Annotated in this window: 101 protein-coding genes, 1 tRNA gene and 1 pseudogene (1 of these 103 cut by a window edge); 56 read left to right on the top strand and 47 right to left on the bottom strand. The window is 70.7% G+C overall.

The window, feature by feature from the left end:
• A protein-coding gene (locus ACFWZ2_RS09645; RefSeq protein ID WP_384544110.1) for a VTC domain-containing protein crosses the window boundary here: on the top strand, window positions 1-720 show its 3' portion. Its footprint begins 84 nt before the window's first position; the window shows 720 of its 804 coding nt (coding positions 85-804); the start codon falls outside the window, past its left edge; it ends in the stop codon at window positions 718-720.
• Here the strand turns inward: ACFWZ2_RS09645 and ACFWZ2_RS09640 are convergent.
• Entirely contained in the window at window positions 662-1999 is a 1338-nt protein-coding gene (locus ACFWZ2_RS09640; protein ID WP_384544107.1) for a sensor histidine kinase, read from the bottom strand. The two genes, ACFWZ2_RS09645 and ACFWZ2_RS09640, sit on opposite strands and share 59 nt — an antisense overlap.
• The gene (locus tag ACFWZ2_RS09635; RefSeq protein WP_384544105.1) at window positions 1999-2715 is read right to left on the bottom strand and encodes a response regulator transcription factor; all 717 of its coding nucleotides are present in this window, start codon (window positions 2713-2715) and stop codon (window positions 1999-2001) included. Before ACFWZ2_RS09635 ends, ACFWZ2_RS09640 begins: the two co-directional genes overlap by 1 nt.
• A gap of 83 nt (window positions 2716-2798) precedes the next feature.
• Here ACFWZ2_RS09635 and ACFWZ2_RS09630 point away from each other — a divergent pair, with 83 nt between their 5' ends.
• From ACFWZ2_RS09630 to ACFWZ2_RS09610, 5 genes are all read left to right on the top strand, one after another.
• Window positions 2799-3293 carry a hypothetical protein gene (locus ACFWZ2_RS09630; RefSeq protein WP_384544103.1) on the top strand — a complete coding sequence of 165 codons (495 nt, stop codon included), beginning with the start codon at window positions 2799-2801 and terminating at the stop codon, window positions 3291-3293.
• Between the two features lie 169 nt (window positions 3294-3462).
• The gene (locus ACFWZ2_RS09625) at window positions 3463-4818 is read left to right on the top strand and encodes an aspartate aminotransferase family protein (protein ID WP_384544101.1); all 1356 of its coding nucleotides are present in this window, start codon (window positions 3463-3465) and stop codon (window positions 4816-4818) included.
• 232 nt (window positions 4819-5050) lie between these two features.
• Entirely contained in the window at window positions 5051-5749 is a 699-nt protein-coding gene (locus ACFWZ2_RS09620) for a GntR family transcriptional regulator (RefSeq protein ID WP_384544099.1), read from the top strand.
• Window positions 5746-8151, top strand: coding sequence for a glycosyltransferase (locus ACFWZ2_RS09615; protein WP_384544097.1), 2406 nt, complete (start codon window positions 5746-5748; stop codon window positions 8149-8151). Before ACFWZ2_RS09620 ends, ACFWZ2_RS09615 begins: the two co-directional genes overlap by 4 nt.
• 123 nt (window positions 8152-8274) lie before the next feature.
• Complete coding sequence (locus ACFWZ2_RS09610) at window positions 8275-8925, top strand: hypothetical protein (protein WP_384544095.1); 651 nt, start codon at window positions 8275-8277, stop codon at window positions 8923-8925.
• 81 nt (window positions 8926-9006) lie between these two features.
• Here ACFWZ2_RS09610 and ACFWZ2_RS09605 read toward each other — a convergent pair whose 3' ends face one another.
• Entirely contained in the window at window positions 9007-9804 is a 798-nt protein-coding gene (locus ACFWZ2_RS09605; RefSeq protein ID WP_384544093.1) for an SLATT domain-containing protein, read from the bottom strand.
• A 291-nt stretch (window positions 9805-10095) separates the two neighbouring features.
• Here ACFWZ2_RS09605 and ACFWZ2_RS09600 point away from each other — a divergent pair, with 291 nt between their 5' ends.
• The 7 genes from ACFWZ2_RS09600 (at window position 10096) to ACFWZ2_RS09570 (ending at window position 16528) form a co-directional block, all read left to right on the top strand.
• Complete coding sequence (locus tag ACFWZ2_RS09600) at window positions 10096-10437, top strand: YbaB/EbfC family nucleoid-associated protein (protein ID WP_363002088.1); 342 nt, start codon at window positions 10096-10098, stop codon at window positions 10435-10437.
• A 64-nt stretch (window positions 10438-10501) separates the two neighbouring features.
• On the top strand, window positions 10502-11101 hold the full coding sequence (recR, locus tag ACFWZ2_RS09595) for a recombination mediator RecR (RefSeq protein ID WP_055569715.1): 600 nt from the start codon (window positions 10502-10504) through the stop codon (window positions 11099-11101).
• Window positions 11094-11753 carry a DUF5063 domain-containing protein gene (locus tag ACFWZ2_RS09590; protein WP_384544090.1) on the top strand — a complete coding sequence of 220 codons (660 nt, stop codon included), beginning with the start codon at window positions 11094-11096 and terminating at the stop codon, window positions 11751-11753. The genes recR and ACFWZ2_RS09590 overlap by 8 nt, the downstream gene beginning before the upstream one ends.
• A gap of 225 nt (window positions 11754-11978) precedes the next feature.
• Window positions 11979-13250 carry an aspartate kinase gene (locus tag ACFWZ2_RS09585; RefSeq protein ID WP_384544088.1) on the top strand — a complete coding sequence of 424 codons (1272 nt, stop codon included), beginning with the start codon at window positions 11979-11981 and terminating at the stop codon, window positions 13248-13250.
• On the top strand, window positions 13247-14302 hold the full coding sequence (locus ACFWZ2_RS09580) for an aspartate-semialdehyde dehydrogenase (RefSeq protein WP_384544085.1): 1056 nt from the start codon (window positions 13247-13249) through the stop codon (window positions 14300-14302). Before ACFWZ2_RS09585 ends, ACFWZ2_RS09580 begins: the two co-directional genes overlap by 4 nt.
• 427 nt (window positions 14303-14729) lie before the next feature.
• The gene (locus ACFWZ2_RS09575; protein ID WP_384544083.1) at window positions 14730-15392 is read left to right on the top strand and encodes a SigE family RNA polymerase sigma factor; all 663 of its coding nucleotides are present in this window, start codon (window positions 14730-14732) and stop codon (window positions 15390-15392) included.
• A complete protein-coding gene (locus tag ACFWZ2_RS09570; protein WP_384544081.1) occupies window positions 15389-16528 on the top strand; it encodes a hypothetical protein in 1140 nt (379 codons plus the stop codon). Before ACFWZ2_RS09575 ends, ACFWZ2_RS09570 begins: the two co-directional genes overlap by 4 nt.
• A 78-nt stretch (window positions 16529-16606) precedes the next feature.
• Here the strand turns inward: ACFWZ2_RS09570 and ACFWZ2_RS09565 are convergent, their stop codons facing one another.
• Together ACFWZ2_RS09565 and ACFWZ2_RS09560 are read right to left on the bottom strand one after the other, a co-directional pair.
• Window positions 16607-17440, bottom strand: coding sequence for an SURF1 family protein (locus ACFWZ2_RS09565; protein WP_384544079.1), 834 nt, complete (start codon window positions 17438-17440; stop codon window positions 16607-16609).
• A 199-nt stretch (window positions 17441-17639) separates the two neighbouring features.
• On the bottom strand, window positions 17640-19463 hold the full coding sequence (locus ACFWZ2_RS09560; protein ID WP_384544077.1) for a prolyl oligopeptidase family serine peptidase: 1824 nt from the start codon (window positions 19461-19463) through the stop codon (window positions 17640-17642).
• A 71-nt stretch (window positions 19464-19534) separates the two neighbouring features.
• On the opposite strand from ACFWZ2_RS09560, the gene ACFWZ2_RS09555 reads away from it, so the two are divergent.
• Window positions 19535-20359: a class I SAM-dependent methyltransferase gene (locus ACFWZ2_RS09555; RefSeq protein WP_384544075.1), complete on the top strand. Its 825-nt coding sequence runs from the start codon at window positions 19535-19537 to the stop codon at window positions 20357-20359.
• Between the two features lie 146 nt (window positions 20360-20505).
• Entirely contained in the window at window positions 20506-20667 is a 162-nt protein-coding gene (locus tag ACFWZ2_RS09550) for a hypothetical protein (protein ID WP_384544073.1), read from the top strand.
• Window positions 20668-20702: 35 nt separating this feature from the next.
• On the opposite strand, the gene ACFWZ2_RS09545 is transcribed toward ACFWZ2_RS09550, so the two are convergent.
• Window positions 20703-21236, bottom strand: coding sequence for a hypothetical protein (locus tag ACFWZ2_RS09545; RefSeq protein WP_384544071.1), 534 nt, complete (start codon window positions 21234-21236; stop codon window positions 20703-20705).
• A 254-nt stretch (window positions 21237-21490) separates the two neighbouring features.
• On the opposite strand from ACFWZ2_RS09545, the gene ACFWZ2_RS09540 reads away from it, so the two are divergent.
• Window positions 21491-21970 carry a cupin domain-containing protein gene (locus ACFWZ2_RS09540; RefSeq protein WP_384544069.1) on the top strand — a complete coding sequence of 160 codons (480 nt, stop codon included), beginning with the start codon at window positions 21491-21493 and terminating at the stop codon, window positions 21968-21970.
• Window positions 21971-22070: 100 nt separating this feature from the next.
• Window positions 22071-23453: a glutamate decarboxylase gene (locus ACFWZ2_RS09535; protein ID WP_384544067.1), complete on the top strand. Its 1383-nt coding sequence runs from the start codon at window positions 22071-22073 to the stop codon at window positions 23451-23453.
• 51 nt (window positions 23454-23504) lie between these two features.
• On the opposite strand, the gene ACFWZ2_RS09530 is transcribed toward ACFWZ2_RS09535, so the two are convergent.
• Window positions 23505-24041, bottom strand: a complete 537-nt coding sequence (locus ACFWZ2_RS09530; RefSeq protein WP_384544065.1) for a hypothetical protein — start codon at window positions 24039-24041, stop codon at window positions 23505-23507.
• A gap of 229 nt (window positions 24042-24270) precedes the next feature.
• Window positions 24271-24720 (bottom strand): DoxX family membrane protein, encoded by a 450-nt coding sequence (locus ACFWZ2_RS09525; RefSeq protein ID WP_384544063.1) that lies wholly within the window; start codon window positions 24718-24720, stop codon window positions 24271-24273.
• Window positions 24721-24897: 177 nt separating this feature from the next.
• On the opposite strand from ACFWZ2_RS09525, the gene ACFWZ2_RS09520 reads away from it, so the two are divergent.
• Window positions 24898-26136 (top strand): amidohydrolase family protein, encoded by a 1239-nt coding sequence (locus ACFWZ2_RS09520; protein WP_384544061.1) that lies wholly within the window; start codon window positions 24898-24900, stop codon window positions 26134-26136.
• An 87-nt stretch (window positions 26137-26223) separates the two neighbouring features.
• Window positions 26224-27144: an FkbM family methyltransferase gene (locus tag ACFWZ2_RS09515; protein ID WP_384544059.1), complete on the top strand. Its 921-nt coding sequence runs from the start codon at window positions 26224-26226 to the stop codon at window positions 27142-27144.
• Between the two features lie 39 nt (window positions 27145-27183).
• Here the strand turns inward: ACFWZ2_RS09515 and ACFWZ2_RS09510 are convergent, their stop codons facing one another.
• The 4 genes from ACFWZ2_RS09510 to ACFWZ2_RS09495 all read right to left on the bottom strand — a co-directional run bounded on the left by ACFWZ2_RS09510 (window position 27184) and on the right by ACFWZ2_RS09495 (window position 34361).
• A complete protein-coding gene (locus tag ACFWZ2_RS09510) occupies window positions 27184-27945 on the bottom strand; it encodes a glycosyltransferase family 2 protein (RefSeq protein WP_384544057.1) in 762 nt (253 codons plus the stop codon).
• A 52-nt stretch (window positions 27946-27997) separates the two neighbouring features.
• Entirely contained in the window at window positions 27998-28267 is a 270-nt protein-coding gene (locus ACFWZ2_RS09505) for a hypothetical protein (RefSeq protein ID WP_384544055.1), read from the bottom strand.
• Between the two features lie 315 nt (window positions 28268-28582).
• Entirely contained in the window at window positions 28583-32569 is a 3987-nt protein-coding gene (locus ACFWZ2_RS09500) for an AAA family ATPase (RefSeq protein ID WP_384544053.1), read from the bottom strand.
• Between the two features lie 931 nt (window positions 32570-33500).
• Window positions 33501-34361, bottom strand: coding sequence for an abortive infection family protein (locus ACFWZ2_RS09495; protein WP_384544051.1), 861 nt, complete (start codon window positions 34359-34361; stop codon window positions 33501-33503).
• Between the two features lie 281 nt (window positions 34362-34642).
• Here ACFWZ2_RS09495 and ACFWZ2_RS09490 point away from each other — a divergent pair, with 281 nt between their 5' ends.
• Together ACFWZ2_RS09490 and ACFWZ2_RS09485 are read left to right on the top strand one after the other, a co-directional pair.
• Window positions 34643-35329: a DUF317 domain-containing protein gene (locus tag ACFWZ2_RS09490; RefSeq protein WP_384544049.1), complete on the top strand. Its 687-nt coding sequence runs from the start codon at window positions 34643-34645 to the stop codon at window positions 35327-35329.
• Window positions 35330-35482: 153 nt separating this feature from the next.
• Window positions 35483-35857, top strand: coding sequence for a hypothetical protein (locus ACFWZ2_RS09485; RefSeq protein WP_384544191.1), 375 nt, complete (start codon window positions 35483-35485; stop codon window positions 35855-35857).
• A 183-nt stretch (window positions 35858-36040) separates the two neighbouring features.
• On the opposite strand, the gene ACFWZ2_RS09480 is transcribed toward ACFWZ2_RS09485, so the two are convergent.
• The 8 genes and pseudogenes from ACFWZ2_RS09480 to ACFWZ2_RS09445 all read right to left on the bottom strand — a co-directional run.
• Window positions 36041-36976: an alpha/beta fold hydrolase gene (locus tag ACFWZ2_RS09480; RefSeq protein ID WP_384544047.1), complete on the bottom strand. Its 936-nt coding sequence runs from the start codon at window positions 36974-36976 to the stop codon at window positions 36041-36043.
• Between the two features lie 222 nt (window positions 36977-37198).
• Window positions 37199-38242, bottom strand: a complete 1044-nt coding sequence (locus ACFWZ2_RS09475) for a serine hydrolase domain-containing protein (protein WP_384544045.1) — start codon at window positions 38240-38242, stop codon at window positions 37199-37201.
• An 88-nt stretch (window positions 38243-38330) separates the two neighbouring features.
• On the bottom strand, window positions 38331-39452 hold the full coding sequence (locus ACFWZ2_RS09470; protein WP_384544043.1) for a glycosyltransferase family 4 protein: 1122 nt from the start codon (window positions 39450-39452) through the stop codon (window positions 38331-38333).
• The gene (locus ACFWZ2_RS09465; RefSeq protein WP_384544041.1) at window positions 39449-39985 is read right to left on the bottom strand and encodes a deoxycytidine triphosphate deaminase; all 537 of its coding nucleotides are present in this window, start codon (window positions 39983-39985) and stop codon (window positions 39449-39451) included. The genes ACFWZ2_RS09470 and ACFWZ2_RS09465 overlap by 4 nt, the downstream gene beginning before the upstream one ends.
• Window positions 39982-40521, bottom strand: coding sequence for a dCTP deaminase (dcd, locus tag ACFWZ2_RS09460; RefSeq protein WP_384544039.1), 540 nt, complete (start codon window positions 40519-40521; stop codon window positions 39982-39984). The genes ACFWZ2_RS09465 and dcd overlap by 4 nt, the downstream gene beginning before the upstream one ends.
• Window positions 40518-41753 (bottom strand): bifunctional metallophosphatase/5'-nucleotidase, encoded by a 1236-nt coding sequence (locus ACFWZ2_RS09455; protein WP_384544037.1) that lies wholly within the window; start codon window positions 41751-41753, stop codon window positions 40518-40520. Before ACFWZ2_RS09455 ends, dcd begins: the two co-directional genes overlap by 4 nt.
• Entirely contained in the window at window positions 41750-43033 is a 1284-nt protein-coding gene (locus ACFWZ2_RS09450) for a UDP-N-acetylglucosamine 1-carboxyvinyltransferase (protein WP_384544189.1), read from the bottom strand. The genes ACFWZ2_RS09455 and ACFWZ2_RS09450 overlap by 4 nt, the downstream gene beginning before the upstream one ends.
• A 129-nt stretch (window positions 43034-43162) precedes the next feature.
• Window positions 43163-43507: pseudogene (locus tag ACFWZ2_RS09445) on the bottom strand (ATP-binding protein); the annotation flags it as partial.
• A 176-nt stretch (window positions 43508-43683) separates the two neighbouring features.
• On the opposite strand from ACFWZ2_RS09445, the gene ACFWZ2_RS09440 reads away from it, so the two are divergent.
• Window positions 43684-44964: a helix-turn-helix domain-containing protein gene (locus ACFWZ2_RS09440; RefSeq protein WP_384544035.1), complete on the top strand. Its 1281-nt coding sequence runs from the start codon at window positions 43684-43686 to the stop codon at window positions 44962-44964.
• Window positions 44961-45530: a flavoprotein gene (locus tag ACFWZ2_RS09435; protein WP_384544033.1), complete on the top strand. Its 570-nt coding sequence runs from the start codon at window positions 44961-44963 to the stop codon at window positions 45528-45530. The genes ACFWZ2_RS09440 and ACFWZ2_RS09435 overlap by 4 nt, the downstream gene beginning before the upstream one ends.
• Here the strand turns inward: ACFWZ2_RS09435 and ACFWZ2_RS09430 are convergent, their stop codons facing one another.
• The 5 genes from ACFWZ2_RS09430 to ACFWZ2_RS09410 form a co-directional block, all read right to left on the bottom strand.
• Window positions 45531-45911, bottom strand: coding sequence for a hypothetical protein (locus tag ACFWZ2_RS09430; protein WP_384544031.1), 381 nt, complete (start codon window positions 45909-45911; stop codon window positions 45531-45533).
• A 102-nt stretch (window positions 45912-46013) separates the two neighbouring features.
• The gene (locus ACFWZ2_RS09425; protein ID WP_384544029.1) at window positions 46014-47714 is read right to left on the bottom strand and encodes a mobilization protein; all 1701 of its coding nucleotides are present in this window, start codon (window positions 47712-47714) and stop codon (window positions 46014-46016) included.
• Window positions 47715-47718: 4 nt separating this feature from the next.
• Entirely contained in the window at window positions 47719-48120 is a 402-nt protein-coding gene (locus tag ACFWZ2_RS09420; protein ID WP_384544027.1) for a plasmid mobilization protein, read from the bottom strand.
• A gap of 331 nt (window positions 48121-48451) precedes the next feature.
• Entirely contained in the window at window positions 48452-49135 is a 684-nt protein-coding gene (locus tag ACFWZ2_RS09415) for a DUF2637 domain-containing protein (RefSeq protein ID WP_384544187.1), read from the bottom strand.
• A 338-nt stretch (window positions 49136-49473) separates the two neighbouring features.
• The gene (locus ACFWZ2_RS09410; protein ID WP_384544025.1) at window positions 49474-50742 is read right to left on the bottom strand and encodes a DUF3631 domain-containing protein; all 1269 of its coding nucleotides are present in this window, start codon (window positions 50740-50742) and stop codon (window positions 49474-49476) included.
• A 294-nt stretch (window positions 50743-51036) separates the two neighbouring features.
• Between ACFWZ2_RS09410 and ACFWZ2_RS09405 the strand changes: the two genes are divergently transcribed.
• The 5 genes from ACFWZ2_RS09405 to ACFWZ2_RS09385 all read left to right on the top strand — a co-directional run bounded on the left by ACFWZ2_RS09405 (window position 51037) and on the right by ACFWZ2_RS09385 (window position 56096).
• Window positions 51037-51543: a helix-turn-helix domain-containing protein gene (locus ACFWZ2_RS09405; RefSeq protein WP_384544023.1), complete on the top strand. Its 507-nt coding sequence runs from the start codon at window positions 51037-51039 to the stop codon at window positions 51541-51543.
• Between the two features lie 125 nt (window positions 51544-51668).
• Window positions 51669-52046, top strand: coding sequence for a helix-turn-helix domain-containing protein (locus ACFWZ2_RS09400; protein WP_384544021.1), 378 nt, complete (start codon window positions 51669-51671; stop codon window positions 52044-52046).
• 32 nt (window positions 52047-52078) lie between these two features.
• The gene (locus tag ACFWZ2_RS09395) at window positions 52079-53584 is read left to right on the top strand and encodes a LacI family DNA-binding transcriptional regulator (protein WP_384544019.1); all 1506 of its coding nucleotides are present in this window, start codon (window positions 52079-52081) and stop codon (window positions 53582-53584) included.
• Between the two features lie 134 nt (window positions 53585-53718).
• Window positions 53719-54879 carry an epoxide hydrolase family protein gene (locus tag ACFWZ2_RS09390; protein ID WP_384544017.1) on the top strand — a complete coding sequence of 387 codons (1161 nt, stop codon included), beginning with the start codon at window positions 53719-53721 and terminating at the stop codon, window positions 54877-54879.
• A gap of 17 nt (window positions 54880-54896) precedes the next feature.
• Window positions 54897-56096: a winged helix DNA-binding domain-containing protein gene (locus ACFWZ2_RS09385; RefSeq protein ID WP_384544015.1), complete on the top strand. Its 1200-nt coding sequence runs from the start codon at window positions 54897-54899 to the stop codon at window positions 56094-56096.
• 42 nt (window positions 56097-56138) lie between these two features.
• On the opposite strand, the gene ACFWZ2_RS09380 is transcribed toward ACFWZ2_RS09385, so the two are convergent.
• The 3 genes from ACFWZ2_RS09380 to ACFWZ2_RS09370 form a co-directional block, all read right to left on the bottom strand.
• Window positions 56139-56549: a hypothetical protein gene (locus ACFWZ2_RS09380; protein WP_384544013.1), complete on the bottom strand. Its 411-nt coding sequence runs from the start codon at window positions 56547-56549 to the stop codon at window positions 56139-56141.
• Window positions 56550-56918: 369 nt separating this feature from the next.
• Complete coding sequence (locus tag ACFWZ2_RS09375; RefSeq protein WP_384544011.1) at window positions 56919-58928, bottom strand: FUSC family protein; 2010 nt, start codon at window positions 58926-58928, stop codon at window positions 56919-56921.
• Window positions 58929-58975: 47 nt separating this feature from the next.
• The gene (locus ACFWZ2_RS09370; protein ID WP_384544009.1) at window positions 58976-59365 is read right to left on the bottom strand and encodes a hypothetical protein; all 390 of its coding nucleotides are present in this window, start codon (window positions 59363-59365) and stop codon (window positions 58976-58978) included.
• Window positions 59366-59496: 131 nt separating this feature from the next.
• On the opposite strand from ACFWZ2_RS09370, the gene ACFWZ2_RS09365 reads away from it, so the two are divergent.
• Entirely contained in the window at window positions 59497-59988 is a 492-nt protein-coding gene (locus ACFWZ2_RS09365) for a hypothetical protein (protein WP_384544007.1), read from the top strand.
• A 7-nt stretch (window positions 59989-59995) separates the two neighbouring features.
• Here the strand turns inward: ACFWZ2_RS09365 and ACFWZ2_RS09360 are convergent, their stop codons facing one another.
• From ACFWZ2_RS09360 to ACFWZ2_RS09340, 5 genes are all read right to left on the bottom strand, one after another.
• Window positions 59996-61207 carry a cation:proton antiporter gene (locus ACFWZ2_RS09360; protein ID WP_384544005.1) on the bottom strand — a complete coding sequence of 404 codons (1212 nt, stop codon included), beginning with the start codon at window positions 61205-61207 and terminating at the stop codon, window positions 59996-59998.
• A gap of 197 nt (window positions 61208-61404) precedes the next feature.
• The gene (locus ACFWZ2_RS09355) at window positions 61405-62169 is read right to left on the bottom strand and encodes a hypothetical protein (RefSeq protein WP_384544003.1); all 765 of its coding nucleotides are present in this window, start codon (window positions 62167-62169) and stop codon (window positions 61405-61407) included.
• Window positions 62170-62451: 282 nt separating this feature from the next.
• A tRNA-Pro gene (locus ACFWZ2_RS09350) sits at window positions 62452-62525 on the bottom strand.
• 49 nt (window positions 62526-62574) lie between these two features.
• Window positions 62575-63309, bottom strand: coding sequence for a Pr6Pr family membrane protein (locus tag ACFWZ2_RS09345; protein WP_384544001.1), 735 nt, complete (start codon window positions 63307-63309; stop codon window positions 62575-62577).
• 58 nt (window positions 63310-63367) lie between these two features.
• The gene (locus ACFWZ2_RS09340) at window positions 63368-64294 is read right to left on the bottom strand and encodes a metallophosphoesterase (RefSeq protein ID WP_384543999.1); all 927 of its coding nucleotides are present in this window, start codon (window positions 64292-64294) and stop codon (window positions 63368-63370) included.
• Between the two features lie 117 nt (window positions 64295-64411).
• On the opposite strand from ACFWZ2_RS09340, the gene ACFWZ2_RS09335 reads away from it, so the two are divergent.
• Window positions 64412-64876 carry a GatB/YqeY domain-containing protein gene (locus ACFWZ2_RS09335; protein WP_384543997.1) on the top strand — a complete coding sequence of 155 codons (465 nt, stop codon included), beginning with the start codon at window positions 64412-64414 and terminating at the stop codon, window positions 64874-64876.
• Window positions 64877-64987: 111 nt separating this feature from the next.
• On the opposite strand, the gene ACFWZ2_RS09330 is transcribed toward ACFWZ2_RS09335, so the two are convergent.
• Window positions 64988-67276 carry a transglycosylase domain-containing protein gene (locus ACFWZ2_RS09330; RefSeq protein WP_384543995.1) on the bottom strand — a complete coding sequence of 763 codons (2289 nt, stop codon included), beginning with the start codon at window positions 67274-67276 and terminating at the stop codon, window positions 64988-64990.
• Window positions 67277-67660: 384 nt separating this feature from the next.
• Here ACFWZ2_RS09330 and ACFWZ2_RS09325 point away from each other — a divergent pair, with 384 nt between their 5' ends.
• Window positions 67661-68005, top strand: a complete 345-nt coding sequence (locus ACFWZ2_RS09325; protein ID WP_016642765.1) for a WhiB family transcriptional regulator — start codon at window positions 67661-67663, stop codon at window positions 68003-68005.
• Here ACFWZ2_RS09325 and ACFWZ2_RS09320 read toward each other — a convergent pair whose 3' ends face one another.
• A complete protein-coding gene (locus ACFWZ2_RS09320; protein WP_384543992.1) occupies window positions 68006-69397 on the bottom strand; it encodes an ArsA family ATPase in 1392 nt (463 codons plus the stop codon).
• Window positions 69394-70374, bottom strand: a complete 981-nt coding sequence (locus ACFWZ2_RS09315) for an ArsA-related P-loop ATPase (protein WP_384543990.1) — start codon at window positions 70372-70374, stop codon at window positions 69394-69396. Before ACFWZ2_RS09315 ends, ACFWZ2_RS09320 begins: the two co-directional genes overlap by 4 nt.
• An 82-nt stretch (window positions 70375-70456) precedes the next feature.
• Between ACFWZ2_RS09315 and ACFWZ2_RS09310 the strand changes: the two genes are divergently transcribed.
• The 4 genes from ACFWZ2_RS09310 (at window position 70457) to ACFWZ2_RS09295 (ending at window position 73294) form a co-directional block, all read left to right on the top strand.
• A complete protein-coding gene (locus ACFWZ2_RS09310) occupies window positions 70457-70618 on the top strand; it encodes a DUF4177 domain-containing protein (protein ID WP_003975360.1) in 162 nt (53 codons plus the stop codon).
• Complete coding sequence (locus ACFWZ2_RS09305; RefSeq protein ID WP_384543988.1) at window positions 70615-71082, top strand: RidA family protein; 468 nt, start codon at window positions 70615-70617, stop codon at window positions 71080-71082. The genes ACFWZ2_RS09310 and ACFWZ2_RS09305 overlap by 4 nt, the downstream gene beginning before the upstream one ends.
• 103 nt (window positions 71083-71185) lie before the next feature.
• A complete protein-coding gene (locus ACFWZ2_RS09300) occupies window positions 71186-72058 on the top strand; it encodes an NUDIX hydrolase (protein ID WP_384543986.1) in 873 nt (290 codons plus the stop codon).
• A 405-nt stretch (window positions 72059-72463) separates the two neighbouring features.
• Window positions 72464-73294: an MBL fold metallo-hydrolase gene (locus ACFWZ2_RS09295; protein ID WP_384543984.1), complete on the top strand. Its 831-nt coding sequence runs from the start codon at window positions 72464-72466 to the stop codon at window positions 73292-73294.
• A gap of 14 nt (window positions 73295-73308) precedes the next feature.
• Here the strand turns inward: ACFWZ2_RS09295 and ACFWZ2_RS09290 are convergent, their stop codons facing one another.
• Both ACFWZ2_RS09290 and ACFWZ2_RS09285 read right to left on the bottom strand, forming a co-directional pair.
• On the bottom strand, window positions 73309-74139 hold the full coding sequence (locus ACFWZ2_RS09290) for a nucleotidyltransferase domain-containing protein (RefSeq protein WP_384543982.1): 831 nt from the start codon (window positions 74137-74139) through the stop codon (window positions 73309-73311).
• A gap of 130 nt (window positions 74140-74269) precedes the next feature.
• Window positions 74270-74944 carry a Crp/Fnr family transcriptional regulator gene (locus ACFWZ2_RS09285; protein WP_016642758.1) on the bottom strand — a complete coding sequence of 225 codons (675 nt, stop codon included), beginning with the start codon at window positions 74942-74944 and terminating at the stop codon, window positions 74270-74272.
• A gap of 326 nt (window positions 74945-75270) precedes the next feature.
• On the opposite strand from ACFWZ2_RS09285, the gene nth reads away from it, so the two are divergent.
• From nth to ACFWZ2_RS09270, 3 genes are all read left to right on the top strand, one after another.
• Window positions 75271-76245: an endonuclease III gene (gene nth, locus ACFWZ2_RS09280; protein WP_384543980.1), complete on the top strand. Its 975-nt coding sequence runs from the start codon at window positions 75271-75273 to the stop codon at window positions 76243-76245.
• A 290-nt stretch (window positions 76246-76535) separates the two neighbouring features.
• Complete coding sequence (locus tag ACFWZ2_RS09275; protein ID WP_384544185.1) at window positions 76536-77177, top strand: NUDIX hydrolase; 642 nt, start codon at window positions 76536-76538, stop codon at window positions 77175-77177.
• A 49-nt stretch (window positions 77178-77226) separates the two neighbouring features.
• The gene (locus ACFWZ2_RS09270) at window positions 77227-78432 is read left to right on the top strand and encodes a MarP family serine protease (RefSeq protein ID WP_384543978.1); all 1206 of its coding nucleotides are present in this window, start codon (window positions 77227-77229) and stop codon (window positions 78430-78432) included.
• A 30-nt stretch (window positions 78433-78462) separates the two neighbouring features.
• Here the strand turns inward: ACFWZ2_RS09270 and ACFWZ2_RS09265 are convergent, their stop codons facing one another.
• The 6 genes from ACFWZ2_RS09265 to ACFWZ2_RS09240 form a co-directional block, all read right to left on the bottom strand.
• Window positions 78463-78654, bottom strand: coding sequence for a hypothetical protein (locus ACFWZ2_RS09265; protein ID WP_384543976.1), 192 nt, complete (start codon window positions 78652-78654; stop codon window positions 78463-78465).
• Window positions 78655-78796: 142 nt separating this feature from the next.
• Window positions 78797-79738, bottom strand: a complete 942-nt coding sequence (locus ACFWZ2_RS09260) for an alpha/beta fold hydrolase (RefSeq protein WP_384543974.1) — start codon at window positions 79736-79738, stop codon at window positions 78797-78799.
• Window positions 79735-80232 carry a phage holin family protein gene (locus ACFWZ2_RS09255; protein ID WP_384543972.1) on the bottom strand — a complete coding sequence of 166 codons (498 nt, stop codon included), beginning with the start codon at window positions 80230-80232 and terminating at the stop codon, window positions 79735-79737. Before ACFWZ2_RS09255 ends, ACFWZ2_RS09260 begins: the two co-directional genes overlap by 4 nt.
• 52 nt (window positions 80233-80284) lie before the next feature.
• Window positions 80285-81691 carry a Na+/H+ antiporter NhaA gene (gene nhaA, locus ACFWZ2_RS09250; protein ID WP_384543970.1) on the bottom strand — a complete coding sequence of 469 codons (1407 nt, stop codon included), beginning with the start codon at window positions 81689-81691 and terminating at the stop codon, window positions 80285-80287.
• Between the two features lie 210 nt (window positions 81692-81901).
• Complete coding sequence (gene acs / locus ACFWZ2_RS09245) at window positions 81902-83860, bottom strand: acetate--CoA ligase (RefSeq protein ID WP_384543968.1); 1959 nt, start codon at window positions 83858-83860, stop codon at window positions 81902-81904.
• A 98-nt stretch (window positions 83861-83958) separates the two neighbouring features.
• Entirely contained in the window at window positions 83959-86307 is a 2349-nt protein-coding gene (locus ACFWZ2_RS09240) for a bifunctional SulP family inorganic anion transporter/carbonic anhydrase (protein WP_384543966.1), read from the bottom strand.
• A gap of 297 nt (window positions 86308-86604) precedes the next feature.
• Here ACFWZ2_RS09240 and ACFWZ2_RS09235 point away from each other — a divergent pair, with 297 nt between their 5' ends.
• Window positions 86605-87876, top strand: a complete 1272-nt coding sequence (locus tag ACFWZ2_RS09235) for a hypothetical protein (RefSeq protein ID WP_384543964.1) — start codon at window positions 86605-86607, stop codon at window positions 87874-87876.
• A 43-nt stretch (window positions 87877-87919) separates the two neighbouring features.
• Here ACFWZ2_RS09235 and ACFWZ2_RS09230 read toward each other — a convergent pair whose 3' ends face one another.
• Window positions 87920-88900, bottom strand: coding sequence for an ATP-binding protein (locus ACFWZ2_RS09230; RefSeq protein ID WP_384543962.1), 981 nt, complete (start codon window positions 88898-88900; stop codon window positions 87920-87922).
• Window positions 88901-89001: 101 nt separating this feature from the next.
• Between ACFWZ2_RS09230 and ACFWZ2_RS09225 the strand changes: the two genes are divergently transcribed.
• Window positions 89002-89817, top strand: coding sequence for an oxidoreductase (locus ACFWZ2_RS09225; RefSeq protein ID WP_384543960.1), 816 nt, complete (start codon window positions 89002-89004; stop codon window positions 89815-89817).
• Between the two features lie 435 nt (window positions 89818-90252).
• Here the strand turns inward: ACFWZ2_RS09225 and ACFWZ2_RS09220 are convergent, their stop codons facing one another.
• Window positions 90253-91077 (bottom strand): HAD family hydrolase, encoded by an 825-nt coding sequence (locus tag ACFWZ2_RS09220; RefSeq protein ID WP_384543958.1) that lies wholly within the window; start codon window positions 91075-91077, stop codon window positions 90253-90255.
• Window positions 91078-91588: 511 nt separating this feature from the next.
• Between ACFWZ2_RS09220 and ssd the strand changes: the two genes are divergently transcribed.
• From ssd to ACFWZ2_RS09185, 7 genes are all read left to right on the top strand, one after another.
• The gene (gene ssd, locus ACFWZ2_RS09215) at window positions 91589-92737 is read left to right on the top strand and encodes a septum site-determining protein Ssd (RefSeq protein WP_384543956.1); all 1149 of its coding nucleotides are present in this window, start codon (window positions 91589-91591) and stop codon (window positions 92735-92737) included.
• Window positions 92734-93909: a TadA family conjugal transfer-associated ATPase gene (locus ACFWZ2_RS09210; RefSeq protein WP_384543954.1), complete on the top strand. Its 1176-nt coding sequence runs from the start codon at window positions 92734-92736 to the stop codon at window positions 93907-93909. The genes ssd and ACFWZ2_RS09210 overlap by 4 nt, the downstream gene beginning before the upstream one ends.
• 8 nt (window positions 93910-93917) lie before the next feature.
• Window positions 93918-94793 (top strand): type II secretion system F family protein, encoded by an 876-nt coding sequence (locus tag ACFWZ2_RS09205; protein WP_384544183.1) that lies wholly within the window; start codon window positions 93918-93920, stop codon window positions 94791-94793.
• A 233-nt stretch (window positions 94794-95026) separates the two neighbouring features.
• Complete coding sequence (locus ACFWZ2_RS09200; protein WP_384543952.1) at window positions 95027-95614, top strand: type II secretion system F family protein; 588 nt, start codon at window positions 95027-95029, stop codon at window positions 95612-95614.
• A gap of 137 nt (window positions 95615-95751) precedes the next feature.
• On the top strand, window positions 95752-95955 hold the full coding sequence (locus ACFWZ2_RS09195; RefSeq protein WP_384543950.1) for a DUF4244 domain-containing protein: 204 nt from the start codon (window positions 95752-95754) through the stop codon (window positions 95953-95955).
• Window positions 95942-96334 (top strand): TadE family type IV pilus minor pilin, encoded by a 393-nt coding sequence (locus ACFWZ2_RS09190; protein ID WP_384543948.1) that lies wholly within the window; start codon window positions 95942-95944, stop codon window positions 96332-96334. The genes ACFWZ2_RS09195 and ACFWZ2_RS09190 overlap by 14 nt, the downstream gene beginning before the upstream one ends.
• Entirely contained in the window at window positions 96331-96789 is a 459-nt protein-coding gene (locus tag ACFWZ2_RS09185) for an Rv3654c family TadE-like protein (protein ID WP_384543946.1), read from the top strand. Before ACFWZ2_RS09190 ends, ACFWZ2_RS09185 begins: the two co-directional genes overlap by 4 nt.
• Here the strand turns inward: ACFWZ2_RS09185 and ACFWZ2_RS09180 are convergent.
• Window positions 96746-99220, bottom strand: a complete 2475-nt coding sequence (locus tag ACFWZ2_RS09180; RefSeq protein WP_384543944.1) for a DEAD/DEAH box helicase — start codon at window positions 99218-99220, stop codon at window positions 96746-96748. The genes ACFWZ2_RS09185 and ACFWZ2_RS09180 overlap by 44 nt on opposite strands.
• A gap of 80 nt (window positions 99221-99300) precedes the next feature.
• Here ACFWZ2_RS09180 and bldG point away from each other — a divergent pair, with 80 nt between their 5' ends.
• From bldG to ACFWZ2_RS09135, 9 genes are all read left to right on the top strand, one after another.
• Window positions 99301-99642, top strand: a complete 342-nt coding sequence (gene bldG / locus ACFWZ2_RS09175; RefSeq protein ID WP_003975386.1) for an anti-sigma factor antagonist BldG — start codon at window positions 99301-99303, stop codon at window positions 99640-99642.
• A gap of 130 nt (window positions 99643-99772) precedes the next feature.
• Window positions 99773-100213, top strand: coding sequence for an ATP-binding protein (locus tag ACFWZ2_RS09170; RefSeq protein WP_384543942.1), 441 nt, complete (start codon window positions 99773-99775; stop codon window positions 100211-100213).
• Window positions 100214-100530: 317 nt separating this feature from the next.
• Complete coding sequence (locus ACFWZ2_RS09165; protein WP_384543940.1) at window positions 100531-102933, top strand: sodium-translocating pyrophosphatase; 2403 nt, start codon at window positions 100531-100533, stop codon at window positions 102931-102933.
• A gap of 272 nt (window positions 102934-103205) precedes the next feature.
• Window positions 103206-103793, top strand: a complete 588-nt coding sequence (locus ACFWZ2_RS09160) for a small secreted protein (protein ID WP_384543938.1) — start codon at window positions 103206-103208, stop codon at window positions 103791-103793.
• A gap of 210 nt (window positions 103794-104003) precedes the next feature.
• The gene (locus tag ACFWZ2_RS09155) at window positions 104004-105533 is read left to right on the top strand and encodes a methyltransferase (RefSeq protein WP_384543936.1); all 1530 of its coding nucleotides are present in this window, start codon (window positions 104004-104006) and stop codon (window positions 105531-105533) included.
• A 338-nt stretch (window positions 105534-105871) separates the two neighbouring features.
• Window positions 105872-106069 carry a hypothetical protein gene (locus tag ACFWZ2_RS09150; RefSeq protein ID WP_384543934.1) on the top strand — a complete coding sequence of 66 codons (198 nt, stop codon included), beginning with the start codon at window positions 105872-105874 and terminating at the stop codon, window positions 106067-106069.
• 830 nt (window positions 106070-106899) lie between these two features.
• A complete protein-coding gene (topA, locus tag ACFWZ2_RS09145; RefSeq protein WP_384543933.1) occupies window positions 106900-109737 on the top strand; it encodes a type I DNA topoisomerase in 2838 nt (945 codons plus the stop codon).
• Window positions 109738-109905: 168 nt separating this feature from the next.
• Window positions 109906-113121: a dTMP kinase gene (gene tmk / locus ACFWZ2_RS09140; RefSeq protein ID WP_384543931.1), complete on the top strand. Its 3216-nt coding sequence runs from the start codon at window positions 109906-109908 to the stop codon at window positions 113119-113121.
• A 146-nt stretch (window positions 113122-113267) separates the two neighbouring features.
• Window positions 113268-114473: a DNA polymerase III subunit delta' gene (locus ACFWZ2_RS09135; RefSeq protein ID WP_384543929.1), complete on the top strand. Its 1206-nt coding sequence runs from the start codon at window positions 113268-113270 to the stop codon at window positions 114471-114473.
• Window positions 114474-114571: the final 98 nt, after the last annotated feature.

The raw sequence follows: 114571 nt of genomic DNA, 5'->3' as shown, positions 1-114571 counted from the left end.
CTGCTCGCCCGCTACGACAACAGCTATCTCGTGCCCGTCGAGATCTTCGAGGATCTCGCGGCGCTCCTCACCGACCCCCGGCGCCGGGGCGGCCCCTTCCGGGCGCTCAGCATCGGGGGGAAGAGGTGGTTCCGGTACCACTCGACGTACTACGACACCCCTGAACTCGTGACCTTCCACGACCACCGGCAGGGGCGCAGGCTCCGCTACCGGATCCGGGAGCGCGTCTACCAGGACAGCGGCGAGCGGCAGTTCGAGATCAAGCTCAAGAGCGGGCGCGGCGAGACGGTCAAGCACCGTCAGCGGCTCGAAGGCGACGACCACGTCCTCGACGGCGCCCGGCGCGGCTTCCTCTCCGGAGTGCTGCGCGGGTCGTACGGCGTGGACGCGCCCGACGGGCTCGTCACCTCGCTGGTCACCGACTACCAGCGCGCGACCTTCGTCGCCGACGGGCAGCGCATCACGTGCGACGCGGGGCTCGTCGTGCGCGACACCGTGACGGGGCGCAGCGCCGCCGCCGACAGCGGGCTCGTCCTCGTGGAGACCAAGACCAAGGGGCACCTCACCGAGGCCGACCGGGTGCTCCACCGGTACGGGGTGCGGGCCGCGGACTTCACGAAGTACTGCGGCGGTTACGCGGCCGTGCGGCCCGAGCTGGGCATCAACAAGTGGGCCCGGGCGGTGCGGACCGCGTTTCCACGGGCGGGAACGTCAGGGTGACCCGGACGCCGTCGGCGGAGCCCGTGGCCTCGAACCGTCCCGCCGCGTCCTCCGCCGTCCGGCGTGCGATGTCCAGGCCCAGGCCCGTGGAGCCCGCGCCGCTCGTGCCGCGGGCCGGTGCCGTCGTGTCCGGGAAGCCGGGCCCCTCGTCGGTGACCGTGAGTTCGGCGCCGCCCTCGGGCAGGGCGCGGACCGTGACGTGGAAGGGCGTGCCCTGAGGGGTGTGGTCCAGGACGTTGCCGATCAAGGCGTCCAGGGCGGCGGCCAGTTCGTCGGAGGGAACCGGGACGGGGACGGGCGCCTCGCCCTCGGGGGTGTCCGTTCCCGTCGTACGGTTCTGGTCCTCCGCCAGCGGCTGCCAGAACGCCATACGGGCGCGCGCCACCGCCGCCAGATCCGCCCGGGGCGCGTCCCGCAGCGGACGCCGCGCCTTGCGGATCACGTCGTCCACGCTGTGCTCGAGCGCCGTGACGTCCGCGGCGATGCGGCGGGCCTCGTCCTCGTCGCGGAGGGTCTCCGCGTCCAGGCGCAGCGCGGCGACCGGGGTGCGCAGCCGGTGGGCCAGGTCCGCGGCGTTCTCCCGCTCCGCGGTGAGGAGTTCGTCGATGCGGGCGGCGAGCCGGTTCAGTTCGCCCGCCACCAGGCGGAGTTCGGGCGGGCCCTCCGGGGTGGCCCGGGCCGTCAGATCGCCCGCCGCGAGACGGTCGGCGGTGCGGGCGAGGCGACGGGTCGCGCCGACGAGCCGGGCGCCCAGGCGGTCGGCGAGGAGCAGGCCCAGGAGGACGAGGCCCACCCCGATACCGGCGAGAACCAGCCACGGGGTCAGCGTCCCCGCGTACAACTGCTGCTCGGTCAGCGTCACTTGGACCACCGCCGTGCCGTCCTTCGCGCCCTGCACGGGAACCAGGACCAGACGTCCGCCGGACTTCGGCTCATAGGTGAAGGCCCGCCCCGTACGGGCCAGCCGGACGGCGTCGGTGAGGGGCGTGCGCGCCTGATGTCCCGGCAGGCCGATGACGGTGTCGTCGGCGAGGATCAGCGAAGTCGTGGGCAGATCCTTGCCGTTGACGCTCTCCACCGTCTGCTCGGCGGTCTCCCGCTCGGTGCCGGTGGCCAGGGCAGGGCCGATCGCGTGGGCGACCCACTGGGCCCGTGCGGTCGCCTCGGCCGTGGCCCGGTCGGCGGCGTGGGTGCGGGTGAGGAGGGTGAGGGGGACGAGGAGGGCGGTGAGGACCAGCGCCGTGGTCGCCGCGGTCAGGAGGAGAAGACTGCGGCGCATCAGCGCTCGTCCTCCGCGTCCGCGCTCGCGTTCGTGCCGTCGGGAGCCGTCAGCTTCACGCCGACCGTGCGGACCGTGTGCAGATAGCGGGGCGCCTGGGCCGTCTCGCCCAACTTGCGGCGGAGCCAGGAGAGATGGACGTCGACCGTTTTGTCGGCGCCGCCCAGGGGCTGCTGCCAGACCTCGGCGAGGAGTTCGCGCCGTGAGATCACCTGGCCGGGGTGGCGTGCCAGATAGGCGAGCAGGTCGAACTCCCGCGGGGTGAGGTCGAGGGGAGCGCGGTCGAGGGTCACCTCGCGGGAGGTCGGATCGATGGAGAGCTCGCCCACCCGCAGCGGCTCCTCGGTCTCCGACACCCCCAGGCGACGGAGCACCGCCTTGATCCTGGCGTCCAGCTGGGCCGCGCCGAACGGCTTGACGATGTAGTCGTCGGCCCCCGACTCCAGGACCGTGACCATCTCCGGTTCGTCGTCGCGGGCCGTCGCCACGATGACCGGCACGTCGCTCACCGCACGCAGCATGCGCAGGACCTGGGCCCCGTCGACGTCCGGCAGGCCCAGGTCGAGGACGACCAGGTCGGGCCTGCTGGTCACCGCCGCGTCCAGGCCCGCCATGCCGTTCGGCGCGGTCGCCACCGCGTGGCCCTTGTCGCGCAGCGCCCGCACCAGCGCGCCGCGGAGCTGGGGATCGTCCTCGACGACGAGAAGATGTGCCATACAACCACCGTAGTCAGGGACGGGAAGCGGGCCTTTGTGGGGGCTTAACCGGACGTTAGGAAACGATGCGGCACAGTGGCGGGATGAGGAAGTGGCGGAGCGCCGTCGTCACGGCGGCCTGGGTGGCCGTGGGCACGGCCGCAGGGGCGCTTGGCGCCTGGCAGTTGGCCGGTTCGGACAGCCGGGGGGACGCGGCGCACAGCAGCCCCCTGGACGAGGACGCGGTACGCAGGGCGCTGGCCAGAGCGGCATCGGAGTCCCCCTCAGGGAAGTCCACCGAGTCTCCTCCCGACCGGCCGACCACCAAGCCCTCACCCTCCGCCGAGCGCTCCACGGTCCGCTTCACCGGTGGCTCCGCAACCGTCGAGTGCCGCCCCGACGGCACCATCCGCCTCATCTCCTGGAGCCCCGCCGACGGCTTCCACATCGACGACGACGTCGAACGCGGCCCCGCGGCAGTGGCCCGCCTCGAAGCCGAGCCCAGCGACGACGACGAACAGGAAGACCTCCCCTACGAACTCCACTGCACCCCCAAGGGCCCCCGGGCAAAGGTGGTCCCGGACACAGACGACGACTGAGCCACGGCTCCGCCAGGGGCGCGGGGAACTGCGCAAGAACACCAGCCCCGTGGGGCCGCACAACAATCCCCGCTCAAGCCCGTCGCACGACACATTGTCGGGTTCCGCCCCCCACGCCAGACAGGACGCCCATGTCGTGTCCACTCCGCGGACATTTACCCTCGGCCCCATGACCCCTCAGCCGAATCCGCAGGTCGGCGCCGCCGTGAAGGCCGCGGACCGCGCACACGTCTTCCACTCCTGGTCCGCCCAGGAACTCATCGACCCGCTCGCCGTCGCCGGTGCCGAAGGCTCGTACTTCTGGGACTACGACGGGAACCGCTACCTCGACTTCACCAGCGGCCTCGTCTACACCAACATCGGGTACCAGCACCCGAAGGTCGTCGCCGCGATCCAGGAGCAGGCGGCGACGATGACGACGTTCGCGCCCGCCTTCGCCGTCGAGGCCCGCTCCGAGGCCGCACGCCTCATCGCCGAGCGGACCCCGGGCGACCTGGACAAGATCTTCTTCACGAACGCCGGCGCCGACGCCGTCGAGCACGCCATCCGCATGGCCCGTCTGCACACGGGCCGGCCGAAGGTGCTCGCCGCCTACCGCTCGTACCACGGCGGCACCCAGCAGGCCATCAACCTCACCGGCGACCCGCGCCGTTGGGCCTCCGACACCGGCTCGGCGGGCGTCGCCCGCTTCTGGGCGCCGTTCCTGTACCGCTCCCGCTTCTACGCGGAGACGGAGGCGCAGGAGTGCGAGCGCGCGCTCCAGCACCTTGAGGACACCATCGTCTACGAGGGCGCGGCGACCGTCGCCGCGATCATCCTGGAGACGATCCCCGGCACCGCGGGCATCATGACCCCGCCGCCCGGCTACCTCGCGGGCGTCCGCGCGCTGTGCGACAAGTACGGCATCGTCTTCGTCCTCGACGAGGTCATGGCCGGGTTCGGCCGCACCGGCGAGTGGTTCGCCGCCGACCTCTTCGACGTCACGCCCGACCTGATGACCTTCGCCAAGGGCGTGAACTCCGGTTACGTGCCGCTCGGCGGCGTCGCCATCTCCGGGAAGATCGCCGAGACCTTCGCCAAGCGCCCCTACCCGGGCGGCCTCACCTACTCCGGCCACCCGCTGGCCTGCGCCGCGGCCGTCGCCACGATCAACGTCATGGCGGAGGAGGGCATCGTCGACCACGCGGCGCACCTCGGCGCCCAGGTCATCGAGCCCGGCCTGCGCGAACTCGCCGCCCGCCACCCCTCGGTCGGCGAGGTGCGCGGCGTCGGCATGTTCTGGGCGCTCGAACTCGTGAAGAACCGGGAGACCCGCGAGCCGCTCGTCCCCTACAACGCCACCGGCGAGGCCAACGCCCCCATGGCCGCCTTCGGCGCGGCCGCCAAGAACAACGGCATCTGGCCCTTCATCAACATGAACCGCACCCACGTCGTCCCCCCGTGCAACATCACGGAGGCAGAGGCAAAGGAGGGCCTGGCGGCCCTGGACGCGGCGCTGACGGTGGCGGACGAGCACACGGCGTAGCCCGTCGCCCCGTTGTGGGCAGGCGTGCCGCAGGGCGAGTGGGGTCTCCCCTGCTCGAGCGAAGCCGAGAGCTTGGGGAAGGGTGGGCACAACCCCCGGTGCAGACCAGCTGTGAAGGAGGCAAGGACCCCGCGGAACCTGGACGACGTAGTCTGACGTGCTCGTAAGCAAGACGACAGCAACACGACCACGCAGGCGACCACGCCAGACTCCGCGGGGGAGGCCCACCACCATGCCCGGTCCCGACGGCCCCGCCGTCATCCGCAGCACTCTGCGCCAGCAGATCGCCGACGCACTCCGCGACGAGATCCTCGCGGGGAGACTCGAGCCGGGCCAGGAGTTCACGGTCAAGGAGATCGCCGAGCAGTACGGCGTCTCCGCGACCCCCGTCCGCGAGGCCCTGGTGAACCTCACCGCGCAGGGCCTCCTGGACGCCGACCAGCACCGCGGCTTCCGCGTCCACGAGCACACCCTGGACGACTACCGCGGCATGCTGGAGGCCCGCAGTCTCGTCTCGGACGGCATCTTCCGGGAGCTGGTGGCGAACGGCGAGGCCAGGCCCGACGCCGGCGACGCCCTCATCTCCGTACGCCGCCGCGGCGAGGAGGCGGCGCGCGCGGCCTGCGCGGGGGACCTGAACGTACTGATCGGCTACGACCTGCGTTTCTGGCGCGAGCTGAGCGCCCTCTTCGGCAACCCCTACCTCTCGGACTTCCTGCACAGGCTCCGGGTGAAGTCCTGGGTCTGCGCGGTCACGCATCTGCGCCGCGAGAGCGACCGCAACGGCGGTGACCTGCGCGGCAGACTCTGGTCCCGGCACACCGAGCTGGTGGACGCCCTGGTGCGCCGCGATCCGCTGGCCGCCCACGAGATCGTCGTGGAGTACAACGCGCACTCCCTCGACCTCATCGAGCGACTGGCCGCTGAATGAGCGTGGATCTGACGGTCGTCGTCCCCGCGTACAACGAGGAGCGGCGCCTCGGCCCCACCCTTGCCGCGATCACGGACCACCTGGAGTCGTCGGACCACGGCGAGTGGGAGCTGATCGTCGTGGACGACGGCTCGACCGACCGTACGGCGGAGATAGCGGCGGAGGCGGCCGCCGCCGACCCCCGCGTCCATCTCGTCGCGGGCGACCGCAACCGCGGCAAGGGCCACGCCCTGCGCCTCGGCGTCCTCGCCTCGTACGGCCGCCGCGTCCTGGTCACCGACGCCGATCTCGCCGCCCCCATCGAGGAGCTCGACGACCTCGCCAAGGCGCTCGCCGAGGGGCACGCGGCCGCGATCGGCTCGCGCGCCAGACCCGGCGCCACCATCGGCGCCCGCCAGCACCGCCTGCGCGAGCTCCTCGGACGTACCGGCAACTTCCTCATACGCGCGGTCGCCGTCCCCGGCATCCGCGACACCCAGTGCGGTTTCAAGCTGTTCGACGGCGACCGGGCGCGTGCGGCGTTCGCCGCGTCCAGGCTGCACGGCTGGGGCATCGACGTCGAGATACTGCAGTACTTCCGGCGGTCGGGCTGGCCCGTCGCCGAGGTGCCCGTGCGCTGGTCCCACCAGGAGGGATCGAAGGTCAGGCCCCTCGACTACGTGCGCGTCCTGGCCGAGCTGACCGTCCTGAAGATGCGCACCGTCCGCCGCGCCGACCTGCTCGTCGAGGGGCTCTTCCTGGCCCTGTCCTGCTTCCTCTACTCGGGCCGCTGGGTGGATCCCGGCGGGCGCTACATCCCCGACTCGATGCAGGACCAGAACCAGTGGGAGTGGTTCTTCGCGGTGACGGCCGACAACGTCCGCCACCTCCACAACCCGCTCTTCACCACCCTCCAGAACTTCCCCGACGGCGTGAACCTCATGGCCAACACGGTCATGCTCGGCCTCTCCGTCCCGCTCGCCCCGGTGACCTGGCTCCTCGGCCCCGCGGTCGCCCTGAATGTGGCGATGACCGGGGGCCTCGCCCTCACCGCCGTCGCCTGGTACCGGCTGATCCGCAGGCGGCTCGTACGGCACCGGGGCGCGGCCGCCGTCGGCGCGGCCCTCGCCGCCTTCGCGCCCCCGATGGTCAGCCACGCGAACGCCCACCCGAACTTCATCGTCCTTTTCATGATCCCGCCGATCATCGAGAGGGCGCTGCGGCTCTGCGAGGGCACCCGCGTCGTACGCGACGGGATCCTGCTCGGCCTCTTCGCGACGTACCAGATCTTCCTCGGCGAGGAGCCGCTGCTGCTCGCCGCCGTCGGCATGCTGCTCTTCGCCGTCGCCTACGCGGTGGCGCGCCCCGACGTGGCGCGCGAGGCGTGGCGGCCGCTGGCCCGGGGCATCGGGATCGCCCTCGCCGTGACCGTCCCGCTCGTCGCGTTCCCGCTGTGGTGGCAGTTCTTCGGCCCGCAGAGCTACAAGAGCGTCCTGCACGGCGACAACGCGGGCAACAGCCCGCTCGCCCTGATCTCCTTCGCCGAACGCTCCCTCGCGGGCGGCAAGGAGAGTGCGGCGAACCTCTCCATGAACCCCACCGAGCAGAACGCCTTCTACGGCTGGCCCCTGGTGGCGCTCGCCTTCGCGATCGTCGTACGCCTCTGGGAGCGCGCGGTCGTCAAGGCGCTGGCGTTCACGGTGTGCGCGGCGGCGCTGCTCTCCCTCGGCCCGAAGTTCCGCATCCCGCTCACCGGCATCGTGCTGCCGGGCCCCTGGGCCGCGCTCGCCGACCGGCCGCTCTTCGAGTCGGTGATCGAATCACGGGTCGCGATGGTGTGCGCCCCGGCGCTCGGCATGCTCCTCGCGCTGGCGCTCGCGCGACTGCTCGCCTCCCGGTGGCGGGGCCGCCGCCTCGGCATCGCGGCCTTCGCCCTCGCGCTGCTTCCGATCGCGCCCGCGCCCCTGACGGCCGTGGACCGCATCGAGGTGCCGCCGTTCATCGCGGACGGCACCTGGCGCCACCACCTCGGCCCGGACGAGACCCTCGTCCCGGTGCCGGTCCCCGACCCCGCCAACGCCGAGGGCCTGCACTGGCAGACCACCGCGGACCTGGGCTTCCGGCTGCCCGGCGGCTACTTCAACGGCCCCTGGGGCCCGGACCGCGTCGGCATCTACGGACCCGCGCCGCGCAACACCTCGAACCTGCTGCGCCAGGTCCGCGAGGTCGGCCGCGTCCCGAAGATCACGCCCGCCTGGCAGGCCGAGGCCCGCGAGGACCTGACGTACTGGAAGGCGGGCCTCCTGGTCCTCGCGCCGCAGGAGCACGACAGGGAACTGCGCGCGACCGTGGACGCGCTCCTTGGCCGCCCTGGAAAGTGGGTAGGCGGGGTATGGGTCTGGGATCTGCACGAGGGGTCCTGACCGGCCCGCCGCCCGACTACGCTGCCTGCACGCGAGGCAACGCACGACGTCCGACGTCCTGACCGGCCCGGCGGTCCCGGCCGCCGCGACGGTCCCGAACCGAGCCGACTTGAGGAGTCCTTCTTGGCCTGCGACCTGTGGCTGGTCCCGCTCGTCGATGTGTTGTGCCACAGCCCCGACAACCCCTTCGCGGAAGAGATCGCCGCCTACGACAAGGCGCTGCACGCGGCCGGGCTCCCCTCGGTCCCCGTCTTCTCCTACATGCCGGGCCTGTCCGGCGACGTCGCACCGGTCGCCGGTTTCGACTACGACGCGCTGCACTTCCTGCGCCGCGCCTACCTGCTGCGGATCTGCGGCCTGGAGGTCACACCGGTCGACGAACTGGGCGGCGACTACGAACAGCTCCTGGAGATGTTCGACGCGACGGCCCAGCAGTCGCACCTGGTCTGGCACTACGACCACGCGGGCGCGTACGTCCCCGTGGACTTCCCCGCACCGCTGTCCAACGACGAACTCCTCGCGGGCGGCGGCCCCCTGGGCTCGGCCCAGGCGCTCCTGCGCGAGCTGGAGTTCGTGGCCCCGTCCATCGGCATAGACCCGTCGAACCCGCCCCTGGCCCCGACCCCGCCGGCGGCACCCACATCCCTGGAGGAACCGGCGGCCCCCGCCCCGCCGGACGAAAGCCCCTTCGCGAGGGAACGCCACGTCTGGCTGGGCCTGCACGCGGCGACGACGAGGAGCTTGGCGCAGGGCTCGATGATCATCTACAGCTGAGAAATCCAGCCCGTCCGGCGTTTGAGGACGAGCTCGGCGCAGCCGGCGATGACCTCAGCACCGTCCCCGCTCAAGGGCGCCTCACCTGGGCTCAGGCGGGCGCTGCCGAGGCATATTGGGCCGGGCCCCCGGCGGCATCGCGAACCGTCCGGGGGGAGCGGGGGCCTCCCCACGGGAGGCCCCCGGCACCATCGCCTGCATGACCAGCGGCACGGGACCGGAGCGGAACTCCACCATCCAGTCCGTGGTCTCCGAGCGCACCAGCTCCGTCACGTCCTCGGAGAACTTCCGCAGCACCCCGAGGCACCGCTCGGCCGCCTCGCCCGCCGTGCCCTCCGTGGGCCCGAGCACCTCCCGTACGCTCTCCGACGCCCAGTCGAACTGGAGCACCTGAAGGCGCCGCTGCACGGCCTGCGCCGTCGCCACGTCCCGCATCCACCCGGACGTGAGCCCGAAGAACCGGTCGCACCCCACGCACGCGACCCCGCCGAGCAGCGCCACGAACCCCCAGGTGGCGACGGAGCCCGCGGCGCCCGCGAGGTCGAGCAGCGGCAGCACCCCCGCGCCCACGGCGCCCAGCGCGGCCCCGGCCCGCAGCAGCCTGGCCCCGCGCCGCTTCCAGCCGCGGTCGGCGAGGTACCACTCGGCGGTGTTCAGGGCGCCCCGCTCCACCCACCGGTACAGCTCGTCGAGCCGCTCGGCGGGCTCGCCCCAGTCACCGAGCGGGAAGGCCCGCCCGGTGAGGTCGCCGATGCGCGCGCCCTTGGCGTCGCGCGCGTCCTTCGCCGCGTCCTTCGCCGCGTCCGGGACTCCCCGCTGCGCGCCCGCACCCTGCCCTTCGTGGGGCACCCCCTCGGGCTGCATCTCCGGCTGGCTCACCCGGCACTCCCTCTACCTCTTCGAAGCTCTTCGACGGCACTGCTCGACGGCTCTGCGACGGCTCTGCGTAACGACTGGTGCTGATGGTGCGCAGCACCCATTCCTACCGCCCAATGGGTGGCCATGAGCTCGCTTTCGCGGCTTTTCCGCCCGGAAGAGCTGCTTGATCAGGTATAGGAAGGCCCTCGATCTCACTCGAAAGAGTGCTGGGGCGAGGGGGCCCCCGACCACGTAGGCTCATTCCAGGCGGAAACCCCGCCCTTCGTACCCGTGAGAAACCAGGAGCTGATCGTGATCCCCGGTGGTGGCCAGCCCAATATGCAGCAGCTGCTCCAGCAGGCCCAGAAGATGCAGCAGGACCTCGCGAACGCGCAGGAGGAACTGGCGCGCACCGAGGTCGACGGACAGGCGGGCGGCGGCCTCGTCAAGGCGACGGTCACCGGCTCCGGCGAGCTGCGCGGCCTGGTGATCGACCCCAAGGCGGTCGACCCGGAGGACACCGAGACGCTGGCGGACCTGGTCGTGGCCGCGGTCCAGGCGGCCAACGAGAACGCGCAGGCGCTCCAGCAGCAGAAGCTGGGCCCGCTCGCGCAGGGCCTGGGCGGCGGCGGCATCCCGGGTCTTCCCTTCTAAGAAGCCACCGGGCCAACTACCGTACGTACCAGGCAAGACCCAGTACCCCCAGAGAGGCGTTCCGTTGTACGAAGGCGTGGTCCAGGACCTCATCGACGAGCTGGGCAGGCTGCCCGGCGTCGGTCCCAAGAGCGCGCAGCGGATCGCCTTCCACATCCTTCAGGCGGAGCCCACGGACGTGCGCAGGCTCGCGCACGCCCTGCTCGAAGTGAAGGACAAGGTCCGCTTCTGCGCGACCTGCGGGAACGTCGCGCAGGAAGAGCTCTGCAACATCTGCCGCGACCCGCGCCGCGACCCCTCGGTGATCTGCGTGGTCGAGGAGCCGAAGGACGTCGTCGCGATCGAGCGGACCCGCGAGTTCCGGGGGAAGTACCACGTCCTGGGCGGCGCGATCAGCCCCATCGAGGGTGTGGGCCCCGACGATCTGCGGATAAGGGAACTCCTGGCGCGCCTCGCGGACGGCACGGTCACGGAGCTGATCCTGGCCACCGATCCGAACCTGGAGGGCGAGGCCACGGCGACGTACCTCGCCCGCATGATCAAGCCCATGGGCCTGAAGGTCACCCGCCTGGCCAGCGGGCTCCCTGTCGGGGGAGATCTGGAATACGCGGACGAGGTCACCCTGGGCCGCGCCTTCGAGGGGAGACGACTCCTAGATGTCTGACGCCACGCTGAACGCCGTGACCGACAACCCGGACGACTTCGCGGTACAGATCTCCGACCAGGTCGAGAGCTTCATCGTCTCGGTCAAGGAGGTCGCGAAGGGCGACGAGCCGGACTCGGCCGTCCCCTTCCTGCTCCTGGAGGTCTCCCAACTCCTGCTGGCCGGCGGCCGTTTGGGAGCCCACGAGGACATCGTCCCCGAGGAGCGCTACGAACCGGACCTCGGCCCGGAGCAGGACGTCGACGACCTCCGCGAACGCCTCGCGACGCTCCTCGACCCCATCGACGTGTACTCCGAGGTCTTCGACCCGTACGAGCCCCGCAAGGCCCCGGTCGCCTGCCGCATCTCGGACGACCTGGCGGACGTCGTCGCCGACCTCACCCACGGCCTGGCCCACTACCGCGCGGGCCGCACCACCGAGGCCCTGTGGTGGTGGCAGTTCTCGTACTTCTCGAACTGGGGCTCCACCGCGTCCGGCGCCCTGCGCGCCCTCCAGTCCCTGGTGGCCCACGTCCGCCTGAACCAGCCCCTCGACGACCTCGACGGCCTCGACACGGACGAGGACCTCACGGAGGACGCCCTCGCGGAGGAAGCGGGCAAGGTGATGGCCCAGGAGATCGCGGGCCCGCTCGGTCTGCGGACGGTGAAGTAGCCGCCAGCGTGCTTCTGTGACCCACCCCACTTTCCGGAGTGCCTCGCTCCGTAGCGGGCATGTGACCCGTCGGAGCGGCCGGAACGTACGACCCGAGCAGCGGGTTCGTATGCCCGCGATGATCGACTCGTGAGCGGGACATCTCACGATGCGATATCGCCGAGGCGAATTTCGGCCGCTCGTTAGACTGAGCCGACCGCACAACGGATTGAGCGAGGAGCGCACGTGAGCCTTGTCGTGCAGAAGTACGGAGGCTCCTCCGTAGCCGATGCCGAGGGCATCAAGCGGGTCGCCAAGAGGATTGTCGACGCCAAGAAGAACGGCCATCAGGTCGTTGTCGTGGTGTCCGCCATGGGTGACACGACGGATGAGTTGATCGATCTTGCCGGGCAGGTTTCACCGATCCCTGCCGGGCGCGAATTCGACATGCTGCTGACCGCTGGTGAGCGGATCTCCATGGCACTGCTCGCCATGGCGATCAAAAACCTGGGCCACGAGGCCCAGTCGTTCACGGGCAGCCAGGCCGGTGTCATCACCGACTCCGTCCACAACAAAGCGCGGATCATCGATGTCACCCCCGGGCGCATCCGGGCCTCGATCGACGAGGGCAACATCGCCATCGTCGCCGGGTTCCAGGGCGTCAGCCAGGAGGGCAAGAACATCACCACGCTCGGGCGCGGCGGGTCGGACACGACCGCCGTCGCGCTCGCCGCGGCCCTCGACGCCGAGGTGTGCGAGATCTACACCGACGTGGACGGCGTCTTCACCGCCGACCCGCGCGTGGTGAAGAAGGCTCGCAAGATCGACTGGATCAGCTTCGAGGACATGCTGGAGCTCGCGAGTTCCGGCTCCAAGGTGCTGCTCCACCGCTGCGTGGAGTACGCCCGCCGTTACAACATCCCGATCCATGTGCGGTCGTCCTTCAGCGGGCTGCAGGGCACGTGGGTCAGCAACGAACCGCAAGGGGACCGCAAGGTGGAGCAGGCCATCATCTCCGGTGTCGCGCACGACACCTCCGAGGCCAAGATCACGGTCGTCGGGGTGCCGGACAAGCCGGGCGAGGCCGCGGCGATCTTCCGCGCCATCGCCGACGCCGAGGTCAACATCGACATGGTCGTGCAGAACGTGTCGGCCGCGGCCACCGGGCTCACCGACATCTCGTTCACGCTGCCCAAGGCCGAGGGCCGCAAGGCCATCGACGCCCTGGAGAAGACCCGGCAGACCGTCGGCTTCGACTCGCTGCGCTACGACGACCAGATCGCCAAGATCTCGCTCGTCGGCGCCGGCATGAAGACCAACCCGGGCGTCACCGCGACCTTCTTCGAGGCGCTCAGCGACTCGGGCGTGAACATCGAGCTGATCTCGACCTCGGAGATCCGTATCTCGGTCGTCACGCGCGCCGACGACGTCACCGAGGCCGTGCGTGCCGTGCACACCGCCTTCGGGCTCGACTCCGACACGGACGAAGCCGTGGTCTATGGAGGCACCGGGCGATGAGCCGCAAGCCGACGCTCGCGGTCGTCGGAGCGACCGGGGCCGTCGGCACGGTCATGCTCCAGATCCTGTCGCAGCACGCCGACATCTGGGGCGAGATCCGACTCGTGGCCTCACCGCGCTCGGCCGGCAGGAAGCTGGCCGTGCGCGGTGCGGAGGTCGAGGTCCTCGCGCTCGGCGAGGAGGTCTTCGACGGGGTCGACATCGCGATGTTCGACGTCCCCGACGAGGTCGCCGCGCAGTGGGCGCCCGTCGCCGCCGCCAAGGGCGTCGTCGTGGTCGACAACTCCGCGGCCTTCCGGATGGACCCGGACGTGCCGCTCGTGGTGCCCGAGGTCAATCCGCACGCCGCGCGCGTGCGGCCGCGGGGCATCGTCGCCAACCCGAACTGCACGACCCTTTCGATGATCGTCGCCATCGGCGCGCTGCACGCCGAGTTCGGCCTGCGCGAGCTGATCGTCTCCTCGTACCAGGCGGTGAGCGGGGCGGGCCGCGACGGCGTCGACACGTTGCGGCGGCAACTGCAACTGGTCGCGGGCAGCGAACTGGGCACGAGCCCGGGTGACGTGCGCCGGGCCGTGGGGGACGACACCGGGCCCTTCCCGGAGCCCGTGGCGCTCAACGTCGTGCCGTGGGCCGGGTCCCTGAAGGACGACGGCTGGTCGTCCGAGGAGATGAAGGTGCGCGACGAGTCGCGCAAGATCCTGGGCCTGCCCGGGCTGCGGGTCGCGGCGACCTGTGTGCGGGTGCCCGTCGTCACCACGCACTCCCTCACCGTCCACGCACGGTTCGAGGACGAGGTCACCGTCGACCGCGCGCGCGAGATCCTCGCCACCGCGCCCGGCGTCGTGCTCTTCGACAATCCGGCCGCGGGGGAGTTCCCCACGCCCGCCGACGTCGTGGGCACGGATCCGACCTGGGTGGGGCGCGTCCGCAGGGCGCTCGACGATCCGACGGCCCTCGAACTCTTCGTGTGCGGGGACAACCTGCGCAAGGGGGCCGCGCTGAACACCGCGCAGATCGCCGAGCTGGTGGCCGCGGAGCTCACGGCCTGACCGCGGGGACGCGGCGGGATCCGCGAGGACGCGTCGGCGGGATCCGCGAGGACGCGTCGGCGTGATCCGCGAGGACGCGTCGGCGTGATCCGCCGGGATGTGCGGGGTGTGCCCCCGAGCGCGGAGTCCGTTGTGGGATCTGTGTAAGTTCTGTGTCCAACTTGATGGTCTGGACCGCTTGAACTGGATCATCTCCGCGTCCGAAGATTTCGTGTCCGATCACTGCAACCGGTGCCGGGGTGGGGGGCGTCTTTAGCGGTCGCCTTCAGGGGTGGCCCGAGAGCCGCAACAAAATATGGGGCATAGGGGAAGAGCTGGTACGCATGGGGGCATTTGATGCATCGTCAGGAACGGTGCCCACGCAGCATGCCGCAAACGCGATGCCGGACGCGTACAACCCTGACGGGGGGAAGCGTGTCCAACAGGCGTGGCAGAGGTACTCGACTTCACAGCGGTACAGGCGAGAGGCGCGGCGGCACTGCGTCCCCCTCGCCGTCCCCGCGCGCCCGGCGGCATGCCGGTGATCGCCCCCATGCCCGCAGCGCGGCCCGCCCGCATCCCGGCGCAGCGCGAGGGCGCTGACGAGACGATGACAGCGGGCACCACAGTCGACCACCTCACCGAGACCTACCGCGCCCACTACAGGTCGCTGCTCGGCCTCGCCGCGCTGCTCCTGGACGACACGGCGTCCTGCGAGGACGTCGTCCAGGAGGCCTTCATCCGGGTCCACTCGGCGCGCAAGCGGGTGCGGGACCCCGAGAAGACGCTGGCCTATCTGCGCCAGACCGTCGTGAACCTCTCGCGGTCCGCGCTGCGGCGCCGCATCCTCGGCCTCAAGCTGCTCTCCAAGCCGATGCCCGACATGGCGAGCGCGGAGGAGGGGGCGTACGACCAGCTGGAGCGCGACGAGCTGATCAAGGCGATGCGCGGTCTCCAGCGGCGCCAGCGCGAGGTCCTCGTGCTGCGGTACTTCGCCGACATGACCGAGGCGCAGGTCGCCGAGACCCTGGGCATATCCCTCGGCTCGGTCAAGGCGTACGGCTCGCGCGGCATCGCGGCCCTCCGGGTTGCCATGGAGGCACCGGCATGAGTGAGCGCAGGCGTGACGAGCAGGGCGGGCACGAACGGCATGGCAGGAACGGGAACGTGAATCACGGCGCCGACGACGGGCCCGAGCGGCTCAGCTCCGAGACGGCCGGGGCCGGCTCCGCGAAGGAGGGGCCCGGCTCGCCCGCGCCGGACGGGTTCGGCGCCGACGAGCTCGCGCTGCGGCGCATGATGCGGCAGGCCGTCGAGGACATCGAGCCCGCCGACCGCGCCCTCGAACACCTGCGGCACGCGGTACCGGCCCGCAGGGCCCGCAAGCGCCAGGCCGTCGTCGGCCTCGCGGCCGCGGCCCTCTTCATCGGCACCGCGGTGCCCGCCCTGGTGCACGTCACCAACTCCAACGGCGACTCGAACGACCGGCCCTCGATCGCGGGCAACAGCCAGGAGTCGCAGGGCGGTTCGAGCCAGGGCAAGGATCCCGGCGGCAGCACGAAGGGCGAGGGGAAGAAGCCCGGCTCGTCCAAGTCGAAGGACAAGAAAGACAAGAAGGACAAGAAGGACGGCAAGGGGAAGGGCGGCACGGGCGGCGGCGGCACGGGCTCGCCCGACCCGAGCACCTCCGAGGCCGTCACCTCGCCGACCTGCGACGCCACCCAGCTCGGCGCCACGGGCAGCGCGGGCACACCCGACGAGAACGGCGCGGTGTACGGCAGCTTCCGGGTCTCCAACACCTCCGACACCAGCTGCACGATCGACGCGGCGGGCGGCGTCACCGTGACGGCGCAGGGCGCGGCCGACCCCGCGAAGGTCGGCGTCCTCGACCACACCGCGGGCGACGCGGCGGCCGGACTGCCCGACCCCGCACAGGAGGCGGGCCAGCTGGTGCTCCAGCCCGGCGCGGCGTACGAGGTGCGCTTCGCCTGGGTGCGGTCCGCCGAGTGCCCCGCGGAGGGCGGCGACCCCTCGCCCGAGCCGACCCCCACGGAGGGTGGCGGCGGCGCCGACGGCGGCTCGCCCGCGGGCATGGAGCCGCAGCTGGGCCGCGAGGACGGCGGTGTGCAGGACGGCAGCGTCGTGGTGGCCTTCACGGCGGCGGCGGGCGCCCCTTCGGCGGGCGCGACGATCCCGAACGCGTGCGCGGGGACGGTGTACCGGACCGGGGTGCTGCCCGCTTCTTAGGGCTCGGTCTTCTCAGGGCTGCGTGGGAGTGCTTCTGGGGACTACGTGGGAGTGCTTCTCGGGACTACGTGCGAGTGCTCAGGGCTGCGTAGGGGTCGCGGTCGCCGTCTCGCCCGCGGGCGGGGCGTCCTGCTCGGGAACCAGCCCGAGCCGTGCGTCCCGCGCGAACTCCGCCTCCCGGCGGAACAGGCGGAACCACATGAAGAGCACGAAGCCCGCGAAGACGAACCACTCACCGGTGTAGCCGAGGTTCTGGAAGGCCTTCAGATCGAGGCCGGTGTCGTTCGGCGCGGTCGCGGGGACGGCCTTCATGCCGGAGTCGCCCTTGTCGAGGGTGATCCACGCGTCGTACATCTCGTCCGGCACCAGGTTCACCAGGGACGCCGAGCTGATCGCGCCCAGCTGCCCCCGCGGCAGTCCGCCCGCCGCGCTCACGCCGTTCGACCCCGGGCTCTCGGAGGACTGCAGGGCGCCGGTCACGGTGACCTCGCCCTTCGGCGCGGCCGGGGCCTTGGCGGCGCTCGCGTCGCCGGGGAGCCAGCCGCGCACCACGGGCAGCGACTTCCCGCTGTCCGTCCGCAGCAGGGTCAGTACGTAGAAGCCGCGCTTGTCGTCCAACTCCCGGTCCGGTACGAGCAGTTGCTTGCCGTACCGCCCCGTGGCCGTGGTCAGCTCGCCCGACGTCTTCTTGTCGACGGGCAGCAGCGACTCCAGCGGCCGCGCCCCGCCCTTCGCCGGGTCCGAGTGCGCCCGGCTCTGCTCGGCGGCCTGCTTCTTCGCCGACTCATGGTCCTGTACGCGGTCCTCGAAGCGGCCGAGCTGCCACGAACCCATGAAGATGCAGAACGGGATGGCCAGCACGACGAAGACGTTGATCCCCCACCATCGGGGCGTCAGCAGAAACCGGTACACGCCTTCCACGGTACGGGGCCCCGAGGAGGGACTGGACTGGGGGGTGGTCGGGCCCCGGTAAGGGGCGCGGGGCTGTTTCGATATGCGGCTCCGCCGCGTGGGCGCGACCAGCCCCCACGGCCCGCGCGTACGAACCGGCCTGACCTGGCCCGGGCCGGTCCGGACCGGCCGGAACCGGTCCAGACCGCACCCGAACCGCTCACCCCGCCGGAGGCAAGTGCCGCTCGGTGAAGTCCAGCTCGAGCGCCACCTGCTTGATCCGCTCGTCCACGACGAGAGAGCCGTGCCCCGCGTCGTAGCGGTACACCTCGTGCGGGGCGCCCCGGGCCGTGAGGCGGTCCACGTAGTTCTCGACCTGGCGGATGGGGCAGCGCGGGTCGTTGACCCCCGCCGAGATGTAGACCGGGGCCTTCACGTCGTCGACGTACGTCAGGGGGGACGAGGCCGCGAAGCGCTCGGGGACCTCCTCCGGGGTGCCGCCGAGCAGCGTGCGGTCCATGGCCTTGAGGGCCTCCATCTCGTCGTGGTACGCCGTCACATAGTCCGCGACGGGCACCGCGGCGAGGCCGAGGGCCCAGGCGTCCGGCTGGGTGCCGAGGCCGAGGAGGGTGAGATAGCCGCCCCAGGAACCGCCGGCCAGGACGAGCCTGTCGGGGTCCGCGAGGCCCGAGGCGACCGCCCACTCCCGCACCGCCGCGATGTCCTCCAGCTCGATGAGGCCGACGCGGTGCTTGAGGGCGTCGGTCCACTCGCGGCCGTACCCCGTCGAGCCGCGGTAGTTGACCCGGACCACCGCGTACCCGTGGTCGACCCAGGCCGCCGGGCCCGCCGCGAAGGAGTCGCTGTCGTGCCAGGTCGGGCCGCCGTGCACCTCGAAGACCGTGGGCAGCGGCCCCGACGAGCCCGCGGGGCGCTGCACGAGGGCGTGGATGCGGCCGCCGGGGCCCTCCACCCACACGTCCTCCACCGGGACGGACTTCGGTGCCTTCATGCCGGGCGGGTCGAGGACGACGCCGCCCGACGTCGAGCGGACCACCGGCGGCTCGGCCGCCGACGACCACATGTACTCCACGGTCCCGTCCGGGCGGGCCGTCGCGCCCGACACCGAACCCGCGGGCGTCTCGATCCGCGTCAGCTCCCGCGAAGCCAGGTCGTAGCGGAACAGCTCGCCGCGTGCCTCGAAGCCGTGCGCCACGAGGAGCGCGGAGCCGTCCGGATACCACTCGGCGCTCACGTCGCCCGGCAGGCCGAGCACGAGGTCGGTCTCCTCGCCCGACGCGACGTCCCACACCATCGGCTCCCAGCGGCCCCGCCGCTGGTGCCCGACGAGGAGGCGCGTGTCCCCGTCGACCGGGGCGAAGCCGAGGACCTCCAGGCCCAGCTCGACCGTGCCGCCCTTGGTGTCGTCGAGCTCGGCGACCGTGGCGCCGTCCGGCCCGATCACGCGGAGCGCGGAGTGCATCGCGTCCCCGTGCTCCGTGTGCTCGACGGCGATCAGCGTGCCGTCGTGCGAGAGGTCGCCGACGCCCGCCGACTCACGGTGGCGGTACACCTCGACGGGGGCGTCGGCACCGGGGCGTACGACATGGATCGTCGAGCCCTCCTCGTCGGTGGAGCGGCCGACGACCGCCGTCCTGCCGTCCCTGCCGAGCGCGAGGCCCCCGGGATACGAGGCCGCGAGGCCCGGCACCGCGGGCTCGTCGGGGCCGCCGCCGAAGGGCTGGCGCAGCCATACGCCGAATTCGTCGCCGTCCTTGTCGCTGAACCACCAGATCCACTCGCCGTCCGGCGACAGGACGCCGTCCGTCGTGCCGTTCGGCCGGTCGGTCACCTGGCGCTGGGTGCCGGTCGTCCTGTCCCAGGCGTACAGCTCGTACGTCCCCGTCGCGTTCGACACGAACAGGGAGCGCTGCGGGGCGTCCTCCGCCCAGTCCGGCAGCGACACCCGCGGCGCCCTGAACCGCTTCTCCCAGTCCGGCATGGACTCCGACCCTGTCGCCTTCTCGGCACCCGTCTCGCTCATGACCCCATAGTGCCCGTACCCCCCGACAATCCGCTGGCGAGGGTCCCCAGCCTGTGGATAACTTTTCGACCATGTACTCCCCGACGCCCGCCGACTGGCGCGAGACCAACCGAAAACGCTGGGACGAGCGCGTTCCCCTGCACCTCGCGAGCGACTACTACGACCTCGACGCCTTCCGGGCGGGCAAGGACGCGCTGCGCGACTTCGAGCTGGCGGAAGTGGGCGACGTACGCGGAAAGTCCCTGCTGCACCTGCAGTGCCACATCGGCGCCGACACCCTGTCCTGGGCCCGGCACGGCGCCGCCCGCGTCGTCGGCCTCGACTTCTCCGAGCCCGCCGTCGAAGCGGCCCGCGAACTCGCCGCCGAGCTGGGCCTGACCCCGGAGCAGGCCACGTTCGTCACCGCCGACGTGTACGACGCGGCCGATGCGGTGCCCGACTCCTCGTACGACATCGTCTACACCGGCGTGGGCGCCCTGTGCTGGCTGCCCGACATCCGGCGCTGGGCCGAGACCGTCGCCTCGCTCATTGCGCCCGGCGGCTTCCTGTACCTCTCCGAGTTCCATCCGCTCGCCGACATCCTGGACGACGAGACGGGTTCGCGGATCGCGTACGACTACTTCGCGCGCGACGCCTGGATCGACGACGCACCCGGCGGATACGCGGACACCACGACCCCCACCGTGCACAACCGCACCATCGAATGGCAGCACCCCATCGGTGACGTCGTCTCCGCGCTCGCGGCCGCCGGGCTGCGCATCGACTTCCTGCACGAGCGCGACACCACGCTCTTCGCCCGCTTCGGCGCACTCGAACTCCGCGACGGCGCCCACCGGTTCCCCGCGGACCGGCCCCGCGTCCCCCTCATGTACTCCCTGCGGGCGAGCAAGGCCTGACTCTCCTCCGGATGCCGGGCGCGCGCACCCGGAGGAGAGTGGTGAGGGCATGCCGCTCCGAGGCGAGCACGTTCCGAGGCGAGCACGTTCCGAGGCGAGCACGTTCCGAAGCGAGCGCCGCTCCCACGCGAGGAGGAGAGCCGATCATGGCCAAGCAGTCCCACAACCCGCGAGAGCAGTCCCAGCAGGCCAGGAACGCCGCGGCGGAGGCCCGTGCCAAGCAGGCCAGACGCCCGGTGGAGTCAGTCTCCGCGAAGACCAGGGGCCTCCAGCAGAAGGCCCAGTCCCGCCGCCAGGGGAACCGCTGACCGGGGGTCCACCGACCGGACCCCCGCCCGCCCCCTCACGGCAACGGCGACGGCGGTCGTAGCCACCCCTCCTTCGCGGGGTCGAACTCGCCGAGCTTGGTCCAGTCCCAGGCGCGCAGCACCTCACGCCCTTGGGTGTCGTCCTGTTTGATGACGGCGACGACCACATCGGCGGTGTGCCGGGTGAGGAGCAGGGTGCGCAGGCGGGTCGCGATGCCCGCGCCGCGCTGGGCGGGCGCCACCATGAGTTCGCCGAGCAGGAACACCCGCCCGGACGCGGTCTGTTCCTCGATCCCGGCGGGCAGGATGCCGCGGAACCCCTCCCACCAGTCGCCGGTCCGCGCGGCGCGGTAGCCGTAGAGGCAGCCGACCAGGCCCGCCGAGTCGGCGACGACCATGTCGAAGTCGGGCTGCTGCACGTCGTGTTCGAAGCGCCGCAGGAATCCCTGCCGGTCGCTGTACTCGGCGCCGGCCATGCCCCGGTAGGCCTCGACATAGAGGTTGGCCACGGACTCGCGCTGCTGTTCCGCCTGCCACCGGCTCAGCCGCCGCAGGAACACCTCTGCCATCTGCGCCTCCCGCCCGCCCCCCGCTGAGGGACTCCCCGTACACCCTGGACTCCGCATGGTGACAGCACCGAACACCGAGCGGAACGGGGCGTCGGCCCCAGTTGCCCTGTCCCCGGGGCGACTTGGGGCCTGCCGCGCGCCTACTGCACAAGGACTACCCTCCCCGGTCCGGTGGACCGATGCCCTCCACGCGCGCGTGGGGGAAGACTCGGTGGCGCACGTCACCAGGGTCACCACCATGGGAGGAGCCGATCATGTCGTACCCGGAGCCGCGCTATCTCGGGGACAAGGGCGAGGTCAACGCCCTGTTCCGCTCGGCGGACCAGGAGCCCGAACTGTCCAGGCCCGGCGGCAACCACACCCACTACCTCGCCACGCAGGCCTCCACGGGAGGTGAATTCGGGCTCTACAAGATCGACATGGGCGCGCGGGCCCCCGGCCCTTCCACCCACTTCCACAAGGGCATTTCGGAGTCCTTCTTCATCCTGTCGGGACACGTCGACCTGTACGACGGCGACCGCTGGAGGAAGGCGGGCGCGGGCGACTTCCTCTACGTACCGGTCGGCGGACTGCACGCCTTCAAGAACGACTCCGACGAGCCCGCCTCCATGCTGATGCTGTTCTCGCCGGGGGCGCCGCGCGAGGAGTACTTCGAGCAGGTCGCGGAGATGGCGCAGAAGGGCGGAGAGGAGTTCGGCGCGTTCCTGGTCCGGCACGACAGTTTCTTCGTCTGACGTCTTCGGGCCGCGACCCGCCCAGCGGGCGGCATTCTCCGGCGGCATCTGTGAAGGTGGAATCCATTCACGTCCGTTTTGAGGTGAAAGGACCGCCATCATGGGTCTGCACAAGGTGTCCACCGGAACCCGCCAGGCGTACGAAGACATCTACAGCACACCGATCAGCGCACGGACACTGCCCGCGCACCGGATCCCGGAGCACAGCTCCGAGCCGCGGGCGGTGGCCGCGATCGTCAAGGACGAGCTGGCCCTCGACGGCAACTCCTCGCAGAACCTGGCCACGTTCTGCACGACCTGGGCGGAGCCCGAGGTGCACCACCTCATGGACCTGTGCCTGGACAAGAACATGATCGACAAGGACGAGTACCCGCAGACCGCCGACATCGAGTCCCGCTGCGTGCACATGCTCGCCGACCTGTGGAACTCACCCGCGGGCGCGACCACCATGGGCTGCTCCACCACCGGGTCGAGCGAGGCGGGCATGCTCGGCGGTCTCGCCCTCAAGTGGCGCTGGCGGGAGGCCCGCAGGGCCGCGGGCAAGCCGGCCGACCGGCCCAACCTCGTCTGCGGCCCGGTGCAGGTGTGCTGGGAGAAGTTCGCCCGCTACTTCGACGTGGAGCTGCGCCAGGTCCCCCTGGAGCCGGGCGCGACGGGCCTGCGCCCGCACCAACTCCGCGACCACGTCGACGAGAACACCATCGGCGTCGTCGCGATCCTCGGCGTCACCTTCACCTGCGACTACGAACCCGTCGCCGAGATCGCCGCCGAACTCGACGCCCTCCAGGCGGACACGGGCCTCGACGTGCCCCTCCACGTGGACGCGGCGAGCGGCGGCTTCGTCGCGCCCTTCCTCCAGCCGGACCTCGTCTGGGACTTCAGGGTGGAGCGGGTCGTCTCCATCAACTCCTCGGGCCACAAGTACGGCATGGCCCCGCTCGGCGTCGGCTGGATCGTCTGGCGCTCGGCGGACCACCTCCCCGAGGACCTGGTCTTCCGCGTCGACTACCTGGGCGGCGACATGCCCACCTTCGCCCTCAACTTCTCCCGCCCCGGCGGCGAGATCGTCGCGCAGTACTACACGCTCCTGCGCCTGGGCCGCGAGGGCTACCGCGCGGTGTACGAGGCGTGCGCGGCGAGCGCCCGCGCGCTGGCCGACGAGATCGCGGACATGGGCCCGTTCACGCTCCTGTACGACGGCCGCGGCGCGCTGCCCGCCGTCTCCTGGACCCTGACCGACCCCGCACCGGCCGCCGGCTTCACGCTCTACGACCTCACCGAGCAGCTGCGCACCCGGGGTTGGCAGGTCCCCGCGTACCCGCTGCCTCCCGAACGCCACGACACCGTGGTCCAGCGCGTCCTCGTCCGCCACGGCATCGGCCACGACAAGATCATGCTGCTCGCGAGGGACCTGCGGGCGGCCGTGCAGCGGCTCTCCAAGGGCTCGACGGGGGCGCCCGAACAGCCGGGCTTCCACCACTGACACGTCCGGGGCGGCGCATGCGGCCGCGAAGCCGCCGGGACCGCCTCAGCTTCAGAGATGCATCATCGACATCACCTCGGGACTGCGCACCCCGGTCGCCACACGGGGCACGTCCTCGCCGGGACGGATCCACCCCGCGCCCTCGGCCGCGCCGACGGCGGCCTTCTCCGCCGCGTCGGCCGCGGCGTTCAGGTCCGCGTCGGTGCCCAGGTGCCGGGCGCCCGCGGCGACCGCCGCGGCCTGCGAGGCCTTGAGCGCGGACTGCACCGCGAGGGCGGCGAGTTCACTGTCGGCGTCGACGAGCTGACCCATCTGGGCGGCCTGTGCGGCGGACGCGGCCGCGTTGCGGGCGCAGCGGGAGTCGGCGGCGGGGTCGGGGGCGCTCTCGGAGAGGACGGCGAGTGCCTGGGCCGCGACGCGGGCGGCGTGGGCGGCCTTCCAGACGGCGTCCGCGTGGTCGGGGCCGTGCCGCTCGACGTGGCGGCTGAGCGCGGCGGCGCGGGCCGCGGCACTCTCCGCGCGGGCGGCGTGGCTCGCCCTGAGGGCTGCCGCGGTCGGCTGCTGTTCTTCGTGGTCGTGCTCGTTCACCGGCACCTCCATGTCGGTACGGAGCAGCGGGGCGTCGCGCCCCCTCCCGCATCCCGGCGCCGTCCACAGCGGCGGGCCGCGGATGTGTCGGGCAGGGTGGCACGTCGCCGTACAACAGGCCAGAGCCAGGCCCTGGTTGCGGGACTCAGAGGAACAGCCCGGACGTTCAGAGGAACAGTCCGGACGTTCAGAGGAACAGCCCGGACGTTCAGAGGAACAGCCCGGACGTTCAGAGGAACAGTCCGAACGTCTCGTCGAGCGACCACGTCTGCCACCCCATCCCGAAGAGCGCGACCGCGGAGATCAGCGCCATCATCAGGTTCTGCCCCTGCTCGGCCCAGTCGTGGATCATCAGGACGAGGTAGATCAGGTTGAGGACGAGCCCGCCGACGAGGGCGATCGGTGTGAGGAAGCCGAGGATCAGGCCGAGTCCGAGGGCGAGTTCCGCGTAGGCGACGACGTACGCCATCAGCTGCGGCCTGGGCTTCACGACGACGTCGAAGCCGCTGCGTACGGCGACCCACCGGTGCTTCTCCGCGACGCCCGCAGCCCAGCCGATGCCGCTGCCGCCGAACCATTCCTTCTTGTCCTTGTGGCGCCAGCTCTCAAGCCACCACAGGCCGAGCCCGATCCGGAGCACGGCCAGCCACTCGGCTCCGCTGAGCCACATCGTCTGCATCGAGAGCCCTCCTCCAAACCGACCTGACGATGCGTCAGTTCAGCGGATCGGAACGGATCGCGCAAGGGGTCGAGTTCCGGGTGGGCGCTTGCCGTCGTTCGGGGCGGGCCCTAACCTCGATCTGATGGATCGTCAGATTCGGGTCGATGAAACCGGCAGGCAGTAGGGGGCACAGCAGTGGTCAGCAGTGAGGTTGGAAACACGGAACTCCCCCGGGTCATCAGCGTGGACGACCACGTGATCGAGCCCGCGCACCTCTTCGAGAAGTGGCTCCCGGGCAAGTACCGCGACCGAGGTCCCAAGCCGTTCACCGCGGGCATCGGTGAACTGGCGTACATCGGGGGGAAGTACAAGTTCACGACGGATCCGGAAGGCCAGATCACCGACTGGTGGGAGTACGAGGGGGACCTCTTCCCGTACAAGCGCATCATCGCCGCCGTCGGCTTCTCCCGCGACGAGATGACCCTCGACGGCATCACCCGCGAGCAGATGCGGCGCGGCTGCTGGGACCCCAAGGCCCGGCTCGCGGACATGGACATCAACCACGTCGAGGCCTCGCTCTGCTTCCCCACCTTCCCGCGCTTCTGCGGGCAGACCTTCGCCGAGGCCAAGGACAAGGAGGTGGGCCTGGCCTGCGTCCGCGCCTACAACGACTGGATGGTGGAGGAGTGGTGCGGCGACAGCGGCGGCCGCCTGATCCCGCTCTGCCTCATCCCGCTGTGGGGCATCGACCTCGCCGTCGCCGAGATCAGGCGGAACGCGGCGCGCGGCGTCCGCGCCGTCACCTTCTCCGAGATCCCCACCTATCTGGGCCTGCCCTCCATCCACTCCGGCTACTGGGACCCGTTCTTCGCGGCCTGCGAGGAGACGGGCACCGTCGTCAACATGCACATCGGCTCGTCCTCGCAGATGCCCGCCGCGTCCCCCGACGCCCCGCCCGCCGTCCAGGCCTCGCTGAGCTTCAACAACGCCATGGCCTCGATGATGGACTTCCTGTTCTCCGGCGTCCTGGTGAAGTTCCCGCGCCTCAAACTCGCGTACAGCGAGGGGCAGATGGGCTGGATCCCGTACGCCCTGGAACGCGCCGACGACGTGTGGGAGGAGCACCGGGCCTGGGGCGGCGTGAAGGATCTGATCCCCGAGCCCCCTTCGACGTACTACTACCGGCAGATCTTCTGCTGCTTCTTCCGCGACAAGCACGGCGTCGAATCGATCGAGACCGTGGGCGTGGACAACGCCACGTTCGAGACCGACTACCCGCACGTCGACTCGACGTGGCCGCACACGAAGCAGGTGGCGCAGGAGCACGTGGGCGGTCTCTCCGCGGAGGTCCAGTACAAGTTGCTGCGCGGCAACGCCATCCGCATGCTCGACCTGCCGTTCGACAAGGAGCGGACGGCCTCCTCGGTCGCCTGACGCCGACCGCCCCGTGCCGCCGTGCGCTGGGGGCGCCCGCGCCTCCAGCGTTATGGTTCGGCTGTTCCCTGGCGGAGAGGTAATCGGATGAGCAACCCCATGACGGAGGCACTGGTCACGCTCGGTCGTGCCTACGTACGACGGGCCCCCGGAACGCTGTTCAAGAGCGCGCTCGCCGCCCGCTTCCTGAACCCCCGCCTGCGGGACCAGCCGCGCCGGCGCGTCGTCGACGTGGAGTTCGGCGCCCGGTTCGCGGTCGACACCCAGGACCTGATCCAGCGCTACCTCTACCTCTTCGGAGGGTGGGAGCCGAACATGACGCGGTGGTTGAAGAGCCGCCTGGGCGCCGGTGATGTCTTCGTGGACGTCGGCGCCAACATCGGCGTCTTCGCGGTCCTCGGCTCCCGGCTCGTCGGCGACAAGGGCCGCGTCGTGGCCGTCGAGGCGTCCCCCACCTTCCACCGGCGCCTTTCGCGGAACGCCGGACTCAATGGCTGCGACAACATCCGCGCGGTCAACGCCGCCGTATCGGACAGCAGGAAGAAGCTGACGTTCGTCCTCGCCAGTTCGCAGAACATGGGCGCGAATTCGATCGTTCCCTACGAAGGTCCCGCCGAGTCGACCTTCGAGATGGAGGCGGTTCCCCTGCCCGAACTCCTTGAGGCGGACGAACTCGCCCGCGCCCGGGTGATCAAGATCGATGTGGAGGGCGCGGAGGGCGGCGTCGTACGAGGGCTGAAAGGCGTTCTCGACCAGCTGCGCCCGGATGTGGAAATCGCCGTGGAAGTCACGCCCGAGCGCATGGCCCAGCTCGGCGATTCGGCCGACGAACTCCTTGCCACCCTGCGGGACCACGGCTTCCACGCCTACCGCCTCGGCAACGATTACGCCCCCGGTGGCTATCCCTGGTCCATGCGGCATCCCGTGGCCCCGGTGCGGTGGCGTGGGCCGGTCGTGGGCGAGACCGAATTGGTTTTCTCCCGGGTGGACGCCGAAGAACTCGCGTGACGTGCTGCGGCGGGGCGAGACGCGGCGCGGGGCCAAAGGTCAGTCGGTGCCGGGCGGATATCGCCACTGGAACCGGCCGAGCGCCCGCGCCCGCGCCTCGACGACGGCCATCCGCGCGTCCCGTTCGGCGGCGTCCGTGTGGGAGGCCTGGCCGGTGACCTGCCCCTCCCACTTGCGGTAGAGAAGCCCCGCCTCGGACGAGAACCAGCCGCGGGCAACGGAGTTGAGCGCCAGGAGCAGCCCGGTGTCCTCCGAGGCGGGCAGCGCCATCCACCCGCCGAGCGCCACGAGCAGCTCGCGTCGTACGAAGAGCGTCGCCGGGTGGACCTGCGCGCGGTAGTCGTGCGCCGACCAGTGGTCCAGCACGGCCCCGCGCTCGATCGGACCGTCGTCGGGATCGCCGGGGAACGCGACGGTCGAACCGTCGGGCAGCAGGTCGAGCGCGCGGGACGTGGCCCAGCCGAGCTCCGGATCGCTCTCCAGGGCGGCGAGATCGCGGGCCAGCGCGCCCGGCGTCAGACGGTCGTCGGCGTCCAGGATCCTGACGTACTCCCCGTCGGCGCGGGCCATCGCCATGGTGCGGGCCACGCCGGGGCCGCCGGGACGCCCCTGACGGAAGCTGATCCGCGCGTCGTCCGGCACGTGCGGGGCGACCTCGTCGGTCCTGCCGTCCTCCTGGATCAGCCAGCGCCACTCCCAGCCCTCGGGCAACTCCTGTGCGCGCAGGGACGCGTACGCATCGGGCAGGAAGCGCGCCGACGGTGCGTGGACGGCCGTGACGATGATGATGCGCCGGCTCACGGCTCACCACCTTTCCCAGTGGATGGACTCGGTCCCGGTGGGACCACGGGTATCAGGGTGCCCGCCGCGACAGCAGCTTGCGCGCACCGACCGCGGCCACGCCTGCGGTCACCAGGAGCCCGATGCCGCCGAGCCCGCAGAGCAGGCGCGCCCACCACGCCCATCCCGAGTCCGGCACGAGCGCCCATCCGCTCAGCACGGGACCACCGGTGGCGACCAGGACAAAGCCGCGGGCGTTCCAGGACCGCAGGGGAGTACGACGGCCGTCGTACGTATACGGCAGGAGTTCACAGGCGACCCGTACGGCGAAATCGCGAGGCACGCCGCGCTGCCGCTTCTGTCTCCGCTTGCCCACCATGAATCTTCCTGATGCTTTCGGACAGATGCACCGTGAAATTAGGTGTCTTGCCAGGATGCGGTCACAGAAGTGCCCGATCGCTGGCGACGGGGGATGCACCAGCGATCGGGCTGTACCCAACCGTAACAAGACTGCTTGCGGAGGGGGAGTCAACTGCCTGACCAAATTGACGAGTTGTGATCGGGATCACGTACCCGGATCCGCCCGGAGAAGGGGCGACAAGCGGCGGCAAGTGGCGAGAAATGGGCGCGTTCCCACGGGGGGAGAAACAGTGAGCCACTACTCGTCACACGGTGGCTCGTACGAGAGACGTGGCAGATACTCGCGCCATTTCTCTTCGGTCAGAACGCCACGAGTGGTCGAACAAATGCGGCGGATCGCCGCGTCGTTGTCGAGGTTCCACAGGCGGAGAGTATCCGTGCCGCTGGAAACTCCGAGCATCTGGCCTTGCGGGCTGAACGACAGAAAACTGCCCGTCTTGGCGTTGGGACTCATCGACTGGCCGATGGGCGACGCGTCGGACGGGTCGGCGACGTCCCAGAGCCGCACCGTGTTGTCGTTGCCGCCGCTCGCCAGAGTGCGGCCGTCCTGGCTGAAAGTCAGCGACACGACCGCGTCGGTGTGACCGGTCAGCGAAGCGTCGAGCCGGGACGCCTTGCGGGCGTCGCTGATGTCCCAGAGCCGCACCGTGCCGTCGTCGCTGCCGCTCGCGAGCGCGCGGCTGTCCGGACTGTAGGCGAGCGCGTTGATCGGCCCCAGATGCCCCGTGAGCGGCGTGCCGAGCCGCTCGGCCTTCGCCGGGTCGGAGACGTCCCAGAGCCGGATGGTGCTGTCCGCGCTGCCACTGGCGAGCGTGTGCCCGTCCGCGCTGAACACAAGGGAGTTGACGTAGCCCTTGTGCCCGGCGAGCGGATCGCCGAGGGGGCGCGGACGCGCCGGGTCGCTGACGTTCCACAGCTGGATGGTGCGGTCGGTCTGGGGCGTCACCAGGGTGCGCCCGTCCGGGCTGAACGCCAGCGCGGCCGCGAACCGCGTCCTCAGCGCGACCGGCGGCCCGTACCGGACGGGGTGCGCCGGGTCGGTGACGTTCCACAGCTGCACCGCGCGGTTCCCCGTGAGCACCGCGAGCGTACGGCCGTCGGGCGAGAAGACCAGCTTGCGCACGTCCCCCTCGCCGGGCCTGAACGGTTTGCCGAGCGCCACAGGACGGTTGGGGTGCTTCACGTCCCACAGCCGGATCTTCTCGTCGCGCGCGGCCGTGGCGAGCACCTTGCCGTCGGGACGGAACGCCCCGATCCGGCCGATCATGTCCGACGTCGGCAGCGACCACAGACGGACCTTGTTGTCGCCGCTCCCGGTGGCGAGGGTGTGCCCGTCGGGGCTGAAGCCGAGCGCGTACATCTCCCCGCTGCTGCCCGCGAGGGGCTCACCGACCTGCGAAGGATGGGCCGGATCGCTGACGTTCCACAGGCTCGCCGTGCTGTCCGCGCTCGCGGCCGCGAGCATCGTCCCGTCGCGGTTGAAGGCCACGGACCACATGGGCCCCGTGTGGCCGGTGAGCGCCGCGCCGAGCGATGCCGCGCGGCGCGGCTCGGCGATGCTCCAGAGCCGGATGGTGTTGTCCGAACTGCCGCTGGCCAGCGTGCGGCCGTCGGGGCTGAACGCCACGGAGTGCACGGTGCTGGTGTGCCCGGTCAGCACCTTGTCGATCGGCTTCGGGCGCCGCGGATCGGCCGTGTTCCACAACCTGATCGTGCCGTTGTCGCCACCGGCCGCCAGCGTCCTGCCGTCCGGGCTGAACGCCACGGAACGCACGGCGGCGCTGTGCCCCCGCAGGGTGTCGAGCGCCCTCGTCCTGCCCGGCTCCGTCACGTTCCACAGGCGTACGGCATGGTCCTCGTTGGCGGAGGCCAGCGTCTTGCCGTCCGGGCTGAAGGCGAGCAGATAGATCGTGCCGCCGTGCCCGGCCACGGGCGCGCCGAGCGGCCGCGGGTGGGCGGGATCCCGCACGTCCCACAGCCTGATCGTGCCGTCGTCCGACGCGCTGGCGAGCGTCTTGCCGTCCGGACTGAAGACCGCCGTGCTCACCCAGCTCTTGTGGCCGGTGAGGGGCTTGCCCAGCGGCTTGGGATGGGTCGGGTCCGACACGTTCCACAGCCGTACGGTCCGGTCGTAGCTGGCGGTGGCGAGGAGCCGCCCGTCCGGGCTGAACGACGTGAGATAGACGGCGCCCTTGTGACCGAGGAGCGGCGTCGCGAGCGGCGCGTTCACGATCGAGATCAACCGATTCTGCGTGCCCTCGTCGTGCGGCCGCAGACCATGTGCCACCAGATCGAGCTGGGCCGACAGCGACGGATCCGTGTCCTGCGCGCGGTCGGCCTCCGCGACCACCTGCTCGAACACCGCGTCGTCCCGCTGCTGCCAGGCCACCACCGCGGCGAAGACGGCCACCATCGCCAGGGCGACCAGCGCCGCCACCGCACCACGGCTGATCAAGACCGTCCGCCTGCGCAGCCGCGCCGAAGCGGCCAGGAAGTCCACCGCGCTCCGCGTCAGAAACGTGTCACCGGCGGTCTTCGCCCAGGTGCGGGCCTGCTCCAGACGCGACCCCCGGTACAGCAGCGACGCGTCGCGGTCGGTCTCCTCCCAGGCCCTGCCGTCCTCCTCAAGGCGCTGCCGGAGCAGATGGTCGTTCCTGTCCTCGTCGATCCAGTCGCGCAGCCGCGGCCAGGCGTGCAGCAGCGCCTCGTGCGTGATCTCCACGGTCTCCGCGTCGAGCGTCACGAGGCGGGCCTGGACCAGCGCCTCCAGCGACTCCTCCGTCTTGCCGGGGTCCGTCGACTCCTCCGCCAACTGGCGCCGCGTCCCGCGCCGCCGGGTGGCCTGGGTGTCCTCGCCGAGCCTGACCAGCCTGAGCAGGAGCAGCCGCGCCGCCGAGCGCGCCGCCGGGTCGAGTCCGGACCAGGCGCGCTCGGCGGTCGCCGCCACCGCACCCTGGATTCCCCCCGCCGCCCGGTAACCGGCCAGCGTGAGGCGGCCCGTCTTCCGCCGCTGCCAGGTGGCCAGCAGGGCGTGCGAGAGGAGCGGCAGTACGCCCGCGTCGTGCGCCCCGCGAGGTCCGTCCGTGCTCACCTCCCGCACGATCAGCTCCGCGAGCCCCGGCTCGATCTCAAGACCCACGGCCTTGGCCGGACCGGTCACCGCCTCCCGCAACTCCGTGGTGGTCAGCGGCCCGAGCACCATGTGCCGGTGCTGCAGCGCGTCGGCCAGCTCCGGGTAGCCGAGGCACTGCTCGTAGAAGTCGGCGCGGATGCCGAGCACCACGAGCGCGGGAGCGGGGTCACCGGACTCGTCGGGCGAGCACGCCGCATGCAGGAGCCGGACGAACGCACGCCGCTCCGCCTCGTCCGCGCAGAGGGTGAACGCCTCCTCGAACTGGTCCACGATGACGACGGGCCGCGCGGCACCGGATCCCGCGCGCCGCGCCCACGCCGTGACGGACTCGCGCACGGCCTCCGCGAAGTCCGGTGCGGGGGACCCCTCCGCGGCCTTCGGGACGGCATGCGCGAGCTCGGGTATGTGCCGGGTCAGCTCCGCGAGGGGATCGCTGCCCGGCACGAGCTGCAGCACGGGACCCGGCCCGCCGTCGTCCCCGCTCAGCGCGCCGCCCTGCAGCGCGGGCACCAACCCGGCGTTCAGGAGCGAGGACTTCCCCGCCCCCGACGCGCCCACGAGCATGACGAGCCCGCCCGGCTCCGCCACCGCGCGGAGCTGGCCGACGAGGGCCTCCGTGCTCCGCTCGCGTCCGAAGAACCACCGGGCGTCCTGCTGACGGTAGGAAGCAAGCCCCCGATAGGGACACACACCGGCCAGATTCGGGGCATCGGCGGCCGGCGGCCGCTCGTCGTCCTCCGCGGGAGATGCGGCAGGTCCCGCCACCGCGCGCTCCCACAGCAGCTGCCACTGGACCAGGTCGTACAGCCCCGCGGACACCGGAACGGGCCGTTCGCGCCGCGCCTCCGGGATCAGGACATGCAGCACCGTCGCGAGCGCGACGAACTGCGCGGGCACGTTCTTGGCCCGCCGCCAGTCACTGATCCGCTGCGCGGACACCCGCACCGGCCGCCCTCGTTCGTCGACCCGCTGAAGTCGCACGACGGCCTCGGCCACGCGCTGAAGGGGAGGGTTGCCGGCTTCCTTGTACAGCAGCGCGAGCCGTTCCGCGAAGGCTGTGCGTGCCCCTGAGTCGGAGCTCAAGGCCTCCACCCCTTTACTTCCACCGCGCCTGGACATCCGGACCGGAAAACTCACTTTATACGGCTGACCTGCGGCGAAGTGGTCCGGACGACCCCGGAACCTCCTCGGCGCTGGCCACAACTGGCAGGATCTCGACCCGTAGCGAACCAACCGCGCAGCGTCAGGGCAGGCCAGCGGCTCGGCGCTCGGAGAGGCGACTCATGACGCCGAACGTTCTCGGCTGGCTTCTGCCGGAGTTACGAAGTGGCGACGAGCCCGTCGCCTGACCTCGACCCACCTGCCCGTCCGGACCGCCCCCGCACCGACGGCGGATCCGGCTATTTCTCGACTCGCGCCGATACGCCGACACGGCGCGGATCGACACCGCACGCGTCGTTCGGCACCGGTCCTCACAGGGGAGGGACCGGCGCCGAATCGACGCGGCGGGTGCACTTCCCGCGCCTCCGCGGCGGGTGCACCTCCCAGGCACCCACGGCCGGTGAAGTACTTCCCACGCACGCGCCCACCGTCACCCAGCACGCGCCGTCCGGCGCGGGCCGCTCACACGCGGCACCAGCCGTCCACGCACAGCACCAACCGTCCACGCACAGCACCAGAAAACGCATCAGGCCCGGTTCCCATTTCTGGAAACCGGGCCTGATGTCAGCTGTCGGGGTGGCGGGATTTGAACCCACGACCTCTTCGTCCCGAATGAGGTTCGGTCAAGATCGACACCTGCGGATCTTGTAAATGCGCAGGTCAGGACGTTGGTCTGAGGCGGTGCGACGGGGTCTCGGTTGGTCTCCGGAGGAAGATCATCTCCCAGGATTCTCCCAGCGCCGTGTGCTGCGTATGGGATTCGCACCGAGCCCCACAGCTTCAAGGCGCATTGCGGAAGCAAGTTCGCGCGACCCACTGTAGGTTCCTGCCGCTCTCGCGGTGCCAGCAGGACATGGAGAGGTTAGACCTGGGCCTTGCGCCAAGGCGCGGTGGGGTCCGACAGGGTGTCGAGAATCAATTCGCACCAGGTGACGGCAGCATTGACCGTCAGGCGGGCATGACGCACTCCAAGGCCAGATGGAGTGCTTGCCTGGCCGTGACCGCTGCCGAAACCCTGGTTGCGTAGTTCTGCGACCCCGACCGCGATGTTTACCGAGCCCGAAAGGATCTTCTTCACGGCCTTGCTGCCATCTGGCCCGTCAGGTGCCGAGCCGGCGTCGAGCTTCAGTGCCTTCTGGACCGTGCTGATCAGAGTGGGGAGCGCGGCGTTCTTGTCGACCTCGATGCTCAGCTCGCCGAGAGCGGTCTTCGCGGTCGCCTCAATGAGCTGCTTGGCCGCGCCGATGGCGCCGTGAGGATCGGTGGTCAGGTCTCTCCGGATACGCTCCAGCTCGATCGTGATGCCCGAGGCGTCGCCCAGGGTGCTCAGATCACGGACCAGCACCGGCGGATTAGACCAGGAGATCCTTCCCTCCCCATCGAGAGCGAAGCCGTCCCGCTCTAGGCGCACCCTGATGTCGTCCAACCACTTCGGTGTTCCCTGGTCGTCCGGGTTCCGGTACGCGCGGATGAAGTCCTCGAAGACCAGGAGCGCTCGCCGCACCTGGTTCGGATCAGACCAGTCGACACCCTCCGCGTAGAGCATGAACTCGGTTCGACGCTGGCCCGAGTCCTGGTACTTCAGCTCATCTGGAGGGACAGGTGCGAACCCGTGGTCCTCCCACAGGTCGGCCACAATCCGAATGGTCAGGTCGGTGGCCAGGGAGCGGAAGGCGTTGCGGGTCGCGGGGCTCACCAGGTCCCGTCGCGTGGTGACGGTCATAGTCCGAAGATAAGAGCAGACCTTGACGGCCGTCACGGCCTTTTCCCAGTGACTGCCGGAGAAGCCAGCGGCTGGCTTCCGCGTCAAACGCCTCGGTCGGATTCCAAAGGAGTGGCAGTTCGCCGCGGGCAGACAGGACAGATCTCGAAAGATCTGGTGCACGGGCGCAACCCATGTCAACGTACGACGCCCGGCTAGAAGATCCACCCACCGAGCCTACGGAGGCGCCCCTGTACCCGCACCACCCCAACGACCCATTCCGCTCCGACACACACGACCCGGTGTATTGGGTCACTCCGCGCCACTTGGCCGGTGACGATGGCGCTCTCGCCGAGCGAACCGGCAAGACCTTGGCCGACCTCGGCTGGCGTATGTGGCCCACCGCCCGCAACACCCTGCTGTACGTGAGCCCGGACGAGCTGTGCGGCGCCGAATGGATCCTCGCGGCCTACCCCTTCGAGCTGGGCGGCCTGCCTGTGGCCTGGCAGCTGAGCGCCCGTCCTGGTTCTGCCTCGGCGATGACGGAGTGGAATGCGTACTTCACCGCTGGCGTCCCGTTCGAGGCGCTCGCTGATCTCCTCGTCGCACTCAGCACCCGCCCCGCGCCTAACGTCAGTCCTGAAGGCCACGAAAAGGTCCTCGACTCTGTCATCGCCCAGGGCTGGATCCGTGACGTGGACCGACCTCGCTCCACCGCTACGGACCCTGCCTTCTCCTGCAGCATTTCGCTGGAGGTGCTGCCGCCGCTCGTCCAGGATGCCGACCCGCGTCCCGACTTGATGGGCTGGCAGGCATGGGCGGAACCCGTCCTCGGTGCTCCGTATCTGTGGTGTGCCAGCTTCAGCGCCAGCGTCCCTCACGACCTGGTCGCCGCGTTCGCCTCCTCGCTCGCATCACCGGTACCGGTGCCCCGCCGCACCCTGCCCGAGAGCGCTGAGGGTCGGCTTCGGGTAGTGCGCCGCAGCTGACCGGAGCCGGAGTGGCTTGTGCTGCCAGTCGCTGACTTCCCCTGAGATACCCGCTTCCTGCACCCATCCGATGAGAGAAGGAGTCTCTGCGTGTTCCGACGACGTGCTCGTGCCGACCGTGAGTTCCGTGAAGTCCAGCGTGCCGGCCAGGCGATGCTGGCGATGCACACCGAGTGGCCGGACCCGGATGTCACGGCGCCGGACCCGACCGTGCCGGCTGACGCCACGGTGGTGCCCGACTTCCTGCCGCCGGCGTTCCGGGCGCCGTGCCGGCAGAACGTGTCGGGGTTCATGATGCGTTGGGACCTGCCGCTCGTCATCGAGGGTGAGGTCCACGCGTGCCACTGCGGTGCGTACCGGAACTGGATCGTCTTCAACATGCGCGACGACTCGGTGTGGCTGCGCTGCGAGGCCGGCCACGAGACGCAGGAGACCCGGCTGGACACCGCCTGGTACAACCGCAACTCCGGTCCGGTCGACCGCTTCCACCCCACCCTCGAAGACGGCTTGCGCCACCTCGGCCACTGAGAGAGCGAAACCCCTTCCCCCACTCCTGCGTTCGTCGGCACCCGGAGGGCCGACCCGATCAGACCGTCCGTCTCGCATCACCATCAGCAACAGCGCAATGACTAGCTGAGGCCCAAGCCAACTGCCGTCTCGGCACAGGCTGGGGTGGTCAGCGTTCTGTGTCGGGACGTGCGGGAATGCGGCCTATTCCAGAGTCTTGATCCAGTCGGTCACGACCTGGACATAGCGGTGCGGGTCTGCGGCGTGCATCTGGTGGGCGGCGTCGGGCAGCGAGGTGTAGGTGACGGGCTGGCCGGTGGCCTGCATGATGCGGCAGGCGTTCTGCGCCTGGAGGTCGGTGCAGGCTCCGAGCATGTGGCCGGTTGCGGGGTCGGTCATCCGGGCGTGGTGGGTGAACAGAACCGGGACCCGCACCTGCTCAAGGATGGTCTCGTGGTCGCTGGAGGCGAAGGCCAGGCCGCCGGCCCACGATGCTGCCACCTCCGGGTCGAACTCCTTGAGGTGCTGCGGAGGTTCGGGATCGTACTTGCTGCCGGCCAGCATGCCGGGGAGTTCCTTGGGCGCCGCCTGCACGAGGCCATTCCAGTCGCCGATCGACCACTGGTTGCCCAGCCACTTGCTTCGCAGCTCGAACACCGGCCCCAGGTTCGTCCGCACTCCCGGCCCGTAGGCCGGAGCGATCTCGCAGGCGAACAGTGGCGGGTCTTCCAGGATCGCGGCGCGCAGCTGTCCCGGTTTGGCGTACGCGGCCAGCCATGCGGTCATGACGCCGCCGACCGAGTTGCCGGCCACCACGGCGGGCCGCTTGATGACCAGGTCCATAAAGCGGACCAGGTCGTTGCCGAAGTTGTCCAGCGCGTAGCGGCCGGGCGTCCACGTGGTGCGGCCCTGGCCGCGGGTGTCGACCGCGAACACCTGGAACTGAGAGGCCAGCAGGCCGATCGCTTCCTCGTAGGTCCACCAGGAATCCGCCCCGCCCGGAACCAGCAGAAGCGCAGGGGTGTTCGGATCGCCCTCCACGACGTAGTTCATCCGAATCTCGCCGAGATCCACTGTGTGCTCACTGAACCGATGCTGGGCGAAGATCCCGGCGCGGTCGGCAGCCTCAGAGATGCCCATATCGGAGCCCCCTTCCTCATGTCCCGAATGTCTGCGCTATATCAACATGCGCCGGTACGCCTCATCCGCTGACACTCCGTCTGCAAGCGGTCCTGGGAGCCATTCGAGTCCCCATCCTGGTGGTCATCTCCGGCGCTCCTGGCCTGGTCGACGCCCATCTGGCGAAGGCTGTCGACAAGGCCCGCCCCGTGGAGTGAGCGTGCCCGCCGAGCGGCTCTCGCCTCAGTCGAAGGCGAGCCCACGGAAGGTGTTGCGGATGTCCGTCAGTGGTTGACGGTCGCGCGTGTAATAGAGCTTGTTGGTCAGGAACACCGCCCATCGCCGTTGACGAGGCGAGATCCACATGCCGGTGCCGGTGAAGCCGTAATGGACCCAGACGTCTTCGGCGGGGGTGGTGCCGGGGGCGGGGTGCCAGAACAATCCGCGTACGGGTTCCAGGGCTCCGGTCTGGACGGTCAGTGATTCTGCGGTCCATGCCGGACCGAACCCGGCCCGCACCGGGGCGGCCGTGGCGTCGAGCATGTAGTGCAGGAAAGCGGCGAGGTCGTCGAGGATCGTGAAGACACCGGCGATTCCGCATGCTCCGCCCAGGAGCCGGGCCGAGAAGTCGTGGGCAACGCCCTTGAGGTGCGTATCGGTGTCCTGGTCGAGTTCGGTCGGTGCGCAGCGGGCGGCGACCTCGGCCGGCAGCGGCCCGAAGCGGGTGGAGTGCATGCAGAGCGGCCGCCAAGTCCTCTCCACGGAGAGGTGGTTGAGGCTCTCGCCAGACAGGTATTCGGCGAGGTAGCCGAGGACGAGGGCGGCTCGGTCGGTGTACTCGACGGCCTCGCCGGGCTGGCGGTGCAGGGCTTCGTGTAGGACGCCGTCGCGGATGTCCTGGGCATCGGTGCCGTAGAGGTTCTTCAGCTGAGCCCGCAGAGGAAGGCCGGCGGTGTGGGTCAGCAGGTGCCGGGCTGTTGCCGCTCCGAGTGGGTGGCCGGCGACCTCGGGCCAGAAGGCGTCGAGCGGGACGTCGAGGTCGAGCTTGCCGTCCTCCCAGAGAGCACCGATCGAGGACCAGACGGCGAGGATCTTGGTGAGGCTGGCAGCGTCGAAGATGGTGTCCCGACGCATCGGAGTATCCGGCTCGTCGGGGTCGAGGACGCCAGCCGTGCCCGACGCACCGACGCCGACGGCGTCGCCAACGGCCCACACGGCGCCTGGGTAGACCTTGTCTCGGACGCCTTCACCCAGCAGCTGCTCGATGCGATCGGTGCGGTACGTCATGGTCTCCCTGTTCGTCGTGGGTATCCCGTCGTCAGGGTAGTGACGCGGGCGGGAGGGTTCGGGGAACGCTTCCGCCTTGGTGTCGGCATCAGGTGAACTGCTGACCGAGTTCGGTCAGGGCCTGAGCGGTCACCGAGAGCGGATAGCGGGCGGCGTTCGCGTAGCCCGCCTGCCGAAGCGCCGGCAGCAGGGCCGGCGCGGTGCGCAGCCGATCCAGGTCGCGGGCGAGCGCGGCGGAGTGAGTGAAGTCGGTGGCCACCCCGGACACGGCGAGAACCTCGTTGAGGCCGGGCACTGGCTGGTAGAGGACGGGCAGGCCACAGGCTTGGGCCTCCAGCGCGACCAGGCCCATGGCCTCCAGGGTCGTGGACGGCATGACCAGTACGTCGTGCTCGGCGAAGGCTTTCCACAGTTGTGGGCGGCGGAGCCAGCCGAGATACCGGGCTCGCACTCCGGTCCGCTGGAGCAGCGGGGCCAACGCGTGGAACTGGGTTCTCGGCGCGGCGATGCTCAGTTCGATGCCTGGAATGGGGGCCAGGGCTGTGACCAGGTGTTCGGCTCCCTTCTCGGCGGTCAGTCGCCCTGCATACAGCAGCCGCAGGTGACTGGTCGAGCTGCGCGCGGGCCGGGACGGCGGATCGGTGAGCAGATGGTCGGGGATGCCCCAGGGGATGTGGACAACCTTGTGGCGGTCAACCTGCGGGGCGAGCCGGAGAAGGCGATCGGCCATCGCGCCCGTGGGGACCACGATCGCGTCGGCGGCCCTCGCTGTCTCGCGAAGGACTTGGAGTTGGTCGCGGTGGGCTTCGGCGAAGAGCAGGTCGGTGCCGTGGACCAATGCGATCCGCGGATGCGTTGGCAGGGCGCGGAGCAAGGCTGGTGTGGCGCCGAACGTGAGGTGCTGCAGGTGCAGTACGCCGATCTGCGCTGGGTCGATCGCGGATATGAGGGCCTGGCGCAGCGCCGCGACGTAGCGACTGAAGCGGGCGCCTTCCATGCACTTCCCGGACACCGGCAGCATGTTGAGCCCCGCCGGAAGCCGGGGTCTGGGGCCCGTTGGCGCCAGCATGAATGCCCGCGCGGGGATCAGGGGTTTGTCGCCTGTGTAGAGGTCGAGGAAGAGTTCGACGCTGCCTCCGGGGCTGCCGGCCGGGAGGTCCAGGAAGGTGGCGGTCAGCGGACCCGCGTCCGGGTGTGCGGCGGGGTTCACAGCGCTCCTTGAGGGATCTCTTCGTACAGGCGGGAGATGTCGATGCCGTTCGTGGCGGCGTACTTGGCGGGCTGTTGCTGGTAGCTGGCGGGGACGCCGAGGGCTGTGAGGAAGACGAGCTTGCCGAAGGTCATTCCCGGATAGATCCGGGCGGGCTTCGCGGCCCGGATCTCCAGGGTCCAGCGGATCGCGTGGCCCTGATGGCCGAGCGGGGCGGAGACGTGGACCCAGATGCCGAGAGCGCCGATGGTGCGGTCACCGTTGAGTAGTTGCGCGTACGTTTCCGAGCCCGTCCTCTCCAGAGTCACGCCGAGGTAGAGCACTCCGGGCCGCAGAACCAACCCGGAGGCAGGGATGGGGTGTTCGGTGAACACGGTGGGCGCAGCGGCGTCGAGTTCGCTGTCGCAGACGCGGATCGTGTTGCCCAGGCGCCAGTCGTAGGAGTTGGGGGAGAGCCGTGCCGGATCGTAGGGGGCGATGGTGATCTCTCCCGTGCGGACGGCGGCGGCGATGGCCGGGCCCGTGAGGATCATGACGCGACCGCCTGGATGCGTGCCGAGTCCCGCCAGTAACGGGAGGGCTGCGGGCCGGCGGCGCCCTGGTACTTGCCGCGGTACAGATCGACGTCGCCGGTGGAAACGAAGAACATGACCTGCCCGATCTTCATGCCCGAGTACACCCGCAGCGGGCGGATGGGCGAGAGCATCAGCGTCCACTGACCGTGGAACCCGATGTCGCCGATAGGCGCGGTGATCTCGACGAACAACCCGAGCCTCCCGACCGACGAACGGCCGAAGAGCAGCGGGACGAAGACGTCCGAGCCGACCTCCTCGACGGTGTGGCCGAGGTACAGCTCTCCAGGCTGGAGGACGTATCCATCCTTGCCGATCAGGATGGAACGGGTGGGGTTGGCGCGGTGGGCGTCGATCACCTTGGAGGCGTACGTCAGCAGGGTGGAGCCGAGGCGGACGTTGTAGCTGTTGGGGTTCGTCTGGTCCGGTGCGAAGGGGGTGATGCGCAGGCGGCCGTCGGTCACGGCGGCGTTGATCTCGGGCCCGGTGAGGATCATTGCTCGCCTTCTTCCTGAGGATCGACGGAGTTGGGGAGCGGGGCAGTTAGGACGCGGCATACGGCCTGGCCGAGTCGTATGCCTGCTTGATGAGTTCGTCCGCCGAGATAGCTGTCGGCGAGGTAGTCGGTGGTCAGCACGGTGCGGACCTCCGGTGGCAGGGGAGTGGGGGCGACGACAAGGGGGCCGACACGGTCGGTGAGGTGGTCGAGCAGCTTGTCGTGGTCCTGGGCGCGATCCTTGGGGAGGAAGGCGTGTACGAGCTGGTTGTCGAAGGGCTCGATGGCCAGCAGGTCGCCGAGGGTGAGGGTGGCGCCGAGCTGCACGGGGCGCAGTGCGGTCTCGTTGAGGACGACCGCGTCAGCACCGAGTCCGGTGTGCAGTCGACCGGCGATGTCTTCGAGTAGGCGACGGCGGTCCAGAGGCATGTTGCGGAGGGGCTCGGCCACGGTGCCGAGGGGACTGTTCAGTTGCTGCCCGATGGTCGAGATCTCTGCCAGCAGGGCGGCGAGGCCGTGAGGAGCGGCGTGGGCGTCGGGGAAGGTGCAGGTGCGGGCGGCCCATCCGCTGCCTACGGGTTCGGCGGCGGCGTATCCGGCGCCGAGTTCGCGTCCCTTGACCACCAGGGTGTCGCCGACGTGCGTGGGGCCGAGGGTGTCGCTGTGGCAGTGCCCGGCGAAGATGACGTCGGCGAACGGGCAGGCGGCGGCCAGCTTCAAGTCCTCCTCGAAGCCGGAGTGGGACAGCACCATCCAGGCGTCGGCCCGATGGTGGTGGTTCAGCATCACTTCGCGCAGGGCCTGGGCGGGGTTGGTGACGCGGTGGCCGGCGCGTTGATCGACGGGAATGGCGTTGAACGCCTGCGGGCCCATCACCGCGGTGACAGCGACCCGCCGACCTCCGATGTCGGAGATGCGTACGCGGTCGAAGAGCGGCTCACCGCTGTCGCCGGTCGTGTTCGCGCACACCGTCATCCGGTGTAGCCGTGGCTCGAAGTAGTGCGGCCAGCCGTGGTTTCCGGGTGCGAGTACGTCGTACAGGGTGGTGAGGATCTCGCGCTCGATGCGCCCCTTGCCGAGGTGGTAGAAGCCGCTGCCCTCGAAGAAGTCGCCGCAGTCCACGATCAGGCTGTCGGGCCTGGCGGCGTGGAGGTAAACGAGCATCGGTATGGCCGAGTCAAAGGTGGAGTGGACGTCGGTCGTGGCGATGATCCGCCGTAGCTGACGGTTCACGGGAGCACCTCGCAGATGTCGGCGCCCAAGGCGTGCAGCTTGACGGGCAGGTCGGCGTGTCCGCGCCGGAGCTGTTCGAGGCCGCCGAGCGTGGTCACGCCGCGAGCGGTTAGGCCGGCGATGAGCAGGGCCGAGCCCGTACGGATGTCGGTGGCCTCCACTCCGGCGCCCGTCAGCTGCTGCGGCCCGGCGAAGCGGCACTGCGTTGATGACAGCTCGTCGATCGTGGCCCCGAGGCGGACGAGCTGGGGCAGCAGGTTGCCGTGGCGGCCGGGGTTGATGTCGTCGGAGAACAGGTGGGTGCCGGGAAGGGTGAGGGCCAGGGCCATCAGCGGTGGTTCGAAGTCCGCGTCCAGGCCGCCGGGGGACAGGGAGGCGATGGCTCGTAGCGGTCGGCCCGTGGGCTGAGCGTCCTCGGCCTGGACGGCGAGGGTGCCGTCCTTGGCCTCTGCGGGTACGCCGAGCCAGCGCAGTGCGCTGACGAGGGGCGCGACGTTGTCGCTGCGCACGCCGAGGACGCGTGCGTTGCCCCCGCTCACCGCGACCGCGCAGGCCAAGGTGCCGGCCTCGATCTTGTCTCCGGGCACCCTCCACGCGAGCGTGTCGTCGGTGACGGACCGCGGCGGCTGGAGCGTGAGGACGGTCTCGCTGATCCGACATTCCCACCCAGCGATCTCCAACGCTTCTATGACGCTGAGCACTTCGGGCGACAGATTCGGTTGGCCCAGGCGTAGCGGCCTTCCAGCGACGACCGCGCGCAGGACAGCGGCGATGCTCGCTCCGCGGGACCGGAAGGGCAGCATGATCGACACCGTGCCGCGTCCACCCGTGGCCGCCTCGACGACATAGCCGCGGTCATCGACGGTCGTGCGATCACCGAAGCGCTCGTACACCTTGAAGTGCTGCTCCATCCCGCGCTGCCCGATGGCACAGCCGCCCGGCCACGGCAAGCGGGCTCGTCCGTAGGCGCCGAGCAGTGCTGGAACCAGGTAGTACGAAGCCCGGATGCGGGCGGCGACCTCGGGGTCCGGATCAGGCTGTGGTTTGTCGCTCGGCAGGATCACCGTGGTGTGTGGATCGCTGACCGGACAGGCCGCGTGCCAGCCGGCCTGCTGGAGAAGGGTGAGCATCGTCGCGACATCCGTGTTCGCCGGGACGTTGCTCAGGTGCACCGGGCGGTGGATGGCCGCCGCGGCGGCCAGCAGGGGCAGGGCGGCGTTCTTCGATCCGTCGACGGTCACCGCCCCGGTGAGCGGAGCGCTCGGTCGCACGGCGACCACTTCGGCGGCGACTGGGGGAATCCGCACGGCAGGCAACAGTCGACTCCTCTGCTGGGGAAGGTGTGTTGCGAGGACTGGAGGCGGGACGCTGCACTCGAACTCGGCCCAGCAGCGCTTGCCGGAAGGCAGCGAGTCGAAGCCGTGGCGATCTGCGAGTGCGGCGACGAGGAAGAGACCGCGACCGTCTTCCTCGTCCGCATTGGGCAGGCCGATCTCGGGGATCTCGGAGCTGGTGTCGATCACAGCGATCCGCAGTGCTCTGTCGTGCAGGTCGGCGCCGGCCGTGATGGGACCGTCGTGTGCGTGCCGAACCGCGTTCGTGATCAGCTCCGAGGCCACCAGCTCTGCTGCATCCAGGAGTTCAGACCCCAGAAGGGCGCCCCAATTCCGTATCTCCTCGGCGATCTGCCGGCGCGCGTTCGCGGCACCGGCAGGTGTGCCGGAGACGGAAATCCGGATGTGGTGCGCCTCCATGAGCGGCCTCCTGGATCGGTTCGGCCACTCCAAGCAACCGCCACACGGGCCCCGCGAACCAGGACGTGTGCCGGTGCTGCATCGTCTATGCAGGAGCTGCATCACGGTGAACTGCCAGTCCATTACGCTCGGTTGAGCAGGCAGGATCGGCGACGGCAGGAGGAGCCGTGGCACAGATGGCCGAAGCACAAAGCGAAGCGAGACGGATCGGTGAAGTGATCCGTCAGGCACGCGTATTACAGCGGCGCTCGCAGAAGGACGTCGCGTCCGCCCTGGGCTATCACCAGTCCAAGGTGAGCCGCCTGGAAGGCGGCCGGGGCACGGAGGACGTCCGCATGCTGCGTGAGGTCGCGCAGGTGCTGGCGATCCCGCCGCACCGCCTCGGCCTCGCCGCCGCTTCGGACATCAGCCCCTCCGAACCAGAGACATCCGAGACAGAGGACATGCGCCGCCGTACCGTTCTCGCCGCCGGCATCGCCGCGCTCGCGGCCCCGACCATCCCCACCACCGCCCACCAGGACCTGGTCCAGTCGCTACTGCCCGGAGCGGCCCGCGTGACTGCCGAGCCGGTGCCGGATCTCCAAAGCCTGCGAGACAAAGTCACAGGCGTACGACGCCTCTTCTGCACGTGCGAGTACACCGAGCTAGAGGGCACGCTGCCCGTCCTGATCGGGCAGCTACGGCAGGCCATCAGCGAAAGCCCCGGCTCGAGCGACCTGTCCGGTCTCCTCGCCACGACGTACCAGACCTCGGCGAGCCTGCTGCTCAAGCAGAGTGACCAGGGCAACGCCTGGCTCGCGGTCGGACGCGCCATGGCCGAGGCCGAACGCTCCGGCGACCCCGTCGTCCTCGCCTCCAGTGTCCGCGTGCACGCCCACGCCCTGGCCCGCGACAGTCACACCGCCCAGGCTGTCACCCTTGTCCGGCACACTGCCGACCAGCTCACGGGTTCGTACGATCAGCGGTCCCCGAGGTACCTCGCGGCGCTCGGACTGCTGCTCCTGCGCGGGGTCACCGCCGCCAGCAGCGGCGGTGACCGCTCCGCGACCCAGGACTTCCTCACCGAGGCGAAGGAAGTCGCCCGTTACGTCGCGCTCGACAGCCCCGACGCCTGGGCCAACTTCAGCCCGACCAACGTCGCCCTGCACGGACTCAGCGCGGCCGTCGTCTTCGGCGACGCGGGCGTCGCCCTGGACACCGCCCGACCTCTCATGCGCCGACACATCCCCGTCCCGGAGCGCCGTGCCGCCCTGTGGATCGAGGCCGGCCGCGCATACAGCCAGCAGGGCCGCCTGGCGGACGGCTACCAGGCCCTACGTATCGCCGAGAGCTGCGCGGCCCAGGACATCCGCCGCCCGGCCGTCCGCGAGCTGGTGGCCGACATGGCCGTCCGCGACCGCCGCCGTACGCTGCCTGAACTGCACCGCTTCAGTCGCCAACTGGGAGTCCCCGCGTGAGTGATCAGCCAGACCAGCAGACCGAGCCGACCCAGAGGAAGCCGTTCCTGTACGTCGTCGTGTGCGCCTGCGGCATCGCCGGCGACGTCGGCAAGCTGATCACCGCGGCTCAGGAGGCGAACTGGGATGTGGGCGTCGTCGCCACTCCTCAGGGCCTCGGCTTCATAGACGCCGAGGCGATCGAGACCCAGACCGGCTACCCGATCCGCTCGGCCTGGCGGCAGCCCGGCGACCCTCGCCCGCTGCCGCCGGCCGACGCCATCGCGGTGGCGCCGGCGACCTTCAACACGATCAACAAGTGGGCGTCCGGGATCTCCGACACCTTGGCGCTGGGCATCCTGTGCGAGGCATACGGGATGGGCATCCCGATCGCCGCGTTCCCGTACCTGAACCGGGCCCAGGCCGCCCACCCCGCGTACGCACGCAGCCTCGATGTGCTGCGCGAGATGGGCGTCCTGATCGGCTCGTACGAGCCCCACAAGCCGAAGGCCGGCGGCGGTGCCGACCGCTACCGCTGGGAGGAAGCGCTGGAGCTGCTCACTCCCAAGCTGTCCGCGTCGGCCTGATCAGAAGGTGTACGGGGCGAACGGACGAACTGGTTCACGGACGAGTCGGAGGATTCGATCGACTTCGGCCCGGTCTTCCTCGCTCATGATCTTGGCGGCGTTGCCGAGGGTGTTCTCCCCGAGCCGTTCCAAGAACAGGTCCAGAAAGCGCACCGATACATCGGCAGCGTCCCGCTTCGTGCGTCGGTACTCCTGATAGCGCTCTATCTGTGCCTTGGCCTCTTCGAGTTCGGCGCGAGTGGCCTGCAAGGCGATGACCTGTTCCGCGTACGTGAACGGCCGTCCGTCAGTGTGAGACCACGTGTGGGTGTCTGTGCGGTAGGTGAAGTCCGCATCGCATAGGAGGGCGACGATGCGGGGTCGAACTTCGGTCTGAGCCATACAGGGGTTCCTTCCGGGGCCGGGGGTTGAGGCACAAATGCTCCGGACGATCCCCGGTTTCGGTAACCGGGGATCGTCGGCTATGTTCCGCTCGCTCGCTGGTCAGCGCCGGTGCGACGGTGACCGCGGTTGAAGCGGGGCGACGGCCGTCGGGAGGACTGAAGCGCCGTGACCTTGTGCAGCGCTCCGAGCCTTGGCTGCCTGGGCCCGGGGACTGGGGGCATGACGCTCGCCGAGACGGCGGACGCGCCAGGTCAGCGCACGGGCGGGGCTGTGGGCGTCGTCCAGGGGGCGTTGGCCGAGTGCCTGGTCGAGGACGGTGGTCGCGTTGTGCCCGGCGGCCTCTGCCTCGGCGAGCACGGTGGCGAGGGCTTCCCAGGCGGGGTCGTTGAGGATGCGCTCGGCGTGATCGGGGACCGCCTGCTGGAGGTGGCGGGCGAAGCGCTGTTTCATCTGGAGGCCGGGTGTGCGTTGCGCGAGGCCCGCCAGGACCGGCTCGGAGACCTGTGCGTACGCGATCTGCAGGTGGACGAGCGCCTGCTCGGCCGCTGCTTCTTGCTGGGTGTGCTGGTGCGTGCGGTGCCAGTGCATCGCGAACGCCACCGCCGTGAGCACGGTGTCCAGGAGCATCGCGAACCCGGACCCGTCGCCGTCGGTGGGCCTCTCGCGCCAGATCGCCTGGACGCTGCGACGCAGGGCACGGGTGCTGTCCAGGTCGGCCGCGATGCGGGAGCGGGTGGCGCGTTCGAAGGCGACGGCGGCTTGCTCAAGCTCAGCCCTCACCGTGGCCGGCCCGGTGATCGGCAGCAGATCCAGCATCGCGCCGAGCGCGACCAGTTGGCCTTGAGCGGCCTTCTCATCGCCCAGGAAGAGGTGGTGGGGGATACGTTCCGCGGCGGCTGTCGCCTGGTGCCACGGGTCACCTGGACGGACAGCGACCGGCTCAGGGCTTGTGGTGGCGAGGCTCTTGCGGATCTTGGGCAGGGACAGGTCGGGGGCGAGGGTGGAGCCGGCGTAGAACACCGGCTCGCCCTTGTCGTTGGTGTCGTCGGGCAGGGCGAAGTTGCAGCCGAGCGCGTCGCCGGAGGGGCCGAGTTTGAGGCGCACCGTAACGCCGGTGGCCTCCAGCAGGGCGAAGAACTCGGTCTCGTCGGATGCGGCGGCGACGGCTCGGCGTACCCGCAGGCGTAGGACATCGCGGGTGGCGGCGTCCTGGCCCAGGCGCTTGGCTTTGAAGTGCTCCTTGCTGGTGGGAGTCTTGGCGGCGGTTCCGTCGCCCTGCTTCAACCGCCTGAGCCCGTAGTCGATTTCGATCTTGCGGGCCTCGCGCTGGACGGCGCGCTGGTCGTAGCCGCGCTCGGGGCGACGGCCGTCCTGGCGTACGAGGGTGGCGGCGATGTGGATGTGATCGTCGGCGTGGCGGACAGCTACCCAGCGGCAGGCTTCCTGATCCCCGTCGGGTGCGATGCCGGCGGCGGCCACGATGCGTCGGGCGATGTCGGCCCACTGGGCGTCGGTGAGGATCGGGTCCTCGGGTGCGGCGCGGACGGGGCAGTGCCACACGGTGTCCTTGGGTGCCTTGTCGCCGAGCATCTTCACGGGCTGGTCGAGCTGGGCGACGAGCTGGGCCATCACTTCCTTGGGATCGCGCTGGGGGCTGCGGCCGGGATCGGGGGCGAAGCCGTTCCAGGACGCCACGAGGTGAGGGTCGATGTGTTCGTTGGCACGGCCCTTGCCGAAGAGGTAGCCGATCGTGCGGCGCGTGGCCTCCGGACCTGAGCCGAGAATGATCTTGGGTATCAAGTGCTCACCGCCCCTCAGTGACCTGAGCGATGGCGGTGTCCAGCTCGGCGACGGTCGCTTCGAGGCGGTCCAGGAGCTGTTGCACGGTGTCGGGGTGGGGCCAGGCGCCGTCCTTGTGGAGGTGCCAGGTGAGCTGGTTGAGGTTGCTGCCGATCATGCCGAGTTGCCCGTTGGCGGCCATGAGCGCCTTGATCATGGCGCGGTAGTCGGCGACGGCTGCGGTGGGGTCCTCGGAGCGGGCGGCGGCGAGCGAGCACTCGGCCACATAGCCACCCGGCGCCATACGGCTCAGGGCGGCAGCGTTCTTCACGAGGGTGAACTCGTCGTCGCTGTAGCGGGGGTGGACGCGGCGCTCGCGCAGCTGCTTGTCACGCAGACGGCGACGCGGCGCAGACTGCTTCGGCACACTCGACGACGGCTCGGCTCCTCCTGTCTCGGTCGGCACCCCTGGGCCGTCCGACGCTGGCGCCGCCCCGGCGCCGGAAGCCTCCGCCCCCTGCGGGGCGGGGGCCGGGTAAGGACTCCTTACCCGACAACTTGCTGCGCTGTTGAGGCTGGTGGTGCCGTCGAGGTTGGTGGTTTTCTCCGTTTGGGAGGAGGGGAGTTCGTGGTGCTGGTCGTGCATGGGTGGTTCTCCGTGGGGCGCTGGTGACGAGTGCTTCGCTGCGTGTGACCCCGTGTCCCCGTGCAGACATGCACGGGGACACGGGGTGGGCTGTACGGCGCGTACGCAGGGGTCAGGCGGCGCTGGCCGGGGCCTGGGCGAGTTCCCTCGGCTGCTGAGAGGCGGCCTCGTCGAGTTCGGCCTGAAGGATGTCCTTGAGCTTGTCCGCCTCCGTCCTGCCGATGGTCAATTCCCTGGTACGGAACGTGGCTTCGATGTGGCGGCGTGAGGCGCGACCCTTGCGGCCCAGCGGCGCGGTGCGCGCGAGGGCGAGCCGTTCGGGAGAGATCTCGCGGGGCTCGTGATCCCGTGGCTCGGCGGAGGGTTGCGGGCCGTTAGCCACTTCAGTGGTGTCCGGGGCCACGTCGGGCGAGGTGGCCGGCTCGGGGGTGTGGTGCAGGACCTTCGCCACGAGGTCGGAGCCGAAGTAGATCGACCCGACCGGGAGGGAGGTCGCCAGCAGGACGAGGGCCCAGTTCGCCAGGTCCCAGTCGGTCAGTCGGCCCCACCGGACAGACTCGGTGTGCAGGGCCGGTACGAGGCCGTGGACGTAGTTCAGCAAGAGGCTGGCGATCGTGTAGGTCGCCAGGACCCGCAGTGCGAACTTCCGGTCGGCGCCGGGCAGTACGAGGGTGGCGACCAGGGCGAGGGCCATCAGTCCGTCGACCACGATTGGGTAGAGCAGGGCGGCGGTGTAGTCGGCGCCGACGGCGCGAGCCACGTCGGACAGCGCGTTCCACGAGACCCGGAACGCCATGAGGACGACGGCCACCAGGCCGAGGACCAGGGTGGTGTGGGCGCGTACCCGGCGAGCAGCTCGCGGATCGGTAGTAGGGCGACGCGAATCAGTTCGGCGGAGGAGGGCGGTGATGCGGGTGAACAAGCGGGGTACTCCAGGTGGGCTTGGAGGCGGCGGCTTCGGCGCAGGGCAGAGCAAGCTGCGGCCGCCGTGGGGTGTGATGTCTCGTCTCACTCGTCGCATGCCTGGTCAGGGCAGGTACGAGTGATGTGGTGATGTCGACTCGACTCGTTGCGGCTCCCTCACTCGTCCCCGCGCTGACCTGCGCAGGGACGAGTGGTGCGAGTGGAGTCGGGTCAGGCCGCGGTGCCGGGAAGCGGACCGTCGGCTGACGCGGCGGGCGCGTCCGTCGCCTTCGGCTCGGGGCAGTAGCGGGCCCAGGTGTCGAGGAATTGGTTGCGCGCGAAGCCCTTGGCTTGGGTGCCGTCGGGGAAGCGACGGTTGGCCGAGCCGATGCCGTAGGGCTTCAGGAGCAGCTGCAGGCCGCGCGGGGTCAAGCCGTTGGCGCCGTACTCCGCCCACGGCGCTTCCCTGTCCGCGTTCAGCGACTCCAGCAGGTGCTTCGTGCTCAGTACGGCTGGGTCGCCGACGGCGGCGAAGGCGCGGCGGATGCCGACCAGGAGGCGAGTGCGCAGGCCGCCTTCCTCGTCCTGGCCGGCCTCGTAGTCGGTCATGGTGCGGCAGGCGGTGCGGGCCAGCATCGGCCAGTCGCTTCCGGCGAGGTCGGCGATGATGACCAGGGGTTCCCAGGTGTCCGCCGCGCGGTCCTCGACCGGCATGGGCGGCTCCATCTCCAGGGCCTGCTCGTAGAGCGGCTGGAGCCAGGCGTGGAGGCGGTCGCGGATCGCGTTCAGGGCAGGAGTGTCCCGGCCGGTGCGGAAGGAGGCCACCTTCTCGCCCGCCGCGCGACGGCGCATCCGGATGACCACCGCCCTGTCCATGATCGTGTCGGGCAGGTCGCCGATCCCGGCGAGCGCGGCCATGGCGAAGGTCGGGAACTCCTGCACCTGGTGCTCGGGCCCGGACACCCGCAGAGTCGGCCGGCCACGCTGGTGGCCCGCGTTGATCAGGCCGCGGACCTCCTCGTTCTTCTCCGCGGCCTTGGTGGTGCTGAACATGGCGTCGGCCTCGTCGACCAGCAGGGTCGGCGGGTCGTCCCCGTCGATCGACCGGAAGATCGCCGCTGCGGTGGCGTTGACGGTGATCAGGCGGTTGTGCACCGTCTCGGTCACCACGTCCAGGAGCCTGGACTTACCGCACCGCTTCTCCGGAGCGACGATCGCCAGACGCGGCGCGTGCTGCCACGCACGCTGCAGATGCGTCGCCGCGATCCACAGAGCCACCGCTGTGACGGCCTCCTCGCTGGGCATCGCCACGTATCGCTTGATCTGCGTACGCAGGTGGTCCAGGATCTTCGCGCCCTCGGATATGGGCACAGCCTTGGACGCGTCGTCGTCCGCGGGTGGTGCGGTGGAGTCGGCCGGTTGGCCGGGCACGGCAACGGGAGGCCACGACGTGGCGGCGTCGTCGGGAAGGGGTGGCGTACTCGGCTGGAGATCGGTCATACTGGGCATCAGCTCCTCTGCTTGCGGGCCATATGGGACGGCAATCCCGGTCTCCGCAGGTTGATCGCTAGGGATGGCGGTTGAGAGGTTTGCGCTTGAGCCCCCGGCATCGCCGGGGGCTTCTTTCATTTCGCGTGCGGGCGTGTGGGCTCCTGAGGTCGGTGGGGTGGGGTGCCACCACTATGCCACATGAATTGCATATCGCAGAAGTGTTCTGCATCTCGCAGTACGCATGCTACTGTTATGGGGTCCTTGCGAATGGCAGGGCGCTGCTACGAACGGAAGGAGGTGGCCATGGCGGATGAGGACCCGCCGCAGGGCGTGCTGCTCAGCGGCGAGGGCAACGTCGCGGTGCGCATCAAGCTGGAACGCGAGGCGCGCGGCTGGAGCACCAACGCCCTGTCCGATCGCATGAACGAGGCCGGCTTCGAGATGAACCCGTCCGCGGTCTGGCGGATCGAAAACGGCAAGCGCCGCATCAACCTCGACGAGACCATCGGCTTCGCCGAGGTCTTCGGTCTCGACCTGCGCAACCTCGTCGGCCCTCCGCAGTTGGCCGCCAAGGCCCGCGCCATGGAGCTCATCGACGAGATCCTCGATGCGTTCCGCGCGACCCAGCGCGCCAACATGGCCTTCACCGAGGCGCGCGACGCCCTCGACGCCTACCTCACCGAGCACCCCGACGTGCGCGAGGAAGCCGACGTCATGGTTTCCAACGCCATCGCGGAGGAGGCCAGCAAGACCATGCTGAAGATGCACGGGCCTCCGCCTGGCGGCGCCGACCCCGTCGAAGAGGCATAGCTCCCGGCTCCCACTCCCGTCCTGGGCCCGCAAACCCCCAGCACGGGCAGCTCACTCCCATCCCTAGCGATCGACCGGCGGACCGGCGTTGCCGCGCCCATGCCCGCCAGAAGAGGAACCACCCCTTGCGCCAACCCGCGATATCCCCTGCCTCCACAACGACCCCGTACGCCGAGGCCGCCCTGCCGCGCCTCTACGTCCCCGAGGAAGTCGCCGCCGCACTCGGCTGCTCGGCCTGGTGGGTCAAGGATCGCGCCCGCCGACGGCTCATCCCGTTCACCCGCGTCGGCCGCGCCTACCGCTTCTCGGACGAGCACCTTGCCGAGATCATCCGCATGCACGAAGAGCGCCCGGCCCAGACTCCGCAGCGCCCTGGCGTCGTCCCGGCACCGACCCGAAAGCCCCGCCCTCGGCAGCAGCCCGAGACGGCTGCCCCCACGGTCCGTCTAAAGGCCCGCCCGCCACGCCGGATGACCAAGTCCCAGTTCGGAACCGCTGCTTAACGCACCCCACACGACAGAAGGGAGGGAAATCTGTGGGGTACGCAGAAAAGCGCGGTGGCTACTGGCGAGGCCGCTACAAGATTGAGGACGGCAAGTACGGCACCGTCGCCGATTCCGCGGGCGTCGTGGTCAAGTTCGCCACCAAGCGCGAGGCCAAGCAGGCCGCAGACGCGGAAGAGGTGACCGTTCGGCGCGGCCAGTGGCGCGACCCGGGCCTAGGTCAAGAGACCTTCGGCGAGTACGCGAGCCGCTGGTACGCCGCCCAGGACCTGGCCGCCTCGACGATGCAGAACTACAGGCGGCACATCGAGGAGCACCTGCTCCCCGACTTCGACGACAAGGCGCTCGCAGGCATTCTGCGTACGGATGTCGACGCCTGGGAGAAGAAGGAGCGGGCCTCGTACGCGGCGTCCAGCGTCAAGACCTGGCGCTCCACGCTCCACCTGATCTTCGAGGACGCGATCGAAGAGGGCCTGCTCACGTCCAACCCGGCAGCGAGGCGCCGAGGCCGGGGCAAGCGCGCCGGCCGCTCGCGCGACCGTGGCCCGGAGAAGGTCGTCACCGACGCGCTCGGCATCCTGCTGACCGCCGAGCGGGCCTCCCTGCTCTCCGGTCGCGACGACGAGTTCGTCGCCACGGTCCTCAAGGGCTACACCGGTAAGCGCTGGGGCGAAATCGTCGGCCTGGAAACGGAGTTCGTACGCCCCAACGCCTTCCGCGTCGAGTGGCAGCTGTACGAACTCGACACGGGCGAGCTGGTGCGCTGCCCGCCCAAGGACGACAGCTACCGCGACATCGACTCGACGGACTGGCTGTCGGCCTTGGTCTTCAACCACATCGCCCGCACGAAGCCGACACCCTGCCCCTGCCACGGCAGGACGTACGTCTTCCGTGGCCAGGGTGCGGCGCGCACTGGCGGCCACCAGGGCGCGAGGCTCGTCGACGTCGCCCGCCGCGCCGGAGTCTCCACGGGCACGGTCTCCAACGTCCTCAACCACCCCGACCGCGTACGCGAGGACACCCGAGTGCGCGTCGAACTCGCCATCGCAGAGCTCGGGTTCGTACGGGGAGGCACCACGTCCGAGCACGCCGCTCACTGGCGCCGCAACGGCTTCGCCACTTGGTTGTTCACGCCAGCGGTTTCCGGCTGGTACCCGAAGAAGGCACCCCAGGAGGCCCGCCCGGTACCGATCCTCGGCGAGCCGTGGCCGGGCATCCCGGCCCGAGGCCGAGGCGCTGCTGCTCGGGCGGAAGCCTGCTGGCTCCCGATCGCCAAGGGCCTCACACCGCACGGCCTGCGCCACACCCACCGGACGATGATGGAGGACCTCGGCACCGAGAAGGTCCTCATGGACGAGCGCATGGGCCACATCGACGGCTCGGTCTCGGCGCGCTACGCGCACGTCACGCCAGGCATGCGCCGACGCCTCATGGCTGGTCTGACCGAGCAGTGGGAGGCGGCGCTCGCTCTCCGGCGGGCGCTCCACCCGCGTTCCCCAGTAGCCGCGCTGGATCGACTTCTGCGTACCGGCGGCTGACGTATCGATTCCGGCCCTCCTCCAGGAGGGCCGGAATCCGCCGGGTCCCCATACGCCTCCCTTGCGGGGTGTTGCTGGAGCAGGCGACCGATCCATCCCTTTCATGGCGATTCACTCGTGGTCGCCATATATTGATGATCATGTGCGCTGACCTCAGCCCGTTCCGGATTCAGATCCCCCAGGCCGATCTCGATGACCTGCACGACCGCCTGGCTCGTACGAGGTCGCCGTACCCGGTACCTGGCACCGAATCGGAGTGGGATCATGGCATCCCGTCGGACTACCTCCATGAACTGGCCGACTACTGGGCGGACGGGTTCGACTGGCGGGCCCACGAGGCCAGGCTGAACGCCTTCCCGCACTTCCTGACCGAGATCGACGGCCAGACCATCCACTTCCTACACATCCGCTCACCGGAGCCGGACGCCACGCCGCTGTTGCTGAACCACAGCTACCCGACCTCGTTCGTGGAGTTCCTGGAAGCGAGCGGGCCGCTGACCGACCCGCGCGCCCACGGCGGGGACCCGGCCGACGCGTTTCACGTCGTCATCCCCTCACTGCCGGGCTTCGCCTTCTCCAGCCCGCTCTCGTCGCGCGGCTGGAACCTGGAGCGCACCGCCCTGGCGTACGGGGAACTGATGACCCGCCTCGGCTACGAACGCTTCGGCGTCGAAGGCGGCGACCTCGGCGCCGGCGTGACCGGTCGGATGGCGATGCTGTTGCCCGAGAGGGTGATCGGCGCGCACACCCATGGCGACCGGCTCCAGCTCGGCATGGCAGGCGAGGACCTCCCGGTGCCGGAGGGGCTGAGCGCGGAGGAACAGGCCGGGCTCGAAGCGGCACAGCGCAGCTGGTCGCAGATGAAGGGCTACCGGGTCCTGCACTCGACCGCGCCCAACGCCCTGTCGGTCGGTCTGGCGGACTCGCCGATCCTCCAACTGGCCTGGATCGCCGAGAAGTTCGTGCAGTGGGCCAACCCCGCCACGCCGATCAGCCGCGAGAACGTGCTGATCACGGCGAGCCTGTACTGGTTCACCCGGACCGGCCCCGCGGCGGGCGACTTCTACTGGGAACTCGCCCACGCCGACAACCCGGGTTGGGGCGGCGCCTCCGACGTCCCCATGGCCTCCTCGCTCTTCTACAGCGACCCGCTGGTCCGCAAGGTCCTCGGCCCCGCCGCCGACAGCGGAATCTTCTTCCGGGAGCACACTGAGGGCGGGCACTTCCCCGCGTTCGAGGTTCCCGACCTGTTCGTCGACGACATCCGCGCCTTCTTCCGCAGCCTTCGCCGCTGACGCGGCGCCCATCCGCCATGGCCGCGAAACGTCCCAAGATCAGTGACCGGCAGCGCCGCGCCATGCTGGTCCGTCGTCACCTGCTCGCACCGTCCGCCCGCGCGACATCGGTGGAGCAGGTGGCCGATGCCCTGGTGGCGCTGCATGCCACCGAACCGGCCACGGTGTTCCTGTCCGTGGCCGCGCGGATGACCGGAGCGACGCCGCAGACGGTGGAGCAGGCGCTGTACGAGGACCACAGCCTGGTGCGGATGCTGTGCATGCGCCGCACCGTGTTCGTGGTGCCCAAGGACCTGGCGCCGGTGGTGGAGGCGTCCACGGCCCGTACGGTGGCAGCCCGGGAACGCGCCGCCTTGATCAAGGTACTGGCCGAGCAACTCCCGTACGACAAGGCGTGGTTGAGCGGAGTCGAAGCCGATGTCATCACCGCTCTGTCCGAGCTCGGTGAGGCCGACGCCACCCAGATCGCCGACGCGGTCCCGCAGCTCAAGGAGCGGATCACGCTCTTCCCGGGCAAGCCGTACGAGACCCGGCCCCGGATCAGCAACAAGGTGCTGACCGTGCTGGCGGCCGAAGGCCGCATCCGCCGTGGGCGCCCGCAGGGCACGTGGGTCTCGGCCAAGTTCCGGTGGACCCTGGCCGAGCCCCACCCCCAACTGCCCGCCGACCAGGCCAGGTTGACGCTCGCCAGGCGCTACCTGGCGGCGTTCGGCCCGGTCACCCTGGACGACATCAAGTGGTGGACCGGCTGGAACCTCACCGACACCCGCACCGCCCTGGCAGGCACCGACGCCATCGAGGTCGACCTCGGCCACGCCACCGGCTACGTCCTGCCCGACGACGCCGTCCTCGACCTGCCCGACCGGGCCGACACCGGGGCGGCGGTATCGCTGCTGCCCACGTTGGACCCCACCGCGATGGGCTGGCGCGACCGCGACTGGTACCTCGACCCCGCCCACGTACCGGAACTCTTCGACCGCAACGGCAACATCTGCCCGACCCTGTGGTGCGACGGCCGCATCATCGGCGGATGGGGCCAGCACCAGGACGGCCACATCGTCACGCACCTGTTCACCGCCACAACGGACCGCCGAATCCGCGCAGCCATCGCGACCGAGGCCGAACGACTCACCGACTTCCTCGGAGACATCCGGATCCGACCTCACCTGCGGACCCCACTCGTACGCCGCCTGGAGGCAGCTTCACGGGCGGATTGAGCTGGGGGACTGAGCCGCCTGAGAACGATCTCCGGGAACGAGTCAGGCCCGCAGCCCCGTGAGGGCCCGACGGCACGCGTCGGCCGCGTGTTTGGTGGCCTGGGCGCACAGACGGCAGTGTTCGTGGTGCACGCCGTGCTGACTGCACTGCGCGTTACTGCGCTCGCAGGCGATGGCGCAGGCTTCCAACTGGGCTGTCAGCAAGGAGTGTTCTGCGTCGGCGCCTCGGGTGAGGACACGGCGGGTGGCAGCGGTGACGTCGGCACAGTCCAGGTCACGGTTGATGGCGTCGCGCAGTTCGTCCGCCTCCTTCTCGGCGAGCATGCCGGCCGCGCAGGCGGTGACGGCGACTTCGCAGGCGGCGAGCGCGTCGGCGGTGGTGGCGACGAGGTGGTTGTCGAGGTGGTCGGCGCGCGCGGCGACGCTGTCGAACATTTCGCGGGTCTGGAGCATCACGACTCCCGGTGGGCGCTGGGAACTTCCGCCGTTAGTACCGGCCTGCGGGGCCGGGAAGGGCGTGCGACCGGCATGAGGAGGCGGGTGCCGGACCGCACGCTGTGCGCCGGAGTGTTCAGTCGGGGCCGCCAGGTGACCAACTCAGTTGAGGAATATGGGTCCTTGGCGGTGCGCGCTCTGGTCAGGCATGGTCGGCCTGTTCGCCGACTTCGTGTACGAGGGCGTGCGCTCGGTCACCGGTCCGGCCCCCGCGCCGACCTCGCTGACGCGATCCCCGCCGTGCCCCCGAGGCCGCCGAACAAGCGGCCTGGGCCCACACCCGCACGGTGCAGGAAGCCCTCGACCGGACGTTGCGAAGCGAACCGGTCAGGCGGCCGGGTGGTCCGTGGTGTCCGGTGAGGCGATGGCTCGTGCGGCGTGCACCTCGCGCCGTAGGGGTGTGAGTACGCCGTCTGCGGCGTCGTCTTCGACGGGCGGGTCCGGTACCGGTGCGAGGGAGGTTGTCCCACGTACCGTCTCCGCCAACTCCTCTAGTTGCAGGGCGAGTTCCTCGGCCCCGGCGGGTGGCGGCCAGGGGGCTCCGTGGCGCATCCGGATGCGGGCGGCGGTGGTCGCGTCCACGATGCGCTCGACCGCGATGACCAATGGCCACCAGGTGGCGGCGCGGGTTCCCATCGGTGGTGGTTCGGTCAGGGCGCGCTGGAATTCGGTGCGTACGGTGGCCAGGTCGAGGTAGAGCTGCCTGCGCATGCGGGCGCGGGCGGCGCGGTCGGGGACGCCGGGCGCGTCGGGGTCGAGGAAGGCGCACTCGACGTAGCGCGCGGTGTTGTCCACGGTGGCGGCGAGTTTGTCGCCGATGCGGGTGCGCCAGCTCTCCGGCCACAGCAGATAGCCCGCGACGAGGGCGATGCCGCAGCCGATGAGGGTGTCGTACAGGCGTGGGGCGATCAGGTGGGTGCCCTGGTGGTTGATGACGTCGGACATCAGCAGGATCACCGGGGTGACGGCCAGGTTCTGGTAGCCGTAGCCGCGCGGGGCGAGGGCGGGGATGAGCGGGGCGAGTAGGGCCATGGCGAGTACGTCCCACCAGCCGCGCGGTACCTGGGAGAGCACGAGGGCCGCGAGCAGCAGGCCCGCGGCGATGCCGACAGCGCGGAGTACGGCCCGGGAGAAGACCGAGCCGAAGTCGGGCTTCATGACGAACACGACCGCCAGTGCCACCCAGTAGGAGCGGGGCACCTCGATGAGAGAGGTCAGGGTCTGGGCGAGGCCGATGCACAGGGCCAGGCGCAGGCCGTAACGCCAGGAGGCGCCGGAGCACAGCACGGTGCGGGCGGCGCGGCGGGCGCGTTCGCGCAGGGCGGCGGGGCGGCCGAGCCGGTCGTCGACATCGCCCGGGTCGTCGTCTGTGAGGGTTTCGGCGGCGTGGCGCAGGGCGTCGTCGAGCGCGCGCGTGGCGGGATCTTCGGGCTCGGGCAGGTGCAGGGCGAGCGGCCCGGTGAAGCCTCGGTCGACGGCGTCGGCGAGAGTGCGCACGGCGGCGGGCACGGTGTCGGGCAGCGGACGAGCGGAACGTTCGGCGTACTGCTGCACGGCGGGCGCGGCCTCGATGACGGGGATCAGGGCGTTGAGCAGGCCGACCAGGCGCACCAGGTCCTGGTTGCGGCCGTGGTCGCGGGTGCGGCGGGAGAGCAGGATGTCGTACGACTGGTTGAGGGACTGGGTGACGTGCTGTCGGGCGGTGGCGTACGCGTCCGGTCCGAGCGCCGCCGCGTCCAGGAGGTCGGCGACCGCGCGGTAGGTGCCGGCGACGGCGGCCCGCTCGGGCAGCCCGGACCGCAGCGGCCAGGCGAGCAGCGAGAGCACGAGGACGAGAAGCCCGCCGACGCCCATCAGGACGGCGCCGGCCCACCAGGGCTCGGGCATCGGAAGCCCGGCACCGACGACCGTGTTCATCAGCAGCAACATGCCCGAGGCCGAGGAGACGGCCCCGATCGTGGAGATCATCCCGGAGACCAGCGCGACGGCGGTGACCACGGCAACCGCCGCCCACCCGTGCCCGTACACCACAGTGCCAAGCGCGATGCCGACGGAGCTGAAGAACTGCGGCACGCCGATGTTGAAGACGCGCATGCGGTACGTGCTCGTCGGGGAGTCCCCGCTGATGACACTGGAAAGCCCGCCCATCGAGGCCAGCGCCCCGTACGCGGGATATCCGGTGGCGAACCCGGCGGCGAGTGGCAATGCCATGCTGACGCTCGCGCGGGCGACGGCGGGCCACGGGGTGCGGGCGGGCCGCGGCTTCAGCGGGTCGAGGGTGCGGGCCAGCCACCCGGGTGGGGAGAGGCGTGAGCCGGGGCCGGCGGTGTTCGCCATCGGTGTCCTCGTCATGTGGGCTCGTAGGGAGGCGCGGCCTGCGGGACCTAGAGGATCAGCCAGATGATGAGGACGGCTACGGCGATCACGGCGAGGACCAGGAGGGCCCTGACGGTGGGTGACTGGCGGGCCAGCCAGCGGCGCAGCAGTACGGTCCACCACTCCACCCGGACCACGGCGCGGCTGGCCCAGTCGAATTCCAGGGCGAGCAGACTCAGGCCGCCCAGCAGGAGCGGGATGCCCAGCTCAGGCAGCAGCACCATCAACAGCAGTCCGCCAAGGCCCATCACCGCTCCGGCGCCCGCGGCCAGGACGCGGACGGCCATCGACCGGCCGCCCAGCCGCTCTCGGCGGGCGGCGAGGCGGGCGAGGGTGGCTTGACGCGATTCTTCTTCGCTCAGGTCCAGCGGGGCGCGATGCGGGGTTCGGGCGGCCATGGAAACTGATCGTAGTGACTGTCTGTGATTTTCTCCGTGCGGAACGTGTTTGAATCTTTGCGGGCCCGGTGGCGGGGCGTACTGATGACAGGTCCACTGATGGGGCGTATCACATGAGCCGAGGAGTCGTCATGGCCGACGAGCACAATGTTCTGCTGGTCCACTTCGCCGAGCCGGATCACTGCCGTGCCGCGTTCGAGGACTTCAGGCTTCTTCCTGGGGTGTCGGCGGCCGCGGTGCTGGAGCGGTCGGCCGACGGGATCGTGGATGTGCCGGAGTCCCATGTGGAGGACACCACGGGGTACACCGTCGGCGCGGGCATCATCGGTGGCGTGCTGGGACTGCTGGCCGGACCCGCCGGATCCTTCCTGGGCCTGGCCAATGCGTCGGCGGCCGCCGAGGCGTTCGCGAACGCCCGCGAGGCGGAAGGCGGGAGTGCGCTGATCTATGTCAGCAGCCGAGTCGAGGACGGGACGGCAGCCCTCGTGGTCGACGTCCGTGAACAGTCCCCGCAGCCCGCCGACGACCTGGCCCGGCGGCATGGCGGCGCCCTTGAGCGCCTGCCGGCCAAGGAGTTCGCGGCTCAGGTGCGGGCGGCGGAGAAGGCCGCCCGCAGGGCCTGAAGACACTTCACCCCGGGGCGTCAGGTTGCGGGTGGCGCTGGAACCAGCGGGCGATCGGCTCCATGGTCACGCCGTGCAGGATGATGCTCAGCAGTACCGTCGCGCAGGTCACGTTGAAAATGAACACCGCGTCCCCGGACGGCAGTTGGGCGTAGGCGAGGAACGCGAAGACGATCGAGGTGACGCCGCGTGAGCCGAGCCAGCCGACCGCGGACCGCTCGGCCGTGCTGAAGCCGAGCCCGCTGAGCGACACGTACACCGGCAGCATACGGGCGACGGTGAGCGCGAGCAGCGCGTAGCCGATGACCTGCCAGGTGAGCCCGTCGGCCGTGAACTCGTCGGCGGTCAGCTTGCCGAAGAGGAACCACACGGCCAGGGCCATCACCTCCACGGCGTCGTGGGCGAGTTCGAGGTTGTGGTGGCCGACGGCGTGGGCGGTGGTGGCGTAGCACCAGCCGGCGACGAAGGCGGCGACGAAACCGTTGCCGCCGACCAGGAGCGACAGGGCGTACGTCATGAAGGGAACGGCCAGGGTGGCCAGGCGCAGCCCGGCGGGCCGGGCCCATCCGGCATCGAGCGCACGACGTACCAAGTAGGCGGCCCCCAGGCCGAGTCCCGCACCGACCAGCACCGCCAACGCCGCCCCCTTGAGGACGTTCAGCAGCAGGCCGGTGAACGTGTCGCCGTCGGAGGAGAGGAGATACGACACGCAGAACACGAACAGGGGTGAGGCCAGGCCGTCGTTGAAGCCGCCTTCGATGTTCAGCGCGGCCCGCACCCGTAGCGGCACCCGCGCGTCGCGCAGGAAGGTCGAGACGGGTGCGAGATCCATCGGCATCACCACCAGCGCGGCCACGCCGAGCAGCCACCAGCTCCGGCCGGGAAAGAGCGCGGCGCCGAAGAGCGTGGTGAGCGCGACCGAGGCGGGTAGCGCGAGCCCGAGCAGCCGCCCTTCCCCCACCGACTTGCCAAGCCGTTCGTAGTCCCTGGCCTCGGTGGCGTCCGTGAACAGCATGACGGCCAGGACGAGTTCGACGCTGCGCTGGAAGAGGTGCGGGTGCGCCTCCAGGTCGATCGGTACGGCCGGGCTGTCGCCGCGGGTGAGAACGATGCCGGCCAGCGCGAACGCGATCGGCGCGGTGATGCTCCACCGTACGAGGCGTTCCGACACCAGCGTCCACACGAACAGCAGCGATACGAGGACGAGCAGCGGGAACACGGCGACTCACAGGAGTGGGGAACGAGGGGGCCGGGCGTCGAAGTCAGGAACGGCGTGGTGGTCAGTCTCGACTCACGGACGGAGGAGCCGAGTCAGCCGCGCCACGGTCGTCCCCCGCATGGAATGCCGACGAGCCTGGAGGAGAAGGTGCTGCGAGGCCGAGCGCCACGCCGAACTGGTCGCTCTGCGGGCCGAGTTCACCACCACCGGGGGCGGATGGTCTCGTTGTCGTCGGCGGCGCAGTTGACGCCGTTGACGACCTCGGAGTCGGCGATGTCCCAGCCGACGACGCCGTTGCCCTGCCGCTCCAGTTCGACCAGGCGGGCGCGGTGGGCGCCCTGGCCGGTGTTCACGTCGCAGGTCTCCACGCTGGTCCAGGCGCGTCCGTCAAGGGCGGCGAGGAACGCCACGACGGGCAGGACCACGGTGCCAAGCAGGAGCCCGGCGATCCACAGGACGTCGGCGGTGTGCTGGAGAGGGGTCTCGGCCCGGCGGCCGCTGCGCCGCCCCGTCGCGTGCACACGGCGGCCGGTGGTGTAGTCGATCATCACCGCCACCCGCAGCAGGTACCCGAGCGCACCGGCGAGCAGGCCCCAGCCCCAGCCGTTGAAGGCGCCGACCACCACGCCCAGAGCGGCCGGGACGATGGCGGCCGTGGCAGCGGTCACCGGCAGGGGTGTGTCCCGGTGGCGCAGGGCGCCGCCCTTGGCCGCGAAGTAGCCGTAGGTTGCGCGGGAGACGACGACGGTAAGGACCGTGGCGAGCAGGGGCTCGTTGAGGAACATGCCGATCACGACGTCGGCCCAGTTCCCCGGTCCCATGGCGGTCAGGGCGTCCCGGGCGGCGTTCCCGCCGCCGAGCGTCCAGGCCAGCTTGAGCACCGGGACCGTCAGCACCACCGCCACCAGCACCAGGTGCCCGGAACTCTCCCGGCTGTACTCGGGTGCTTTCGCCTCACTCATGTCCCGAGTGTTGCGGCGGGCCGGTACGAGCCGGAGCCGACACACAGTCCCGCCCACCCTGATGAGCCGAAGTAAGTAACGACGATCGTTGCGTTGTAGGTGAGTTCGCGAACGCGCAGGTGTCGGCGAATGAGTGGGCTGTGTGCCTCACCTGCCCGGCAGCCGTGCGCTGGGAGAAGCCGACCAAGATCTTCTCCCAGATTTCTCCCAAACGATCACCGGAAACGCAGAAAGAGCCTGATCCGGAATCCGGATCAGGCTCTTGACCTGGTGTTTCAGTTGTCGGGGTGGCGGGATTTGAACCCACGACCTCTTCGTCCCGAACGAAGCGCGCTGCCAAGCTGCGCTACACCCCGATGTCGTTGCTCCACCGCCCCGCTGATGCGCAGGCCGTGGCGACATCGATTACTTTAGCGGACCGGAGGCCGGAGACGAAATCCGGTTTTCGCGGCCTCGCACGTCGGGGCGGATCCGGTCGAGGCCGACGAGGAGCAGGGCGAGGGCGGCGAAGGCCAGGCCGAAGACGACAGCGTTGCCGAGGACCCCGCCGTAGCCGTGTACGTCGACGTCCAGGAACGGGTACGGGTAGCGGGCCGTGGAGCCCGGCGACATGATCGCGCCGCGGGCCAGGGCGAAGCCCAGGTAGGCCAGCGGGTAGAGGAGCCAGAGCCCGGCATGGCGGGGGCGCAGGCCGCCGGGGCGTACGAGCAGCAGCCAGTCCAGGGCCACGCCGATCGGCGTCACGGTGTGCAGGAGCTGGTTGGAGACGGAGTGCCAGCCGGAGTGGGCCGCGATGTCGTCCGTCATGGCGAAGCCGCTGGAGTCGTTGGCTAGGACGAAGTGGTAGACGAGGCCCGTGATCGCGATGAAGAGGAGTGTGCCGCCGGTCGCCCAGGCGGGGAGCGGGCGGCGGCCCTGCCAGGCCCGCCACGCGGACAGGCCGAGCACCACCGCCACCACGATGTTGCTCTGGACCGTGAAGTAGCTGAGGACGCGCAGCGGGCTGCCGATGACCAGGTCGATGACGATCCCGGTCACCGCGGCGAGCGCGATCAGTGCGCGGAAGGCGGCGGCGAAGGGGCGGCGCGTCGGGGGCAGGACCGCCTCCGCGGGGACACCCGAGGGAATCGGAGCGATCATGCCCCCACGGTAGGCACGGTTCCCGGCGGCCGCCCGCCGGGAGACGTCGGCCCGGGCTTCAGACCGTCGGTGCCAGCGTGAGCAGCGTCGCCTCCGGAGGGCACGCGAACCGCATCGGCGTATAGCGGTTGGCCCCGCAGCCCGCCGACACGTGCATGAACGACGTACGCCCCTCGGCCTTGTGCAGGGAGAGGCCCTTCACCCGGTCCGTGTCCAGGTCGCAGTTGGTGACCAGGGCGCCGTAGAAGGGGATGCAGAGCTGGCCGCCGTGCGTGTGTCCCGCGAGGATCAGCGGGTAGCCGTCCGCGGTGAACGCGTCCAGCGAGCGCAGGTACGGCGCGTGGACGATGCCCATGGAGAAGTCGGCCGCGGAGTCCGGACCGCCCGCCACGCGCGCGTACCGGTCGCGTTTGATGTGCGGGTCGTCCAGGCCGGTGAGCCCGATCTCGTAGCCGTCGATCTTCAGCGAGCCGCGGGTGTTGGTGAGGTTGACCCAGCCCGCCTCGTCGAAGCCGTCGCGCAGGTCCTCCCACGGGTTGTGGATGACGCCGACGGCGGGTGCGTTGCCGTTCAGGCCGTGCTTGCCCTGGACTTTCTCGAGCAGATAGCGGGCGGGGTTGCGCAGCTTCGGGCCGTAGTAGTCGTTCGAGCCGAAGACGTACGCCCCGGGGAACCGCATCAGCGGGCCGAGCGCGTCGAGCGTCTCGGGCACGCTCTCGGGGTCGGACAGGTTGTCGCCCGTGTTGATCACGAAGTCGGGGCGCAGCCCCGCGAGCGAGCGCAGCCACCGCTGCTTCTTGCGCTGTCCGGACACCATGTGGATGTCGGAGACCTGCAGGACCCGCAACGGCCGCATCCCCGGCGGCAGTACGGGCACCGTGACCCGCCTGAGCCGGAAGGACCGGGCCTCGAAGCCGACCGAGTAGGCGAGACCGGCCGCGGCCGTCGCCGTGATGCCCAGGGGTACTGCGTATCGCGCGCGCATTCCCCCATCGTGTCAGACACCGGACGCCCGGAATCGGGAGGGCACCCGCGGTCAACCGGCGCCCGCCCCCGGGAAATCGGCGGGCAGGAATCCGCCCGCACCTGCCACAATCAACCCATGACCACGCTCAAGTCGAAGCTGCAGGAAGACCTCACCGCCGCGATCCGGGGGCGTGACGAGCTGCGCTCCTCGACGCTCCGGCTGACCCTCACCGCGATCACGAAGGAGGAGGTCGCGGGCAAGGAGGCGCGCGAGCTCTCCGACGACGAGGTGCAGAAGGTGATCGCCCGTGAGGCGAAGAAGCGCCGGGAGGCCGCGGAGGCCTTCGCCGACGGCGGCCGCGCCGAGCAGGCCGCGAAGGAGAAGGCGGAGGGCGAGATCCTCGCCGAGTACCTGCCGAAGCAGCTCTCCGACGACGAGCTGCGGGCGATCGTGGCCCAGGCCGTCGAGGAGGCCAGGGCCGCGGGCGCCGAGGGCCCGCGCGCCATGGGCCAGGTCATGAAGATCGTGAACCCGAAGGTCGCGGGCCTGGCCGAGGGCGGCCGCGTCGCCGCCACGGTCAAGAAGCTCCTCGCGGGCTGAGCCCTCTGGGCAGTACACCAGGCAGTACGACGATGAGGGCGCCCCCCGACCGGGGGGCGCCCTCATCGTCGTACGAGCACCTTCAAAGGCCCTCCTGCAGGAGGCCGGTGGCTACCGGGGCCAGCCTCCGCCGATCCCGCCGCCGTGGCCGCCTCCGTTGCCCTGGCCGCCTCCGTTGCCGAGACCGCCGATGAGGTCCGGCGGCACCGAGATGTCCGGCCAGGGTTCGCCGCCCCCGCCGTTGTCACCGCCGTTGTCGCCGCCGCCATTGCCACCGCCGACGGCGCCGCCGTCACCCGGCTTGCCGTCGTCGTGGCCCTTGTCCTTGTCCTTGCCCTTGTCGCCGCCGGGGATGTGGACGGTGTTGAAGCCCGGCGCGGGCTTGCCCGCGAGGGCGCCGCTCATCGCGTCGCGCCAGATCGGGCCCGGCACCTCGCCACCGAAGACCTTGTCGTACGGGACGCCGCCGATGGTGATGTTGAACATCCGCCGCTTGTGCTGCGGGTCGCCGACCCAGACCGCGCCCGACATGTTCGGGGTGTAGCCGGTGAACCAGGCGGCGAAGCGGAAGTCGGTCGTACCGGTCTTGCCCGCGCTGGGCCGTGAGCTGAGGCCCGCGGTCTTGCCGGTGCCGTCCTCGACGACGCCCTTCAGGAGCGTGTTGACCGTGTCGGCCGTCTTCTGCGACATCGCGCGCGAGCAGGACGACTTCGGCACCGGCAGCGACTTGCCGCCGAGCGTGCTGATCGACTCGATGGCGATCGGCGTGCAGTACGTGCCGCGCGAGGCGAACGTCGCGTACGCCGACGCCATCGTCAGCGGCGACACCTCTTCGGTGCCGAGCGCGATCGACGGGGTCTGCGACATCTTCTTGCCGTCGGCGCGCTGGACGCCCATCTTCTTGGCCATGTCGGTCACCGGGCAGATGCCGATGTCCGCGATGAGCTGCACGAAGTAGGTGTTGACCGACTTCGCGGTCGCTTCCTTCATGCCGTACGGGCCGACCTCGGTCTCGTTCTCGTTGACGAGCTTCTCGCCGCCCGCGTTCACCCAGTTCTTGCCGGTGCAGGTGGAGACGCTGTCCGGGTACGGCATTTCGTACGGCGCGGAGTACGACTGCCCCGGTGACTTGCCGCCCTCGATGGCGGCGGCCGCGACGACCGGCTTGAACGTCGAACCCGGCTGATAGCCCGCGCCACCGCCCATGGAGTCGTCCACGGAGAGGTTGATCGTGGTCTCGTCCTTCTTGAAGCCGTAGGGGCGCGACTGGCCCATGCCGAGGATCTTGCCCGTGCCCGGCTCGACGATGGTGGCGGCGGTCGCCACGTCGTCGGTCTTGTACACGTGATCCTTTATCGACGCCTGCACCGACTCCTGGGTCTGCGGGTCGAGCGTCGTGCGGACCTTCAGGCCGCCGCGGTTCCAGACCTTGGCCCGCTCTTCCTTCGTCTTGCCGAAGACGGGGTCGTTGAGGAACACCTCGCGTACGTAGTCGCAGAAGAAGCCCGCGCCGCTGACCGAGGTGATGCAGCCGTTCTTGGGCCGGCTCACCTTCAGGCCGAGGTCCGTCTTCTTGGCCCGGTCGGCGTCCGCCTGCGAGATGTCGTGCGTCTCCGCCATGCGCTGCAGCACGACGTTGCGCCGCTTGGTGGCCTCGGCCGCGTCGTTGACCGGGTCGTATCTGCTGGGGGACTGCACGATGCCGGCGAGGAGCGCGGCCTCCTGGACCTTCAGGTCCTTGGCGGGCTTGGAGAAGTAGCGCTGGGACGCCGCCTCGATGCCGTACGCCTGCTGACCGAAGTAGGTGATGTTCAGGTAGTTCTTGAGGATGCGCTTCTTGCCCAGCTTCTCCTCGACCTGAATCGCGTACTTCAGTTCGCGGATCTTGCGGCCGAGCGTCTGCTGGGTGGCCTCGGCGACCTTCGTCGGGTCGTCGCCCGCCTCCTCGACGAAGACGTTCTTCACGTACTGCTGCGTGAGTGTGGAGGCGCCCTGCGAGACGCCGCCGCTCTGCGCGTTCTGGTTGAGCGCGCGCAGGATGCCCTTGAGGTCGACCGCGCCGTGCTCGTAGAAGCGGGCGTCCTCGATCGCGACGATCGCCTTCTGCATGTACGGGGAGATGTCCTTGAGCGGCACCACCGTGCGGTCACGCGAGTAGACCGTCGCGATCGATCCGCCCTTGTTGTCCAGGATGGTGGTGCGCTGACTGAGCGGCGGCTGCTTCAAGTTGGCGGGGATCTCGTCGAATCCCTCGACCGAGCCCTTGGCCGCGAGGCCCAGCGCTCCCGCCGCGGGCAGCGCGATCCCGGCGAGCACCGCGCCCGCCAGCACACTGACTCCTAGGAACTTCGCGGCCTGCTGAGTTGGTGACAGACCACCGCCCGAGCGCTTCTTTCCCATGGGGGCAGCCTACGTTCTGATTCGCCGGACAGGCCTTAATGCCTTGGCCTAAGCTGCTCTCAACTGTCACAGCAGTGCGGTTCAGCAACAAGCCCTCTGTCGCCCCCGAATCCGACGGATCTCTGTCCGAATTCGCCTCATGTGACGCTCGGCGTCCGTTGTGACTCAACTGAACTGTCCGGATATGCCGGGTTTCTCACGCATGTCCTCGGCTCACTCCGTCGGGTGATCTGCCGCTTACGCATAGTCCGTTCGGGCCATTCAAGATTGGGCCCGAAGGGGGTGTTGCGCTGTGCCCACCTTCCGTAACGTCCTCAACTGGCGGCGGTGAATATGCCGCTGCCGCCGTGGGGGAGCCTCGATTCGGGAGAGGACGGCGCCGGTATGGGCTGGGTAACCGACTGGAGTGCGCAGGCGGCCTGCCGCACTACCGATCCGGATGAACTGTTCGTTCAAGGAGCAGCGCAGAACAGGGCCAAGGCGGTGTGCACCGGATGTCCGGTGCGGACCGAATGCCTGGCCGACGCGCTGGACAATCGCGTCGAGTTCGGCGTGTGGGGTGGCATGACTGAGCGGGAGCGCCGCGCGCTGCTGCGCAGGCGCCCCACCGTCACCTCGTGGCGCAGGCTCCTGGAGACCGCACGCTCGGAGTACGAGCGTGGCACGGGCCTGCTGCCCGTGGACTTGGAGGACGAGGAGACGTACGAGAGCTACGCGGCGGTGGGTTAGCTAGCCCGCCAGCCGTTCCCCAATGGCACGAAGACCCGCGAGGTCGTGCACATCGCCCGGCAGCGCGGCCACTTCGGCCACCGCCACCTCGGGGTGGAGCGCGGTGAAGCGATCGCGCGTGTGCTGTTCACGCGCGAGCAGCCGCATGCGTTCCGCGTGCAGCCGAAGCAGCCCCGCGGTCAACTGCTCCACTGATGGACGACCGGCCGACGGGTCGGGATCAGACGGCTCAGGGTCGGACGGACCAGGATCGTCGGGGTCGGGATTCTCGGGAGACCGGGCGGCCTCGGATGTCCGGAGTGCCTCGGAAGTCCCGGGGTTCGAGGGGGAGTTACGAACCGGGTCACCGACCGGGGCGTTACGAACTCCAACCTTCCCGTCCTCCTGATCCACAATGCGGCTCTCATCAAGATTTTCCGCGGCGGCAAGCGCCCGCTCGGCCGACAGCTGGGCGGCGCCGCTGCCGTGCACACGGTTCAGCACGAGACCGGCCAGCGGCATGTCGTCGGCGGCCAGGCGCTCCACGAAGTACGCGGCCTCCCGCAGCGCGTCCCGCTCCGGCGACGCCACCACGAGGAACGCCGTGCCGGGCGCCTGCAGCAGGCGGTACGTCGCGTCCGCGCGCGTGCGGAACCCGCCGAACATGGTGTCCATCGCGGCCACGAACGTCTGCACGTCGCGCAGCAACTGCCCGCCGAGCAGCTTGCCGAGGGCCCCCGTCATCATCGACATGCCGACGTTCAGGAACTTCATCCCGGCCCGGCCGCCCACCTTCGCGGGCGCCATCAGCAGCCGGATCAGCTTCCCGTCGAGGAAGGACCCGAGGCGCTTGGGGGCGTCGAGGAAGTCGAGGGCCGAACGCGACGGCGGCGTGTCGACGACGATCAGATCCCACTCGTCCCGGGAGCGCAGCTGCCCCAGCTTCTCCATCGCCATGTACTCCTGCGTGCCCGCGAAGCCCGCCGAGAGCGACTGGTAGAAGGGGTTGCCCAGGATCGCGGCGGCCCGCTCCTTGTCCGCGTGCGCCTCGACGATCTCGTCGAAGGTCCGCTTCATGTCGAGCATCATGGCGTGCAGTTCGCCGTCGCCCTCCACGTCCTTGACCCGCCGCGGCACATTGTCGAGCTGGTCGATGCCCATGGACTGGGCGAGCCTGCGCGCCGGGTCGATGGTCAGGACGACGACCTTGCGGCCCCGCTCGGCCGCGCGCAGCCCGAGGGCGGCCGCCGTGGTCGTCTTGCCGACACCACCCGAACCGCAGCACACCACGATGCGGGTCTTCGGGTCGTCGAGCAGCGCGTCGACGTCCAGTGCGCGCACCGGGTCCAGCGGCCGCGCGGCGTCGTCCGAGGCGCGGCCGGTGTCGGAGGTCCGTGCCGGGTCCGGGGTCATGCGATCCCTTGCTTCCGCAGTGCCGTGGCGAGCTCGTAGAGGCCCGCGAGGTCCATCCCGCCCGCGAGCAGCGGGAGTTCGTGCAGGGGCTGGCCGAACTCGGTGAGCACGGCGCGCTGGTCCCGCTCCAGGGCGTACCGCTCGGCGTACTCGGCGGCCTGTTCGAGCAGCGGGTCGACGAGCCGCTCGGCGCCGCCGCCCCGCCGGGCCCCGCCGAGCCCCACGCCGGACAGCGACTTGGCGATGGCGGCACGCGGCGGCTGCTCAAGGCCGAGTTCGAGCTCCGCCTCGTCGAGCACCTCGGGCCGCACCATGTTCACGATGACCCGCCCCACGGGCAGCTGCGCGGCCCGCAGTTCGGCGATGCCGTCCGCGGTCTCCTGGACCGGCATCTCCTCCAGCAGCGTCACCAAGTGCACAGCGGTCTCGGGCGACTTGAGCACCCGCATCACGGCCTGCGCCTGGTTGTGTATGGGCCCGATCTTGGCGAGCCCCGCGACCTCGTCGTTCACGTTGAGGAAGCGCGTGATGCGTCCCGTCGGCGGGGCGTCCATCACCACGCAGTCGTACGCGTACCGCCCCTGCTTGTCCTTGCGGCGCACGGCCTCGCACGCCTTGCCGGTGAGGAGCACGTCCCGCAGCCCCGGCGCGATGGTGGTGGCGAAGTCGATGGCGCCGAGCTTCTTGAGCGCGCGGCCCGCACCTCCCAGTTTGTAGAACATCTGGAGGTAGTCGAGCAGCGCGAGCTCGGGATCGATGGCGAGGGCGTACACCTCCCCGCCCCCGGGAGCGACGGCGATCTTCCGCTCCTCATAAGGCAGCGCCTCCGTCTCGAAGAGCTGCGCGATGCCCTGCCTGCCCTCGACCTCCACGAGGAGGGTCCGCTTGCCCTCCGTCGCGAGGGCGAGCGCGAGGGCCGCGGCCACCGTGGTCTTGCCGGTACCGCCCTTGCCACTGACGACCTGGAGCCTGCTCACGTATTCGAGCCTAACCAGTCGCCGCCCGGGTCACGCAGGAGCCCACCCTGAGCACCCCCCGACACCGACTACAGTCGGCCACATGACCAAGTGGGAATACGCAACCGTGCCGCTGCTCGTCCATGCCACGAAGCAGATTCTGGACACCTGGGGCGAGGACGGCTGGGAGCTGGTCCAGGTCGTGCCCGGGCCGAACAACCCCGAGCAGCTCGTGGCCTACCTGAAGCGCGAGAAGCAGGCATGAGCGCCGTCGAGGAGAAGCTCGCGTCGCTCGGCCTGACGCTGCCCGATGTCGTGCCGCCGCTGGCCTCGTACCAGCCGGCCGTCCAGTCGGGCGTGTACGTCTACACCGCGGGCCAGCTCCCGATGGTGGAGGGCAAGCTCGGCGTGACCGGCAAGGTCGGCGCCGAGGTCACCCCGGAGGAGGCCAAGGACCTGGCCCGCATCTGCGCGCTGAACGCGCTCGCCGCGGTCAAGTCGGTCGCCGGTGACCTGGACCGCATCGCGCGCGTCGTGAAGGTCGTCGGCTTCGTCGCGTCCGCACCGGACTTCACCGGACAGCCCGGCGTCATCAACGGCGCGAGCGAACTCCTCGGCGAGGTCCTCGGCGACAAGGGCGTCCACGCGCGCAGCGCCGTCGGCGTCGCCGTGCTTCCGCTGGACGCCCCGGTCGAGGTCGAGTTCCAGGTGGAACTGACGGAGGCATAGACGGTTTTCGGTCCTCCAGGGGTGCCGGTCCCGCCGACCGGCCCCCTGTAGGCACTGATCATTGCCTCTCGAACATCAGCCCACTAGGGGATAGCCTCCGCCCATGGCAAATGGGCAGTGGTACCCCCCGGAGTGGCCCGACCGCATCCGCGCCCTGGCGAGCGGCGAGCTGACTCCGGCGACCCCGCGCCGCGCCGCGACCGTCATGCTCCTCAAGGACGGGGCGGAACACGGCGCACCAGAAGTACACATGCTGCGCAGACGCGCCTCCATGGCCTTCGCCGGAGGCGCGTACGCGTATCCGGGCGGCGGCGTCGACCCGCGCGACGACGACCACCTGGTGCGCTGGGCGGGCCCCACGCGCGCCTCCTGGGCCGCCCGCCTCGGCGTCGACGGCGAGGCCGAGGCCCAGGCGATCGTCTGCGCCGCGGTCCGCGAGACGTACGAGGAAGCGGGCGTCCTGCTCGCCGGACCGACGGCGGACACTGTCGTCGGCGACACCACCGGCGAGGACTGGGAGACGGACCGCGAGGCGCTCGTGGCCCGGGACATCTCCTTCGCCGACTTCCTGGACCGCAGGGACCTGATCCTGCGCAGCGATCTGCTCGGCGCCTGGGCCCGCTGGATCACCCCCGAGTTCGAACCCAGGCGCTACGACACGTTCTTCTTCGTCGCCGCCCTGCCGGCCGGACAGCGCACCCGCAACGCCTCCACGGAGGCGGACCGCACCGTCTGGATCCGCCCGACAGAGGCGGCCGCCCGCTACGACAAGGGCGAGCTCCTGATGATGCCGCCCACCATCGCGACCCTGCGCACCCTGAGCCCCCACCCCAGCCCCGCCGCCGCACTCGCGGCGGCACAGGACCAGGACATGACTCCCGTCCTGGCCCGCGCCCGCGTGGAAAACGGCCAACTACTCCTCTCCTGGCCGGGCCACGACGAGTTCACCAAGCACATCGGCCCGGACCCCCGGTGAGAACCACCAGCCGACAACGCCCCCACGGCGTCCCCCGCCAAGAACCACCAGCCACCCACCGCCCCGCACCCGCGGCCGAGACGCCAGGGCCCGCGACGACCTCCCGCCAAGAACCACCAGCCGCGAACGCGACGGGAGGGAACGCGACGACCTCCCGCCAAGAACCACCAGCCGCCCACCGGCCCGCAGCCGCGACAGAGACGGGAGGGGACGCGGCGGTATGTCCGCCCGGAGCACACGAGGCCACGTGCCGAGTCACATGACGGTGGCGGCCCACCGGGATAGCGAGGACGGACATACCGCCGCGGCCCCGCCCCCAAGACGACGAAGCGCACCCCCCCGGCCCGGCCAAGCCCGGCCAAGCCCGGCCCACCCCGCCCCACCCCTGACGGGAGACACCCCCGCATGACCGAAGCCGCAGCCCTCCCCGGCCAGCCCCGTGGCGGGGTCCTCACCGGCCCCGCCACCGACCGCGCCGTGAACGTCCTCGCCCCCAACCCCTCCGCGATGACCCTGGACGGCACCAACACCTGGATCGTCGCGGAACCCGACTCCCCCCTCGCGGTCGTCATCGACCCGGGCCCGCTGGACGACGCCCACCTGAGCCGGGTCATCGAGACCGCGGAGAAGGCCGGCAAGCGCGTCGCCCTGACCCTCCTGACCCACGGCCACCCGGACCACGCGGAAGGCGCCGCCCGCTTCGCCGAACTGACCCGCACACACGTCCGCGCCCTGGATCCCGCCCTGCGCCTCGGCGACGAGGGCCTCGCCGCCGGTGACGTGATCACCACAGGCGGCCTGGAGATGCGCGTGGTCCCCACCCCGGGACACACCGCCGACTCGCTCTGCTTCCATCTCCCCGCCGACCGCGCGGTCCTGACGGGCGATACGGTCCTGGGCCGCGGCACGACGGTCGTGGCGCACCCGGACGGCCGCCTGGGCGACTATCTCGACTCGCTGCGCCGCCTGAGGTCCCTGACCGTGGACGACGGCGTCCACACGGTGCTGCCGGGTCACGGCCCCGTACTCGAAGACGCCCAGGGCGCCGTCGAGTTCTACCTCGCGCACCGGGCCCACCGCCTGGCCCAGGTCGAGACGGCCGTCGAGAACGGCCACACACAGGCATCGGACGTCGTCGCGCACGTGTACGCGGACGTGGACCGCTCCCTGTGGCCCGCGGCAGAGCTCTCCGTACGCGCACAGCTGGAGTACCTGAGGGAGCACGGCCTCATCTGAGGAGGCCCGACGGATCAGGCCCCGGGCCGAGCCGCCTTCGTGCCGTGTACGGCGGCGTACTCGGCGGCCAGCCAGGGCCCGATCTCCTCGGTGTACGAGGCGAGGACCGCCAGGTCGGCGACGGGCTCGTACGCGACGGCGACGGCGTCCCTGATCCGCCCGCCCCACTCGGGGTAGTACCGCGCGAACACCTCGGCCATCTCGCCCAGATCACTGGTCCAGCCGTTCCACCGCGGCATGACGAGCGTGAAGGCGGTACGGACGAGATGACGGGAGACGAGCCGACTGACCCGACGCAGCTCATCGTCACCCGCGGCGGCCGCGACCCGCTCCCGCCACCGGGGCAGCAGGAGCGCCAGATCGCCATTGGTCTCGCGGGCGAGCAGACTGTCGGGCCGATAGCGCGGCAGGAACTCGGCCAGGTCCTCGCCGAGCAGCGGCGTGCAGAGGCAGGCGACGAACCAGCCGAGGTCGTACGTCTCGAGGTCGCTCAGCAGCCGCCGCCTGCTCTCGAGGAGCACCCCGACCCCGTCGATCTGCCCGAACTCCTCGTCCAGGGCGGCCCCGACGGCATCGGCGTCGGCCCGGTCGGCGTCCGTCGGCTCCGCGCGCAGGGCGATCAGCAGGTCGAGGTCGGAACGCCCCGGCCGCGCGGTGCCGCGCGGAACGGAGCCGTACAGGTAGGCGCTGTCCAGGCGCGGCCCGAACACCGCGAGCACCCGGTCGCGCGCCGCGGCGACGACCGGACGGAACTCCGCTTGCACCTGCCCGAGAGAGCCCTCCCGTGCGATGTAGCCCTGCGGATCGAGCCCGGTCCCGGCCCTGGAGACGGCACTGCTGGTCATGGGGTAACTGTGCAGCGAGGAAGCGGCGAGGTCACGCTGTTTTGACGGGGCAACCGGGGGAGCCGCGGACCGACAGCAGACGGGCCCTGCCTCAGGAAGAGGCAGGGCCCGGCAACGTACGGACAGAGCGTCAGCGCGACCGCTTGGCGAGCCGCTCCACGTCCAGCAGGATCACCGCGCGGGCCTCCAGGCGCAGCCAGCCGCGCCCGGCGAAGTCCGCGAGCGCCTTGTTGACCGTCTCGCGGGAGGCGCCGACCAGCTGGGCGAGCTCTTCCTGCGTGAGGTCGTGCACGACGTGGATGCCCTCCTCGGACTGCACGCCGAAGCGGCGCGACAGGTCGAGCAGCGCGCGGGCCACACGGCCGGGCACGTCGGAGAAGACCAGGTCGGACATCTGGTCGTTGGTCTTGCGCAGGCGCCGGGCGACGGCGCGCAGCAGCGCGGCGGCCACCTCGGGCCGGGCGTTCAGCCACGGCTGGAGGTCGCCGTGGCCCAGGCCGAGGAGCTTGACCTCGGTGAGGGCGGACGCCGTGGCCGTACGCGGACCCGGGTCGAAGAGCGACAGCTCACCGATGAGCTCACCGGGGCCGAGCACCGCGAGCATGTTCTCGCGGCCGTCGGGCGACGTGCGGTGAAGCTTCACCTTGCCCTCGGTGACCACGTAAAGGCGGTCCCCGGGGTCGCCCTCATGGAAAAGCGCATCCCCGCGCGCGAGCGTCACCTCACTCATGGAGGCGCGGAGCTCCGCGGCCTGCTCGTCATCGAGCGCCGCGAAGAGCGGGGCGCGCCGCAGAACGTCGTCCACGAGTTCTCTCCTTGTCGACCTGCATCAGGGGACCGTGCTCCCCATTTTGCCGGACGGTCCAAACAGTGTGATCAGTCACAAGTCTGCCGCACCGGCGTCCGATGCTGTGCGGGAGGGGGCCAATTGGGGGCCGATCCATGGGGTCAAGGACGGATGTCAGTGCGGGGCCCTAGGCTGGCCGGGTGTCCAAAAAGCCGGTGAGAGCGCAGGCCGAGGGGGCTGAGACGGTGGCCGCATCCCATGATTCCGCTGTGGGCGAACATGCGTCCGGCGCACCCGACAAAGCGACAAAACGGACAGCCTCCGGACGACAGAAGGCACCCACGGTGAAGAAGACGACGCCCGCGAAGAAGACGGCGCCGGCCTCCGCGAAAAAGGCCCCGGCCAAGAAGACCCCTGCGAAGAGCACCGCCACGAAGAGCACCGCCACAAAGACCACCGCCACGAAGAGCACCGCCACGAAGAAGCCCGCCGCGAAGACCACTCCCGCAAAGGCCGCCCCCGCAAAGAAGACCCCTGCAAAGAAGACCGCCACCCCGGAGTCCCACACCGCCCTGGTCCGCCGCGCCCGCCGCATCAACCGCGAGCTCGCCGAGGTGTATTCGTACGCCCACCCCGAGCTGGACTTCGAGAACCCCTTCGAGCTCCTGGTGGCCACGGTCCTCTCCGCGCAGACCACCGACCTGCGCGTGAACCAGACGACGCCGCGGCTCTTCGCCAAGTACCCGACCCCGGAGGACCTGGCCGCCGCCGTCCCCGAAGAGGTCGAGGAGCTCATCAGACCGACCGGCTTCTTCCGGGCCAAGACCAAGTCGATCATGGGTCTCTCGAAGGCCCTGCGGGACGACTTCGGGGGCGAGGTCCCCGGCCGCATAGAGGATCTCGTCAAGCTGCCCGGAGTGGGCCGCAAGACCGCCTTCGTGGTCCTCGGCAACGCCTTCGGAGTCCCCGGCATCACCGTCGACACCCACTTCGGCCGCCTGGTCCGCCGCTGGAAGTGGACCGAGGAGACGGACCCGGAGAAGGTCGAGACGGCCGTCGCCGCGCTCTTCCCGAAGAGCGAGTGGACGATGCTCTCGCACCGCGTGATCTTCCACGGCCGCCGGATCTGCCACTCCCGCAAGCCCGCCTGCGGCGCCTGCCCGATCGCCCCGCTCTGTCCGTCGTACGGAGAGGGCGAGACGGACCCGGAGAAGGCGAAGAAGCTCCTGAAGTACGAGATGGGCGGCCTGCCGGGCCAGCGCCTCAAGCCGCCGCCGGACTACCCGGGCCAGCCGGCGCCTCCGCTGGCCGCCGGGTGACATCGGAGCCGGACGGAACGAACCGGGGGGCCAAGAGCGTTGTCCAGAGACGGACGGGGGTGCCGATGACGCACGCGAGCGAGACGACCAACGCCACGAACAGCGATCCGAGCCATACGAGCCATACGGGCGGCGGTTTCCAGGAGGCCGACAGGGGCCGTGGCCACGACACCGGGCGGGTAGGCCACCCCACAGGCCACCCCACCGGCCACGACAGCCACCCCACCGGCCACGACAGCCTCCGCACCGGACAGGACGGCGACGGCCACGCCCTCCTCAGCACCGCAGGACTGCCCCCGTGGCTCGCCCCGGTCGTCCGCGCCGCCGAGACCGTCGAGCCGCTCCAGCTGAGCCGCTTCCTGCCCCCGGAGAGCGGCGCCGGACGCCAGTCCGCCGTGCTCGTCCTCTTCGGAGAGGGCGAGAAGGGCCCCGAGCTGCTCCTGATGGAGCGCGCGGGCTCCCTGCGCTCGCATGCGGGCCAGCCCTCCTTCCCCGGCGGCGCCCTGGACCCCGAGGACGGCGACCCGCAGGCCGAGGGACCGCTGCGCGCGGCCCTGCGCGAGGCCGAGGAGGAGACGGGCCTCGACCCCCGCGGCGTCCAGCTCTTCGCGGAGCTGCCCCGTCTCTTCATCCCGGTGAGCGATTTCGTCGTCACGCCCGTGCTCGGCTGGTGGCGCACCCCGACCCCCGTCGGCGTCGTCGACCCGAACGAGACGGCCCGGGTGTTCACGGTCCCCGTGTCCGATCTCACGGACCCCGCGAACCGTGCGACGGCCGTCCACCCCAGGGGTCACGCCGGCCCGGCCTTCCTCGTCGAGTCCGCTCTGGTCTGGGGATTTACGGCCGGGGTGATCGATAGGATCCTGCACTTCGCGGGCTGGGAGCGCCCCTGGGACCGCAGCAGGCAGGTCCCGCTCGACTGGCGCGCATGACAAGGTTGCGTGGAATGGGCGACCGCGATGCGAGGCGAGGATTGAAACGGTGAACGTGCTGGACGTCCTGTTGCTGCTCGCCGCCGTGTGGTTCGCGGTCGTGGGCTACCGCCAGGGCTTCGTGGTCGGCATCCTCTCGGTGATCGGCTTCCTGGGCGGCGGCCTCGTCGCCGTCTATCTGCTGCCGATCGTCTGGGACGCGCTCACGGACGACGACGCGGCCGCGGTGGGCACGACGGCGGCGGTGGTCGCCGTGGTCATCGTGATCGTCTGTGCCTCGATCGGCCAGGCCTTCACCACCCACCTAGGCAACAAACTCCGCAGATACATCACCTGGCAGCCCGCCCGCGCCCTGGACGCCACGGGCGGCGCCCTGGTGAACGTGGTGGCGATGCTCCTGGTGGCCTGGCTGATCGGCTCGGCCCTCGCGGGCACGACGCTGCCGACGCTCGGCAAGGAAGTGCGCAACTCCAAGGTCCTGCTCGGTGTCTCGCGCGCACTGCCGGGCCAGGCCGACACCTGGTTCAACGACTTCTCCTCGGTCCTCGCGCAGAACGGCTTCCCGCAGGTCTTCAGCCCGTTCGCGAACGAGCCCATCAAGGACGTCCAGCCCCCGGACCCCAAGCTCGCCAAGAGCCAGGTCGCCACGACCGCCAAGCGCTCCATCGTGAAGGTCCGCGGCGAGGCCCGCAGCTGCGGCAAGGTCCTCGAAGGCACCGGCTTCGTCTTCGCCGACCGCCGCGTGATGACGAACGCGCACGTGGTGGGCGGGGTGGACGAGCCGACCGTCCAGATAGGCGACACGAACCAGACGTACGACGCGAAGGTCGTCCTCTACGACTGGGAGCGCGACATCGCCGTACTGGACGTGCCCACGCTGAAGGCACCGCCCCTGCAGTTCACGTCCAAGGACGCCACCAGCGGCGCGGGAGCCATCGTCGCGGGCTTCCCCGAGGACGGCCCCTACGACGTCCGCCCCGCGCGCGTGCGTGGTCGCATCACGGCCAAGGGCCCGGACATCTACCACCGCGGCACCGTGCGCCGTGATGTGTACTCGCTCTACGCGACCGTCCGCCAGGGCAACTCCGGCGGCCCGCTGCTCACGCCCGACGGCAAGGTCTACGGCGTGGTCTTCGCGAAGTCCCTCGACGACCCGGACACCGGCTATGCGCTGACGGTGGACGAGGTGCGTGAGGACATCGAGCGGGGCCGCACCGCCAACCAAGAGGTCGACAGCCAGGGCTGCGCCCTCTAGGGCGAGCGGGGGAGTACCCGGAGGGCGGGGTCAGTCGCGCGTATGCCGCAGCCGCGCGGAGACCCAGCGGGCCCTCCGGCGGAGGATGCGGGGGATGCCCATGCCTTCTTGAGGGGGGCCGTGATGGCCCGGATCCTGTGGCCCGCCCCTCTCGTGGCTGTTCAGCGCTGTGGCCGAGCGGCGATTGCGTGCTGCGTCACTGTAGTCGTGCGTCCAGCCCATACCCCGACGTGTGCCCGTGCCTCATGGTCGGTAACCGCGCACAGGGGTCCCAATTGGCCTATGCGTCAGGCAATTGGCGTTCGTAGGACAGGCGTTCCCATGGGCCCCTCGGAGGGGCCGCGGTCCGCACCCGCAGGGACGGTCAGCGGTCCGGCTCGGGATCCTTCAGCCAGTTCACCAGCTCCGTCGAGAAGGCCGCCGGGTCCTCCTCGTGCGGGAAGTGCCCGAGCCCGTCGAACAGCCGCCAGCGGTACGGCGCTTCGACGTACTCGCCGGAGCCCGCCGCGCTCCTCGTACGCATCACGGGATCGAGTGAGCCGTGCAGATGCAGCGTCGGCACCCGCACCGGACGCTTCATGCGGCGGTTGAACTGGATTCCGTCGGGCCTGGCCATCGACCGCACCATCCAGCGGTACGGCTCGATCGAGCAGTGCGCCGTGGAGGGGATGCACATGGCCCGCTGGTACGTCTGGACCGTCTCGTCGTCCGGCAGGCGCGGCCCGGACCAGTCGCGGACCAGACGGCCCACCAGGGCCCCGTCGTCGGCGACCAGTTGGCGCTCCGGCAGCCACGGCCGCTGGAAGCCCCAGACGTACGCCCCCGCCGCGGTCTGCTTCCGGTCGGACAGCATCGCCGAGCGCCAGCGCCGCGGATGCGGCATCGAGGAGACGGCGAGGCGGCGCACCAGCTTGGGCCGCATCACGGCCGCCGTCCACGCCAGATATCCGCCCAGGTCGTGCCCGACGAGCGCGGCGTCGGGCTCGCCGAGGGAGCGCACGACGCCCGTGATGTCGAGCGCGAGGTTCGCCGGGTCGTAGCCGCGCGGTGTGCGGTCGCTGCCGCCCACGCCCCGCAGGTCCATCGCGACGGCCCGGAAGCCCGCGTCGGCGAGCGCCACCAGCTGATGCCGCCAGGTCCACCAGAACTGCGGGAAGCCGTGCAGCAGGAGCACCAGCGGCCCGTCACCCATCTCGGCGATGTGGAAGCGCGCCCCGTTGGCGGCCACGTCCCGGTGGGTCCAGGGCCCGTCGATGCGTACGACCGAGGCGGGAGGTTGGGCCGATTGGGCGGCGGGGTCCGTCATGAAGACGAGCGTGCCACAGCTGCCGCCGGCTCACCGACCCGGTCGTCGAGTGCACCCGCAGGGCTCACCGCGCGGGGATGCGGCTTGACGTTCCCCAGTACGGCGGCCGTCTCCTTGGCCGAGGCGGCGACCTTCTGCGGGCCCTTGCCCTTCTTGGCCTTCTTCGCGAAGACGACGCCGATCAGCGCGAGCAGCCCGGCCACCAGCACATTGGCGGCGAAGGACAGCACGAAGCAGATCGCCATGTTCCATCCGCTCCAGGTGCGGATGCCGTACGCGAGCGCGAAGCTCAGCATCGGCAGCGAGAAGATGAGGACCGCGCCCGCCGCCGCGAACGCGGCACCGCCGACCGCCCCGCGCTTGACGTCCTGTCGCAGCTGGGCCTTGGCCAGGGCGATCTCGTCGTGCACCAGCGCGGACATCTCGCTGGTTGCCGTGGCGACCAGTTGGCCGAGGCTGCGCTCGGCGCCGACGGGGCCGTCGGGTGCGCTCATCGCGTTCTCCCCTTTTTCTCTTCTGATCTCTTCCGAGATATGTCTGCTCAGATCATGCCGGACCGCTGCCATCCTCGCGTTCCCCACCCGAGACTTCGGCAAGCCTGCGGTGTTCCGCGGCCTTCTTCTCGTAGATGGCCGCCATCCGAAGGTGGTAGTCCGGCTTGTCCTGCTCGTAGATGTCCGGGATGCCGTCGAGGTCCTCGTCGCGCTCCTCGTCCTCGCACAGCTTGCGGTACTTGGCGTTCCGTATCTTCAGGAGGATCCCGGCGAACACGGCCGCGATGAGCGAGCCCATCAGGACGGCGGCCTTGATCTCGTCGGTGAGCAGCGGGTCCTCGGTGAAGGCGAGTTCGCCGATGAGCAGCGAGACGGTGAAGCCGATACCGGCCAGCGAGGCGACCGCGAACACATCGGGCCAGGCCAGATCCTCGTTCAGCTCGGCCTTGGTGAAGCGTGCCGCGAGCCAGGTGCCGCCGAAGATGCCGACCGCCTTGCCGACCACGAGACCGAGCACCACACCGAGCGTCTCCGGCTTGGTGAATACGTCGCCGAGCGCGCCGCCCGAGACGACCACACCCGCGCTGAACAGGGCGAACAGCGGTACGGCCAGGCCCGCGGAGAGGGGGCGTACGAGATGTTCGATGTGCTCACCGGGGGAGTGCTCCTCGCTCTCGTCCTCCCTGTGGCAGCGCAGCATCAGACCCATGGCGACGCCCGCGATGGTGGCGTGGATGCCGCTGTTGTACATCAGGCCCCAGATGACCAGGGCCAGCGGAACGTAGATGTACCAGCCGCGGACCCGCTTCCTGAGCAGCAGCCAGAAGACGGCCAGGCCGAGGACGGCGCCGCCGAGCGCGGCGAAGTTGAGGTCGCTGGTGAAGAACACCGCGATGATCAGGATCGCGAAGAGGTCGTCGACGACGGCGAGGGTGAGCAGGAAGGCGCGCAGCGCGGACGGCAGCGAGGTGCCGATGACCGCGAGGACCGCGAGCGCGAAGGCGATGTCGGTCGCGGTCGGCACGGCCCAGCCGTCCGTCGAGCCGCCGCCGACGGTGTTGGTCAGGAAGTACACGAGCGCGGGCACGGCCATGCCGCAGAGCGCCGCGACGACGGGCAGCGCGGCGGCCTTCGGGTCGCGCAGATCACCCGCGACCAGCTCACGCTTGAGCTCGATCCCCGCCACGAAGAAGAAGATGGCGAGCAGGCCGTCGGCCGCCCAGTGCTGGATGGAGAGGTCGAGCCCGAGCGAGCCAGGGCCCAGGTGGAAGCCCCGTACCGATTCGTACGAGCCACCGGCCGTGTTGGCCCAGATCAGCGCGGTGACCGCGGCGATGAGCAGCAGTACGCCGCCGACGGTCTCGGTGCGCAGTGCGTTGGCGACGAAGTTCCGCTCGGGGAGCGAAAGGCGTCCGAGTACCTTGCGGTTGTTGCTGGGGGCGGGGGCGGGCGCGGCCACGAGAGTCGACCTCCGGTCGGGTAGGCAGGGCAAAGCACATGCCGACCAGACTTCCCGGCGCACCTAGGTTTTTCTTGTCGCGATGTTGACGCGATCCTTAGCTTACCTAACGTACGCCGGGACGTATCCAGTGATCTTCACCTTAAGCACAAAAAGGGCACCCGGCGCGCTTGGCGCCGGGTGCCCTTCGAGGCCCGGAGGGGCCGGGGATCAGTCCTCGCTGGACGCCGAGGGCAGCTTCGTCTGGATCAGGTCCATCACGGAGGAGTCCGTCAGTGTGGTGACGTCACCGAGCTCCCGGTTCTCCGCGACGTCCCGCAGCAGCCGTCGCATGATCTTCCCGGACCGGGTCTTCGGCAGCTCGGCCACCGGCAGGACCCGCTTCGGCTTGGCGATCGGGCCGAGCGTGGCACCCACGTGGTTGCGCAGCTCCGCGACGAGACCCTCGTCCTCGGCGTTCGCCGTGCCGCGCAGGATCACGAAGGCGACGATGGCCTGGCCGGTCGTCTCGTCCGCCGCGCCCACGACCGCCGCCTCGGCGACCGCCGGGTGCGAGACGAGCGCCGACTCGACCTCGGTGGTGGAGATGTTGTGCCCGGACACGAGCATCACGTCGTCCACCCGGCCGAGCAGCCAGATGTCGCCGTCCTCGTCCTTCTTGGCGCCGTCACCGGCGAAGTACTTGCCCTCGAAGCGCGACCAGTACGTGTCGATGAACCGCTGGTCGTCGCCCCAGATGGTGCGCAGCATCGACGGCCACGGCTCGGTCAGGACCAGATAGCCACCGCCGCCGTCCGGCACCTCGTTCGCCTCGTCGTCGACGACGGTGGCGGAGATGCCCGGCAGGGCGCGCTGGGCGCTGCCCGGCTTGGTCTCCGTGACGCCCGGCAGCGGCGAGATCATCATCGCGCCGGTCTCGGTCTGCCACCAGGTGTCCACGATGGGGCACTTGTCGCCGCCGATGTTCTTCCGGTACCAGATCCACGCCTCGGGGTTGATCGGCTCGCCGACCGAACCGAGCACCCGCAGGCTGCTGAGGTCGAACTTCGCGGGGATCTCGTCGCCCCACTTCATGAACGTACGGATCGCGGTCGGCGCCGTGTAGAGGATCGTGACCCCGTACTTCTGGACGATCTCCCAGAAGCGGCCCTGGTGGGGGGTGTCGGGGGTGCCCTCGTACATCACCTGCGTCGCGCCGTTCGCCAGCGGGCCGTACGTGATGTACGAGTGCCCGGTGACCCAGCCGATGTCGGCCGTGCACCAGTAGACGTCGGTCTCCGGCTTGAGGTCGAAGACGGCGTGGTGGGTGTACGACGCCTGCGTGAGGTAGCCGCCGGAGGTGTGCAGGATGCCCTTCGGCTTACCCGTGGTGCCCGAGGTGTAGAGGATGAAGAGCGGGTGCTCGGCGTCGAACGCCTCGGGGGTGTGCTCGGTGGACTGCCGCTGCGTGACCTCGTGCCACCACACGTCGCGGCCCTCGGTCCACGCCACGTCCTGCTCGGTGCGCCGGACGACGAGGACCTTCTGCACGCCGTCGACCCGGCTCACGGCCTCGTCCACGGCGGGCTTGAGCGCGGACGGCTTGCCCCTGCGGTAGCCGCCGTCGGCGGTGATGACGACCTTGGCGTCGGCGTCCTTGATGCGGGCCGCGATGGCGTCCGCCGAGAAGCCGCCGAAGACCACCGAGTGGGCGGCGCCGATGCGGGCGCAGGCCAGCATCGCGACGACCGCCTCGGGGATCATCGGCAGATAGACGGCGACCCGGTCGCCCTTCTGAACACCCAGCTCCGTCAGGGCGTTGGCCGCCCGGCTGACCTCGTCCTTCAGCTCCGCGTAGGTGATGGCCCGGCTGTCGCCGGGCTCACCCTCGAAGTGGATCGCGACGCGCTCGCCGTTGCCCGCCTCGACGTGGCGGTCGACGCAGTTGTACGCGACGTTGAGCTTCCCGTCGGCGAACCACTTGGCGAACGGCGGATTGGACCAGTCGAGCGTCTCGGTCGGCTCGGTGGCCCAGGTCAGCCGGCGGGCCTGCTCGGCCCAGAAGCCGAGCCGGTCAGCCTTGGCCTGTTCGTACGCCTCCGCCGTGACGTTCGCGGCGGCCGCCAGCTCCGCCGGCGGCGCGAAGCGACGCTCCTCCTTCAAGAGGTTGGCCAGGCTTTCGTTGCTCACGACATCTCCCTTTCCCAGGGTGTCCGTTGTGTCCGAAGCCACAGCTCATCAGACACAACCCGTGGTGACAAGGGCCTGCCGAAAATTGGTTTAGACCTTTACCTGCAAGGTGCTTGCTGGACCTTGACCCGTGCTGTGGGCGCCACTTGATCGAAGACCTCGTCGGGGAGCTGCTCGGCGCCGGCGCCCTCCGTGAGGAGATAGGCCTGCGCCTCTCCGACGTGGAAGTACATACCGTGCAGCTCAAGATCACCCTCGGCAAGGCGGCGCGCCACCGATTCGTGCGCCCTCAAGTGCTCCAACTGCTGGACCACATTGGTGAGGCAGAGCTGCTCGACCGCGTCGGCCGGCGCGCGCCCGGCAAGCCGCGCCCACGCCCTGTCCTGTGCGCCCATCCGCTCCAGGCTCGGCAGGCCGTGCCGCAGCCACCGCTTCAGCGGCGTCTGGGCACCCCCGGGCGGGGTGCTGAGCAGCGCCTGCATCGCACCGCACCCGGAGTGCCCGCACACGGTGATGGACCGCACCTTCAGCACATCCACCGCGTACTCGATCGCGGCCCCCACCGAGTCGTCCCCGCTCTCGGCCCCCGGCAGCGGCACCAGATTGCCCACATTGCGTACGACGAAGAGGTCGCCTGGACCGCTCGACGTGATCATCGATGTGACGACCCGGGAGTCCGCGCAGGTCAGGAAGAGCTGCGCGGGCTGCTGCCCCTCACGGGCGAGCCTGGCGAGCTCTCCGCGCACATGGGGCGCCGTGTTCCGCTGGAACGCGCTGATCCCGCTGGCCAGTTGATGCCCACTGGGCCGTCCCGCGTGCCGCTCCTGCTCCTGCGGCCGGTCGCAGTGGTGGTTGCGCCAGGGCGTCCAGGGGCGGCAGCAGGAGTGCGAGGTGCTCGCGGGCTCGGCGATCCGGGTCCCGGCGCGCCCGGTGACCTCGACGCTCCCGCCGTGCGCGGTGTGCGCGTCCTGCCAGCACTGCAGCGATTCGTACGCGGCGTGGTCCATGAACGAGCCGTCCAACTCCACAACGGTGTCCGCCCCTTGGGGCACGAGGTGCAGCGTCCTGCTGAGCCGCGGCACCGCGAGGAACGTCAACTGCCCGCGCACGCGGACATGGTGGACTCCTTCCACTTCGGCATGGGTGATCCGGGTACGGGCAAGGCGGTGCAGCGCGACGGCCACGGCGACGGCGACGCCGAGGGCCACGCCTTCGAGGACCCCGAGGAGGACCACGCCGAGGGTGGTGACGGCGTAGACGAGGATCTCGCGGTGGCGGGTGATCGTACGGATGTGGTTCAGGCTGACCATCTGGATGCCGACGGCCATGACGAGGGCGGCGAGGGCCGGGAGGGGGATCAGCTCCAGGACGGGGACCAGGAGCAGCGCGGCCACTACTACCCAAACGCCGTGCAGCATCGTGGAGTTCCTGCTGACGGCGCCCGCGCGCACATTGGCCACGCTGCGCACGGCGACCCCGGCGACGGGCAGCCCGCCGAGGGCCCCGGAGACGATGTTGGCGGTGCCCTGGCCGAGCAGTTCGCGGTTGAGGTCGGAGCGGCGCACGCCCGCATTCAGCTCGGGCCGCTTGGCCAGGAGCTTGTCGACGGCGACGGCGCCGAGCAGCGACTGCACGCTGCACACCAGCGTGATGGTGAGGACTGCGGCGACGAGCCCGAGCACGGGCCCTTCGGGCAGTCCCGCGAGCGCGTGACTGCGCCACGAGGGCAGGTCGACCTTGTCGACGTGGAGCCCGGCGAGCGAGGCGACGGCGGTCGCGACGGCCACCGAGACGAGGGCGGCGGGCACGATGCGGGTCAGACGGCCCACGCGGCCGGGGATGCGCGGCCAGAGCAGCAGGATCGCCAGCGTGAGGACGCTGATCGACAGCGCGGCCGGATGCAGGTCGGCCAACTGGGCGGGCAGCGCACGGAGGTTGTCGAGCACGGAGCTCTGCGGGGTGCCGCCGAGCACGATGTGCAGCTGGGCGACGGCGATGGCGACGCCGATGCCGGCCAGCATGCCGTGTACGACGGCGGGGCTCACGGCGAGCGCCGTGCGGGCCACGCGCAGGCAGCCGAGGCCGAGTTGGGCGAGTCCGGCGAGGACGGTGATGGCGCAGGTGGTCCGCCATCCGTACCGGTGGATGAGGTCGGCGGTGACGACGGTGAGTCCGGCGGCGGGGCCGCTGACCTGGAGCGGGGAGCCGCCGATCCAGCCGGCAAGGAGGCCGCCGACGGCGGCGGCGACAAGGCCCGCCTGGAGCGGTGCCCCGGTGGCGAGGGCGATGCCGAGAGAGAGCGGCAGTGCGATCAGGAAGACGGCGACCGACGCGGAGAGGTCGGCGCCGGCGATGCGGAACTTCTTGCCGGGCGGTGGGGCGTGCGGCTTGTGGGCGCTTGGCGTGTGGGCCGAGTCGGTGGTGCGAGTGGGGACGCAGGCAGACATGTTTCCCGTCTCCTCCGGGGCAGCGCGGTCGCGGGACAAGGGGTCCTCCGGAGGCCTCCGGAGGGCGGGTCGCGGCCGTGGGTCACGGCGTGCAGCGGCGGGATATCTCAACTCTCGGTAAACGAACCGTAATCCAGAGTAAAGGTCGCGGATGGATTATCGGGGCAAATGGGGTAACCAATCACCTCAAAGAGTGAATAAGAACTTTGGTCGGCTTGTCGGAACACGACATTCCAGGCCCCGTGCGACGTTGCTGGCGATCTGTCCCGACTTGCACGGAAAGAAGGTGGGCGGAAGATGGCCGCCACCCGGAGGATCGCCGCGAGCCTCACCGCCCTCGTGGCGTGCGTCGCGGCGCTGGCAGGCTGTGCCGACGACGGCACCGGCGCCAAGGAAGGCGCCCACGGCGCGAAGAAGGCGGCCGGTGCCCAGGCCCCCAAGAGCCCGGTCCGCATGATCGGCGACGGTTCCACGGCATTCACCGGCCAGCAGCCCCACCTGCCAAGACCGGCCCGCCTGAAGCCGAACCAGAAACCACCGCAGTTCGTGGTCTTCTCCTGGGACGGCGCGGGCGAGGACAGCCAGAAGCTGTTCTCCCACTTCCGCAAGGTGGCCAAGCGGAACAACGCCACGATGACGTACTTCCTCAGCGGCGTGTACATGCTGCCCGAGGAGAAGCGCAAGCTCTACAAGCCGCCGCAGCACCTGTCCGGCAGCTCGGACATCGGCTTCAACGACCGCAAGGGAATCAAGGACACCGTGGACCAGCTCCGCGGCGCCTGGCTCGAGGGCAATGAGGTCGGCACCCACTTCAACGGCCACTTCTGCGGCAGCGGCCGCGGCGTCGGCGAGTGGTCAGTCGAGGACTGGAAGAGCGAGATCAACCAGGCCAAGTCCTTTGTGAAGGCGTGGAAGACCAACACGGGCATGAAGAAGGCGCAGCCCCTGCCCTTCGACTACGACAAGGAACTCATCGGCGCCCGCACCCCGTGCCTCGAGGGCCAGAAGAACTTCATGCGCGCAGCACGGCAGTTGGGCTTCCGCTATGACACCAGCGGCGTCAACAACCAGCTCTGGCCCAAGAAGAAGGAGGGGCTCTGGGATCTGTCGATGCAGCTTGTCCCGGTCCCCGGCCGCCAGTTCGAGACGCTCACCATGGACTACAACTTCATGGTCAACCAGTCGGGTTCGACCTCGCACGGCGACCCGTCCCAGCACGAGTACTGGGGCGACCAGATGCGTGACGGCCTGCTCCAGGGCTTCGACCGCGCCTACAAGGGCAACCGGGCCCCGCTGATCATCGGCAACCACTTCGAGTCCTGGAACGGCGGCACCTACATGCGTGCCATCGAGGAGACCATCGAGACGGTCTGCACCAAGCGCGACGTGCGCTGCGTCTCCTTCCGCCAGCTCGCGGACTGGCTCGACGCACAGGACCCGAAGACGCTGGCCAAGCTGACGAAGCTCCCGGTGGGCAAGGCCCCGAAGGAAGGCTGGCCCGCCTTCCTCTCGGCCCGGCCCGCGCCGGCCCCCAAGGGCGTCCCGGGCGCCCCGGCGGTCAAGCCGTAGCGCCCAAAGGGACACCGTCAAGTGGCCGCCCCCGCGCGCGCGTTCACGCCGAGGCGGTGATCCGCTCGCGCAGCACGAAGTCGGGGTCGATCTGGTCCGCCAGGTCGGCCCCCGTCCGCTCGTTGCCCCAGCTCTGCGCGTTCTTCAGGTGGAACTGGACCATCTGGCGGGTGTAGCGCTCCCAGTCCCGTCGCTCGTACGAGGCGTCGACGGCGGCCTGAAGCGTCTGCAGGGAACGGCGGTTGTCCGCTTCGAGGAGTTCGAAGCGGGGCGGGCGACCCTTCTCCATGGCGCGCACCCAGTCCGAGTGCCCGACGGTCACCAGGAGGTCGTCGCCCACCTGCTCGCGCAGGAAGTCGAGGTCGTCCTGGCCCTGCACCTTGTTGCCGACGACCTTGAGGTCGACGCCGAAGTCCCGTGCGTACTCCTTGTACTGGCGATAGACGGAGACCCCCTTCCTCGTCGGCTCGGCCACCAGGAACGTCATGTCGAAGCGCGTGAACATGCCGGAGGCGAAGGAGTCGGAGCCTGCGGTCATGTCCACGACGGCGTACTCGTCACGGCCGTCCACCAGGTGGTTCAGGCACAGCTCCACCGCTCCCGTCTTGGAGTGGTAGCAGGCGACACCGAGGTCGGCTTCGGTGAACGGCCCGGTGACCATCAAACGCACGGCGCCGCCGTCGAGTTCCACGGGCCGCGCGCACGCGTCGTACACGGGATTGTCCTCGCGCACCCGGAGCAGCCGCGAGCCCTCGCCCGGCGGCGTCGTCTTGATCATCGTGTCCGCCGAGGCGATCCGGGGATTGGAACCCCGCAGGTAGTCCTTGATCAGGGGCAGGCGCGCGCCCATGGCGGGCAGCTCGGCGGCCGCCGCCTCGTCGAGGCCGAGCGCGGGGCCCAGGTGCTGGTTGATGTCGGCGTCCACCGCGATGACGGGCGCGCCGGTGGCGGCGAGGTGTCGGATGAAGAGCGAGGACAGCGTGGTCTTGCCGCTGCCGCCCTTCCCTACGAAAGCGATTTTCATGACCACAAAGCGTAGCGGGTCGACTACGTGTAGTACTCGGTCCGCGTGAAGAAGACCACTCCTTCGTGGAGCGGCGCCCTGGAGTACGTAGGGTCTTACTCATGAGTACGACAGCTGATCCGCTCGCCGCCCTGGCCGGGCTGCCCGGCGTGGCCGACTCCGTGGACTCCGTGCGCAAGGCCGTGGACCGGGTCTACGGACACCGGATCATGCGGCGCCGCAGCAACGAGATCACCTCCGAGGCGGCGCTGCGCGGAGCGCGCGGCTCCGCGGCGCTCTCCGGTGCGGAGTGGGCGCTGGAAGAGGTCCGCCGACGCAGTGACTTCAGCGGCGACGGCGAGGCGCGCACGGTCGGCGCCGCCCTGCGGCTGACCGCCGAGGCGGGCCAACTCCTGTCCATCTGGCGGCAGTCGCCGCTGCGGGTCCTCGCGCGCCTGCACCTGGTCGCCGCGGCCGAGGCCGACGAGGCGGCGGGGCGGCCGCGCCTTGCGGGCGAGTCCGTCGACGAGCCGCTGATCGAGCTTCCCCTGCCCGACGCGGACGAGGTGGCGGGCCGCCTGGAGGGCCTGTCGCAGCTGATCATCGCGGGCAGTTCGGCACCGGCCCTGGTGATGGGGGCCGTGGTCCACGGCGAGCTGCTCAGCCTGCGGCCCTTCGGTTCGTGCAACGGCCTGGTCGCACGGGCCGCCGAACGCATCGTCCTGGTGGGCAGCGGCCTCGACCCGAAGTCGATCTGCCCGGCGGAGGCCGGACACGCGGAGCAGGGGCGGGCGGCCTATGCGGCGGCGCTCGACGGCTACGCGTCCGGTACGCCGGAGGGCATGGCGGCCTGGATCGCCCACTGCGGCAAGGCGGTTGAGCTGGGCGTCAGGGAGTCGACGGCGGTCTGCGAGGCGCTGCAGCGCGGCGCGGCGTAGGGCGCTCGGCTCAGGCCCAGGCAAGGGTTTCAGGGTCCGGACAAGGGTTGCGGCGGTACGGGAATCCGTACCGCCGCTGGCATGTCCACCGGGTTACCAAGCGTCCTCGAAGTGTTGCCCATCAGGTCGGGAACGTAGCCCGTCACCTGGTGCGGCTGGCCCGTAATCGACGGGTCGACGTCGCGTGGGTGCTCGATGTTCATGCTTCGGTCCGTGGGGCCTTGGTTGCGTTTAAAGGTAATCCTCTCGGATGTCCTTGGTCTCGCGGGCCGTTGACTCCTTTGTACTCCTGTCCTGGGGCAAGCGGAAGTCCTGGCTGCACTTCTTTACTTTTAGGTTCAAACAGGTGTGAATCGGACGCCGGGTTTCGGCCGGTGCTCCGAGCCGGGTCCCGGGGCGCGTTCCGGGACGGCCGCCTTCGCCCGAGGCCGCAGGTCAGCTCGCTGCCGCGCGGCGGCGGCTCGCGAACCAGACGAGGCCCGCCGTGGCCGCCGCGGCGCCGACCGCGGCCGCCGCGACCAACGCCGGTCGGGTCGGCGCGGGCAGGCGCTGCTTGAGCCGCACCGGCCGATGGAAGTCGAGGATCGGCCATTCGCGCGCGAGGGCCTCCTTGCGCAGCGCACGGTCCGGGTTGACCGCGAAGGGGTGGCCCACGGCCTGGAGCATCGGCAGGTCGGTCGCCGAGTCGCTGTAGGCGTAGCAGCGGTCCAGGGCGTACCCCTCGGACTGCGCGAGCTCCTTGATCGCCTCCGCCTTGGTGGGGCCGTACGCGTAGTACTCCACCTCACCCGTGAAGCAGCCGTCCTCGCCCACCACCATGCGGGTCGCCACCACCCGGTCCGCGCCGAGGAGTTCACCGATCGGCTCGACGACCTCAGCGCCCGACGTGGAGACGATGACGACGTCGCGGCCGGCGGTGTGGTGCTCCTCGATGAGGGACGCGGCCTCGTCGTAGATGATCGGGTCGATCAGGTCGTGCAGGGTCTCCGCGACGATCTCCTTGACCTGTTGCACGTTCCAGCCGCGGCACAGCGCGGACAGGTACTCGCGCATCCGTTCCATCTGGTCGTGATCGGCCCCGCCCGCGAGGAAGACGAACTGCGCGTACGCGGTGCGCAGTACCGCCCTGCGGTTGATCAGGCCGCCTTGGTAGAACGACTTGCTGAAGGTGAGCGTGCTCGACTTCGCAATGACCGTCTTGTCCAGGTCAAAGAACGCGGCGGTGCGAGGCAAGGAGTGGTTTTCCACGAGGCCGAGCATAGGCGCCCACCATTCGGCGTAAGCTGAGGCGCGTGGGTTTGCCTGAGAAGGCTCTCGGGTACACCATGGAAGTCACGGATCGTTCGCGACCGTGCTAACCCGGTCTGGCTCCTCCCCCCCCGAGTCGGACCGTGGGGACGACCCCCGCTCTCCCCCCCGGCGGGGGTCGTCGCATGTCCGGATGGGTTTTTGGCCCTCCGTTGATCCCTCAATCGGCCTACTGGTCCCTCTGATCGCCGTCGAGGCGCTCTCTTCCCCTGTCCAAGATTCGTCACTGTGTGTAGCTGTGAGGCTGCGCTGTGGAAGTCGGTGGGATGTCACCGGTATGGGTGACGGGGATATTCACAGCCAACGTCTTGTCCACAGTTATTGACCAAGATCCACACGATTTCCCGGCTCGCCGCACGCTGTTTCTGCTCGTTCCACTCGCGAAGTTCATGGCCGGATTGCTTTGTCCGGTTCTTCGCGGGCACGGGATGCGGCATTCACAGGGGCTTGCGGTGAGAGGGGGATGGAGAGCGTGGGTGGAGTCATTTCGCACGACAGGGCGGCGCCGTCCGACGGGCGGCAGACCGGACCGCTGATCGTCACGGAGGACGTGGAACTGCTCGACGACTTGCTGCGGCTGTGCGCCGCGGCGGGCGCACGGCCCGAGGTGCATCACGGCGGGCCCAAGGGAAGAGAGGGCTGGGACACGGCGCCGCTCGTGCTCGTCGGGGACGACGCGGCGGACCGGGTGCGCGGGGCCGCGCGCCGCAGGGGCGTCGTCCTCGTGGGGCGGGATCAAGACGATTCCGGGGTCTGGCAGCGAGCGGTGGAGATCGGCGCCGACCACGTGCTGGTCCTGCCCGACGGAGAGCAGTGGCTGGTCGACCGCATCGCCGACGTGGCGGAAGGCGTGGGCCGGCCCGCGCTCACCATCGGGGTCATCGGCGGCCGCGGCGGGGCCGGGGCATCCACGCTGGCCTGCGCCCTCGCGGTCACCGCGGCGCGGGCCGGGCACCGCACGATGCTCGTCGACGCCGACCCGCTGGGCGGGGGACTCGACGTCCTGCTGGGCGGCGAGGCGGCCGACGGACTGCGCTGGCCCGCCTTCGCCGCGTCGCGGGGCAGGGTCGGCGGCGGAGCGCTGGAGGAGTCGCTGCCGGAGCTGCACGCGCTGCGGGTCCTGAGCTGGGACCGGGGCGAGGTGGTGACTGTCGCTCCCGAGGCCGTACGAGCGGTCCTCACGGCCGCCCGCAGACGCGGCGGAGTGGTGGTCGTGGATCTGCCGCGCCGGGTGGACGAGGCGGTCGCGGAGGCGCTGGACCAGGTGGACCTCGGGCTCCTCGTGGTGCCCGCCGAGCTGCGTGCCGTGGCGGGGGCGCGGCGGGTCGCGTCGGCCGCGGGGATGGTGCTGCGCGATCTGCGCGTGGTCGTCGCCGGGGGAGCGGGCTCCGGAGGATTCGGTGGGCGCGGCGGACCCGGTGGGCTCGCATCGGAAGAGGTCGCGCGGCTGCTCGGGCTGCCACTGGTCGGCGAAGTCCCCTGGGAGGCCGGACTGTTGGCGGCACAGGACGGCGGGGTGCCGCCCGGGGGTGCCGCGCGCGGACCGCTGGCGCAGTTCTGCGCCGCCTTCTGGGGCCGGGTGCCCGTCGGCGCGACGGGAGGCGACGCATGAGCGCGGTGGTCGGCGCCCGGATGCTGGACGGGGTGCGGCAGTGGCTCGCGGAGAGCGGCACGGAGCCGACCCCGGCCCGGGTGGCCGAGGCGCTCCGAGCACAGGGCAAGGTGCTTGGCGACGCGGAAGTCCTCGGTGCGGCAGCCCAGTTGCGATCGGAGCTGGTGGGCGCGGGCCCCCTTGAACCGCTGCTTGCGGATGCCTCAGTGACCGACGTACTGGTTTCCGCGCCCGACCGGGTGTGGGTGGACAGGGGCGGCGGCCTGGAGCTCACCGGAGTCACCTTCCGGGACGCGGCCGCGCTGCGGCGGCTCGCACAGCGCCTGGCGGCAGTGGCGGGGCGCAGGCTCGACGACGCGAGGCCCTGGGTGGACGCCCGACTCCCGGACGGGACACGGCTGCACGCGGTGCTGCCACCGGTCGCCGTGGGCTCGACCTGTCTCTCGCTGCGAGTCGTGCGGCCCCGCGCCTTCACCCTCGCGGAACTCGTCGCGGCGGGGACGGTCCCGCCCGGCGGGGACCGCGTGCTGCGAGCCCTGCTCGACGCCCGGCTGTCCTTCCTGATCAGCGGCGGCACGGGCAGCGGCAAGACGACCCTGCTGAGCGCGTTGCTCGGCCTGGTCGGACCCAAGGAGCGGATCGTGCTCGCCGAGGACTCCGCGGAGTTGCGGCCCGAACACCCGCACGTGGTGCGGCTGGAGGCGAGACCCGCGAACCAGGAAGGGGTCGGTCTCGTCGGCCTCGACGACCTGGTCCGCCAGGCGCTGCGGATGCGGCCCGACCGGCTGGTGGTCGGCGAGGTGCGCGGCGCGGAAGTGACCCATCTGCTGGCCGCGCTCAACACGGGACATGAGGGCGGCTGCGGCACGGTGCATGCGAACGCCGCGGGGGATGTGCCCGCCCGGTTGGAGGCCTTGGGTACGGCCGCGGGGCTCGACCGTGCCGCGCTGCACAGCCAGTTGGCGGCGGCGCTGTCGGTGGTGATCCATCTCGTACGCGACCGGGCAGGCCGCCGTCGGATCGCCGAGGTGCATGTGCTGGAGCGGGCCGCGTCGGGCCTGGTGGTGACCGTGCCCGCGCTGCGGTGGGGCGAGCGCGCGTTCACCAAGGAGGCCGGATGGGACCGGCTGAACTCACTTCTCGCCGACGGGGTTTGGGGTGATGCGGAGTGAGTGCTCCGATGTGGGCGGCTGCGCTGTGTGCGGGGAGCGCGGCCTGGTTGACGGGGGCGCGGGACCTGCGGGGGCGACGGGTGCGCGCGGTGCTCGGGGGCGGTGCGCCGGAAGGGACGGATCGGTGGTCCTGGCGGCGGGTCGTCGCGGCCCGGCGGGCGCGGGTGCGGCATGAGTGGTGGTGCCTTGCGGTCGGGCTGGTGCTCTCCCTGCTGGGGGAGTCCGTGGTGCCGATGGCCCTGGGGGCGGCAGGGGTGCCGGTGGCGCGGCGCGTGCGGCGGGCCAGGGATGCGCGGCGAGTGCGGGAGCGGAGGGGCGACGAGGTGATCGCGCTGTGCGGTGCGCTCGCAGGCGAGGTGCGGGCGGGGCGGCAGCCGGGGGAGGCGCTGTGCGTGGCCCTCGGCGAGGTGCCTGGCGGGAGTGCTGATGGGAGTGGCAGGGGGCGGGATGCCGAGGGTGGCGCGGGCCGGTGTGCGGTGCTGGCCGCGGCACGGTTCGGAGGTGACGTGCCGGGCGCGCTCGGGGAGGCGGCGAGGGAACCCGGTGCGGAAGGGCTGGTCGGGCTCGCGGCGTGCTGGCGGGTGGCGGTGGACCGCGGCGCGGGGCTCGCGGCGGGGCTCGAGCGCCTTGAGGCTGCGTTGCGCGCGGAGCGTGATCAACGGGCGGATCTGCGGGCCCAGTTGGCAGGTGCGCGCTCTACGGCCGTGCTGCTCGCCGGACTGCCCGTCCTTGGACTGCTGATGGGCACGGCGCTCGGCGCGGACCCGCTGAGGGTGTTGCTGCATACGGGCGCGGGTCTTGGGTGCCTCGCGGCGGGCGGATTCCTTGAAGGCGTCGGGGTGTGGTGGGCGCTGCGGATCGTACGAGGGGCGGAGGGGCGATGAGCGTTGTCCACAAGCTGGGATTGGCCGCATGGTGCGTGGCGGCCGCGTCCTGGCTGGTGCTGGCGGTCGCGGCGGCGCGACGTGAGCGCGCGGTGCGCAGGCGGGCCGAGGAAGTGCTGGGGGTGGTGACCAGACCTCCGGCACGAGTTCGGGTTCCGGCACGAGTTCAGCCTCCGGCGCGAGCTCGGGCGAGGTGGCGGAACCGGTGGGCCGGGGCGCGCGGGTGGCTCGCGGTGGCCGGGGCGGTGAGTGCGGGCTATGTCCTGGTGGGTGGAGTCCCGGGGTGGCTGGTGGGGGCGGCTGCCGGGTACGGGGTGTGGCGCTGGCGACGGGGGCGTGAGGCCGGAGCCGGGGCGGACGGGCGGGGCGATGTCGCGGAGGTGGCGCGACAACTGCCCTTGGCGGCTGATCTGTTGGCGGCCTGTGTCGCTGCCGGGGCGAGCCCGGTGGTGGCCGCGCGGGCCGTCGGGGAGTCGCTGAAAGGGCCGGTGGGCGCAAGTCTGGCGCGGGGTGCGGCCGAGGTGCGGTTCGGCGCCGAACCAGGCGTCGCGTGGCGGCAGTTGAGCGCGATACCGGGTGCGGGGGCGCTGGCCCGGCTCCTGGAGCGGATGGGCGAGTCCGGCGCCCCCGCCGCGGAACCGGTGGCGCGGGTCGCCGCGGACGCACGGGCCGAACGGGGGCGGGTGGCGACGGCCGCGGCGCGGAGAGCGGCGGTGCTGATGACGGCGCCCGTGGGGCTGTGCTTCTTGCCGGCGTTCGTGGCGGTCGGGGTGCTGCCGGTGGTGATCGGGCTGGCGGACGGGCTGTTGAGCGTCAGGTGAGGGCCCGTGGAGCACGGGCGGGTGGGGTCGGCGAGCGAGTGGTCCGGCGAGCAAGTGCCGAGTTCCAGCGAGCAGGCAACGCAGTGAGCAAGTGATCGAGCAGGGCATCAACAGGATGCGTCTTCATGGGGGTTGAGATGGCTGGACAGGTGTGGGCGCGCGGGCTGCGGCGGCGGGCTCGTGCGGTGGGCAGGGACGCCGGGATGGTCACTTCCGAGTACGCGATGGGGCTGATCGCGGCGGTGGGGTTCGCCGGGCTGCTCTACAAGGTGGTGACGAGCGGGCAGGTCAGGGCGGCTCTGCAGGCGGTGGTGGAGAAGGCGCTCGATGTCCAGTTCTGAGTGGATGCGGCGGGCCAGGGGGCGATGCCGGGACCGGGGGTTCGTGACGGCGGAGGCGGCCGTGGTGCTGCCCACCCTGGTGCTGTTCACGATGGCGCTGATCTGGGCGCTGCTGGCCGCGTGCGCGCAGATCCAGTGCGTGGACGCGGCCAGGGCGGGGGCCCGCGCGGTGGCCCGGCAGGACCCGGACGGCGTGGCTGTCGCGGCGGCACGGCAGGCGGCGCCGCGCGGGGCGGGGGTGTCCGTGCGGCGTGACGGCGACCTGGTGCGCGTCGAAGTCACGGCGGACTCACCAGGCCCCGCGGCACTGGGGCTCGGGCTCCGACTGCGGTCGGAGGCGGTGGCGTTGGCGGAGGAGACGGTGGGGGTGGGCGGATGAGGGGCGGGAGGTGGCGCGGCGCGGGCCGGGACCGGGGTGCGGCCACGGTGTGGGTGGTCGTCGTGATGGCGGTCCTCTGCGTGGTGTGCGGGGCGGTGCTCGCGATGGCGCAGGTGATCGTGGCCCGGCATCGGGCGGGCGGCGCGGCGGACTTGGCGGCTCTCGCGGCGGCGGATCGCTGGGGAGAGGGGCGGGCCGAGGCGTGCGACGCGGCCGGGCGGGTGGCGCGGGCGCAGGACGCGCGGTTGGTGCGGTGCGCTGTGTACGGGGAGGTGTCCGAGGTCCGGGTGTCGGCGGAGGCTGGGCCCTTCGCCGCGGAGGTGGACTCTGGGGCGGGGCCTGCGGGGCCTGCGGGGCAGGTGGGACCGGGGCAGGTGGTTGTTGAGGCTGCCGGGCGTTCCAGCCCCCGCGTCAGCTGGGGGTCGTGGGAGGGGGCGTGGGCGGCGCGTCCTTGAGGAGGGTGGTGAGGAGGCGGACGGCGCCGCGTTTGTGCAGGGGGTCGTTGCCGTTGCCGCACTTCGGGGACTGGATGCAGGAGGGGCAGCCCGCCTCGCATTCGCAGGAGGCGATGGCCTGGAGCGTGGCAGTGAGCCACTCGCGGGCCGTGTGGAAGGCCCGTTCGGCGAATCCTGCGCCGCCGGGATGGCCGTCGTAGACGAAGACCGTGGGAAGGAGGGTGTCCGGATGGAGCGGGATCGATACGCCGCCGATGTCCCAGCGGTCGCAGGTCGCGAAGAGCGGCAGCATGCCGATGGAGGCGTGCTCGGCGGCGTGCAGGGCGCCGCCGAGGATCTCGGGATTGACGCGGGCGGCGTCCAGTTGGTCCTCGGTGACGGTCCACCACACCGCGCGGGTGCGGAGCGTGCGAGGGGGCAGGTCGAGCTTCGTCTCGCCGAGAACTTCGCCCGTGATGAGTTTTCTGCGGAGGAAGGAGACGACCTGGTTGGTGACTTCGACGGAGCCGTAGCAGAGGCGCCCCTCGCCCCAGGGGACCTCGACGTCCGTCTCCAGGATGGAGATCGCCGTGGTGTCGCGCGCGGTCGTGGAGTACGGCGGCACGGCCTCCTCGACCAGGGCGACGGAGTCCTCCAGGTCGAGGCGGCGCACCAGATACGTACGGCCCTGGTGGAGGTGGACCGCGCCCTCGTGGACGGTGGTGTGCGCGGCGGACGCGTCGACGGTGCCGAGCAGTCGTCCCGTGCCCTCCTCGACGATCTGGACCGGCTTGCCGCCCTCGCCGCGGATGTCGGTGAGGTCGGCGGCCCGTTCGCGGCGGGTCCAGTGCCAGGCCTTCGTGCGGCGGCGCAGCAGCTTCGCGGCCTCGAGTTGCGGGAGCAGTTCCTCGGTCGCCGGGCCGAAGAGCTTCAAGTCGTCGTCGGTGAGCGGGAGTTCCGCGGCGGCGGCGCAGAGGTGGGGTGCCAGGACGTAGGGGTTGTCGGGGTCGAGGACCGTGGACTCCACGGGCTGCTGGAAGAGCGCCTCGGGGTGGTGGACGAGATACGTGTCCAGCGGGTCGTCGCGGGCGACGAGGACGGCGAGTGCGCCCTGGCCGGAGCGGCCTGCCCGTCCCGCCTGCTGCCAGAGAGAGGCCCGGGTCCCGGGGTAGCCCGCGATGACGACGGCGTCCAACCCCGATACGTCGACGCCCAGTTCGAGGGCGGTGGTGGCGGCGAGGCCGAGGAGTTCGCCGGAGTGCAGGGCGCGCTCGAGGGCGCGGCGTTCCTCGGGCAGATAGCCGCCCCGGTAGGCGGCGACGCGGCGCGGCAGTGCGCGGTCGACCTCGGCGAGGCGTTCCTGGGCGATCACCGAGATCAGCTCGGCGCCGCGCCGGGACCGCACGAAGGCGACCGAGCGGACACCCTGCACGGTCAGGTCGGTCAGCAGGTCCGCCGTCTCCGCGGTGGCGGTGCGGCGGACGGGGGCGCCCTTCTCGCCGTGGAGTTCGGTGAGAGGGGGTTCCCAGAGGGCGAAGACGAGGTCGCCGCGGGGTGAGGCGTCGTCGGCGACCTCGCGCACGGGCAGGCCGGTGAGGCGCTGCGCGGACTGGGCCGGTTCGGCGGAGGTGGCGGAGGCGAGGAGGAAGACGGGCTCGGAGCCGTAGCGGGCGCAGAGGCGGCGCAGCCGGCGCAGGACCTGGGCGACGTGGGAGCCGAAGACGCCGCGGTACGTGTGGCATTCGTCGATGACGACGTAGCGCAGGGAGCGCAGGAAGGAGGACCAGCGCGGGTGGGAGGGAAGTATCCCGCGGTGCAGCATGTCGGGGTTGGTCAGCACGTAATTGGCGTACTGGCGCACCCACTCGCGTTCCTCGACAGGGGTGTCGCCGTCGTACACGGCGGGCCGGATCGCGTTGCCGAGGGGGGCCGCGAGTTCGCGCACGGCGCGGCGCTGGTCGGCGGCGAGGGCCTTGGTCGGGGCCAGGTACAGGGCGGTCGTGCCGCGCCCGTTGGGGGCTTCGGAGCCGTCGAGCAGGGACGAAAGGACGGGGGTGAGATAGGCCAGGGACTTGCCGGATGCGGTGCCGGTGGCGACGACCACGGATTCGCCGTCGAGGGCGTGCTCGGCGGCCAGTGCCTGGTGGGCCCAGGGGTGCTCGATGCCCGCGGCCTGGACGGCGGAGATGACCTCGGCGCGGATGCGGTCGGGCCAGACGGCATACCGGGCCGCGCGTGGGGGCAAGTGCTCCGTATGAGTGACGCGCGAAGCACGGCTCGGCCCCGCGGTGAGCCGGTCCAGGACCGTCCGCGGGGGCGTGTGTGCCGGGGCGCCCGAAGCGGGTCCTCCGGGAGGGGAAATTTTGGCCATCGGCATCGAGTGTGTCACTGGCGGGATGGACAATGGTCCCAAGGCGTCGTGCACGCCTGCCGGTAAGTGATTGAATGCCATCGCGGCTGGCGATCCGTCCTGGGGGCTCTGCCGAGGTGTCCCGAGGGATGACCGCTCGATAGCAAGGTGCTGGAGGATCCGTGGACCTGTCCCTGTCGACCCGTACCGTCGGCGATCGTACGGTCGTCGAGGTCGGTGGCGAAATCGACGTATATACCGCGCCCAAGCTGCGCGAGCAGTTGGTCGAGTTGGTGAACGACGGCAGTTTCCACCTTGTCGTCGACATGGAGGGCGTGGACTTCCTCGACTCCACCGGACTCGGCGTGCTGGTCGGCGGCCTGAAGCGAGTGCGCGCCCATGAGGGCTCGCTGCGCCTGGTCTGCAACCAGGAGCGCATTCTCAAGATCTTCCGCATCACCGGCCTCACCAAGGTGTTCCCCATCCACACCTCGGTCGAGGAAGCGGTCGCGGCCACCGACTGAGTGCCGGTCGGCCGAGGCCGACCGGGCGGCAGCCGGACGTCCCGGGCTTCGGCCCGGGACGGCAGTACAGCAGGGGACCGGGCCTGCGGCCCGGCCCTCTGACAGCACGCGCGTATGTCGAGGGGGATGCATGGCCACCGTTGAACTCCGCTTCAGCGCGCTGCCCGAGCACGTCAGGACCGCCCGCCTCGTGGCGGCCGCGGTCGCGCGCAGGGCCGGGGTGGACGAGGCCGTACTCGACGAGGTCAGGCTCGCGGTCGGCGAGGCCTGCACGCGTGCCGTGGGACTTCACCAGAGCGCCGGTGTGACGGAGCCGGTGCGGGTCGCGCTGATCGAGGACGAGAAGCAGTTCTCCATCGAGGTGGGCGACGAGGCGCCGCGTGCCGCTCCGGGTGACCGGGTGCCGGGTGTGCGGGCCGGTGCCGGTGACGATCTGGAGGCCGAGGGCGAGGATGAGATGGGTCTCGCCGTCATCAGTGGTCTCGTGGACGACGTGGAGGTCACCGCGGGTGCGTCCGGTGGCCTGATCCGGATGAGCTGGCCGACCACTCCCGCGCCGCTTCTGCCCTGATCTCCTGCCGCTCCCGCCCCGGCGGCCGAGCGGCTCCCGCCGTCGACTTCCGCACACCCGTCGTACGCGCTGCGCAGGCCCTGTCACCACCACGGTGAACAGGGCCTTTCCTTTTTCTGATCATTTACCGGGCCGGTTCGGCGATCTTTCGTCAACGCTTTTGAGGCATTACCGCTTTCGGGGTCAATCCGCGCCGACGATCATTTGCTGAGTAGCAATCTCCGGTCAATTCCGTTTGTGGCGCTCTGTTTTGATCAGGTTCAGCTCCCTACAATCCGTCCACATCTTGAGCTCAGCCCAAGCGTCAAGGAGGACGAATGGCGGGGCTTTCTACCCCTCATCAGATTGACCACCCCTCAACCTTCGCAGCCGCAGTACTGACCGACGACAACCGCCTCATCGTGATGGTCATCGCGGCCGTCGCGCTCGCGGCGCTCGTGGTCGCCGGTGTCCTGGTGCGCCAGGTGCTCGCGGCCGGCGAGGGCACCGACAGCATGAAGAAGATCGCGGCGGCGGTCCAGGAAGGCGCCAATGCCTATCTGGGGCGGCAGTTGCGCACTCTCGGCGTATTCGCCGTCGTGGTGTTCTTCCTGCTCATGCTGCTGCCCGCGGACGACTGGAATCAGCGCGCCGGACGATCGATCTTCTTCCTGATCGGTGCGGCGTTCTCGGCGACCACCGGCTATATCGGTATGTGGCTCGCCGTACGCAGCAATGTGCGTGTGGCGGCCGCCGCCCGAGAGGCCACTCCGGCGGAAGGCGAGCCCGAAAAGGATCTCACCGCCGTCTCGCACAAGGCCATGAAGATCGCTTTCCGCACGGGCGGCGTCGTCGGCATGTTCACGGTGGGGCTCGGTCTTCTGGGCGCCTCCTGTGTGGTGCTCGTCTACGCGGCCGACGCGCCGAAGGTGCTCGAAGGCTTCGGCCTCGGCGCCGCGCTGATCGCGATGTTCATGCGTGTCGGCGGCGGCATCTTCACCAAGGCCGCCGACGTCGGCGCCGACCTGGTCGGCAAGGTCGAGCAGGGCATTCCGGAGGACGATCCGCGCAATGCCGCGACCATCGCCGACAACGTGGGCGACAACGTCGGCGACTGTGCCGGTATGGCCGCCGACCTCTTCGAGTCGTACGCCGTCACGCTCGTCGCCGCGCTGATCCTCGGCAAGGTGGCGTTCGGCGACTCCGGACTCGCCTTCCCGCTGCTCGTGCCCGCCATCGGTGTCGTCACCGCGATGATCGGCATCTTCGCGGTGGCGCCCCGGCGCTCCGACCGCAGCGGCATGAGCGCCATCAACCGCGGCTTCTTCATCTCCGCGGTCATCTCGCTGGCGCTCGTGGCCGCGGCCGTCTTCGTCTATCTCCCGTCGACGTACGCGGACTTGGACGGGGTCACGGACGCGGCGATCAAGGGCCATGACGGCGATCCGCGGCTCCTCGCGCTCGTCGCCGTCGCCATCGGCATCGTGATGGCCGCGCTGATCCAGCAGCTCACCGGCTACTTCACCGAGACCAACCGGCGTCCCGTGAAGGACATCGGCAAGACCTCGCTCACCGGTCCGGCCACCGTCGTCCTCGCCGGGATCTCCGTGGGTCTCGAATCGGCCGTCTACACCGCGCTGTTGATCGGGCTCGGTGTGTACGGGGCGTTCCTGCTCGGCGGTACGTCGATCATGCTCGCCCTGTTCGCGGTGGCGCTCGCCGGTACCGGACTGCTCACCACCGTCGGCGTGATCGTCGCCATGGACACTTTCGGCCCCGTCTCCGACAACGCGCAGGGCATCGCCGAGATGTCCGGCGACGTCGAGGGCTCGGGCGCGCAGGTGCTCACCGACCTGGACGCCGTCGGCAACACCACCAAGGCCATCACCAAGGGCATCGCCATTGCCACCGCGGTCCTCGCGGCGTCGGCGCTCTTCGGCTCGTACCGCGACGCCATCGCGGAAGCGGCCAAGGACGTCGGCGAGAAACTGGGCGACGGCGCCCCGATGAACCTGGTGATGGACATCTCACAGCCCAACAACCTGGTGGGCCTGATCCTCGGCGCCGCGGTCGTCTTCCTCTTCTCGGGGCTGGCGATCAACGCGGTGTCGCGATCCGCGGGCGCCGTGGTCTACGAGGTGCGGCGGCAGTTCCGCGAGCACCCCGGGATCATGGACTACAGCGAGGAACCGGAGTACGGACGCGTCGTCGACATCTGCACCAAGGACGCGCTGCGCGAACTGGCCACACCCGGTCTGCTCGCCGTGCTCACGCCGATCGCGGTCGGCTTCTCGCTCGGCGTCGGCGCGCTCGGCGCGTTCCTCGCGGGCGCGATCGGCACGGGCACGCTGATGGCGGTCTTCCTCGCCAACTCCGGTGGTGCCTGGGACAACGCGAAGAAGCTCGTCGAGGACGGGCACCACGGAGGCAAGGGCAGCGAGGCCCATGCCGCGGTCGTCATCGGCGACACCGTGGGCGACCCGTTCAAGGACACCGCGGGCCCCGCGATCAACCCCCTGCTGAAGGTGATGAACCTCGTGGCGCTGCTCATCGCGCCCGCGGTCGTCAAGTTCAGCTACGGCGACGACGCGAGCGTCGGGATGCGGGTGCTGATCGCGGTGCTCGCCATCGCGGTCATCGTCGGCGCGGTCTACGTCTCCAAGCGGCGGGGCATCGCCGTCGGGGACGAGGGCAACTCCGAGCGGGTGGCCAAGTCACCCGATCCTGCGGTGGTTTCGTAGCCAGGATCCGGGAATCCGCGGCTCCGGGACCGGGGCCGCGTGACTCGGGGACCGGGGCTTTGTGACTCCCGGTCGGGCTCTGCCCAACACACGGGCGGGCGGCGCTTTTTGATGCGCCGTCCGCCCGTCGGTGTGCCGGGGCGCGCCGTGAGCCTTCTCTCGCGCCGTTCGCTCCGCCATCCCTTGGTGCAAATGGCTGCAATAGCGGTTGTACCGGACCCCCGGCATGCGGTTGTCGCCCAGTTGGCGTGTAAGTTCCGGGGCCGAGAGCCATGGAAGGGACCAATCCGGTGAACAAGAAGCTTGCAGCCGCACTGTCCGGCGGTGCGGTACTGGTACTCGCGTTGTCCGGGTGCAGCAGCGACGACGGCAACAAGAAGCTGGACGACTGGGCCAAGAAGGTCTGTGACTCCGTGCAGCCGCAGTCGAAGAAGATCGCGGACGCCAACGCCGCGATCCAGAAGGAGACCTCGGACAACAGCTCGCCGGCCGACGTCCAGAAGACCGACTCCAAGGCGTTCCAGGACATGTCCGACGCCTACAAGGCGATGGGCGCCTCCGTGAAGAGCGCGGGCGCGCCGCCGGTCGACGGCGGGCAGAAGAAGACGGACGACGCCGTCAAGGAACTCAACGCCATCTCCAAGTCGTACGAAGGCCTCAAGAAGCAGGTCGACGAACTCGACACCAAGGACCAGGCGGACTTCGCGGACGGCCTCAAGAACATCGCGGGCGAGCTGGACAAGCTGAGCAAGAGCGGGAACGAGGCGCTGGAGAAGCTGCAGGAGGGGGAGGTCGGCAAGGCGATGGGGAAGCAGGACAGCTGCAAGAGCGCGTCCGCTTCGCCGTCTGCCAAGAGCTGAGCCCCTTTCTTACGCTGCCTCGGCGCCGGGGGAATGACCCTCCGTGCCGGGGCAGTGTCGTGTTCGCCGCACCCGGCGACGTGGGCTGTGCCCACCCTTCCCCAAGCTCTCGGCTCCGCTCGAGCAGGGGAGACCCCACTCGCCCTGCGGAACGCCCGCCCACAGCGGCGGGGCCTGTCCGCAGCGGCAGTCGCAGCGGTTGCGGCCACAATGGATGGTGTGAGTAACGCCAGCCTCCCCCTGCCCTCGTCCGATCGCATCGATGTCGCCGCCTCTCTGCGTGGTGCTCTGGTCGGTGCCGACTTCACCGCCGATGGGCTGCTTGAGCTGCTCGGGGCGCCCGCATACGCCGCGCTCGCGCGGAGTGAGACCGTGCCCGCTCTGCGGGCCACCCGTGGAGACGGGGCGCTCGCGGCGCTCGTACGGCTCTTCCTGTTGCAGGAATCCGTGCCCCACGCGCGCGTGGCGGACGTTCTGCCCGTCGGTGCTCTTCTGGAGAGCGGGTGGCTGGCCGAGGAGGACGGTGCGCTGCGGGCCACCGTGGACGTACGGCCGTATGGCGGGCCGAGCGGTGAGGACTGGTTCATCGTCTCCGACCTGGGCTGTGCGGTCGGGGGCGCCGGCGGCATCGGCAGCCGGGAGGAAGGCGTCGTCCTCGGGGTCGGCGGCGCGTCCACGACGCTCGCGGGGATCACGGTGCGCACGCCCGTCGCGAGCGCGCTCGACCTCGGTACCGGCTCCGGCATCCAGGCGCTGCACGCCGCGCAGCACGCCACGCGCGTGACCGCGACCGACCTCAATCCCCGGGCGCTGCACTTCACCCGGCTCACGCTCGCGCTGTCCGGGGCCCCGGAGGCGGACCTCAAGGAGGGTTCGCTCTTCGATCCCGTGGCCGACGAGACGTACGACCTGATCGTCTCGAACCCGCCCTTCGTGATTTCGCCGGGGGCGCGGCTCACCTACCGCGACGGCGGGATGGGCGGGGACGATCTGTGCCGGTCGCTCGTTCAGGAGGCGGGGGAGCGGTTGAACGAAGGGGGGTACGCGCAGTTCCTCGCCAACTGGCAGCACGTGGAGGGTGAGGACTGGCAGGACCGGCTGCGGTCCTGGGTGCCGCGCGGCTGCGACGCGTGGATCGTGCAGCGCGAGGTGCAGGACATCACGCAGTACGCCGAGCTGTGGCTGCGGGACGCGGGGGACCACCGCACGGACCCCGCCGAGTACGCGGCGCGGTACGACGCGTGGCTGGACGAGTTCGAGGCGCGGGGGACGCGTGCCGTCGGGTTCGGCTGGATCACGCTCAGGAAGACCGGGGCCGCCGAGCCGTCCATCACGGTGGAGGAGTGGCCGCACCCCGTCGAGCAGCCGCTCGGCGAGACGGTGCAGGAGTTCTTCGAGCGGCAGGAGTACCTGCGCACGCACGACGACGCCGCGCTGCTCGCCGGGCACTTCAAGCTGGCCGACGAGGTCGTGCAGGAGCAGGTCGGGCTGCCGGGCGCCGAGGACCCGGAGCACGTCGTGCTGCGCCAGCACCGCGGGATGCGGCGGGCCACCAAGGTGGACACCGTGGGCGCCGGGTTCGCCGGGGTGTGCGACGGGTCGCTGAGCGCCGGTCGGATCCTGGACGCCATCGCGCAACTGGTCGGGGAGGACCCGGTGTTGCTGCGGGACCGGACGCCCGCGCAGATCAGGCTGCTCGTCGGGCAGGGCTTTCTGCTGCCGGTGGGTGGGGAGGCGTAGCGGGGTGCCGGTCGGCCGGTGCCGGGAAGCGGATCCTGGGGCGCGGTCGACCGGCGGGTCGGCCGCCGCGCGGGCGGGACGGAATTCGGCCAACATCCGGGTCGTGCCGGGGCATTCGGCCTGATCCGGCCGCCGGAGGTGATCCTCGAACGGGTGACGTGGCGGCCGGGGTGCGGTACGGCAGGTTCCGGGCGGGCCGCCTCCGCTCGCGGGCGGCGGTCATGTCCCCGACTGTGCGTGGCCCGGCGTTCACCCGGATTTCGCGCTCCCGATTCCCGTACGTGTCAGCCTCCAGGCCGGGAATCCGGTACGGGACTCCGGTACGGGGAGGCAGAGACATGGAGAGCGCACCAGCGATCTTCGCCGGCTTGGTGTTCGCGCTGTTCGGTGCGGTGCTGCTGTTGTGGACGGGAGTCCGCGTAGCGCACCGTGCGCCGGTCGCCGAGGGTGTGAACCCCGTCGCATCGGCGACCCTCGCCGCCGTCGCGGGCTCGGGCGCCCTCGCGCTCGGGGTGTGGTGCTTCACACGGCTGTGAGGCGGGGGTGGGGCCGGGGCGTCGCGGGCTTGGGCGCGGGGGACCTCGGGGCTGAACCGGAGTCGACCGGGGCTTCGGGGCGTAACCAGTGCCGAACGGTGGCCCTCGGGAGCCGCCAGAGCAGCCCTCGGGACTGACGAGCACCGACTGGTGGCCCTGAAACCGCCCCTCCCACAACCAGGAGCCCCGAAAGCGCCCCGCGCAACCAGGAGCCGCAGGACTGCTCCGCACCAACCAGCAGCCCCCGCCCCCCACTAACCACCAGCCCTCAGATGTGACCACCGCCAACCGGAAGCATTCAGCACTGCCCGATGCCGACCGGAAGCGCCGGGGCTGACCGGCGCCGAGCAGCGTGCGACTGGCGCGCGGGCGGCGTGCTCGTGCCGGAGGGGCTGGTTCCAGAGGGCGGCGGACTCCCCGCTTCCGGACCGCCGTACGGACCCGCCGCCGGACCGTCCACTTCCGGCCCGATCACCGAGGCAACCTCCCGTCCCGCCCGGCTCCCCTCCTTCCGCACCACGGAATCCCCACCCGCCCGCGATCGTCACGGCACGACGGCCCCGCCACGGTGGCGAGGCGTCGGCGCACCGGACCCGGCCCGTTCCCGGCGTCGAAACAGCAGGTCGGCACTCCGGGCGGCAGGAATGGCGGTAGTCGGGTTACCGTTCGAGTGGCCGTTGCGGGCTTTTCCCGTTTGACACGGGGGCGGGATGTACCGTCACACTCCGCAGCGTCAGCGCAACGCAAGCCGTGCGAGCGCTGCCACCGCACAGCCACGAGCACTGCCACCGCGCACTGCCACCGAGCGTCGACCGGAGAGAAGAGCGAAGTTGTCCCCGACCAGCGAGACCGCACAGGGCGGCCGCCGACTCGTCATCGTCGAGTCGCCTGCCAAGGCGAAGACGATCAAGAGCTACCTCGGCCCCGGCTACGTAGTCGAGGCCAGCGTCGGGCACATCCGTGACCTCCCCAACGGCGCCGCGGAGGTGCCCGAGAAGTACACCGGCGAGGTGCGCCGCCTCGGCGTGGACGTCGAGCATGACTTCCAGCCGATCTATGTCGTCAACTCCGACAAGAAGGCGCAGGTCAAGAAGCTCAAGGACCTGCTGAAGGACTCCGACGAACTCTTCCTCGCCACCGATGAGGACCGCGAGGGCGAAGCCATCGCGTGGCACCTCCTCGAGGTCCTGAAGCCCAAGGTCCCCGTCCACCGGATGGTCTTCCACGAGATCACCAAGGACGCGATCCGCGCCGCCGTCGCCAACCCGCGCGAGCTCAACAAGCGCATGGTCGACGCCCAGGAGACCCGCCGTATCCTCGACCGTCTGTACGGCTACGAGGTCTCGCCGGTCCTGTGGAAGAAGGTCATGCCGCGCCTGTCGGCCGGCCGTGTGCAGTCCGTGGCGACCCGTCTCGTCGTCGAGCGGGAGCGCGAGCGCATCGCCTTCCGCTCCGCCGAGTACTGGGACCTGACCGGCACCTTCGGCACCGGCCGCGCCGGTGACGCCTCCGACCCCTCGCAGCTGGTCGCCCGTCTCACCACGGTCGACGGCAAGCGCGTGGCGCAGGGCCGCGACTTCAACTCGGTCGGGCAGCTGAAGCCCAACAGTGCGGGCACGCTGCACCTGGACGAGGCCAACGCCCGTGCGCTCGCCGCCGCGCTCCAGGACACGAACTTCTCCGTACGTTCGGTCGAGTCGAAGCCCTACCGCCGCTCGCCGTACGCCCCGTTCCGTACGACGACGATGCAGCAGGAGGCGAGCCGCAAGCTCGGCTTCGGCGCGAAGGCCACGATGCAGGTGGCCCAGAAGCTGTACGAGAACGGCTTCATCACCTACATGCGTACGGACTCCACGACCCTGTCCGACACGGCGGTCGCGGCCGCCCGTGCGCAGGTCACGCAGCTCTACGGCAGCGACTACCTGCCGGACAAGCCGCGTACGTACGCCGGGAAGGTCAAGAACGCGCAGGAGGCGCACGAGGCGATCCGTCCGTCGGGTGATCGTTTCCGCACGCCCGCCGAGACCGGCCTGACCGGCGACCAGTTCCGGCTCTACGAGCTGATCTGGAAGCGGACCGTCGCCTCCCAGATGAAGGACGCGACGGGCAACTCCGTCACGGTCAAGATCGGTGGCCGTGCCGCCGACGGCCGCGACGCCGAGTTCAGCGCGTCCGGCAAGACCATCACCTTCCACGGCTTCCTCAAGGCGTACGTCGAGGGCGCCGACGACCCGAACGCCGAGCTGGACGACCGCGAGCGCAGGCTCCCGCAGGTCAACGAGGGCGACGCGCTCACCGCCGACGAGATCTCGGTCGACGGCCACGCGACCAAGCCCCCGGCCCGCTACACCGAGGCCTCGCTGATCAAGGAGCTCGAAGAGCGCGAGATCGGCCGCCCCTCGACGTACTCGTCGATCATCGGCACGATCCTGGACCGCGGATACGTCTTCAAGAAGGGCACGGCCCTCGTGCCGTCCTTCCTGTCGTTCGCCGTGGTCAACCTCCTGGAGAAGCACTTCGGCCGGCTCGTCGACTACGACTTCACCGCGCGCATGGAGGACGACCTCGACCGCATCGCGCGCGGCGAGGCGCAGGCCGTGCCGTGGCTCAAGCGCTTCTACTTCGGCGAGGGCGAGGGCACCGGCGGTGCCGCCGACGCGGGCAACGGCGACGGCGACCACCTCGGCGGCCTCAAGGAACTCGTCACCGACCTGGGCGCCATCGACGCCCGCGAGGTGTCGTCCTTCCCCGTCGGCGACGACATCGTGCTCCGCGTCGGGCGCTACGGCCCCTACATCGAGCGCGGCGAGCGCGACTCCGAGAACCACCAGCGCGCCGACATCCCCGACGACCTCGCCCCGGACGAGCTGACCGTCGAGTACGCGGAGGAGCTGCTCGCCAAGCCGAGCGGTGACTTCGAGCTCGGCGCCGACCCGGCCACGGGCCACCAGATCGTCGCCAAGGACGGCCGCTACGGCCCGTACGTCACCGAGGTGCTCCCCGAGGGCACCCCGAAGACCGGCAAGAACGCGGTCAAGCCGCGCACGGCGTCGCTCTTCAAGTCCATGTCGCTCGACACGGTCACCCTCGCCGACGCCCTCAAGCTGATGTCCCTGCCGCGCGTGGTGGGTGCCGACGCCGAGGGCGTGGAGATCACCGCGCAGAACGGCCGGTACGGCCCGTATCTGAAGAAGGGCACCGACTCGCGCTCCCTGGAGACCGAGGAGCAGCTCTTCACCATCACGCTGGACGAGGCCCTGGAGATCTACTCCAAGCCGAAGCAGCGGGGCCGCGCCGCCGCGAAGCCGCCGCTGAAGGAGCTCGGCGAGGACCCGGTCAGCGGAAAGCCGGTGGTCGTCAAGGACGGTCGCTTCGGGGCGTACGTCACCGACGGCGAGACGAACGCGACGCTGCGGGCGGCGGACTCCGTCGAGGACATCACTCCGGAGCGGGGCTATGAGCTCCTCGCGGAGAAGCGGGCGAAGGGCCCGGCCAAGAAGACCGCCAAGAAGGCGGCGAAGAAGGCCCCCGCGAAGAAGACCGCGGCCAAGAAGACGGCGGCCAAGAAGACCACGGCCGCCAAGAAGACCACCGCAAAGAAGACGGCGACCAAGAAAACCACCGCCAAGAAGGCGACGGCTTCCAAGAGCGCTGCTTCGGAGGAGTGACTTTCCGTGCCGGGTGCCTCGTCCAGAGGCGCCCGGCACCGTGGGCTGTGCCCGCTCTTTCCGCCCTGCGGAACGCCTGCCCACAACGGCGGCCGCCGCGCCCGGCAAGGGCGGCCGTATGTTCGGGCAGGCACACGGGGAGGCAGTTCGTCCAGATAGGCTGGACGGATGACGCGTGCCGAGCAGCCAACGGCCGGAACCCCGGCCCCCGACGACGCCCTGGTCGCAGATTCCCGAGAGCGTGCCGTACGCGCCTTGCTGCGCGTACCGCAGCTGAAGCGACTGTGGAGTGCCCAGCTCGTCGGCAGTGTCGGCGACGCGCTCGCCCTGCTCGTCCTGGTGATCCTCACGCTCCAGGCGGCCATCTCCGAGGCGGCCTTCGGCGGTGGCTACCGGGGAGCTGCCTTCGCGGTGACCGCCGTCTTCGGAGCGCGCGTTCTCGCGACGCTGCTCTTCGGAGCTGTGCTTCTCGGCCCGCTCACCTCCCTCACGTCCCCGGACGGGCCGCTCGACCGGCGCTGGACCATGGTCGGGGCCGACGGAGTGCGGGCCGCGCTGCTGATCGTCGCGCCGCTGTGGGTCGACTGGACCCCGGACAACGCCCTCGCGATGGTCCTGGTGACCTCCTTCGTGATCGGCGTCGCCGAGCGGTTCTGGACCGTCGCCAGGGAAAGCGCCGCACCCGCGCTGCTGCCCGCGCCGCCCCCGGAGGGCGCGACGGTGCGGCCGCTGCCGGACCACATGGACGCGCTGCGCCGCCTGTCGCTGCGTACGGGATTCGTGGCACTGCCCCTCGCGGCCGCCGCGCTCGTCGGTATCACGCTCGTCGGCAACCTCCTCGGCGCCGGACTCGACTGGTTCGAGCTGCACCAGGCGGGGCTCGCCTCGTTCGTCGCGGCCGGGCTCTTCGCCGCGTCCCTCTCGATCGTCTACTTCCTCGAACTTCCCGGCACGCACACGCCACGCGCGCGTAGCCCCCTCGAAGGGCTCCGCAGGCCGCGCACCGGCAGCGGTACGGACAAGGGGCGCACGGGCGCCATTCCGCTGCTCGTCGCCGCCTGCGCCGCGATCGCCGGAGCCATCGCCGCGGCCGTCGCCGTCGGCGTGCTGCACGCCAAGGACCTGGGCGGCGGGCCCGTCACCTACGGCCTGATCGTCCTCGCCCTGACCGGCGGCACCGCCGTCGGCATCCGCACCGCGCCCGCCCTGCTGCCCTCGCTCTCGCGCCGCAGGCTGCTCGCCCTCGCCATCGCCCTCACCGGCATCGCGCTGCTCGCCGCGGGCCTCGTGCCCGATGTGACGACCGTGCTGCTGCTCCTCGGCCTCGCCGGGGTCTGCGCGGGCGTCGCGGCGAACACCGGGCACGCGCTGCTCGACCAGGAGGTCGAGGACTACCGCAGGGCCCGTACGACCGAGCACCTGCAGGCCGTCGTACGCCTGTGCATCGCACTCGGCGCGCTGGTGGCCCCCGTGGTGGCCGCCGGGATCGGGCCGCACCGGATGGTCAACGGCAAGTTCGTCTTCGACCACGGCGGCGCCTCCTTCACGCTCATGCTGGTCGGCGCGCTGCTCCTGCCGGTGGCCGCGCTCGTCCTCGCCAAGGCCGACGACCGGCAGGGCGTGCCGCTCAGGCACGACCTGCGGGACGCGCTGCGCGGCGGCGACGACCCGGTGCAACTGCCCGCGGCGACCGGTTTCTTCATCGCCTTGGAGGGCGGCGACGGAGCGGGCAAGTCGACGCAGGCCGAGGCGCTCGCCGAGTGGATCCGCGCCAAGGGCCACGAGGTCGTCGTCACCCGCGAGCCGGGCGCCACGCCCGTCGGCAAGCGGCTGCGGTCGATCCTCCTCGACGTGTCGTCCGCCGGTCTCTCGCACCGTGCCGAGGCACTCCTGTACGCGGCGGACCGCGCCGAGCACGTCGACACGGTCGTGCGGCCCGCGCTCGAACGCGGCGCCGTCGTCATCTCCGACCGGTACATCGACTCGTCCGTCGCCTACCAGGGCGCCGGTCGCGATCTGTCGCCCACCGAGGTCGCCCGCATCAACCGCTGGGCCACCGGAGGCCTCGTACCGCATCTGACGTGCCTGCTCGACGTGTCGCCCGAGGCCGCCCGCGAGCGGTTCACGGAGGCGCCCGACCGTCTCGAGTCGGAGCCCGCCGAGTTCCACGCGCGCGTACGGTCCGGTTTCCTGACGCTCGCCGCCGCCGACCCGGGCCGTTACCTGGTCGTCGACGCTTCCCAGGAGCCGGAGGCGGTCACGACCGTGATCCGGCACCGGCTCGACGTCGTACTCCCGCTCTCCGAGGCCGAGATCAAGGCGCAGGAGGAGGCCCGCAAGGCCGCCGAGGAAGAGGCGCGGCGCAAGGCCGAGGAAGAGGCCGCGCGCAAGGCCGAGGAGGAGCGTCTGGAGCGCGAGCGCCAGGAGCAGCTCGCCAAGCTCCGTGCCGAGGAGGAGGAGCGCAAGCGGCGCGAGCTGGAGGAAGCCCAGCGCCGCGAGGCCGAGCGGCAGGCCGAGGAGGCCAGGAAGCGCGCCGAGGAAGCCCGCCGCAAGGCCGAGGAGGAGCAGGCCAGGCTGCTCGCCGAGGAGAAGGTCCGGGCGGCCGAGGAGGCGCGGCGCCGCCGCGAGGAGGAGGAAGAGGCGCGGCTGCGGGCCGAGGCCGAGGAGCGCAGGCTGGAGAAGCAGCGCAAGGCGGAGGAGGCGCTGCTGCGGGCCGAGGAGGCGCGCCGGCTTGCCGCGGCACAGGCTGCGGCGGCGGCTCAGGCGTCGGCCGCGGCGCAGGCTCAGCCTCGGGCGGCGGGTCCGGCGCAGGGGTCGGCGCAGGGCGGCGGTTCGGGTTCGGGTGCGGGGGCCGGTGCGGGCTCCAGGGCTGGCTCGGGCTCCGGGTCCGGCGCGGGCAAGCGGTCGGGTGCCGGTTCGCGGTCGGGCTCTGGCTCGGGCTCGCGGGCCGCGGAACCCACCGTTCCCGACAACGAGACGACCGTGCCCACGCCCGTCGTGGTGCCGCCGTCCGGTCCCGCCGACGAGACGGCCGTATTGCCGCAGGTCGGGGCCGACGGGCCGGGGCCTGAGGACACCGCGGTGCTGCCGCAGCCGCCGGTGCCGGGGGCCGCGGACGAGACCGCGGTGCTGCCGCCCGTGCGGGAGGACAAGGTTCCGCCCGGCTACTTCCGGGACGAGCGCCCCTCGCCCGACGGGTCCGACGACCGTACGCGCGAGCTGCCGCAGGTCGACGAGCAGGGCGCGCCCAGGCAGCGGCCCCGCTCGGACTGGGCGGAGGAGACCCCGCTGGACGACCTGCCGTCCCTCGCGGACGAACTGCTCGGTTCGCACGACGACGAGGACGACGACCGCGGCGGACGCCGTGGCGGTCGCAGGCGCTGACCGCAGGGCCCCACGCCCGCATCGCCGTACATGCCGTGCCCCGCAGCGCTGTCAGGGTTGCGGGGCACGGCGTTGTCAGTGCCGTGTCCCACAATGAAACCCGACAGCGCGAAACGTGCGGAGAGCAAGGCGGAGGCGGTGACCCCATGAGCGTGTGGGACGACCTGGTGGGGCAGGAGCGCGTGAGCGAGCAGCTCGGGGCGGCGGCCCGGGATGCCGACGCGCTGGTCACCGCGGTCGCCGCGGACACCCCGCCGCCCGAGTCGTCGAAGATGACGCACGCCTGGCTGTTCACGGGCCCGCCCGGGTCGGGACGGTCCACGGCCGCGCGCGCCTTCGCCGCCGCGCTGCAGTGCACCAGCCCGGACCGCGCGCTCGGCGGCGCCCCCGGCTGCGGCTTCTGCGACGGCTGCCACACCAGCCTGGTCGGCACGCACGCGGACGTGGAGATCGTGCGCACCGACCTGCTGTCCATCGGCGTCAAGGAGACCCGCGACCTGGTCAGGCGCGCCCAGTTGTCGCCCGCGGGCGGACGCTGGCAGGTCATCGTCCTGGAGGACGCCGACCGCCTCACCGAGGGCGCGGGGAACGTCCTCCTGAAGGCCGTCGAAGAGCCCGCACCCCGCACCGTGTGGCTCCTGTGCGCGCCCTCCCTGGAGGACGTGCTGCCGACCATCCGCTCCCGTTGCCGGCACCTGACGTTGCGTACGCCTCCGGTGGCGGCCGTCGCCGACGTGCTCGTACGAAGAGACGGCATCGAGCCGGACGTCGCCGCGGCGGCGGCGCGGGCCACGCAGGGGCACATCGGCCGTGCCCGGCGGCTCGCGACCGACCCACGCGCGCGTGAGCGCAGGGCCGCCGTGCTCAAGCTGCCGCAGCGCGTGCAGGAGATCGGCGGCTGCCTGAAGGCCGCGCAGGAGCTGATCGACACCGCGACCGAGGACGCCAAGCAGGTCGCGGAGGAGATCGACACCAAGGAGACCGAGGAGCTGAAGGCGGCGCTCGGCGCGGCGCAGGGCGGCCGGATGCCGCGCGGCACCGCGGGCGTGATGAAGGACCTGGAGGACAAGCAGAAGCGCCGCAGGACCCGTACGCAGCGCGACAGCCTCGACCTCGCCCTCATCGACCTGACCGGGCTCTACAGGGACGTCCTTGCCCTGCAGCTGGGCTCGCAGGTCGCCATCGCCAACACCGAGGTGCAGGACATGCTGCAGCGCATGGCCGTGGGCACCTCGCCCGAGTCGACGCTCCGCCGCATCGAGGCCATCGGCGCCTGCCGCACCGCCCTGGACCGCAATGTGGCGCCGCTGCTCGCGGTCGAGGCGATGACGGTGGCGCTGCGGGCGGGGTGAGGGCGGGCCGCGCGGGGGCGGGTGCTGGACTGGGGCGGGATGAACGGCCGCGCGCGGCCCGCCGATTGACGGTGGCGGATTGCCGATTGACGCTGTCA

The organism is Streptomyces sp. NPDC059002, from assembly GCF_042740435.1.
In the GTDB taxonomy this organism is placed as follows: Bacteria; Actinomycetota; Actinomycetes; order Streptomycetales; family Streptomycetaceae; genus Streptomyces.
The sequence above is the reverse complement of the archived record's forward strand: the minus strand, read 5'-3'. Positions and strand labels throughout refer to the sequence as shown.

Coding starts and splice junctions, on each gene's coding strand:
- ACFWZ2_RS09260 (WP_384543974.1), bottom strand. CDS start 79,738: ATGACGGACCCCGCCGCCCAATCGGCCCAACCTCCCGCCTCGGTCGTA.
- ACFWZ2_RS09265 (WP_384543976.1), bottom strand. CDS start 78,654: ATGGGCTGGACGCACGACTACAGTGACGCAGCACGCAATCGCCGCTCG.
- ACFWZ2_RS09180 (WP_384543944.1), bottom strand. CDS start 99,220: ATGGCATTCAATCACTTACCGGCAGGCGTGCACGACGCCTTGGGACCA.
- ACFWZ2_RS09365 (WP_384544007.1), top strand. CDS start 59,497: ATGGCCGACGAGCACAATGTTCTGCTGGTCCACTTCGCCGAGCCGGAT.
- ACFWZ2_RS09410 (WP_384544025.1), bottom strand. CDS start 50,742: ATGACCGATCTCCAGCCGAGTACGCCACCCCTTCCCGACGACGCCGCC.
- ACFWZ2_RS09135 (WP_384543929.1), top strand. CDS start 113,268: ATGAGCGTGTGGGACGACCTGGTGGGGCAGGAGCGCGTGAGCGAGCAG.
- ACFWZ2_RS09370 (WP_384544009.1), bottom strand. CDS start 59,365: ATGGCCGCCCGAACCCCGCATCGCGCCCCGCTGGACCTGAGCGAAGAA.
- ACFWZ2_RS09235 (WP_384543964.1), top strand. CDS start 86,605: ATGGCCGCCACCCGGAGGATCGCCGCGAGCCTCACCGCCCTCGTGGCG.
- ACFWZ2_RS09590 (WP_384544090.1), top strand. CDS start 11,094: ATGTCTGACGCCACGCTGAACGCCGTGACCGACAACCCGGACGACTTC.
- ACFWZ2_RS09545 (WP_384544071.1), bottom strand. CDS start 21,236: ATGGCAGAGGTGTTCCTGCGGCGGCTGAGCCGGTGGCAGGCGGAACAG.
- ACFWZ2_RS09310 (WP_003975360.1), top strand. CDS start 70,457: ATGACCAAGTGGGAATACGCAACCGTGCCGCTGCTCGTCCATGCCACG.
- ACFWZ2_RS09430 (WP_384544031.1), bottom strand. CDS start 45,911: ATGGCTCAGACCGAAGTTCGACCCCGCATCGTCGCCCTCCTATGCGAT.
- tmk (WP_384543931.1), top strand. CDS start 109,906: ATGACGCGTGCCGAGCAGCCAACGGCCGGAACCCCGGCCCCCGACGAC.
- ACFWZ2_RS09295 (WP_384543984.1), top strand. CDS start 72,464: ATGACCGAAGCCGCAGCCCTCCCCGGCCAGCCCCGTGGCGGGGTCCTC.
- ACFWZ2_RS09305 (WP_384543988.1), top strand. CDS start 70,615: ATGAGCGCCGTCGAGGAGAAGCTCGCGTCGCTCGGCCTGACGCTGCCC.
- ACFWZ2_RS09525 (WP_384544063.1), bottom strand. CDS start 24,720: ATGCAGACGATGTGGCTCAGCGGAGCCGAGTGGCTGGCCGTGCTCCGG.
- ACFWZ2_RS09325 (WP_016642765.1), top strand. CDS start 67,661: ATGGGCTGGGTAACCGACTGGAGTGCGCAGGCGGCCTGCCGCACTACC.
- ACFWZ2_RS09220 (WP_384543958.1), bottom strand. CDS start 91,077: ATGCTCGGCCTCGTGGAAAACCACTCCTTGCCTCGCACCGCCGCGTTC.
- ACFWZ2_RS09340 (WP_384543999.1), bottom strand. CDS start 64,294: ATGCGCGCGCGATACGCAGTACCCCTGGGCATCACGGCGACGGCCGCG.
- ACFWZ2_RS09405 (WP_384544023.1), top strand. CDS start 51,037: ATGGCGGATGAGGACCCGCCGCAGGGCGTGCTGCTCAGCGGCGAGGGC.
- ACFWZ2_RS09380 (WP_384544013.1), bottom strand. CDS start 56,549: ATGCTCCAGACCCGCGAAATGTTCGACAGCGTCGCCGCGCGCGCCGAC.
- ACFWZ2_RS09345 (WP_384544001.1), bottom strand. CDS start 63,309: ATGATCGCTCCGATTCCCTCGGGTGTCCCCGCGGAGGCGGTCCTGCCC.
- ACFWZ2_RS09640 (WP_384544107.1), bottom strand. CDS start 1,999: ATGCGCCGCAGTCTTCTCCTCCTGACCGCGGCGACCACGGCGCTGGTC.
- ACFWZ2_RS09415 (WP_384544187.1), bottom strand. CDS start 49,135: ATGGCGTTCCGGGTCTCGTGGAACGCGCTGTCCGACGTGGCTCGCGCC.
- ACFWZ2_RS09185 (WP_384543946.1), top strand. CDS start 96,331: ATGAGGGGCGGGAGGTGGCGCGGCGCGGGCCGGGACCGGGGTGCGGCC.
- ACFWZ2_RS09625 (WP_384544101.1), top strand. CDS start 3,463: ATGACCCCTCAGCCGAATCCGCAGGTCGGCGCCGCCGTGAAGGCCGCG.
- ACFWZ2_RS09300 (WP_384543986.1), top strand. CDS start 71,186: ATGGCAAATGGGCAGTGGTACCCCCCGGAGTGGCCCGACCGCATCCGC.
- ACFWZ2_RS09540 (WP_384544069.1), top strand. CDS start 21,491: ATGTCGTACCCGGAGCCGCGCTATCTCGGGGACAAGGGCGAGGTCAAC.
- ACFWZ2_RS09495 (WP_384544051.1), bottom strand. CDS start 34,361: ATGACCGTCACCACGCGACGGGACCTGGTGAGCCCCGCGACCCGCAAC.
- ACFWZ2_RS09210 (WP_384543954.1), top strand. CDS start 92,734: ATGAGCGCGGTGGTCGGCGCCCGGATGCTGGACGGGGTGCGGCAGTGG.
- ACFWZ2_RS09290 (WP_384543982.1), bottom strand. CDS start 74,139: ATGACCAGCAGTGCCGTCTCCAGGGCCGGGACCGGGCTCGATCCGCAG.
- ACFWZ2_RS09205 (WP_384544183.1), top strand. CDS start 93,918: ATGTGGGCGGCTGCGCTGTGTGCGGGGAGCGCGGCCTGGTTGACGGGG.
- ACFWZ2_RS09330 (WP_384543995.1), bottom strand. CDS start 67,276: ATGGGAAAGAAGCGCTCGGGCGGTGGTCTGTCACCAACTCAGCAGGCC.
- ACFWZ2_RS09390 (WP_384544017.1), top strand. CDS start 53,719: ATGATCATGTGCGCTGACCTCAGCCCGTTCCGGATTCAGATCCCCCAG.
- ACFWZ2_RS09190 (WP_384543948.1), top strand. CDS start 95,942: ATGTCCAGTTCTGAGTGGATGCGGCGGGCCAGGGGGCGATGCCGGGAC.
- ACFWZ2_RS09195 (WP_384543950.1), top strand. CDS start 95,752: ATGGCTGGACAGGTGTGGGCGCGCGGGCTGCGGCGGCGGGCTCGTGCG.
- ACFWZ2_RS09555 (WP_384544075.1), top strand. CDS start 19,535: ATGTACTCCCCGACGCCCGCCGACTGGCGCGAGACCAACCGAAAACGC.
- ACFWZ2_RS09570 (WP_384544081.1), top strand. CDS start 15,389: ATGAGTGAGCGCAGGCGTGACGAGCAGGGCGGGCACGAACGGCATGGC.
- ACFWZ2_RS09385 (WP_384544015.1), top strand. CDS start 54,897: ATGGCCGCGAAACGTCCCAAGATCAGTGACCGGCAGCGCCGCGCCATG.
- ACFWZ2_RS09480 (WP_384544047.1), bottom strand. CDS start 36,976: ATGGGCATCTCTGAGGCTGCCGACCGCGCCGGGATCTTCGCCCAGCAT.
- ACFWZ2_RS09635 (WP_384544105.1), bottom strand. CDS start 2,715: ATGGCACATCTTCTCGTCGTCGAGGACGATCCCCAGCTCCGCGGCGCG.
- ACFWZ2_RS09240 (WP_384543966.1), bottom strand. CDS start 86,307: ATGTCTGCCTGCGTCCCCACTCGCACCACCGACTCGGCCCACACGCCA.
- ACFWZ2_RS09320 (WP_384543992.1), bottom strand. CDS start 69,397: ATGACCCCGGACCCGGCACGGACCTCCGACACCGGCCGCGCCTCGGAC.
- ACFWZ2_RS09615 (WP_384544097.1), top strand. CDS start 5,746: ATGAGCGTGGATCTGACGGTCGTCGTCCCCGCGTACAACGAGGAGCGG.
- ACFWZ2_RS09440 (WP_384544035.1), top strand. CDS start 43,684: ATGGCCGAAGCACAAAGCGAAGCGAGACGGATCGGTGAAGTGATCCGT.
- ACFWZ2_RS09165 (WP_384543940.1), top strand. CDS start 100,531: ATGGCGGGGCTTTCTACCCCTCATCAGATTGACCACCCCTCAACCTTC.
- ACFWZ2_RS09230 (WP_384543962.1), bottom strand. CDS start 88,900: ATGAAAATCGCTTTCGTAGGGAAGGGCGGCAGCGGCAAGACCACGCTG.
- ACFWZ2_RS09475 (WP_384544045.1), bottom strand. CDS start 38,242: ATGACGTACCGCACCGATCGCATCGAGCAGCTGCTGGGTGAAGGCGTC.
- ACFWZ2_RS09255 (WP_384543972.1), bottom strand. CDS start 80,232: ATGAGCGCACCCGACGGCCCCGTCGGCGCCGAGCGCAGCCTCGGCCAA.
- ACFWZ2_RS09150 (WP_384543934.1), top strand. CDS start 105,872: ATGGAGAGCGCACCAGCGATCTTCGCCGGCTTGGTGTTCGCGCTGTTC.
- dcd (WP_384544039.1), bottom strand. CDS start 40,521: ATGATCCTCACCGGGCCCGAGATCAACGCCGCCGTGACCGACGGCCGC.
- ACFWZ2_RS09335 (WP_384543997.1), top strand. CDS start 64,412: ATGACCACGCTCAAGTCGAAGCTGCAGGAAGACCTCACCGCCGCGATC.
- ACFWZ2_RS09630 (WP_384544103.1), top strand. CDS start 2,799: ATGAGGAAGTGGCGGAGCGCCGTCGTCACGGCGGCCTGGGTGGCCGTG.
- ACFWZ2_RS09355 (WP_384544003.1), bottom strand. CDS start 62,169: ATGAGTGAGGCGAAAGCACCCGAGTACAGCCGGGAGAGTTCCGGGCAC.
- ssd (WP_384543956.1), top strand. CDS start 91,589: ATGGAGAGCGTGGGTGGAGTCATTTCGCACGACAGGGCGGCGCCGTCC.
- ACFWZ2_RS09620 (WP_384544099.1), top strand. CDS start 5,051: ATGCCCGGTCCCGACGGCCCCGCCGTCATCCGCAGCACTCTGCGCCAG.
- ACFWZ2_RS09535 (WP_384544067.1), top strand. CDS start 22,071: ATGGGTCTGCACAAGGTGTCCACCGGAACCCGCCAGGCGTACGAAGAC.
- ACFWZ2_RS09580 (WP_384544085.1), top strand. CDS start 13,247: ATGAGCCGCAAGCCGACGCTCGCGGTCGTCGGAGCGACCGGGGCCGTC.
- ACFWZ2_RS09465 (WP_384544041.1), bottom strand. CDS start 39,985: ATGATCCTCACGGGCCCGGCCATCGCCGCCGCCGTCCGCACGGGAGAG.
- ACFWZ2_RS09375 (WP_384544011.1), bottom strand. CDS start 58,928: ATGGCGAACACCGCCGGCCCCGGCTCACGCCTCTCCCCACCCGGGTGG.
- ACFWZ2_RS09170 (WP_384543942.1), top strand. CDS start 99,773: ATGGCCACCGTTGAACTCCGCTTCAGCGCGCTGCCCGAGCACGTCAGG.
- ACFWZ2_RS09155 (WP_384543936.1), top strand. CDS start 104,004: ATGGATGGTGTGAGTAACGCCAGCCTCCCCCTGCCCTCGTCCGATCGC.
- ACFWZ2_RS09225 (WP_384543960.1), top strand. CDS start 89,002: ATGAGTACGACAGCTGATCCGCTCGCCGCCCTGGCCGGGCTGCCCGGC.
- ACFWZ2_RS09560 (WP_384544077.1), bottom strand. CDS start 19,463: ATGAGCGAGACGGGTGCCGAGAAGGCGACAGGGTCGGAGTCCATGCCG.
- ACFWZ2_RS09160 (WP_384543938.1), top strand. CDS start 103,206: ATGGAAGGGACCAATCCGGTGAACAAGAAGCTTGCAGCCGCACTGTCC.
- ACFWZ2_RS09550 (WP_384544073.1), top strand. CDS start 20,506: ATGGCCAAGCAGTCCCACAACCCGCGAGAGCAGTCCCAGCAGGCCAGG.
- ACFWZ2_RS09485 (WP_384544191.1), top strand. CDS start 35,483: ATGCTGGCGATGCACACCGAGTGGCCGGACCCGGATGTCACGGCGCCG.
- ACFWZ2_RS09515 (WP_384544059.1), top strand. CDS start 26,224: ATGAGCAACCCCATGACGGAGGCACTGGTCACGCTCGGTCGTGCCTAC.